The sequence below is a fragment of the Frigoribacterium sp. CFBP 13707 genome (genome assembly GCF_014842245.1).
In the GTDB taxonomy this organism is placed as follows: Bacteria; Actinomycetota; Actinomycetes; order Actinomycetales; family Microbacteriaceae; genus Frigoribacterium; species Frigoribacterium endophyticum.
The window spans coordinates 115,343-228,549 of sequence record NZ_JACYVL010000003.1; the positions used below are offsets into that span (position 1 = coordinate 115,343).

The window sequence follows — 113,207 nt, forward strand, 5'->3', positions numbered from 1 at the left end:
TCCCGTGACGACCACCGCCTCGTACCTCACCGACACGGGCCCCGGCACGGGCCTCCGCAGCCCCGCCCGCTCCGCGCTGCACACCGACGCCCCGACCCTCTCGCTCGACGGCGAGTGGGCTTTCCGCCTGCTGGCCGGCGCGCCCGGCACGCCCGGCGGCCGGGGCGTCCTGCCCGAGGGCGAGGGCCCGACGGACTTCGCCGCGGTCGACCACGACGACTCCGGCTGGGAGACCATCGCGGTGCCGTCGCACTGGGTGCTGACCGGCGACGGCGAGCGCGGCCTGCCGATCTACACCAACGTGCAGTTCCCCTTCCCGACCGAGCCGCCCGCCGTGCCCGACGCGAACCCCACGGGCGACCACCGCCGCCGCTTCACGCTGCCCGCGAGCTTCGACGGCGCCGAGCGCGTGCTGCTGCGCTTCGAGGGCGTCGAGTCGCGCTACGTGGCCTGGGTCAACGGCGTCGAGGTCGGCATGGGCCTCGGCAGCCGCCTCGCGCAGGAGTTCGACGTCACCGACGTCGTCCGCCCCGGCGAGAACGTCGTCGCGGTGCGCGTGCACCAGTGGTCGGCGTCGAGCTACGTCGAGGACCAGGACCAGTGGTGGCTGCCCGGCATCTTCCGCAGCGTCACGCTGCAGGCGCGGCCGGTCGGCGGCCTCGACGACGTCTGGCTGCAGACGCCGTGGCACGGCGCCGCCGGCGAGCCCGCGGGAGGCGCGTCGATCGTCGCCGAGGTCACGGCCGGCCCCGCGGCCTGGCCGGTGGTGCTCTCGGTGCCCGAGCTGAGCGTCGAGGTGACCTGGTCGTCGCCCGCCGACGTCGCCCCGGTCGAGATCGCGGAGGGCGTCGCGCCGTGGAGCGCCGAGACGCCCCGCCTGTACGACGCCACGGTGACGAGCGCCGGGGGAGCGGAGACGATCTCGCTCCGCCTCGGCTTCCGCACCGTCCGCGTCGACGGCGACCTCTTCACCGTCAACGGCCGCCGCGTCGTGTTCCACGGCGTGAACCGGCACGAGACGCACCCCGACCGCGGCCGCGTGTTCGACGAGGAGTGGTCGCGCCGCGACCTCGAGCAGATGAAGCGGCACAACGTGAACGCGATCCGCACGTCGCACTACCCGCCGCACCCGCGCCTCCTCGACCTGGCCGACGAGTACGGCTTCTGGGTCGTGCTCGAGAACGACCTCGAGACGCACGGCTTCGAGCGCGGCGCCTGGGTCGGCAACCCCAGTGACGACCCGGCCTGGCACGACGCCCTGGTCGACCGGATGGTGCGCACGGTCGAGCGCGACAAGAACCACCCGTCGATCGTGATGTGGTCGCTCGGCAACGAGGCGGGCACGGGGCAGAACCTCGCCGCGATGGCTGCGTGGACGCACGCCCGCGACGCCGGCCGCCCGGTGCACTACGAGGGCGACTACACGGGCGCCTACACCGACGTCTACTCGCGCATGTACTCGTTCGTCGACGAGACGCGCGCGATCGGCGCCGGCGACGAGAGCGTGCCCCTGCTCGGCACCACGGCGGCGGAGGCGGCCCGCCAGCGCTCGAAGCCGTTCCTCCTCTGCGAGTACGTCCACGCGATGGGCAACGGCCCCGGCGCGATCGACGAGTACGAGGACCTCGTCGACGAGTTCCCCCGCCTGCACGGCGGCTTCGTCTGGGAGTGGCGCGACCACGGCATCCGCACGCGGGCCGCCGACGGCACCGAGTTCTTCGGCTACGGCGGCGACTTCGGCGAGGTGGTGCACGACGGCAACTTCGTGATGGACGGCATGGTGCTCAGCGACGACACGGCCTCGCCCGGGCTCGCCGAGTGGGCCCAGGTCGTCGCGCCCCTGCGGGTGCGGTTCGAGGCCGTCGAGGGCGGCGGGGCCGTCGTGGTCGTGTCGAACCGGCGGCACTCGGCCGACGCCTCCGACGTGGCCTTCCGCTGGTCGGTCGCCCACGACGGCGTGGAGGCGGCCGCGGGCGTGCTCGACGTCGTCGGCCTCGGCGGCGGGGCCGTCGCCGCGGGCGAGGTCGTGCGCCTCGCCCTGCCGGAGGTGCCGGTCGCGGCCCTCGGCGAGACCTGGCTGACGATCGAGGTCGTCACCGTCGCCGACGCGACCTGGTCCCCGGCCGGCCACGTCGTCTCGACCGCGCAGCTCGACCTCACGCTGCCGGGCTCCGCACCGGTCGCGTCGGCCGCGCCGCGGCCCACGGTGGCGACGGCCCTCGACACCGCGGCGGGCATCGCCTCCGGTCGGCTCGACCTCGGCCCCGCGAGCTTCGTCGACGGCCGTCTGGTCGCCCTGGCCGGCCGGCCGGTCGACGGGCCCCGCCTCGAGCTGTGGCGCGCCCCCACCGACAACGACCGCGGCCACTGGTGGGCACCTCGTGACCGCGACGCCGACGTCATGCGCGACCGGCACCGCAGCGACCGCTACCTCGAGAGCCTCGAGCCGAGCGCCGAGACGGTCTGGCGCCGCGCCGGCCTCGACCGCCTCACGGGCCGCGTGCTCGCCGTCTCGACGACGGCGACCTCGGTGCAGGTCCGCACGCGCTGGGCGGCGGCCGACGCCGGTCAGGCCGTCACCGTCGACGAGCGCTGGACGCTCGACGGCGACGACGTCTGGCTCGCCCTCGACCTCGTGCCGACCGCGGGCTGGGACGTCACCTGGCCCCGCGTCGGCGTGCGGCTCGACCTGCCCGTCGACGTCGAGCGGGCGTCGTGGTTCGGCACCGGCCCGGCCGAGTCGTACCCCGACTCGCGGCACGCCGCCGTCGTCGGCCGCTTCGAGTCGGCGGTCGACGACCTCGTCGTGGACTACGCCCGCCCGCAGGAGAGCGGACACCGCAGCGACCTCCGCCAGCTCGACCTCGCCACCGCCGAGGAAGGCGCGTGGCTGCGCGTCGAGGCCCTGCCCGACACGGCGGGTCGTCGCCCCGGCTTCACCCTGCGCCGCCACACCGCGCAGCAGGTCGACGCGGCCGCGCACCCGCACGAGCTGCCGGCGCCGACGGCCACTCACCTGTGGCTCGACGCCGCGCAGCACGGGCTCGGCTCCCGGGCCTGCGGGCCCGACGTGTCGGCGCCCCACGTGCTGCGCCCCGGCGCGCACGCGCTGCGCCTCCGCCTCAGCGCGCTGGGCTAGCCCGGCAGCCCGGCAGCCCGGCAGCCCGGGCGACGCGAGGTCGGTCGGTCGGGACCGTGCACGCCGAGTGGTCACGAACGGCTCGTCCCCCCGCCGGGAGCAGCAGATCGCGACCACTCGGTGGCCGGGCTCAGGAGGCGCGGTGCGCGCGGACGACCACGTCGCGCATCGGGCCGCCCCCGTGGTGCGCCGAGGTGGCGGCTCGCTCGCGCGCCCCGGCCACCTCGACCTCGAGCCCCTCGCCCTCGATCGCGGCGAGGACGTCGTCGACCGTGAACATGAGGTCACGCCGGTGCGCCATCCGCTCCGGGTCGTCGGTGAGGTCGTGCCCGACCACGAGCAGCGTCCCGCCGGGAGCCACCGCCGCCGCGAGCGCCCGGAAGAGCACGGCCCGCTCCGGGTCGGCGAGGTGCATGAACTGGGCCGAGACGAGGTCGAAGGCGCCCGGCTCGGGTGCCCAGGCCGTGACGTCGTGCTGCTCCCAGGTGATCCGGGCGGCGGCGGCCGGGTCGGTGGCCTCGGCGCGACGGGCGGCCTTGGCGAGCGCCGCCTCCGCGATGTCGGTGCCGGTCACCGTCCAGCCCCGCCGGGCCAGCCAGATCGCGTCGCCGCCCTCGCCGCTGCCGACGTCGAGCGCCCGCCCGGGCGTCAGGTCGACCGTCTCGGCGACGAGCTGGGCGTTGGGCTCGCCGCTCCAGGTGAAGCCCTCCGAGCCGTAGCGCTCCTCCCAGTACGCGCGGTCGAAGACCTCCTGCTCGGGGCGGCTCGGCGCGCCCCCGTCGGCGTCGCCGGACCGGGGCGCGACCCCGTGCCGCCGCTCGCCGAGCAGCCGGGCGGTGCCCGCCGACTCGGCCGCGGCGCTGAACGGAGCCCGCCGGGCTACGACGGCGAGGGCGGTGTCCTCCGCCACGAGGTCGGCGTTCGCGAGGGCGGCCGCCCTCACGCCGGACGCCGCCGCCGCGACCACCTGCATCATCGGGTCGGCGACGTTGCCCGCCAGCCAGAGGCCCGGGACGCTCGTGGCGCCGGTGGCCGGGTCGGACGGCACGACGAGCCCGACGCCCAGCGGGTGGGGCTCCTGCTCGACGCCCAGCCCGGTCAGCAGGTCCGAGTTCACGTGCAGGGCAGCCCCGAGCGCCAGGGCCTCCACCGGGCGGGTGCGCCCCGACGCGAGCTCGACCCCGCTCATCCGGTCGTCGGTGACGAGCACCCGGGTGACGGCTCCCGTCACGACACCGATGCCCCGCGCGGCGAGCTGCTCCCACTCCTCCTCCGTGGGCTCCACCGCGTCGTTGAGGAACAGCACCACGCGGTCGCTCCACTGCCGGAAGAGCAGGGCCTGGTGCACCGACAGCGGCCCGCCGCCGAGCACGCCGATCAGCCGGTCGCGCACCTCCCAGCCGTGGCAGTACGGGCAGTGCACGGCGTCCCGGCCCCACCGCTCGGCGAGGCCGGCCACGGGAGGCAGCTGGTCGCTGACGCCGGTCGTGACGACGACCCGCCGGGCGAGGACGGTCTCGACCCGGCCGCCCGCGTGCGTGACGGACGCCCGGAAGCGGGCCGCGACTCCCGGGGCCGGCTCGACGCGGTCGAGGGCCGTGACCGTCCCGGCACGGACCTCGCCGCCGTGGGACTCGACCTCGGCGCGGCCGAGGCGCGTCAGCTCGGCGGGGGCGATCCCGTCGCGGGTGAGGAAGCCGTGCACGCCCGCGGCGGGGGCGTTCCGGGGCTCGCCCGCGTCGACGACGACGACGTCGCGGCGGGCGCGGGCGAGCGTGAGGCCCGCGCTGAGCCCGGCGGCGCCGCCGCCGACGACGAGCACGTCGCGGACGACGTCGGGGGCGTCACCGGCGTCACGGGCAGGGTCGGGGGAGCCGCTCGGGGCGGGGGTGCTGTGGTCGTTCGTCATGGTGGTGACCTCCTGCCTCGATGGTCGCCCCGCGCCTCCACTGGCGACAAGCTCTCTTGCCGAAGTGGCAAGATGCGGGCATGGACACGCACCGACACGGCCCGACCGCCCCCGCCCCGGCCGACGACACCGACGCCGTCCTCGCCGGGGTCGGACCGCGTCTCCGCGCCCTGCGCACCGCCCGGAACGCGACCCTCGACCAGCTCTCCGCCGAGACGGGCATCTCGGTCAGCACCCTGTCGCGCCTCGAGTCGGGGCAGCGCCGCCCCGCGCTCGAGCTGCTGCTGCCGCTCGCCCGGGTGCACGGGGTGCCGCTCGACGAGCTCGTCGGCGCGCCGGAGACGGGCGACCCGCGGGTGCACCTCAGGGCCGTCGCCTGGCGCGGCGGGTCGATCCTGCCGCTGTCGCGCGGGGGGAGCGGCCTGCAGGCGTTCAAGCACGTCATCCCGGCGTCGGTGCCGGAGGGCACCCCCGAGCTGCGCACGCACGACGGCTGGGACTGGCTCTACGTGCTGAAGGGCCGGCTCCGCGTGGTGCTCGGCGAGCACGACCTCGTGCTGCCCGCGGGCGAGGCGGCCGAGTTCGACACCCGAACGCCGCACTGGTTCGGCCGGGTGGGGCCCGGCGACGTCGAGTTCCTCAGCCTCTTCGGCCGCCAGGGCGAGCGCATGCACGTCCGGGCGGCGCCGCCCGGCCGCTTCGAGTAGCGTCCTGCCCGTGACCGACCACCGCCCGGCCGACGCCCGGAGCCCCGAGCCGACCGCCCGCCCGCTGCACGTCCTCGTCCTGCCCGGCGGGGGCTACCAGCACCTCGCCGACCACGAGGGCGAGCCGGTGGCCGAGTGGCTGCGGTCTCTCGGGCACAGCGCGGAGGTCGTCCGGTACCCGCTCGACACGCGGCACCCCGGCCCCCTCGAGCACGTGCGCGGGGCCGTCCGGGCCGCCCGGGGGGCGGGCCACGAGCGCGTCGGCCTGCTCGGCTTCTCCGCCGGCGGCCACGCCGCGGGCCTCGCCGCCCTCGCCCCCGGAGCCACGGGGGAGGCGCGGGTGGACCTGGTCGTGCTCGCCTACCCGGTCGTCTCCATGCGCACGCCCACCCACGGCGGCTCGCGCGCGGCGCTGATCGGCCTCGACGCCCCAGACGACCTCCGGGCCGCGACGTCGCTCGACGCCCTGGTGACCCGCGACTCCCCACCGACCTTCGTGTGGCACACCGCCGACGACGAGACGGTGCCCGTCGAGCACGCGTACCTGATGGGGGCGGCCCTCGCCGAGGCCGGAGTGCCGCACGCCCTGCACGTCTACGCCTCGGGCCGGCACGGCCTCGGGCTCGCCGAGGGCGCCGGGCCCGCCGCGGCGTGGACCCGCGACTGCGCCGAGTGGCTCGACGACCAGCTCGGGGGGCCGAGCCGGGCCGGCTGACCGCACCGGCCCGTCGAGCTCGGCCCGCCCAGCCAGCCCGACCCCGACCTGCCCGCCGCTACGGGACGATGACGGCCCGGCCGCGCACCGTCCCGGCCGCGAGCGCCTCGTAGGCCGACGGGGCGTCGTCGAGCGAGTAGCGCTGCGTCTCGACGCTCACCCGCCCGGCGCGCGCGAGGTCGAGCACCTCGATCAGCTCGCTGCGGCTGCCCCAGTAGGGCACCCGCACGGCCGCGTCGTAGGCGATCGAGCCGAAGCCGAGCTCGACCGTGCCGCCGCCGATGCCGACGATCGTGACGTCCGCCTCCGTCGCCGCCACCGCGACCGCCGTCGCCATCGTGGGGCGCGCGCCGACGAAGTCGAACACCGCGTTCGCGCCGACGCCGCCGGTGATGGTGCGGACGGCCTCGGCGGCGTGCTCGTCGCTGATCACGACGTGGTCGGCGCCGACGTGCGTCGCCAGCTCGAGCTTCTCGTCGCTGACGTCGAGGGCGATCACCTGCGCGCCCGAGAGCGCCTTGAGGATCTGGATGCCGACGTGCCCGAGGCCGCCCGTGCCGATGACGACGGCGAAGGTGCCCGCCCCGAGCTTCGGCAGCGACGCCTTGATCGCGTGGTACGGGGTCAGGCCGGCGTCGGTGAGCGAGACGTTCTCGACCGGGTCGAGGTCGCCGAGCGGCACGAGGTGGCGCGGGTCGTCGACGATCATGTACTCGGCCATCGAGCCGGGGGCGCCGAGCCCGGGGGGCTTGATGCCCTCGGCGGCGGCGTTGACGCAGTAGTTCTCCTTGCCCTGCGCGCACTGGTGGCAGCGCCCGCAGCCCCACGGCCCGTAGACGGCCACCGCGTCGCCGACCGAGACGTGCTCGACTCCCTCGCCGAGCTCCTCGACGACGCCGACGCCCTCGTGCCCGAGCGTGAGCGGCAGGGGGTAGCCCTGCGCCGTGTAGTCCTCCTCGGAGAGGCTCATGACGTACTCGTCGCTGTGGCAGACGCCGGCGGCGGTGACGCGGATCAGCACCTGCCCCGGCCCCGGCGAGGGCTTCTCGACCTCGACGACGACGGGGTGCTGACCGACCTGGGTGTACTGGAGTGCCTTCATGGGGTGCACGGTAGACCCGACCGAACCAGGCGGTCCGCCCGATGTGCGACACGTGCAGCCCAGGCTCAGGTGGGCGGGCAGCGGCCTCCGAGCCGCCGCGAGCATGATGGCCGCATGAGAGCGAAGCGCGAGCCCGTCCGCCGTCAGGAGCCCGGCCCGGGCCAGGAGTCCGTCTGGGACTACCCCCGGCCCCCGAGGGTCGAGGCCCGCTCCGAGCGGGTGGTCGTCCGCCTCGGCGGCCAGGTCGTCGCCGACACGACCTCGGCGTACCGGGTGCTCGAGACGAGCCACCCGCCGGTCTGGTACCTGCCGCGCACGGCCTTCGCGGAGGGGGCCCTGCAGCCGGCCTCCGGCACGAGCATGTGCGAGTACAAGGGCCGAGCGAAGTACGTCGACGTGGTCGGCGGCGGGGCCCGCGCCTCCTCGGCCGGCTGGACGTACCCGAGCCCGTGGGCGGGCTACGAGGTGCTCGTCGACCACGTCGCGCTCTACCCGGGGCGGATGGACTCGTGCGAGATCGACGGCGAGGTCGTCCAGGCCCAGCAGGGCGACTTCTACGGCGGCTGGATCACGGCGTCGGTCGTCGGCCCGTTCAAGGGCGCGCCCGGCACGATGGGCTGGTAGCGGCCCCGGCGGCCCCGGCGCCGTCGTGCGTGTGGCCGCGTCCGGCGACTACGGCGTCGTGCGCGCCGTCAGCTCGGCCACGACCACCTCGGCGTCGGCGAACCACCGCGTGTAGTGGTCGGGGTCGGCGTTGACCTGCACGGCGTGGGCGGCCTCGGTGGGCGAGAGCTCCTTCCAGCCGGGGATGCGCACGAGCTTCGTGAAGAACATCGTGGCGGCCGTGTACGGGTCCATCCGCTGCTCGTAGGTGCCCCAGAGGCCGTTGTCGCGCTGCTGGAAGAGCCCTCGGCTGTCGGGGCCGACGTCGTCGCCGTGGTCGATGTTGCGGAGGCTCGACTCGCCCATCGCCGTCATCACGCCGATGGCCTGCGTGTGGGTGCCGATGCCCTGCGCCTTGGCGGCCTCCATGATCCAGGCGGCGTTGACGAGGCGGTCCTGGCAGTAGCCGGCGACGGGGCCGGCGGGCACCGAGATGGTGCCGATCTGCACGGGCGGCACGTCGGGGCAGGTGGGCTGGCTCGTGACCGCGGCGGCGGTCGGCTCGTCACGGGGAGCGCTCAGCGACGACACGACCATCGCGACCGCGACGACGAGCCCGACGGCCCCGAGGCAGAACACGACGGAGGCGGCGATGAGCAGACGGCGCACGGTGCGTCCTCCAGGGGGTCGGGCCAGGGTCGCTCCCGATGCTAGGCGAGACAGCTGGCAGACCGTGCCAGCGCCGGGCCCGGGTCAGCCCACGGGCTGAGCCCGTCGCTCCGTCTCGTGCGGAACCACGTCCTCGCACCGGAACCACGCCGCGGCGTGGTTCCGGTGCGAAGAAGTGGTGCCCGAGCGGCGGGGTGGGGGACGCGCGGGCGCGGGAGGCGCGGGGCAGGGATCGGGGAAGCGCGGGCGGGGAGGCGCGGGGCAGGGATCGGGGAGGCGCGGGGCAGGGCGGGCGCGGGCGACCGCGGCTCAGAGGAGGTCGGCGCGGTCGGCGAGGTACGCGCCGAGCTCGCGCAGTTCGCCCGGGCCGCGGCCCCAGCGCACGTGCACGGCGTCGCCGACCAGCACGAGGGGCTCGGCCGCACCCGAGCGCAGGGCCTCGGCGTCGGTCCGCACCGGCACGTGGCCGTAGTTGACCACCTCGCCCTCGGCGAACTTCCGCGACGCAGCCCGTCGGGCGTCACGCCGCTCCTCGACCGAGGCCGACAGGTGCTGCTCGCGCTTGGGCTCGGTGGCGCGGGTGATGGTGCCGGTCGCCCAGACCTGCCCCTCGGGGCCGAGCAGCAGCACCCCGAGGCGCCAGGCCCGGCCCGCCGGCAGCAGCGAGGCCGACGTGTGCACGAGCAGCAGCCGTCGTGACGCCTTCACGGTCGCGAGCGACTCCTGGCGGGCGTCGCGGGCCGCCAGCTCGGCGACCGTGCGGCCGAGCAGCCCGGCCAGTGCCGCGGCCGCGCGCGTGGCCTCGTCGTCGCTCACGGCGCCTCCCTCGGTCGGTGTCGTGCCGTCGGTCGTGCCGTCGTCGGTCGGGTCAGCTGTCGTAGCCGTGGGCGAGGAAGTCCTCGACGAGCTCGACGACGAGGGCGTGGTCGTCGGCCTGGGGCAGGCCCGAGACCCCGACCGAGCCGACCGGGCCGACGCCGCGCACGATGACGGGGAACACCCCGCCGTGGGCGGCGTAGACGCCCGGGTCGAGCCGCGACTTCTCGTCGAAGGTCGAGCCGGCGACGCGGAAGGTCTCGCCGACGCGGTACGAGCTCTGGCCCCAGCGCTCGACGACGCGGGCCTTGCGGTCGAGCCACTCGTCGTTGTCGCGCGAGGTGCCGGGCAGGGCGGCGTGGAAGACGCGCTGCCGGCCCTTCATCACCGCGATCGCCACGGGCAGCTGACGGCGGCGGGCCTCGGCGAGCACGTGGGCGCCGAGGTCGAGGGCGGTCTCGGTCGTGAAGCGGCGGAACGTCAGGCGCTCCTCCTGCTCCTCGAGGGTGCGAAGCAGCGTGTCGTCGGTCATGGGTGCCTCCGGGGAGTCGGGCGGTGCGGGCGTCGTCGCCCGCCCCGAGCCTAGGGCCGCGGGCCGGAGGGCGGCCTGAGCGCCGTCCGGGTGGGCGTCGGCGCGGTGCGGCAGGGTCAGCGCCGCCCGCCCGCGGCTGCGAGCTCGGTGCAGTCGTCGCTGCCGGTGAGGCGGCAGTACACGTCGGCCAGCTCGGCGGCGGAGAGCGACCAGGGGTGCTCGAGCGCGCGCTGCCGGGCGGCGGTCGCGAGGCGCTGCCAGGTCGCGTCGTCGCCGAGCAGGCGGGTCAGCGTCTCGCCCCAGCGGGCCGGGTCGCGGCTGTCGAGCACGACGCCGGTGACGCCGTCGACGACCGACTCGCGCAGGCCCCCCGACGCGGCGGCGACGACCGGGACCCCGCTCGCGGCCGCCTCGAGGGCGATCAGCCCGTACGTCTCCGAGTGCGACGGCACCAGCACCAGGCGGGAGTCGCGGAGCAGGGCGGCGAGGCCCGCTCGCGTCCGCGGCCCCAGGAAGCGCACGTCGAGGTCGAGGCGGGCGGCGAGGTCCTCCAGCTCGTGCTCGTAGCCGGCGTGCTCGGTGCTGGCGCCGCCGGCGATCACGAGCTCGGGGCGCAGGTCGGCCGGGACCGCCGCGACCGCGGCCACGGCGAGGTCGGGCGCCTTCAGCGGCTCGAGCCGACCGGCGACCACGACGTAGGGCCGGTCGGAGCGGGGCTCGCCCGGCGTCGCCGGCCGGAAGAGCTCGGCGTCGACACCGGGCAGCACGACCCAGAGCCGGGCCGGGTCACCGCCGAGCCGCGTGGCGACCGTCTCGGCCTCCGCACGGCTGATCGCGACGACCGCGTCGCTCTCCCGCGCGAGCAGGGCCTCGCCGGCGAGGCGGCCGGGCGACTCGGCGCGCTCGCCGTCGGAGAGGGGCGTCTCGTCGCCCGCGGCGATCGAGTGGAAGCTCTGCACGTGCGGCACGCCGCGCTCGCGCGCGACCGGCAGCGCAGCGACGCCGCTGAACCAGTGGTGCGAGTGGATGACGTCCCAGGGGCCCTGCTCGGCCAGGCGCTCGCGGAACTCGTCGACGAACTCCTCGTGGCGGCCCTTCGTGACGGGCTCGGTCGGGCCGGCGGTCAGGACGCGCAGCGTGACCCCGGGCGAGAGCTCGACGGTGTCGGGCCCGTCGGGCGACGAGCGCCGGGTGAGGATCTCGACCCGGTGCCCGGCTGCGCCGAGGGCCTCGGCCTGGTTGCGCACGACGACGTTCATGCCGCCCACGTCGCCCGAGCCGGGCTCGGCACCGGGGGAGGTGTGCAGCGAGACGAGCGCGATGCGGAGGGGGGAGGTCACCGCCCGAGCGTACCCGCCCCGCGGCGGGCGCCCCCGCGCCGCTCGGCCCCGCCCGGCCCCGCCCGTCCGCCCGGCCCTGCCCGCCCGGCCCCGCCCGCCCGGCCCCACCTGGCCGGCCCGGCCCCGCCCGGGGCCCCGGAGCTAGGGTGAGGCATGGCGAGCGAGGCGACGATGCTGCAGGTGGGCGACCGTGAGGTCCGGATCTCGAGTCCGGGCCGGGTGCTCTGGCCCGACCTGGGCGTGACGAAGCTCGACCTCGCGCGCTACCTCGTCGACGTGGGCGACGCGTTCGTCCGCGCGAACGGCGACCGCCCGATCTCGCTGCAGAGGTTCCCCGGCGGGGTCGACGGCGACGACTACTTCTCGAAGAACCCGCCCCGCGGCGCCCCCGACCACGTGCGCAGCGTCGTCGTGACCTACCCGAGCGCCCGCTCGCACCCCCAGCTCGTCATCGACGAGCCGGCCGGGGCCGTCTGGGCGGCGCAGATGAACACGGTCGTCTTCCACCCCTGGGCCTCGCGGGCCGGGGCGAGCGACCTGCCCGACCAGCTCCGGGTCGACCTCGACCCCCAGCCGGGCACCGACTTCTCCGACGCGGTGCCCGCGGCGCACGAGCTCCGGCGCGTGCTGGCCGACGCCGGGCTGACGGCGTTCATCAAGACGAGCGGCAACCGCGGCCTGCACGTCTTCGCGCCGATCGAGCCGACCCGGGAGTTCCTCGACGTGCGGCACGCGGTGATCGCCGCGGCGCGTGAGCTGGAGCGCCGCATGCCCGACGCCGTGACCACGAACTGGTGGAAGGAGGAGCGGGGCCGCCGCGTCTTCGTCGACTACAACCAGGCGAACCGCGACCGCACCATGGCGGGTGCCTGGTCTCCCCGGGCGCTGGCCCGCGCCTCCGTCTCGACCCCGCTCGAGTGGAGCGAGCTCGACGCGACCGACCCGGCGGCGCACACCGTGCTCACCGTGCCGGGCCGCCTCGCCGCGACGGGCGATCCGTGGGAGCACATGCACGACGAGCCCGGCACGATCGACGCGCTGCTCGGCTGGTGGGAGCGCGACGTCGAGGCGGGCCTCGGCGAGCTGCCCTTCCCGCCCGACTTCCCGAAGATGCCGGGCGAGCCGCCCCGCGTGCAGCCCAGCCGGGCGAAGGCGGCGCCGCAGGGCGACCAGGTCGCGCCGGTCGAGTAGGCCCGAGAGCAGGACGGCAGGAGTCGCGGGTCGGCCCCCGCAGGCGCCTCGCCGACCCGTCAGGCCCGGACGAGCACCTCGCCCAGGTCGTACGCCGTCGGCACCTCCAGCTGGTCGAACCCGCACGAGCGCGCCTCGCGGTCGGCCCGCCACCGGGCCACCTGCACCGTGTGCCGGAACCGCTGCCCCTCCATCTGGTCGTAGCGCACCTCGACCACCCGCTCGGGGCGGAGCGGGACGTACGAGACGTCCTTCCCCGACGAGAAGCGGCTGCGGTCGGTCTCGGCGTGAGCGACCCCGCCGTCGTCGTCGTGCACGACGAGGTCGGCCAGCTCGTCGACGAGCTCGAGGCGACGGGCGTCCGAGAACGCGGAGGCGCCTCCCACGTTCCGGAGCTCGCCGTCGGCGTCGTGCAGGCCGAGCAGCAGCGACCCCACGCCCTGCCCGCTCTTGTGCACCCGGTAGCCGAGCACGACGACGTCGGCGGTGCGGTGGTGCTTGACCTTGAGCATCGTGCGCTTGCTCGGCCGGTAGGGGCTCGCCAGGGGCTTGGCGACGACGCCGTCGAGCCCGGCGCCCTCGAACTCGACGAGCCAGCGGCGAGCGACCTCGGCGTCGGTGGTCGTGCGGCTCAGGTGCAGCGGGGCCTCGGCGTCGGCGAGGAGGCGCTCGAGGGCGGCCCGGCGCTCGCCGAAGGGGCGCTCCGAGAGGCTCTCGTCGCCCTCGGCGAGCAGGTCGAACGCGACGAACGAGGCCGGCGTCGAGACCGAGAGCGTGGCGACGCGCGAGGCCGCGGGGTGGATGCGCTGCGAGAGGGCGTCCCAGTCGAGCCGCTCGTCGCCGGGCTCGCCCTGCCTCAGCACGATCTCGCCGTCGAGCACGCACGGGCCGGGCAGGCCCTCGGCGAGCGCGGCCACGAGCTCGGGGAAGTACCGGGTGAGCGGCTTCGAGCCGCGGCTGCCGAGCTCCACCGTCTCGCCGTCGAAGTAGACGAGGCCGCGGAAGCCGTCCCACTTCGGCTCGTACGACAGGCCGCCCTCGACGCTGTCGGCGTCGGGCACGGCCGCGACGGCCTTCGCGAGCATCGGGGCGACGGGGTCGGTGATCGACGGGACGGCGGCGGCGCGGGCGTCAGAGTCGGTGCCGGTGTCGGCGTCGCGAGCGGGGGAGTCGGTGGTCATGCGCCGAGTCTGGCCCGGGTCGCCGCCTCCGGCCCGGGAGGCGTCCTCAGCCCGTCGCGAGCTCGTCGCCGCGTCCGGCCGACCGGAGGTGCCACTCCGTCTGCGCGAGCGCGGAGGCGAGCACGAAGCCCGTCATCGACCGGAGGCCGCCGCGCCAGCCGGTCATGCGCTCGGCGACCTCGAAGACCGTGGGGGAGGCCTCGCCCGCGCCCTCGGCGTGCAGGGCGTCGAGCGCGGTCACCGCGTCGAGGGTGCGGTCGGCACGGTGCGCGACCAGCGCCTCCGCCCGCTCGGCCAGGCCGACGAACCGGTACTCGTGGCCGGGGCAGACCTCGAGGGCGTCCGCTCCGGGCCGGTCGAGGGGGACCATCGCCCGCAGCGAGGCGAGGTGGTCGTCGAGGGGGTTCGACGCGGTGCGGCCGCCGAGGCCGATGCCGGGGTTGATCGTCGGCAGCACGTGGTCGCCGGTGAAGACGAGGCGCTGCTCGGGCTCCACGACGCACAGGTGGCCGGCGGTGTGGCCCGGCGTGTGCACGGCCCGCAGGCGGCGGCCCGCGACCGGCAGCTCGTCGCCGTCGGCGAGCAGCAGGTCGGGGGTGACCGCGGGCAGGGCGCGACCGGACCCCCAGGAGGCGACCAGCGCCTCCGTCAGCTCCCGGGGGGCGCCCCAGCGGGCGACGTCGGCGTCGGCGGCGGCCCCGTCGGCGGCGCGCCGGTCGAGGGCGGCGGCCTCGAGGGCGTGCATCGCGACGCGGGCCCCGGAGGCGCAGCGCACGTCGTCAGCGGCCCCCAGGTGGTCGAGGTGCAGGTGGGTGACCACGACGAGCGTCAGGTCGGAGAGCTCGTGGTCGACCGACCGCAGCGCCGCCTCGAGCCGGGGGACGGCATCGGGCCCGGCCCAGCCCGGGTCGATCAGCGCGAGGGAGCCGTCGGAGCCCTCGACGAGGTAGCTGAACGAGTGGCCCTCGACGCGGTCGCCCACGGTCGACGGCAGCGACCAGACGCCGTGCCGCACCTCCTCGAGGGGAGGGAGCGTGCGGGTGCGCAGGGCCTCGGCCTGCACGGGGCTGATCGGGGCGGGAGCGGGCACCCGGCGAGCCTAACGCTGGCGCCGCACCCCCGAGGTGACCCGTCCTGGGCCGCCGGGGCTGCCCCGGGCCCAGGACGGGGCGCCTCGCCGTGCGTCAGCTCACTCGGGGGCGACGTCGACCAGCACCTTGCCGGTCACGCCGGCCTCGACGGCTTCGTGCGCGGCGGCGGTCCGCTCGAGCGGGAACCGGTGCAGCGGCAGCCCGGCCTCCTCGCCGACGGGCAGCGCCCCGTCGCGCACGGCGGCCGTGACGTCCTCGGCGGCGGCCTGGAGGGCCTCCTCGCCGACCGTGTACAGCAGCACGAACTGGTAGCGGGTGTTGGTGCCCATGTTGGCGCGGAGCGGCAGCGAGACCTCGTCGCCGCCGTCGTTCGCGTAGATCGCGACGGAGGCGCGGGGAGCGACGACCGCGGCCACCAGCTCCGCGTTCTGCCGGATCGACACCTCGACGACCACCTGCACGCCGTCGGGGGCGAGGCGGCGGATCTCGGCGGCGGCGTCCTGCTCCCGGTAGTTCACGACGTGGTGGGCACCGGCGGCGCGGGCGAGGGCCGCCTTCTCGTCGCTCGAGATCGTGGTGATCACCGTGGCGCCGGCCCAGGCGGCCAGCTGGATCGCGGCGTGGCCCACCGCGCCCGCGCCTCCGGAGACGAGGACGGTGACGCCGTCGAGGGCGCCGGGCGAGAGGCGCGTGGGGCCGTCCTCGTGGACGGTGAGCGCGCGGTGCGCCGTCATGGCGGGGACCCCGAGGCTCGCGCCGAGGTCGAACGAGGCCCCGTCGGGGAGGGGGACGACGCGCTCGCGGGGGAGGACGGTGTACTCCTGGGCGGTGCCGGTCGCGTGGCCGTTCGCGGAGATGAACGACCAGACCCGGTCGCCGACGGCGAGGTCGGTGACGCCCTCGCCCACGGCGTCGACGACGCCCGCGCCGTCCTGGTCCGGGGTGACCTCGGGGTACGGCGTGGCCTCGCCGGGGCCGGAGCCCTGGCGCGACTTCCAGTCGGTGGGGTTGACGCCCGACACGACGACGCGCACGCGCACCTCGCCCGCGCCGGGCTCGGGCACCTCGCGGTCGACGAGCCGCAGCACGTCGGAGGCGGGACCGGTCTCGGTGTAGATGATCGACTTCATGCCCCGAGTCTGCTCCGGGGGGAGGCTCCGACGTCGAGTCGGCTCGGAGGTGCGCCTCCGCCGGGGCAGGATGGTCGCATGAGCAGTCCTCAGGGGGAGGCGGGTGCCGGCGCCCCGCCGTGGCGGGTCGTCACGCGGCGCGACGGGTCGTCGTCGTCGGCGCCGCACGACCCCAGCGCCGGGCGCGTCGTGGTCTGGGTCGCGGTCGTCGCCGTGCTCGTCATCGTTGCGGTCTCCGTCGCGGCCCTGATCGCCGCCCGGCGGCTCGCCGAGGCGGAGTCCGTGGCCGACGCGGCCGACCGTGCGGACCGCATCGGCGACGCCCTGATCGAGCCCGACCTCACCGACGCCCTGGTCGACGGGGACCCCACCGCCGTCGCCGTCATGGACGCCGTCGTCCGCGACCACGTGCTCAGCGAGAGCATCGCCCGGGTCAAGATCTGGGACGAGACCGGCCGCGTCGTCTGGAGCGACGAGCACCGGCTGATCGGCCAGCGGTTCGAGCTCGGCGACGACGACCTCGAGGCCCTCCGCGGCTCGGGCGTCGAGTCGGAGGTCAGCGACCTCACGGAGCCCGAGAACGTCTACGAACGCGACGAGGGCCGCCTGCTCGAGGCCTACCGCTCCGTCCGCACGCCCAGCGGCCGACCGCTGCTCGCCGAGGTGTACTTCCGCTACGACGAGGTCGTGCAGCGGAGCGGCCAGCTGTGGGTCGGCTTCGCGGGCATCACCATCGGCAGCATCTTGCTCGTCGTGCTGCTGCTGCTCCCCGTGCTCGCTCGTCTGCTCCGTGCCCTGCAGGGCGCTCGCCGCCACCGTGAGGCGCTGCTCGAGCGTGCCCTCGAGGCGAGCGGCGACGAGCGGCGGCGCATCGCGGGCGCCCTCCACGACGGCGTCGTCCAGGACCTCGTCGCGACCTCGCTCGCGGTCTCGGCCGAGTCCGCCGCGTCGCGACGCCGCGGCGACCCGGCGACAGCCGACGGGCTCGACGCCGTCGCCGCGACCGTCCGCGGCAGCGTGGGCGCCCTCCGCAGCCTCCTGGTCGACATCTACCCGGCGAGCCTCGCCGCGTCGGGGCTCGAGCCGGCCCTCGTCGACCTCGCCCAGGCCGCGTCGGCGCGCGGCGTGCCCGTCCGCCTCGACGTCGACCCCGACGTCGCGAGGGCCCTCTCCGCCGACCACCAGCGCCTTGTCTTCCGGGTCGTGCAGGAGTCGCTGGTGAACGTGGTCGCCCACGCCAGGGCCTCGTCGTGCACCGTGCGCGTGGCCGCCCCGGCAGGCCGGCCGGGCGCCGTCGTGACGGTCGCCGACGACGGGGTCGGCTTCGACCCCGCGCTCCTCGACCGGCCCGACCCCGCCCACTTCGGGCTGCGCGTGCTCCGCGACCTCGCCGCCGAGGCGGAGGCGACCCTCGAGCTCGCGACCGCGCCGGGCCGGGGCAGCCGGTGGCGCCTCACGACCGGGGCACCGTGATCACGGTCGTGGTGGTCGACGACCACCCGCTCGTGCGGGCGGGGCTCCGCGCCCTGCTCGACGGGGCGGACGACGTCCGCGTCGTCGGCGAGGCGGCGGACGGCGAGGCCGCGCTGCGCCTCGTGCCGCCCCTCGCTCCCGACGTCGTGCTGATGGACGTGTCGATGCCGGGCATCGGCGGGGTCGAGGCGACGCGACGGCTGATCGACGGCGGCTCGTCGGCACGGGTGGTCGTCCTGACCTCGTTCCCCGACGCGGTCACCGTGCACGGCGCCCTCGCCGCCGGGGCGACGGGCTACCTGCTCAAGGACGCCGACCCGGCGACCGTCCTCGACGGCGTCCGGTCGGCGGCGCGCGGCGACGCACCGCTCGACCCGAGGGCGGCGCGGGCGCTCCTGCCGACCCGCGCCGCGACTCCTGCCGTCCCCGTCGCCGACCCGGGCGGCCGGGGCGAGGGTGGCCCGCCGGAGGCGCGGGTCGTCGTCGGTCGGGAGGCCGACGTGCTGCGCCTGCTCGGGCGTGGGCTCTCCAACCGCCAGATCGGTCACGAGCTCGGCATCGCCGAGCGCACGGTCAAGGCCCACGTGGGCAGCGTCTTCCGCCGCGTGGGCGTCGCGGACCGCACGAGCGCGGCGCTCTGGGCCCGGGACCACGGGTACTAGTACCAAGGTCCGATGGTGCGGCGGCGAGCGCCCGCCGAGACTCGGTGTGCGGCCGGAGCCGGCCGCGCACCCTCCTCGGAAGGCCCCCACCATGCCCTCGTCACTCCTCCGCTCCGCCCGTGCCGCGGTGCTCGTCGCCGCCGTCGTCGCCGGGTCGCTCGCCCTGTCGGCCGCCCCGGCCAGCGCCTCCGGCAAGACCAGCGCCGGCGGGAACTACGCCGTCACCGTCGGCGGCACCACCTACGACCCCGCGCCGGGCCGCAGCCTCAAGCTCTCCGACCTCGCGCCGTCCGCCCGCATCGCGGTGCGGGGCGTGAACAACGGCTTCGACGTCGACGTCGCGACCCTCGGCGTCTACGACTACACGCTCACCGGCGCGCCCGACACGCAGCGCATGGTGACGCGGCCCACCGTGGTCTTCGCCTCCAAGGTGCCGACGCTGACGCCGGCCCAGCGGGCGGGAGCGACCATCAAGTCCCTCGAGGTCAAGGACGACACCGTGACGCTGCTCTTCTCGACGTCGGCGGGCAAGTTCAAGATCCAGGCGAAGGACGGCGCCCAGGGCGGCATCTTCCAGATGGAGGCCGAGTTCGCCGCGCCCGTCGAGTACGTGCACACCCTCGCGCCCGGCGTCTTCTACTTCGTCAACCAGTACACCGGCAAGGTCAACTTCGGCGACGGGGTCGACGCGGTCACCTCGGGGGCCGGGGCGCACCAGATGCTGCTCGGCAAGGACAGCCCGCAGGTGGCGACGAAGACGTTCCAGAGCGGCACCGTCACGAAGTGGCTCGTGCAGCCCGGCGGCCGCCTCGGCGGCGTCCTCGGCGAGGACGCGATCGAGCTGAGCGCGGGCGCGACCAACTGCACCAGCCAGTGCCAGGCGCAGAACCAGATCCGCGGCTCGCTGCCGGTGCCGCCGAACCCGGTCGACCTGACGCCGATCGGCGGCTGACGCGCCGACGCTGGTTCACCGAGGTGCCCCGTCCTGCGGCCTCCGACTCCCGGAGACCACAGGGCGGGGCACCTCGTCGCCGTGTCGCGCGGCGTGCCCGCGCGACGTGCCCGCACTGCCCGCCCGCGCGTCGGTCAGCGCGGGCGCGTCGCCACGTGCGCCGGGGCCCACCCGAACGCGGGCGCCACGTGGTCGGCCACCGTGCGCAGCAGCCGGGCGTTGTAGTCGACCCCGAGCTGGTTCGGCACCGTGAGCAGCACGGTGTCGGCCGCCCGGACGGCCGCGTCCCCGGCGAGCTGCGCGGCGATCACGTCGGGCTCGCCGACGTAGCTCTTGCCGAAGCGCGACTGCACCCCGTCGAGCAGGCCGACCTGGTCGCGCGAGTCCTGCTGGGCCCGGACGCCGAAGTACCGGACGTCCTCGTCGGTCGTGATCGGGATGACGCTGCGGCTCACCGAGACGCGCGGCTCACGGGCGTGCCCGGCGGCGGCCCACGCCTCGCGGTAGAGCGCGATCTGCTCCGCCTGCAGCTCGTCGAACGGCACGCCGGTGTCCTCCGTCAGGAGGGTGCTGCTCATCAGGTTCATGCCCTGCTCGGCCGTCCACGTCGCCGTCGCGCGGGTGCCGGAGCCCCACCAGATGCGCTCGCCGAGCCCGGGGGAGAGCGGCTCGATCGCGAGCGGGCTCGACCAGCCCGTCATGCGCGGGTCGCTCGTCGCGACCGCGTCGCCCGCGATCGCGGAGCGGAACAGCGCGGTGTGGCGACGCGCCATGTCCGCGTCGGTCTCGCCGTCGGCGGGCACGTGGCCGAACGCCTCGTAGCCGCGCAGGGAGCTCTCGGGCGACCCCCGGCTCACGCCGAGCTGGAGGCGACCCGCGCTGATCAGGTCCGCGGCCGCGGCCTGCTCGGCCATCGAGAGCGGGTTCTCGTAGCGCATGTCGATGATGCCGGTGCCGAGCTCGATGCGGCTCGTCCGCGCCGCCATGGCGGCCAGCAGCGGGAACGGGCTGGCCAGCTGCCTCGCGAAGTGGTGCACGCGCACCGACGCCTGGTCGATGCCGATCTCCTCGGCGGCGACCGCCAGCTCGATCGACTGGACCAGCGCCTCCCGGGCGGTCGGGGTCCTCGACCCGGGGACGTCCTGGTAGTGCCCGAACGACAGGAACCCGATGCTCTTCTCCATGCTCAGCGCCAACCCCGCGGGCTCCGCCCCCATTCCGTCATGACGGCACAGGTGACGAGACGGGGCCGCGCCGCTAGCGTGGGCGGGGTGGAGAACCGATTCCGTGTCGACGGCGACGACCTCGGCATCGACCTGCGCGCCTCGTCCGTGACGCTCGGGAGCGACGGGGTGGTCGACGCCACCGTGGTCGCCGAGCGCCTGCCGGCCGACGTCGACTGGTCGGACGCCCCGCCCCGCCTGCACTTCCGTGACGTGCCCCTGAAGTTCGACGGGGCCACGTTCGGCGCGACCGTCGACGACGACCTGCTCGACGAGCACGACATCGCCTTCTGGCTCGAGGGCCGGGAAGACGTCCACGGCGTGCTCAGCCTCGGCGCGGGCGATCGGCTGCGCTTCGTCGGCACGACCCACGTCACGGGCGAGCCGAAGGCGTGGCGCCTCGACGTCTCGATCCGCTTCGGCGGCTCGGGCCGCACCCCCGCCGTCTGAGCACGCCCCGGGCACGGGGCGGGCGCGGAGCAGGCACGGGGCGGGCCCGGGACAGGCACCGAGGAGTCGCGGGCGAGGAAGATGGACCGCATGAGCCCCCGACGCCCCCGCCCCGGTTGCCCCGCCCGCACCGCCGCCGCCCGCACCGAGCGCGCCTCCGCCGCGCGCACGGCCCGCCTGCTCGCCGCGGCCCTCGGCGGGAGCGGCGTGCTCCACCTCGTCGCGCCCGCCACCTACGACGCCGTCGTGCCGCGCAGCATGCCCGGCCCCGCCCGCTTCTGGACCGTCTCCTCCGGGGTCGCCGAGCTCGTCGTCGCCGCGGCGCTCGCCTCCCGCCCCACCCGCCGCATGGGGGGCGCGCTCGCCGCGGCCCTGTTCGTCGCCGTGTTCCCGGCCAACGTGTCGATGGCGACGCGGTCCCTGCACAGCGCCCGCGCCTCCCGCGTGCGCCGCGTCGTGACCCTCGTGCGCCTGCCGCTCCAGGTGCCGCTCGTGACGCGGGCCCTGCTCGTGCGGCGGGCCGGCTGAGCGCGTTCCCACCGGGCGCGGCCGTGCCTGCCGGTACGGTGGACGCCGACCGACCGGGCTGACCACCGCGGCCGCCCGGCGCTCGGCACCGCACGCCGCCCACCCCGCCCCCCACCGACGGCCCCGCCGCACGGAAGGCCCCACCATGACGACCATCGACCTCAACGCCGACCTCGGCGAGGGCTTCGGCCGGTGGACCCTGGGCGACGACGAGGCCCTGCTCGACGTCGTCACGAGCGCGAACGTCGCCTGCGGCTTCCACGCCGGCGACCCCGAGTCGCTCCTGCGGGTCGTGGGGCAGGCGCACCGGCGCGGTGTCGTCGTCGGCGCGCACGTGTCGTACCGCGACCTCGCCGGCTTCGGGCGCCGCTACCTCGACGCCTCGCCCGCCGAGCTCGTGGGCGACGTCGCGTACCAGGTCGGCGCCCTCGGCGGCCTCGCCCGGGCCGCCGGCACGGCCGTGCGGTACGTCAAGCCGCACGGGGCGCTCTACACGACCATCGCCCGCGACGACGACCGCGGAGCCGCCCACGCCGACGCGGTCGTCGAGGCCGTGCTGCGGGTCGACCCGGCGCTCGCCGTCGTGGGGCTGGCCGGGTCGGCCTTCCTCCGCCGCGCCTCCGCCGCGGGACTCGTCACCGTGCCCGAGGCCTTCGCCGACCGCGCCTACACGGCGTCGGGCGAGCTCGTGCCCCGTCGCGAGCCCGGGGCGGTGCTGCACGACCCCGCCGAGATCCGCGACCGCGTCCTCCAGCTCGTCGAGACGGGGCGGGTCACCTCCGTCGACGGCCAGGAGGTCGAGGTCGACGCGCGCACGGTCTGCGTGCACGGCGACTCGCCCGACGCGGTCGAGGTCGCGCGTGCCGTGCGCACCGGCCTCGAGGAGGCGGGGGTCGCCCTGCGCTCCTTCGTCACCGTCCCGGGGGCGTCGGCGTGAGCGGCGACGACCGCTCCGGCTCCGCTGACCGGCACAGCGGCCTCCCGCGGGAGCCGCGCATCCTGCCCCTCGGCACGGACGGGGTCCTCATCGAGACCGCCGACCTCGACGAGTCGCTGGCCCTCTTCGGCGCGCTCCTCGCGCAGCCCGTGGCGGGGATCCTCGACGTCGTGCCCGCGCCGCGCACCGTCGCCGTCCGCTTCCTGCCCGCGCTGCTGCCGGTCACCTCCCTGCTCTCGGTGATCCGGTCGCTGCCGAGCTCGCGCGACGCCGCGACCGAGGGGCGCCTCGTCGAGATCCCGGTGCACTACGACGGCGACGACCTCGCGGAGGTCGCCGAGCTCAGCGGGCTGACGGTCGAGGAGGTCGTCCGCCGCCACACCGGCGCCGTCCACACCGTCGCCTTCACCGGCTTCGCGCCGGGCTTCGCCTACCTCTCCGGAGGCGACCCCGCCCTCGCCGTGCCGCGACGGGCCGTGCCCCGCACCCACGTGCCCGCCGGGGCCGTCGCCCTGGCGGGCGAGTTCTGCGGCGTCTACCCGCGCGAGAGCCCGGGCGGCTGGCAGATCGTGGGCCGCACCGAGGTCGCCCTCTGGGACCTCGCCGAGCGGGTGCCCGCGCTGCTGCAGCCGGGCATGCGGGTGCGCTTCGTCGACGTCACGGCGAGCACCGGCGACCGGCCCGACGCGGCCGTGGCGCCGGCGGACGGGGCCGTGGTGCGCTCCGCGTCGGCCCGGGCCGCGTCGTCGCCGGTCGCGCCGCCGCCCCGTCCCGACCGGGCCCTGGTCGTCGACCGCCCCGGCCCGCACACGATCCTCGAGGACCTCGGCCGGCCCGGCCGCTCCGGCCTCGGGGTCTCCCGCTCCGGCGCGATGGACCACCGGGCGCTCCGCGAGGCGAACCGCCTCGTCGGCGCCGCCACCGGCTCGGCCGCCCTCGAGCTGGCCTACGGCGGCCTCGAGGCGACGGCGCGCGGCGACCTCGTGCTCGCCGTGGCGGGCGCTCCCGTGCCGATCACGGTCACCGGGCCCGCCGGCCCGCGCCCTGCCGTGGTGGGCGCCGCGTTCGCGCTCGACGACGGCGACGTGCTCACCGTGGGGGCGCCTCCCCGGGGCGTCTACTCGTACCTCGCCGTCCGCGGCGGCTGGGAGGCCGAGCCGGTGCTCGACAGCGTCTCGGGCGACGTGCTCGCCGGGCTCGGCCCGCAGCGGGTGCGCCCCGGCGACGAGCTCGCGGTGGGCCGCGCCTGGGCCGAGAGCGTCGCCGCGGCGGCGCCCGACGTGCAGCGCACGGTCTCGGCGCCCGACGAGGTGACCTTCCTCGACGTCGTGCTCGGGCCGCGGGACGACTGGTTCACGCCCGAGGCCGTCGAGCTGCTGACCGAGCAGCGCTTCACCGTCACGGCGCAGTCGAACCGCATCGGCCTGCGGCTCGAGGGCGAGCGGCCCCTCGAGCGCCTCGTCGCCGACGGGCTGCCCGCCGAGCTGCCGAGCGAGGCGACCGTGTCGGGGGCCCTGCAGGTGCCGCCCTCCGGCCACCCCGTGCTCTTCATGGCCGACCACCCGGTGACGGGCGGCTACCCGGTCGTCGCGTGCGTCGTGGGCGACCAGCTCGACCGGGCCGCCCAGGTGCCGATCGGTGCCCGCGTGCGGTTCCGGGTGGTGCCCGGGCCCGACCTCGGGCGGGGCCGCCGCGGCGACCGGCAGGACGACCACCTCGACGAGCGCCTCGCGGCCGAGCGGGGGACGGAACGGTGATCAAGCTCCTCATCGCCGAGCGCGGCGAGGTCGCCGTGCGCATCGCCCGCGCCTGCGCCGACCTCCAGCTGCCCTCGGTCGCTGTCTACACGGCCGACGACGCCGCCGCCCTGCACGTGCGCGCGGCCGACGAGGCCTGGGCGCTCGAGCCCGTCGACGCGCTCGACGCCGGCTCGGCGGTCGACGCCGCCCCGGCCGTCGGCCCCGGCGGCGGCTCGCCCGGCGGCGGCACCGCCGTCGGCACGCCCCCGGTCGGTCGCCCCGACGCCTACCGCGACATGCAGGCGATGCTCGACGCCGCCGTGCGCAGCGGCGCCGACGCGGTGCACCCGGGCGCGGGCCCGCTCTCCGAGAGCGCCGAGTTCGCGCGCCGCGTCGTCGCCGCCGGGCTCACCTGGGTCGGCCCGGACCCGGCGACGATGGAGGTGCTCGGCGACAAGATCGCCGCGCGCGCCCTCGCCGACTCGGTCGGCGCCCCGCTCGTCGTGGGCACCTCCGGGCCGGTCCGGCGGCCCGACCAGGCCGTCGCGTTCGCCCAGCGCCACGGGCTCCCGATCGCCCTCAAGGCGGCGAACGGGGGAGGCGGCCTGGGGCTCCGCGTCGCGCGTCGCCTCGACGAGGTGGCCGACCTGCACGACAGCGCGGTGCGCGAGGCCGTCGCCGTCTTCGGCCGCGGGGAGTGCTTCGTCGAGCAGTACCTCGACCGGCCCCGGCACGTCGAGGCCCAGGTGCTCGGCGACGGCGAGGGCGGGGTCGTCGTCGTCGGCACGCGCGAGTGCTCGGTGCAGCGCCGGCACCAGAAGCTCCTCGCCGAGGCCCCGGCGCCCTTCCTCACCGACGAGCAGCTGGCCGTCGTCGTCGACGTCAGCACGGCCGTCTGCGGGGCCGTCTCGTACCGCGGCGCCGGCACCGTGGAGTTCCTCGTCTCGCAGTCCGGCCAGGTGTCCTTCCTGGAGGTCGGCACGGCGCTGTCCGTCGAGCACGCCGTCACCGAGCTGACGACCGGGGTCGACCTCGTCCGGCAGCAGCTGCTGCTCGCCGACGGGCGGCCCCTCGAGGTCGCCGCGGCCCCGCCGGTGCTCGGGCACGCCCTCTCGTTCCGCGTCACGGCGGAGGACCCGGGCCGCGGCTTCCTGCCGGCTCCGGCCCCGGTCGCCCGTCTCGAGTTCCCCGGCGGGCCGGGCGTCCGCGTCGACGCCGGCGTGGCCCCCGGCGACGACGTCCCGCCCGGCCGCGACTCGCTGCTGATGACCCTCTCGGTCTGGGGCCGCGACCGCGACGAGGCGGTGCGCCGCTCCCGACGCGCCCTCGACGACCTCGTCGTCGACGGCCCCGCGACCTCCGCGCCCTTCCACCGCCGCCTCCTCGACGACCCCGCCTTCGCCCCGCCCGGCGACGAGGCCCCGACCGTGCACACCCGCTGGATCGAGACGGAGTGCCCCTGGCTCGACGGCCTCGCGGTCCGGACGCCGGAGGCGCGGGCCACGCCCGTCGTCCTGCGCACCTGGGTCGAGGTGGCGGGCCGCCGCGTCCCCGTCGTGCTGCCCGCCGAGCTGGCCGACGTCGAGGTCGTGGCCGCGATGGTCGCCGCCGTCGTCGGCGAGGACGACCCCGTCGACCGCCCCGACGACGGGGGACACGTCACGGCCCCGTAAGCTGGGAGAGCGCCCAGAGCCGAGCGCGTGCCCGCACCGTCCCCCGCACCACCGGAGCCGCCGCCATGTCCTCTCCCGTCTCGTCGTCGTCCGCGCCCACGGGCGCGCCGGCACCCCGCTCCGGCGTCGCCGGACGCCTCGACTCCTGGTTCGAGGTCACGGCCCGCGGCTCCAGCTGGGCCCGCGAGATCCGCGGCGGCGTCGTCACCTTCGTGACGATGGCGTACATCGTCATCCTCAACCCGCTGATCCTCGGCGGCTTCAGCGCCGACCAGGCCGCGCAGGACGTCGCGGGCGGCTGGCTGCAGAACGCCCAGGTGGGCGCCGTCACCGCCCTCACCGCGGGCGTCATGACCATCCTCTTCGGGGCGGTGGCGCGCCTCCCGTTCGCCTTCGCGGCCGGCCTCGGCATCAACTCGTTCCTCGCGGTCACCGTCGTGCAGGACGTCACCTGGCCCGAGGCGATGGGCCTCGTCGTCATCAACGGCCTCGTGATCACGATCCTCGCCGTCACCGGCCTCCGCGGCCTGATCTTCAACGCCGTCCCCGCCGCGCTGAAGACGGCGATCACGGTCGGGATCGGCCTCTTCATCGCGTTCATCGGGCTCGTCGACTCCGGCTTCGTCCGCACCAGCGGCTCCGCGTCGCCGCCCCTGCAGCTCGGCTCCGCCGGCTCCGTCGCGACGCTGCCGACCATCACCTTCGTCATCGGGCTCGTCGTGATCGGCGTGCTGATGGCCCGCCGCGTGCGCGGGGCGATCTTCATCGGCATCGTGGCCACCACGGTCATCGCGATCGTGCTGCAGGCGATCTTCCAGGTGCCGACGTCGAACGGGCAGAACCTCGACGACTGGAACCTCAACGCCCCCGTCATGCCGACCCAGATCGTGGCCCTGCCCGACCTGTCGCTCATCGGCGACATCAGCTTCGGCGCCTTCGCCCGCATCGGCGTCCTCTCGGCCGTGATGCTGGTCTTCACGCTGGTCTTCACGAACTTCTTCGACGCGATGGGCACGATGACCGGCCTCGCCAAGGCCTCCGACGTCGCCCGCCCCGACGGCACCTTCCCCCGCCTGAAGAGCGCGCTCGTCATCGAGGGCGTCGGCGCGATCGCCGGCGGGGCCACCAGCTCGTCGTCGAACACGGTCTTCGTCGAGTCGGCCTCGGGCATCGGCGAGGGCGCCCGCACCGGCGCGGCCTCGGTCGTCACCGGCCTGCTCTTCGTGCTCGCCATGTTCTTCACGCCGCTGACGCAGGTCGTGCCGCTCGAGGTGGCCGCCTCCGCGCTCGTCATCGTGGGCGCGCTGATGGTCTCGCAGATCAAGGACGTCGACTGGACCGACTTCTCCGTCGCCCTGCCGGTCTTCCTCACCATCATCACCATGCCGCTGACCTACTCGATCGCCAACGGCATCGGCGTCGGCTTCATCAGCTGGGTGATCGTCCGGGCCGCCTCCGGCAAGGCGCGCGAGATCAGCCCGCTGCTCTGGATCGTGTCGCTGGGGTTCCTCGTCTACTTCGTGCGCGGCCCGATCGAGGCCCTGGTCGGCTGAGCGGGGCGGCGGTACGGTGGGCGGCACGCGGCGGCGACGACGCTGCCGCCCCTGACCGAGGAGGCGCACCGTGCCCCGCATCACCCCCGTGCTCTGGTTCGACGGCGAGGCCGAGGCCGCCGCGACGTTCTACGTCTCGCTCTTCCCCGGTTCCCGTGTCACCGACGTCTCCCGGTACCCCGACGACTTCCCCGACCCGGCCCTCGCCGGCCAGGCGCTCGTGGTCGAGTTCGAGCTCGACGGCCAGGGCTTCCAGGGGCTGAACGGCGGGCCGGGGCACGCCCCCTCCGACGCCGTGTCGTTCTCGGTGCCGGTCTCCGACCAGCCCGAGCTCGACCGCCTGTGGGACGCCCTCGTCGCCGACGGCGGCGAGGAGGGCCGCTGCGGCTGGCTCACCGACCGCTGGGGCTTCTCCTGGCAGATCGTCCCGAGCGCCCTCGGCGAGACCCTCGGCGGCCCGGACCCGGAGGGGGCGGCCCGGGCCATGGCGGCCATGATGGGCATGGGCCGGCTCGTGGTCGACGACCTGCGAGCCGCCTACGCGGGCACCTGACCCGACCCGCGCCTCCCCGGGGCTACCAGTCGTGGACGGTGCCGTCGGCCAGTCGGTTGTACGGCAGGTACGCCTTCTCGTACGGGTACTTCCCGGCCTCGTCGACGTCGAGCTCGACGCCGAGCCCCGGCTGCTCGCCCGGGTGCAGCATGCCGCCCTCGAACGTGAACGACTGCCGGAAGACGCTGTCCGTCCGCGAGCCGTGCTGCATGTACTCCTGGATCCCGAAGTTGTGGATCGACAGCCCGAGGTGCATCGCCGCCGCCATGCCCACCGGCGAGATGTCGGTCGGGCCGTGCATGCCCGACCGGATCTGGTACTGCGCGGCGTACTCGAGCACCCGCTTGAGGTGCGTGATGCCGCCGGTGTGGGTGACGGCGCTCCGCACGTAGTCGATCAGCTGCTCGCGGATGATCTGCTGGTAGTCCCAGACGGTGTTGAAGATCTCGCCGATCGCGAGCGGCGTGGTCGTGTGCTGCCGCACGAGGCGCAGGGCCTCGGGGTTCTCGGCGGGCGTGACGTCCTCGAGCCAGAAGAGGTCGTAGGGCTCGAGGCTCTTGCCGAGCGACGCGGCCTGGATCGGCGTCATGCGGTGGTGGCCGTCGTGCAGGAGGGGGATCTCCGGCCCGAACTCGGCGCGCACGGCCTCGAAGACGGTGGGCACGTGGCGCAGGTACGAGCGGGTGTCCCAGTCCTCCTCGTTCGGCAGGGCTCCGCGCTGGGCCGGCTCGTGGTCGTAGCGCACCCCGGCGTTGGCGTCGAAGGTCGCGTTCGAGGCGATGCCGTAGATCGACGTGAGCCCGGGCACGCCGGTCTGCACGCGGATCGCGCGGTAGCCCTGCTCCTGGTGCTCGCGCACGCTGTCGAACAGCTCGGGGAGGTCCATGCCGGAGGCGTGGCCGTAGGCGAGCAGGCCGGTGCGGGAGGCGCCCCCGAGCAGCTGGTAGAGCGGCATGCCGGCGACCTTCGCCTTGATGTCCCAGAGGGCGACGTCGACGGCGGCGATCGCGGCCATCGTGACGGGGCCGCGCCGCCAGTAGGCGCTCCGGTAGAGGAACTGCCAGGTGTCCTCGATGCGGGCTGCGTCCCGGCCGAGGAGGAGCGGCACGACGTGCTCGGAGAGGTAGGCGACGACCGCGAGCTCGCGGCCGTTGAGGGTGGCGTCGCCGAGGCCGGTGACCCCGTCGTCGGTCGTGAGCTTGAGGGTCACGAAGTTGCGGTCGGGGCTGGTGACGACCACCTCGGCCTTGTCGATCTTCATGCGGGGCGACTCCTTCGTCGGCGGGCGTGGTGCCACCGAGTCTGGCAGGCCGCCCGGCCGGGCGTCAGCCCGCTCGGCCCTTCGGCGGCGCGGTCGGCACGGGCGGGGTGGGCGGAGACGGCGGCGTGGGCGGTGCGGACACCGCGGGTGCCGCGCCGCGGGCGGCGGCGTCGGCCTCCCGCGCGAGCAGCGTCGCCCCCGCCACGGCGGCCGGCATCACGAGCACGGCCCCGAACGGCACGAGGAACGAGAGCCAGGTGACGGTGCCGAACCCCAGCGTGTGCGCCCGTCGGAGGCCCAGCGCCCGCCTCCGCTCGCGGAGGGTCCGGCCGCGGGCGTCGAACGCGAAGCCGGTCAGCTCGACGGTGAGGAACCACCCGCCGGTCACGGCGGCCAGCACCGGCACGACCGTCTGCCCGACGACGGGCACGAAGCCGCCGACGAAGAGGAGGAGGCCGATCGAGGCGGTCGCGAGCAGCAGCCGCAGCGAGTCGCCGACGCTCTTCGCGAGCCCCCGCCAGAACCCGGTGCCGAGGTCGGCCGGGGCGTCGCCCTCGCGGCGCTCGACGTGCCGCCAGATCCTCTCGTAGAACGGGTCTCCCACCAGCAGGGTCACGGCGGTGAAGGTGAACACGGCGAGCAGCACGGCGAGGGCCGCCACGGCGAGGCCGATGACGAGGCGGACGACCTGGGCCTCCCACTCGGGCCACGAGTCGGCGAACGGGGTGAGCGCCACGGCGACGTCGTCGGCGTAGCCGTTGACGAGCACGAGCAGCCCGACGAAGACGAGGCCGACGATCACGGCGGGGACGGCACCGAGCAGCATGAGGCGCGGCGACGTGCCCCAGAGGCGCAGCCCGCGGCCGAGCAGAGCCGCGCCCGACCCGAACTCGCGCACGACCGACATGGGCCGAGTGTACCGGGCGTCGCCGACGCGGGCCGGGTCGGTCGGGTCGGTCGGGGGCCGGTCGCGGACCGGTCGCGGGTCAGAGCACCTCGAGCGGTACGGCCGCGGTCGGGGCGGGGAAGGCCCGCTCGAGCTGCACGAACGCCTGGTCGTCGAGGTCGACGTCGAGCGCCGCCGCGTTCTCGCGGGTGTGGGCGGCGCTGCCGGCCTTCACGGCGACGCAGACGTCCGGGGCGAGGCGCAGCACCCAGGCGAGCGCCAGCTGGGCCGGCGTCACGCCGAGGTCGTGGGCGACCGACACGACGACCGGGTGGTCGAGCAGCTCGCCGTGGTCGACGGGGGAGTACGCCATCAGCGGCACGCCGTCGGCGCGCAGCCGGGGCAGCAGGTCGAACTCGGGGCCGCGGCGGGCGAGGTTGTAGAGCACCTGGTCGGTCTGGGGGCCGGAGGCGCGGGCCGGGCCGCCGGAGCCGGTCGCCACGGCCAGGTCGTCCAGGTCGTCGACGTCGAAGTTGCTGACGCCCCAGGCGCCGATGGCGCCCTCCTCGACCAGTGCCTCCATCGCCTCCACCGTGTCGGAGAGGGGGTGGCCGCCCCGCCAGTGCAGCAGGTAGAGGTCGAGACGGTCGGTGCCGAGGCGTCGGAGGCTCGCGTGGCAGGCGTCGACGGTGCCGCGGCGGCTGGCGTTGCCCGGCAGCACCTTGCTGACCAGGAAGACCTCGTCGCGGCGGCCGGCGATCGCCTCGCCGACGAGGGCCTCCGCGGCCCCGTCGCCGTACATCTCAGCGGTGTCGACGAGCGTGAGGCCGAGGTCGAGCCCGGTGCGGAGGGCCTCCAGCTCGGCGGCGCGGCGGCGCGGGTCGTCGCCGAGGTACCAGGTGCCCTGGCCGAGGGCGGGGGCGGTGCGGCCGTCGGGGAAGGTCACGGTGGGCGGGGCGGTCGTGGTCACCCGACCAGTCTGCGCCGGGAACACGCGGGCGGGCCGGGCGGTTGGCCCTCCGCGTGCAGACGACAGAACGAGCCCAGCCCGCCACCGGCAGCGTCCCCCGCCCCCGCGCCTCTCGGCGGCCCGGCGGCCGCGGTGGCGGAGGGTCGGCGGGGCTGGTCGTGTACGCCCTCACGCTGCTCGTGCTCGTCGCGAGCGGCTCGGCCCCGTCGCCGCTCTACCCGATCTACCAGGAGGAGTGGTCGCTCTCGCCGCTCGCGCTGACGGTGGTCTTCGCGGTCTACGTCGCGGGCCTGCTGGCGACCCTGCTCACCGCGGGCCGGCTCTCCGACCACGTCGGGCGTCGGCCCCTCGTGCTGGCCGGCCTCGCGGTCTCCGTGTCGGCGATGCTCGTCTTCTCCGTGGCCACGGGCGACCTGGCGCTCGTCGTCGCCCGTGTGCTCCAGGGCCTCGCCATCGGCCTCGCGACCGGGGCCCTCGGCGCCGGCATGATCGACCACCAGCCGGCCTCCCGCCCCGCCCTCGCGGCCTTCCTCAACGGCGTGACCCCGCCGGTCGCGCTCACCGTCGGGGCGCTGACCAGCGGGCTCCTCGTCGAGTTCGGGCCGCTGCCCGAGCGCCTCGTCTTCCTCGTACTGGCGGCCGCGATGGTGGCGTGCGGGGTCGCGGTGGCGTTCGTCCCCGAGCGCGTGCCCCGCGCCTCCGGGGCCCTGCGGTCGCTCGTGCCCACCGTCACGGTGCCGGGGGAGGCGCGACGCATCTTCGTCGCGGTCGTCGGCTGCATGATCGCGAGCTGGGGCCTCGGCGGCATGTTCCTCGCCTTCGCGGGCACGATCCTGCGGACGACCTTCGACGTGTCGAGCCCGGCCCTGACCGGGGCCGCGATCGCGCTCTTCACCGGCTCGGGGGCGCTGACGGGGCTCGCCATCCAGCGCGTCGACGCCGCGAAGGCGCTGCGCGTCGGGGTCGTGGCCCTCGTCGTCGGGCCGATCGGCATCGTCGCGGCGCTCTGGACGGCCTCCGTGCCGTTGTTCGTCGTGGCGGCCGTGGTCGGCGGCGTCGGGTTCGGCGCGGGGTTCCAGGCGGCGCTGCGGCTCGTGCTCGTGGAGGCGCCCGTCGACGCGAGGGCCGGCGTGCTGTCGAGCGTCTACGTGGCGAGCTACCTGGCGTTCGGCGTGCCGAGCGTGCTCGCCGGCGTGTTCGTCCCCGTCGACGGGCTCGACGCCGTGCTCAGTGCGTACGGGGCCTTCGTCGTCCTCGCCGCCGTGGTCGCGGCGGTGCTGCAGCGCGTGGCCCGTCGCGCCCGCCTCGCCGAGCTGCGGGCGGACGCCGTCGACGCCGAGCACCGGCGGCGCGGGGCCGGGGCCGGGGCCGGGCAGGCGTAGGCAGGCCCCGCGGTCTCTCCCCAGGGCGGCTGAGGGGCGTCCCTCCACACCGGGGCGCCGCGCGGGTGGTCCCCAGGGCGCGCGCCGGCCACCGCCTCCCTCGGCTCCGGGCCGCCACGGTGGTCGGCATGACCCCCACCGAGAGAACCGTCCCCCGCCTGCCCGACCGCGACTCCGCCACCACCCTGGAGGAGTGGGCTGCCGTCGTCTGCGACGAGCCCTGCGACGAGGACCTGCTCTACGTCGTCCTCGTCGACGTGGCGCGCGAGCCCTGCCAGAGCGTGCTGCGCCTCCGCGGCCAGCCCCGCCTCCCGTACGGCCGCGACGTCGACGTGCTCGAGCGGCTGCTCCGCGACCAGGCGTCGGCCTGTCGCGCGCGCGGCCTGGCGCTGGTCTGGCAGCGGGCCCTCGAGTCCGACCTCGACGACCTCGCCGTCTCGACCTGGGCCCGCGGGGTCTCCGATCGCCTGGCGTCGGGCGGGCTGCGGCTGCACGGTCAGGTGCACCGGTCGCCGTCGGGGTTCGCCCCGGCCCGCCCGCTCAGCGGCGAGCTGGCCGAGCACGTGCTGCCCGACGGCATGGCCGGCCTGCTGCCCGACCAGCGGCCGGTGATGATGCGCAACCCCCACCACTGAGCGGCGGCCCGACCACCAGCGCTGCTCGGCCACGGACACGAGGAGGCGCGACCCGGCCGGGTGCCGGGTCGCGCCTCCTCGAGCGGGCCGCGAGGGCCCGTGTGCGGCTAGGCCGCTTCCCAGGTGGCGTGCACCACCGCGCGCGCCAGGGTGTGGTCGCGGATCGTGAAGGCCAGCAGCGTGGGAGTGGCGCCGGCGTCGACGCCCGTCGTCTCGACGTCGAGCGCGTGCACGGCGACGAAGTAGCGGTGCGGCCCGTGGCCCTGCGGCGGTGCCGCGCCGAGGAAGCGGCGGAGGCCCGCGTCGTTCGGCAGCTGGTAGGCGCCCTCGGGCAGTCCCGAGCCGTCGTCGTCACCGGCCCCGGAGGGCAGCGAGGTCGTCGTCGCGGGCAGGTCGGCCACCGCCCAGTGCCAGAAGCCGGCCGCCGTCGGGGCATCGGGGTCGTACACCGTCACCGCGTAGCCCTTCGTGCCCTCGGGGGCGCCCGACCACGAGAGCTGCGGGCTGACGTCCTCGCCGCCCGCGCCGAAGATGCCGCTCACCTGCGGCGTCGACAGCACGCCGCCGTCGACCAGGTCGGTGCTCGTCAGCGTGAACGACGGCACCTCCGAGATGCTGTCGTAGGGGTTCGTGCGCGGGTCGCTCATTCTTCTCCTCCTGCCGCGGCGTCGAGCCGCTGGATCTCGTCGGCCGACAGCTTGACCGTGGCCGCCGTCGCCGAGTCCATGATGGTCTGCGGTCGTCGCGAGCCGGGGATCGGCACGACGAGCTCGCTCTTCGAGAGCTCCCAGGCGAGCGTCAGCACCTGGGGGCTGAGGCGCCGCGCGTTCGCGATCTCCGCGAAGACGGCGTGCTTCGAGCCGAGCTCGGCCGCGTCGGTGATGCCGCCGAGGGGGCTCCACGGCAGGAAGGCGATGCCCATCTCGTCGCAGAGGGCCAGCTCGACCTCGCTCGACCGGAAGGCCGGCGAGTACTGGTTCTGCACCGACACGAGACGGCCGTCCAGCACCTCGTTCGCGAGGCGGATCTGGTCGACGTCGGCGTTCGAGATGCCCGCCATGCGGATCACGCCCTCGTCGAGCAGCTCCGCCAGGGCGCCGATCGAGTCCGCGTACGGCACGGCCGGGTCCGGTCGGTGGAACTGGTAGAGGCCGATGGTCTCGACGCCGAGGCGCTGCGCGGACGCGCGTGCCGCCTCCTTCAGGTAGGCCGGGTCGCCGTTCTGCGACCAGTCGCCGGCCCCGGGGCGGAGGTGGCCGCCCTTGGTCGCGACGAGCACGTCCGACGTGTCGCCGTGGTAGCTCGCGAGCGCCCGGGCGACGAGCGACTCGTTGTGGCCGACCTCGTGCGCGCCGGGCTGGTGGTAGGCGTCAGCGGTGTCGATCAGGGTGATGCCCTGCTCGAGGGCGGCGTGGATCGTCGCCACCGCCTGCTTCTCCTCCGGCCGGCCCTCGATCGACAGGGGCATCGCCCCGAGGCCGATCGCGCTGACGGTGACGTCTCCGATGGTCCGTGTCCTCATGCTGTTCTCCTGTTCACCACGCGTAGTCCTCGGGCGCCGTGCGGTGCCCGGGGAAGATCTCGTCGAGACGCCCGAGGGCGTCGTCGTCGAGTCGGATGTCGACGGCCGCGACGGCCGACTCGAGCTGCTCCATCGTGCGCGGGCCGGTGATGGGCCCGGTGACACCCGGCTGGTGCAGCAGCCACGCCAGGGCGAGCTCGCCCGGGGCGTGGCCGAGGTCGTCGGCCAGGGCCTCGTAGCGCTCGAGCTGCTCGCGGTGCTCGGCCACGTACTCGGCCGCCCGGCCCTCGAGGCGCCGGACGCCCTGGTCGGCCTTCCGGACGACTCCGCCCAGCAGGCCGCCGTTCAGGGGCGACCACGGGATCATGCCCAGGCCGTAGGCGCGGGCCGCCGGCAGGGTCTCACGCTCGACGTCGCGGACGATGAGGTTGTAGATCGACTGCTCGCTGACGAGGCCGGTGAAGTGCCGGGCCTTCGCCGCCTCCTGCGCCTGCGCGATGTGCCAGCCGGCGAAGTTGCTGCTGCCGGCGTAGAGCACCTTGCCCTGCTGCACGGCCACCTCCATCGCCTGCCAGATCTCCTCCCACGGCGTCTCCCGGTCCACGTGGTGGAACTGGTAGAGGTCGATGTGGTCGGTCTGCAGCCGCGTGAGGCTCTCGTCCAGCGCCCGCCGGATGTTCAGCGCGCTGAGCTTCCCGCCGTTCGGCCAGTCGCTCATGTCGCCGTAGAGCTTGGTGGCGAGCACCGTCTTCTCGCGGCGGCCGCCGCCGCCGGCGAACCAGCGGCCGATGATCTGCTCGGTGACGCCCTCGCCCTTCTGCCAGCCGTAGACGTTCGCCGTGTCGAAGAAGTTGACGCCCAGGTCGTGGGCGCGGTCCATGATCGCGTGGGAGTCGGCCTCGGAGGTCTGCGGCCCGAAGTTCATCGTGCCGAGCACCGCCCTCGAGACGGACAGCCCCGTGCGTCCCAGATGTGTGTAGTCCATGGCTCCTGGCTACGCCCTCGGGCCGGTGACCGCTCACAGCTGGTGCCTGATCCCCACCTGCGCCGGCCCGCGGGCCCGCTGACCCCCGCGTGCCCAGGCGCTTGGCAGGCGGCACGGCGGGCCCTGCCAGCCCGACCGCCTACCGTCGGGGCATGTCGACCCGCAGCACCACCGCCTCCGGCACCCGACGCGCCCGGGCCCGCGACCGCTACGTCGCGGCCAGGGCCCGCCTCGACGCGTGGCCGCGCCTCCGCGTCGCCTACAAGGTGCTCGTCGCGCTCGTGGGCCTCCTCGTCGTGGCCCTCGGGCTCGTGCTCGTCCCGCTGCCCGGCCCGGGGTGGTTGATCGTCTTCGTCGGGGTGGCCGTGCTCGGCACGGAGTTCCCCGCGGCCCACCGGGTCACGCAGGCCGTGCGACGGCTCGGCCGCCGGCTGCACCTGCGCTGGCGGGCCTGGCGCGTCGCCCGCTCCGCCCGGGCCGCCTGACGCACCGCGCAGGCTGCGCGCCCGTCCGTCCAGCCGACGCACGAGAGGGGCCCCCTGCCTGAGCAGGGGGCCCCTCGTCGTCGGCGTGGCTAGTGCTGAGCGACGTACGCGACGGGCTCGGGCAGGCCGGCCTGGGCGCGGATGCTCCGCGAGAGCCGCTCGATCGCGGTGAGCGCCGCGACGACGTCGTCGGCCGTCACGGGGAAGGGCATCGAGTGGATCGTCTCCGACTCGACCGTGGCGGCCTCCGCCACGGCGCGGAGCTCGTCGTGGTCGTCGACGGAGAGCCCGATCTCGGTGAGGGTGTTGGGCAGGCCGACGCGGGTGGTGAAGACGACGAACTCCTCGATCTCCTGACGGGGAGCGCCCTCCAGCACGAGCTGCGTCATCGAGCCGACGTTGACCTTCTGCCCGTGGGTGAGGCCGTGCGTCTGCGGAGCCGCGGTCAGCCCGTTGTGGATCGCGTGGGCGGCGGCGAGGCCCCCCGACTCGAAGCCGAGGCCCGAGAGGAGCGTGTTCGCCTCGACGAGGTCCTCCAGGGCCGGCGTGACGACGTGGTCGCGCACCGCCTCGAGGGCCGAGAACGCGTTCTCGTGGATGATCTCCCACGACAGCTGGGCCAGCGCCACGCCCGTCTTCGTCGCCAGGCCGCCCGCCATGGTCGTGGCGTGGGCCCGCGACGAGGCCCGCGCCTCCAGCCAGGTCGCCAGGGCGTCGCCGATGCCGGCGACCAGGAACTTCTCCGGGGCGTTCGCGACGAGCTGGGTGTCCACGAGCACGAGGTCCGGGTTCCGGGGGAAGAAGCGGTACTCGAGGAACTCGCCCTCCTCCGAGTACACGACGGCGAGGGCGGAGGTCGGGGCGTCGGTCGAGGCGACCGTGGGCACGCTCACCCACCGGACGCCGGCGAGGTGGCCCGCCGCCTTCGCCGCGTCGATGGCGCTGCCGCCCCCGATGCCGACGACGACGTCGGCCTCGGTCGACCGGATCTGCCCGGCGAGCTCGTCGATGGCGGCCGGGGTCGCGAACCGGCCGAAGCCGACCCTCTCGACGCGCAGCTCCGAGCCGCCGAAGCTCGTCTCGACGGCGTCGCCGACGAGTCCCCAGACGACGTCGTCGGAGACGATCAGGGGCGACGAGCCGATGGCGGCGACGAACTCGCCGAGGCGGGTGATCGCGTCCTTCCCCTGGACGTAGCGGGCGGGGCTCATGACGGTGCGGACCGGTGTGGTCATCGTGTCTTCCTCTCTCGACGGGGTCGCGCCCGACGGTACGCGGCGGCTCTGGACGGCCCCTGGCGACGCCCAGCCGCCTCCCGGCGGGCCGGGACCCGCGGTTCAGGCCCCTCCCGGTAAAGTCCGTCAGGTGACGCCCAGCCCCGCCTCCGCGACCCCGTACGAGGTGCTCGGCGTGCCCGCCGGCGTCAGCGACGACGAGCTCCGCCGCGCCTACCGCCGCCTCGCGCGCGAGACGCACCCCGACCTCGGCGGCAGCGCGGCGGCCTTCCGCTCCCTCCAGCTCGCCTGGGAGCAGGTCGGGACTCCGGAGGCGCGGGCCGCCTACGACCGCCGCCGCGGCCCCGCCACGTCAGGGTCCCGCGCCCCGGGGCCCGGCACCGCCGGCGGCGCCCCGTTCAGCTGGGCCCCTCCGGCCCGCGACGCTCCGCGCACGGGCTCCCAGCCGCGTGCCCGCGTGCACGGCCACCCCGGAGGCGCCAACCGCGAGCGGTACCTCGACCTCATGCGGGAGTGGGTCGGTCGCGGCGTGCCCCTCGACGACCCCTACGACGAGCAGCTCGTCCGCACCGCCCCGCCCGAGATCCGCCACGTCCTGGCGGACGCGCTCGCCGAGGAGGCGACCGTGGCCGTGGTCACCGGCCTGGGCATCGGCTACACGATCTGGAGCGACGTCGACGCCGGCGACGAGGGCAAGCTCGACCACGTCGTGCTCGGCCCGTCGGGCCTGTTCGCCGTCCAGTCGTCCGACTGGGGGAGCGAGCTCGTCGTCTCCCGGGGCGAGCTGGTCGGCAGCGGCGTGCCCGAGCACGAGCAGCCCGTGCGCGACCTCACCCGCCAGGCCCGCGCCGTGCGACGTGCCACGCGCGTCTCGTTCACGCACCAGCTGATCGTGGTGCCCGACGACGACTTCCCGCCGGCCCTCGAGCAGGTCGGCCGCGGTCGACGCGGCTCCACCTGGGTGCTGCGTCGGTCGCTGCTGGCGCACGTCCTGACGTACGGGCCCGAGCTCGGCGACCGGACCTCGATCAGCGACGTCTTCGAGGTGCGCGAGCGACTGCAGCAGTCCATCCGCTTCGTCTAGGCCGTGGCGGCCGCCCGATCGTTCCACGGAACGCCCGGCTGACGCGTCGACCAGCGGCCCTGGCCCGGCCCCGGGCGGCGACCTCGTCGTCCCCGCCCCGGGCGGGAGGGTGGGGGATGGTCCGACATCGGGTTCCGGACCAGCCCCCGGGTTCTCGTTCGGAGCCTCCGCCGGATCGGATGGGTCGTGCCCGCCACCTCGCCGGGTCCGCTCCCGGCGGCGTGTGGCAAGCTCGCGGGGTGACCATCCACGGAGCCGCTGACGGCTGGGTCGAGACCTCCGACGGCCGACGTTTCTGGGGCCGAGCGGGCGCCGCCGGCCTGCTCGTCGTCGACGCCGACGACCGCGTCCTCCTGCAGCACCGCGTCGAGTGGAGCCACCACGGCGGCACCTGGGGTCTGCCGGGCGGCGCCCGCCAGTTCGACGAGACCGCGGTCGAGGGCGCCCTCCGCGAGAGCGGCGAGGAGGCCGCCGTGCCCGGCGACGCCCTGCGGCTCGTGTTCGAGTCCGTGCTCGAGGTGCCGCCGTGGTCGTACACGACCGTCGTGGCCCGGGTCGAGCGGCCGTTCGAGGCCGTGATCTCCGACGCGGAGAGCATCGAGCTCGCCTGGGTGCCCCGCGCCGACGTCGCGGCCCTGCCGCTGCACCCCGGCTTCGCGGCGTCCTGGCCGGGGCTCGAGGCCCAGCTCGACCTCGCCCCGCACCTCGTCGTCGACGCGGCCAACGTCGTGGGCTCTCGCCCGGACGGCTGGTGGCGCGACCGTGCCGGGGCCGCCACGCGCCTCCTCGGGGCGCTCTCGGCCGCGGCCCGCACGGGCCTGCCGGCCGACCTCGTGCTGGCGGAGCCCCCGACCGGGGCGGGCGCCGCGACCTCCTGGTGGCCGCACGTCACCGTCGTCCTCGAGGGGGAGGCGCGGGGCGCGGCGGAGACCGCCGACGGCCCCGAGGCCCGCACCTCGGGCACCGCGGCCCACCCCGTCACGGTCGTGCGGGCGCCCGCCGACGGCGACGCCGCGATCGTCGAGGTCGTCGACCGCCTGCGCACCGGCGGCGGACAGGTCGTCGTCGTGACGGCCGACCGCGAGCTCGGCGACAGGGTACGGGCCCGGGGGGCCGACGTGGTGGGCCCGGGCCGCCTGCTCGCGGCCCTCGACGCGCTGCCCGCGAGCTGAGGCGCCGGCGGCGCCGCACGCGACCCACCGCACGCCGCCCACCGAACGCCGCTCACCGCTCACCGCACGCCGCACACGCCGACGCGACGCCGTGGTCGCCCCGGAGGGCGACCACGGCGTCGCGCCGGCGGTGCCGCACGGGTCAGGCCGCGGGGCCGTCCCCGAGGGTGACCGTGGCGGTCTGCGAGGCGCCCGTCGCGTCGGTCCAGGTGACCGTCACGCGGTCTCCCGAGGCGTGCGCCGTCACCGCCGCGGTCAGGGCCTGGGCCGTGGTCACGGGCGTGCCGTCGAGGGCCGTCACCACGTCGCCGGCGACGAGGCCCGCCGACTCCGCCGCGCTCCCGTCGACCGTGCCGGCGATCGGCACGCCGGCGACGCCGCCCGTGGCGGTGCTGGCGATCTCGGCGCCGAGGAAGGCGGGGAGGCCGATCTGCACGGTCGAGCTCGATGTGCCGGACTCGATCTGGCGCGCGATGTCGAGCGCGTCGTCGATCGGGATCGCGTAGCCCGTGATCGGGGTGGTCCCCGAGGAGGCGGCGGTCACGATGCCGACGACGTCGCCGGAGGCGTCGCGGAGGGGCCCGCCGGAGTCGCCCGAGACGACGTCCGACCGGAGCTCGATGAGCCCGGTCAGCGACTCCGTCCCCGTGCCCGACTCGCTCTGGACCTGGATCGACTCGTCGGTCGACAGGACGGTGCCCGTCGCCGTCACGAGGTCTCCGGTGCCGCCCGCGTTGCCCGTCGAGTGCACGGCGTCGCCCACGGCGACGTCGCCCGAGTCGTCGAACGTCACGGGGGTGAGCCCGCTCGCGTCGCGCAGCTGGAGCACGGCGACGTCGTTCGTCGCGTCGGTGCCGACGACGTCGGCCGTGTACGTCCGCCCGGAGGCCTCGTCGGTCACCTGGATGCTCGTCGACCCCTGCACGACGTGGTTGTTGGTCAGCACGAGCCCGTTCGCCGTGAGGACCATGCCCGTGCCGGCCGACTTGTACGACTCGTCGTAGTTCAGCGTCGAGACGATGGTGACCACGCCCGCGGTCTCCGCCTCCGTCGCGGGCACGGCCGACGACTCGGTCGTGCCCGTCCCGCCCTGTGTCCCGTCGCCCGGCAGCGCGCTGCCGGTGCCGCCCTGAGCGCTCCCCGAGCCGCCCGTGCTGCCCGAGCGGGGGCCGAGCAGCTGCGGAGCGAGCTCGAGCGCCTGCCGCTGGGCCGCCGCGGAGGCCGCGGCGGCCTCGCCGGCCGTGCGGCCGACGGCCCAGGCTCCCGCACCGGCGCCGCCGGCCACGAGCACGACCGCGGCGGCGGCCCCGGTCAGCGCGAGCCAGCGCCGCGAGCGTCGACGGCCCGCCGCGGCGACGGGCGACGCGCCCGGCCCGGCGAAGGTGGGCGGGACGGCCGAGCCGGGAGCCGCGTCGTACGACTGGTGCCCGTCGTCGGCCACGGGGCGGGCCGCGGAGACGTACCGGGCGTCCGACGAGCCCGTGACGTGGGGGAGGACGTGGGCGGTCGGCGAGCCGTCGCCGGCGGCCGACGGCGTCGGGGCGGGCTGTGTCGTCGGGGCGGGCTGGCGGACGTCGTCCGTGACGGCGTCGGTGCGGGCGTTCTCGTCGCGCTCGGGGTGGTCCATGGGGTGCCTCCTGTGGCTGTCGTGGTGACGTGCCCCCATCAGACGTCGGCACCCTGTCCGTTCCCGATGACGAGTCCATGAACGCGTCGGGAGTCGCATGAGGAGGAGCCGTGAAGGGCGTCGCCCTCGGACGCCCCGTCGCCCCCGGGCGGCCTCCGAGGGCGGATCCGGTTCCCGTCGGCGGTCCGAGTTCCTATACGCTGGGACGCCGAAGGAGGTCCACGATGGCAGAGCCCGACAACAACGTCCCCGGCACGCACGACGGTGACGACGTTCACACCCGTGCTCACCAGGGCCACGCGTCCGACCCGGCACCGTCGGGGGTCGACACGACCCTCAGCTTCAACGAGGAGTTCCAGGCGCAGCTCGCCGCCCTCGAGGGCGGCGTCTCCACCGACGAGCGCGAGGCCGTCACGGCCCTCCCCTCCGGGTCCGCCCTCCTCGTGGTCCGCCGCGGCCCCAACATCGGCGCCCGGTTCCTCCTCGACTCCGACGTCACCGTGGCCGGTCGCCACCCCGACGCGGGCATCTTCCTCGACGACGTGACGGTCAGCCGCAAGCACGCGGAGTTCCGCCGCTCGGGCACGACGTTCACCGTCCGTGACCTCGGCTCGCTGAACGGCACGTACTTCGACGGCACCCGCATCGACGAGGCCCTGCTCAGCGACGGCGCCGAGGTGCAGGTCGGCAAGTTCCGTCTGACCTTCTACGCCTCGCGCGTCGACCTCGCCAAGCTGGCGATCGGGTAGTGCCCCGCTCCTCCGCCGCTCGCTCCGCCGAGTCGGGTCCCGTCGACCTGCTCACCATCGGCCAGGTGCTCGCGCGGCTCAAGTCGGAGTTCCCCGACCTCAGCAACAGCAAGCTGCGCTTCCTGGAGGAGCGCCAGCTCGTCACGCCGGTGCGCACGCCCTCCGGCTACCGCAAGTTCTCGCCGGCCGACGTCGAGCGCCTGCGCTTCATCCTCGGCCTGCAGCGCGATCACTACCTGCCGCTCAAGGTCATCCGCCAGCACCTCGACGACCTCGACGCCGGCCGCCCCACCTCGCTGCCCACCGGCTCGGCCCCCGTGTCGATCGTGTCGCACCCCCGCCGCGTCACGCGCGACGAGCTGCTCGACCGGACCGGCGCCTCCGCGGGCCTCCTCGACGACGCGATCAGCGCCTCCCTCGTGGCCCCGTCCGACGTGTACGGCGACGACGCCGTGACGATGCTCTCCGCCCTCGTCGAGCTGTCGCGGTCGGGCATCGAGCCGAGGCACCTCCGGGGCGTCCGATCCTCCGTCGAACGCGACCTGGGCCTCGTCGAGAACGCGCTCTCGTCGGTCGCTCGTCGCCGCGACGCCGCCGGCCGTGCCCGTGTCGCCGAGCTCTCGCGCGAGATCACCGAGCAGCTCGACGTCGTCCGCGGCGCGCTGCTCCGCACCGCCCTCGAGCGCCTCGACACGTAGACGGCGGGGCGGCGGAGGAATATCCTCGACACGCCGACTGCTCCGGGCGGATGTCGCCTCGTCCGACGCCTCGTGTGGGTACCTTGGGTCTTGGTCAAACCATCAACCCGATGTTGAACGTTACGGGTCTGGACGAAGAACAGTGGAAGGCAGCTGCATGAGTGAGTCAGGGTCCCCCGAGGATTCCCGCTACGAGCTGGGACTCCTGTTCACGGACGGCCTGCCCGAGCTCGACTCCGACAGCGGCTACCGCGGCACCGTCGCCGCCCGCGCCGCCGGGATCAGCTACCGCCAGCTCGACTACTGGGCCCGCACCGGGCTCGTCGAGCCCACCATCCGCGGCGCCGCCGGCTCCGGCTCGCAGCGCCTCTACGGCTTCCGCGACATCCTCGTGCTCAAGCTCGTGAAGCGCCTCCTCGACACGGGCATCTCGCTGCAGCAGATCCGGACGGCCGTGAACCAGCTCCGCGAGTCCGGGGTCAACGACCTCGCGCAGACCACGCTGATGAGCGACGGCGCCAGCGTCTACCTCTGCACGTCCGACGACGAGGTCATCGACCTCGTCAGCCGCGGCCAGGGCGTCTTCGGCATCGCCGTGGGCAAGGTCCTCCGCGAGGTGGAGACCAGCCTCGTCGAGCTCGACAGCACGCCCGCCGCCGACCCCTCCGACGAGCTCGCGGCGCGTCGCGGCACCCGCGCCAGCTGACCGGCCCGCCGGCCTCCACGTCGAGACGGCCCCCTCGTCACCGTGAGGTGCGAGGGGGCCGTCGTCGTGGAGGGGCGCCGTCGATCAGCGGGCCGCGGGCTCCGCGTAGTCGCCGATCTTCGCCGTGCGCATGATGCGCTCGAGCAGCTGGTCGAAGTTGCGGGCCATCTCCTGGGCGCTCTCGCCGGGCCACGCGTGGAGCGGCTTCGCGGCGCCCTGGGCCTGCTGCAGGGAGGTGCGCTCCGGCAGCTGGGGGCTCAGCACGAGGGGGCCGAACATGTCGCGGAGCTCCTTGATGCGGAACTGGTGCTCGATGGACTGCACGCGCGCGCGGTTGACGATGATGCCGAGGGGCTGGAGGCGCGGTGACAGCCCGCGACGGATCTCCTCGATGGCCCGGAGCGCGCGGTCGGCCGCGGCCACGCTGAACAGGCCGGGCTCGGTCACGACGGTGACGCGGTCGGACGCGGCCCAGGCGGTGCGGGTGAGCGCGTTGAGCGACGGGGCACAGTCGATCAGGACGAGGTCGTAGTCGGCCTCGACGTTCGCCAGGGCCTCCTCGAGCTTCCAGATGTCGCGGATCGACGGGTGCGGGCCGTCGAAGTTGATCGCCGACGGGCTGCCGATCATGACGTCGATCTTGCCCTGGCGGCCCTTGGTCCAGCCGCTCGGCGCGATCGCGGCGCGGACGGTCTTCTCCTTGGGGGAGGCGAGGACGTCGGCCACGTTGAGGTGGCCCGCGACGGTGATGTCGAGGCCCGTCGAGACGTCGGACTGCGGGTCGAGGTCGACCACCAGGGTACGGAGGCCCTTGGCGAAGGCCGCCGACGTGAGCCCGAGCGTCACGGTCGTCTTGCCGACGCCGCCCTTGAGAGAACTGACGCTGAGTACATGCACGACCACGACGATACCGTCCCCGGCGTCGAGACGCCTGCACGTCGTCCGCGCGGCACGCGGCGGGTGGACGCGCGGAGGGGGCGCGGCATGGTGGAGTAGGGGGGTGACCGTCAGAACCATCCGCCTCTTCGGCGACCCCGTCCTCCGTTCCCCGGCCGACCCCGTCGTCGTCGGCGACCCCCGGCTCGACTCCCTCGTCGCCGACCTCCTCGACACCGTGCGGGAGCCGGGGCGCGCCGGCGTGGCCGCGCCCCAGATCGGGGTCGACCTGCGCGCCTTCAGCTACAACGTCGACGGAGAGGTCGGCTACGTGCTCAACCCCGTGGTCGTCGAGGCCTCCGGCGAGCGGGAGCTCGTCGACGAGGGCTGCCTCTCGGTGCCCGGCTTCTGGTTCCCCACCCCGCGGTGGTCGTACGCCCGGGTCGAGGGGGTCGACCTCGCCGGCGACCGCGTGGTGCTGGAGGGCACGGGCCTGATGGCCCAGGCGCTGCAGCACGAGACGGACCACCTGGCCGGCACCCTCTACGTGATGACCCTGGAGCCCGAGACGAAGCGCGATGCGATGCGCCAGATCCGGGCCAGCGACTGGTGGCGCGCGTAGGGCGGATGCACCCCGCACGGGGCGTTCCGGTCCGCGGGCACCGCCACCTACAGTGGGGCCGGGGGCGACGACGTCCAGGATCAGGGAGCCTGTCATGAGGTCTGCGAACAACAGCGGGAACGCACGGAAGACGGCACGCGGTCGGGTGATCGCTGCCTGGGTGGCGGGGGCGGCCCTGGCGGTGCCCCTCGTGCTCGTCCCGGAGGTGGCTGTCGTCAGCCCGGCCAGCGCCGCGGTCCCGGTCGAGGTCGAGTCGCCGGACTTCGCGTCGGAGGCCTACGGGGATCCGTGGGACTACTCCAACGCCGAGGACCAGAACACCGACCTGACCAACTCCCCGTCCCTGTCGGTCTCCGGGGGCCGGATGTCGATCGCGATCCGTCCGGGGACCACGTTCCAGCCCGTCGCCAGCGTCGCCGGGTCGCTCCCCTACGGCCGCGACGGCGCGGTCGCCCCCGTCGACTCGTCCCGGTACCGGCACCTGTCCTTCCGGATGGACCAGCCCGCCCGGGGCATCGGCGCCGTGTACTGGTTCACCTGCCGATCGCTCTCGGCCGCGTGCGGAGGTGGCCTCACCTTCCCGCTCGTGCCCGGCGACCACGTGTACGACGTCCGTCTCGACGCGTCGTCGGTCCTCGCGGCGAAGGTGCCGTGGACGTCGACGAAGGTGACGGGACTCGTGGTGCAGCCCGTCGTGCTCCCCGACGGCGCCGCCACCGTCTCCGCGTCGTTCGACTGGATGCGGCTGTTCGCGCCCGAGAGGCCGCACGGGAGCCTCCCGCCCGGCGCCTGGCCCGACGTCACCATCGACCCCATCCCGATCCCCGTGGTCGACAGCCCGGTCCCGTCCGAGGGACAGGACCTCGCCAGTGCCCAGCGCGGGGCGCCGTGGACGTTCACGTCCGCGGTCCCGGGCGTGCGGGTCGTCAACGCCGGCGTGTCGGGCTACGGCACCCGGGGGATGACGGCCACGAACGGGTCTCCGGTGCGGAACGACCCGCAGGTGCTCTTCCCGGTCTCGCCGTTCGACGCGTCGCGCTTCCACCACCTGAGCTTCGACCTCACCTACGACGAGCCGTTCTCGCTGGAGGAGACCCCTGGCGGGGGCAAGATGGCCCGGGTCATCTGGAACACCGCCTCGACGACCACTCCCCAGGTCAGCGACGACATCCTCACGTGGTCGCGGGCCAACGGGAGGACCGTCTCGCTCGACCTCGCCGCCGGTGACGTCACGGACCCGGAGTCCGGCGGGCCGCGGGTGGGCTGGGCCGGTCAGACGGTGACGTCGCTCCGGTTCGATCCGAACGAGGACCCGGGCGCGGCGACGTGGAACCTGCGGTCCTTCTCGCTGCGCGCCGATCCCGAGGCACGGCAGGCGACGACCGTGCGGTTCCACGACGCGGCGTGGGTGCCGGGCACGACGGCCGACGTCAAGGTCGGCACGGGTGCGCCGGGGACGCCCTACGAGACGATCGCGTCCGGGGTCGCGGTCGCGCAGGGCGTCAACTCGGTCCCGTTCGACCTCGGCAGTCGCCCCCAGGGGTCGTACCGCGTCGAGGTCGTCCTCCGGCACCCCGCCGGTGGGGGAGCCCTCGCCTTCTCCCGGACGGCGGTGACGATGCTCCGGGACGTCGCTCGCGATCCGCGCGGCAGCGTCGACCAGATCGTCCGAGGGCCCGGCGGAGCGACCCTGCGGGGCTGGGCTCACGACCCCGACACGACCCAGCCCGTGCAGGTGCGTCTGACGGACGGTCGCGGCGGTGGTCTCCTCACGACGGTCACGACCGGGCAGCCCCGCCCGGACGTCCAACGGTCCGTGCCGGGAGCGCCGCTCGGGACGGGGTGGACCGCCACCGTGGCCCTCGCCTCCGGACGGCACAGCGTGTGCGCTGTGGCGGTCGACGTCGGGCCGGGCCAGGACGTCGACCTGGGCTGCCGTGACGTGGACGTCACCTCGGCTCCCGTGGGTGCCCTCGACACGGTCGTGCGCATCCCCGGGGGACTCCGGGCCGAGGGCTGGGCGCTCGACCCGGACGCGGCTGATCCCATCGCGGTGCACCTGTACGCGGGCGCGAAGGGCGTGCAGGGCACCGCCGACCGCCCACGCCCCGACGTCGCACGCTCGTGGCCGTCCTACGGCGAGGCCCACGGCTACCGCGTGGACATGGCCAGGGGGGCCGGGACGTACCAGGCGTGCACCTACGGCATCGACACGGCCGGAGGGACCAACACCGCCCTCGGCTGCCGCACGGTGACCCTCGACCCACGCCCGCTCGGGGCGTTCGACACGGCCGTCCGCTCGGGCGACCAGGTGACCGTACGGGGCTGGGCGCTCGACCCCGACACGGCGCGCTCGATCGACGTGCACGTCTACGTCGACGGCCGCGCCGCCGGGACGACCTCCGCGTCGGTTCAGCGAACCGACATCGCTCGCGCCTACCCGGAGTGGGGCGGCGCGCACGGCTTCGAGCGGACCGTCACGGCACGGCCTGGATCGACGGTGTGCGTCTACGCGATCGACGACGCGGGAGGAGAGAACCCGACGCTGTCCTGTCGGGCGGTCTGAGGAGCCTCGGCGGGGGAGTGCGCCGGGGTCACCGGCCCCGGCGCCCCGTCGGGGCGTCCGGGACGGTGCGCACGGACTCCGTGGTCGGGAAGACCGTGTAGAGGTCGGCGATCTCCTGGGCGAAGTCGCGCACGACCACCGCGCGCTTGACGCTCATCTTCGGCGTCAGGTGGCCCGCGGCCTCGGTGAGCTCCACCGGCAGCACCACGAACTTGCGGATCGACTCGGCCCTCGAGACGGCGTCGTTCGCCACGTCGACGGCCCGCTGCACCTCGGCGAGCACCTTGGGGTGCCGGGCGGCCTCGGCCAGCGGCATGTCCGCCGCCTCGCCCGCGTTGTTGAGCCAGACGGGCAGCATCTCGGCGTCGAGGGTCACGAGGGCGCTGACGAACGGCTTCTGGTCGCCGACGACGACGACCTGACCGACGAGCGGGTTCGCCCGGATCGGGTCCTCGAGGGCCGCCGGGGCGACGTTCTTCCCGCCCGCGGTGACGATGATCTCCTTCTTGCGACCCGTGATGGTCAGGTACCCCTCGTCGTCGAGGCTGCCGAGGTCGCCCGTGCGGAACCAGCCGTCGCGCAGCACCTCGGCGGTCGCCGCCTCGTCGCGCCAGTAGCCGGCGAAGACGTTCTCGCCGCGCACGAGCACCTCCCCGTCGTCGTCGATGCGGACGGAGACCCCCGGCAGCGCCGGGCCGACCGTGCCGATCTTGAAGCGCGAGACGAGGTTGACCGTCGCCGGGGCCGTCGTCTCGGTGAGGCCGTAGCCCTCGAGCACCCGGATGTCGAGGCTGCGGAAGAAGTGTCCGAGGCGCGTGCCGAGCGGGGCGGAGCCGGAGACCGCGTACCGGATCCGGCCGCCCATCGCCTTCTTGAGCTTGCTGTAGACGAGCCGGTCGAACAGGGCGAAGCGGAGCTTGAGGCCGAGGGGCACCTCGCCGGCGTCGAGCGCCTTGCTGTGGGCCACCGCGACGGCCGCGGCCCGCCGGAACACCCCGCCCTTCCCGCCGGCCTCCGCCTTCTGCTCCGCCGAGTTGTAGACCTTCTCGAAGACCCGCGGCACGGCGAGGAGGAAGGTGGGCCGGAACGACGCGAGGGAGGGGAGCAGCTGCTTCGTGTCGGCCTGGTGCCCGACCTTGACCCCCGCGTGCACGGAGAGGACGGCGATGAAGCGCGCGAAGACGTGGGCGGTGGTGACGAACAGCAGGGTCGACGACCCGGGTGCGACGACCTCGCCCATGGCGACGGCGGCGTTGCGGCTCGTCTCGACGAAGTTCCCGTGGGTCAGCACGCAGCCCTTGGGTCGGCCCGTCGTCCCCGACGTGTAGATGATGGTCGCGACGTCCGCCGCGGTGGCCAGGCGTCGCCTCCGCTCGATCTCTTCGTCGGGCACGCCCCCACCCGACGCCGCGAGCTTCTCGAGGTCGCCGAGGTCGATCTGCCAGACGTGCCGCACGTCGGGCAGCTCGGGGTGGACCTCGTCGAACTTGGCGAAGTGGTCGGCGGTCTCGACGATCACCGCGGTGGCCCCGGAGTCGCTGAGGTTCCAGTGGACCTGGCTCGGCGCGCTCGTCTCGTAGACGGGCACGAGCAGGGCGCCCGCGAACCACGTCGCGAAGTCGACCAGCGTCCACTCGTAGCGCGTGCGGCACATCAGCCCGATCTTCTCGCCGGGCTCGACGCCCGCGGCGACCAGGCCCTTCGCGAGGGCCCGGACCTGGGCGAGGAAGTCGCCCGCGGTGACGTCACGCCAGCCGCCGACGCCGTCGGGGACGGCGAAGAGGGCAGCGTCGGGGGTGAGGGCCGCTCGCTCGACCAGGAGGTCGGTGGCGTTGGCGGCGGGGTCCGGCTCGACGGCCAGGGGGGTGGTGTGCTCGTTCACGGCAGCTCCTTCGGTACCGAACGACGGTCCCCTCACCCTAGCCGGACCGGCCCGTCCGGTGGCGAGCCCGCGGGCGGGGCGAGGCTAGACTCCCTGTTCGTGCAGGCAATCGGAATCGACATCGGTGGTACGAAGATCGCGGGTGGCGTCGTCACCGAACTCGGGGAGATCGTCGAGGAGCGTCGCGTGCCGACCCCGGCCGGCGACTCCGCCGCCATCGTGGACGCCGTGGTCGAGATGATCACCGCCCTCCGCGCCGCCCACCCCGACGTGGTCGCGGCGGGCGTCGCCGCCCCCGGCTTCATCGACGCCTCGCAGTCCACCGTCTACTACACGCCGAACATCGCGTGGCGGAACGAGCCCCTGCGCGCCCGTCTGGCGGAGCGCATCGACCTCCCGATCACGATCGACAACGACGCGAACGCCGCGGGCTGGGCCGAGTTCCGGTTCGGCGCCGGGCGCCTCGCCAGCGACATGACCATGCTCACCATCGGCACCGGCGTCGGCGGGGCGGTCGTCGCCCAGGACCGCCTCATGCGCGGCGGCTTCGGCACGGGCGGCGAGCTCGGCCACATGCGCATCGTCCCCGACGGGCTGCCCTGCGGCTGCGGGGCCCGCGGCTGCATCGAGCAGTACGGCTCGGGGCGGGCCCTCCTGCGGATGGCCGGCGAGGTCGCCGACCAGGGAGGGGTCGGCAGCGCCCTCGCCGAGGTCCGCACGCGCAAGGGCGAGCTGACCGGCCACGACGTCAGCGACCTGCTCACGGCGGGGGACCCGGGCGCCCTCGAGGCCCTCCGCCAGCTCGGCACCTGGCTGGGCCAGGCCGCGGCGTCGCTGAGCGCCATCCTCGACCCCCAGGTCTTCGTCTTCGGCGGAGGCGTCGCCCAGGCCGGCGAGCTGCTGCTCGCCCCCGTCCGCGCTGCCTACCTCGAGCACCTGCCGGCGCGCGGGTACCACCCCGAGCCCGAGTTCGTCATCGCCGAGCTCGTCAACGACGCGGGCGTCGTCGGCGCCGCCGACCTCGCGCGGGTGCACGCCGCGAGCCGCTAGGCTCCGACCGCTCAGAGAAGAGAGGCTCCGCCCGATGCTGTACTGGTTCCTCAAGACGTTCGTGGCGAGCCCGCTCGTCCTCACCGTCTTCCGCCCGTGGGTGCGCGGCCTCGAGAACGTGCCCGCGACCGGTGCCGTCATCTTCGCGAGCAACCACCTGTCGTTCGTCGACTCGATCTTCCTTCCCCTGGCCCTCGAGCGCCGCATCTCCTTCCTCGCCAAGAGCGACTACTTCACGGGGCGCGGCGTCAAGGGCTGGGCCATGCGGCTCTTCTTCACCGCGACCGGCCAGCTCTCCATCGACCGCTCGGGGGGCAAGGCGTCGGAGGCGTCGCTCGCGACGGGCCTGGCGGTCCTGGCGCGGGGCGAGCAGCTGGGCATCTACCCCGAGGGCACGCGCAGCCCCGACGGCCGCCTCTACCGGGGCCGCACCGGCGTCGCCCGGATGATCCTCGAGGGGCACGTGCCGGTCGTGCCGGTCGCCATGATCGACACCGAGAAAGTGATGCAGACCGGCACGAAGATCCCGAAGATCCGCCGCGTCGGGGTCGTCTTCGGCGAGCCGCTCGACTTCAGCCGGTTCGAGGGCATGGAGGGCGACCGGTTCATCCTCCGGTCCATCACGGACGAGATCATGTACGAGCTGGCGGCCCTGAGCGGCCAGGAGTACGCCGACGTGTACGCCTCCTCGGTCAAGGAGAAGCGCGCGGCCCTTTCGCGATAAGCTCGCTCGTCGGAACCGACTGGCTCCGCCCCGCCGAGACGCAAGGACGACCGTGGTCCAGCCCCCTGAACCGTTCGCAGCCATCGCCGACGCCGACGTGCTCGAGGGCCTCGACCGCTGGCGCACCCTGCCGATCAAGCAGCAGCCCCGCTGGCCCGACGGCGCGGCCGTCGAGGCCGCCTCGGCCGAGCTCGCCACGCTGCCGCCCCTCGTCTTCGCCGGCGAGGTCGACACCCTCCGCGAGCGCCTCGCGGCGGCGGCGCAGGGGCGGGCGTTCCTGCTGCAGGGCGGCGACTGTGCCGAGACCTTCGCCGGGGCCACGGCCGACCAGATCCGAGACCGGGTCAAGACCATCCTCCAGATGGCGGTCGTGCTGACCTACGGCGCCTCGATGCCCGTCATCAAGATGGGCCGCATGGCCGGCCAGTTCGCCAAGCCCCGCTCGAGCGACGACGAGACCCGTGACGGCGTGACCCTGCCCGCGTACCGCGGAGACATCGTCAACGGCTACGACTTCACGCCCGAGTCCCGGCGCGCCGACCCGGCACGCCTCGTGAAGGGGTACCACACCTCCGCGTCCACCATCAACCTCATCCGGGCCTTCACGCAGGGCGGCTTCGCCGACCTCCGCCAGGTGCACAGCTGGAACAAGGGCTTCGCCCGGAACCCCGCCAACGCCCAGTACGAGAACCTCGCCCGTGAGATCGACAAGGCCATCCGCTTCATGGAGGCCGCCGGGGCCGACTTCGACGAGCTCAAGCGCGTCGAGTTCTACACCAGCCACGAGGGCCTGCTGATGGACTACGAGCGCCCCATGACGCGCATCGACAGTCGCACGGGCACGCCCTACGTCCTCTCGTCGCACTTCGTCTGGATCGGTGAGCGGACGCGCGACCTCGACGGTGCCCACGTCGACTTCCTCTCCCGGGTGCGCAACCCCATCGGCGTCAAGCTCGGCCCGAGCACGACCCCCGACGACATGCTGCGGCTGATCGACGTGCTCGACCCCGACCGCGAGCCCGGCCGCCTGACCTTCATCACGCGCATGGGCGCGGGCAAGATCCGCGACGCCCTGCCGCCCCTCCTCGAGGCCATCACGGCCGCCGACGCCACGCCGCTCTGGGTCAGCGACCCGATGCACGGCAACGGCCTCACGACGCCGACGGGCTACAAGACGCGTCGGTTCGAGGAGATCATGGACGAGGTCAAGGGCTTCTTCGAGTCGCACCGTGCCGCGGGCACCCACCCCGGCGGCATCCACATCGAGCTGACCGGCGACGACGTGACCGAGTGCCTCGGCGGGTCCGAGCACATCGACGAGGCCACCCTGGCGACGCGGTACGAGTCGCTCTGCGACCCGCGGCTCAACCACATGCAGTCGCTCGAGCTCGCGTTCCTCGTCGCGGAGGAGCTGGCGGCCGTCTGACCCGCGCCTCCCGCATCCCCCTGCGCCTGACGCCCCGTCCTCCTCGAGAGGGCGGGGCGTCAGGCGTCGGGGGCGAGCTACTCGACCCGGTAGCTCAGGGTGACGGTGGAGCCGCGAGAGGCGGTGCCGCCCGCGGCGGGGTCCGTCGCGGTGACGGTGAGGCGCGCCTCCCAGTCGAAGAAGGCGCAGGTGAAGTTCGTGCACTTGTCGTAGGTCACGCGGAGGCCGAGGGCACGCAGGTCGGCCACGGCGTCGTCGATGGTCTTGCCCGTGACGTCCGGGACGGTGACCGGTGCCGGCCCCTTCGAGACGACGAGGTCGATCGAGGCGCCGGGGACGACGGCGCCCTCGCCCTGGGCCGCGCTGCGGATGACCGAGCCGGAGGCGACGGTGTCGCTGAACTCGGTGCCCGCCTCGACCCCGGTCAGCGACACGGCGGCGAGGGCCGCCTGGGCATCAGCCAGCGGCTGGCCGCTGACGTCCGGGACGGCGCCGGCGGAGACCGTGAGGGTCACCGGCTGCTGATCGCCGTACTGCGGGGCGGCGGCGAGATCGACGGGCGCGCCGGCGGCGTCCACGCCGCTGACGGCGAGCACGGTGCCCTCCGGGGCGGAGTCGTCGAACTGCCGGGCGGACTCCTGGACGGTGAACTGCCCGAGGGCGGAGCGGGCGTCGTCCTCGGACAGTCCGACGACCACGGGGAAGTCCAGCTGCTCGGGGCCCTGCGAGACGAGGAGCGTGACGGGGCGGTCCCGCGTGATGCGCGAGGCGGCCGACGGATCGGTCCCCGTGACCTGGCCCGCCGGGACGGTGGGGGAGAAGTCGGGCCGCTGGTCGCCCGCCACGGTGAGGCCCGCGGCCTCCAGGGCGCTCGTCGCCGTGGCCGGGTCCTGGCCGGCGACGTCCGGGACGGCGACCTGCGCGCCGGGTCCGGCGCTGAACCACCAGCCGGCGCCGCCGGCCAGCAGGGCGAGCACGACGACGAGAGAGAGCCACACGGCGCCCCGGCGACGACGACGGGCAGCCACCGCGGCGAGCTTGTCGACGTTGGCGGCCTGCGGGGGCGGGACGGGCCCTGTCCGGTGGCGCGCCCGAGGGAGGACGTGCGTCTCGCCCGTCGCACCGTGGGGGAGCACGGACGTCGCCGAGGTCGGCGACGTCGCGGGGGCGGGCGGCAGCACCATCGTGCGCTGCGGGGGCCTCGCGCCCGCCGGGTCGGCCAACGCCCGCTGCACGTCGACGAGCTGCTCGAGCAGCGCGCGGGCGTCGCGGGGGCGGTGCTCGGGGTCACGGGCCGTGGCCCAGAGCACGAGCTCGTCGAGCTCCACCGGCACGCCCGGTGCGACGAGGCTCGGTGCGGGCACCGTGTCGTTGGCGTGCTGGTAGGCGATCTGCATCGGCTGCTCGCCCTTGTAGGGCTGCTCGCCGGTGAGCATCTCGTAGAGCATGATGCCGAGGGCGTAGATGTCGCTGCGGGTGTCGGCGATGCCGCGCGTGACCAGCTCGGGCGACAGGTACGCGATCGTCCCGAGCAGGGCCGCACCGGTGGCGGTGTTCGCGGTGGCGGCGCGAGCGAGCCCGAAGTCGCCGATCTTGATGCGGCCGTCGTCGGCCAGCAGCACGTTCTCGGGCTTGAGGTCGCGGTGCACGATGCCGGCGCGGTGCGCGGCGGCGAGGCCGGCCAGCACCGCCTCGAGGATGTCCATCGCCTGCTCGCTCGTGAGCACGGAGTGGTCCTGGAGCAGTTCGCGCAGCGTGATGCCCGGCAGGTACTCCATGACGAGGTACGCGCTGTCGTCGTCCTGCCCCTGGTCGAAGACGTTGACCACGTTGGGGTGGGCGAGCCGGGCGGCCGAGCGGGCCTCCTGGATGAAGCGCTCCTTGAAGGAGGCGTCGTCGGCGAGGTGGCCGTGCATGATCTTGATCGCGACGCGACGTTCGAGCCGCAGGTCGGTGGCGAGGTACACGGTGGCCATGCCGCCCCGGGCGATGCGTGAGCGGACCTGGTAACGATCGTCGATGAGACGGCCGATCATCGGGTCAGTCTGGTTCACGCTCACCCCGCAGATTCTACGGACTCGCCCGGCGCGGGCAGCGCGGACTCACCGGCGGGGCAGCAAGAACGCGCGCGTCGGCGGGGCTCAGCCCAGGGTCGCGAGCCAGGAGGCGGCGGGCCCCTCCCACTTGGCGTACGCGGTCGGGTGCGCCGAGAGCTGGACGGCCTGGGCCGCGGCGGTGAGCGACATGCCCGACCAGCCCTTCACGTCGAGGAGGCCCCGGGTCTTGCCGACGTTGGGGTTGGTGCGGCCGCCGAAGAAGAGCTTGGTCGCGTGGACGGGGTCGGTCAGCTGCGCGACCGTGCCCCACCCCGTGCTGGGTCGCTGCTGGTAGAGGCCCACCGAGTCGCGGTCGCCCCAGTCGATGTTCCGGAGGCTCGACTCCTGCGCCGCCGCGGCCAGGGCGACGACGATCGCGCGGTCGCCCACGCCCAGCTCCCGGCCGACGCGGATGATCGTGCGGGCGTTGCCCTGCTGCTCGGCGGTGAGGGCGGTGCCGACCGTGAGGGGCGTCGCCGACGTGGCGACGACGGTCGTCGCGGGCGCCGACGTCGTGCCGCTCGCCGTGCTGCTCGTGGAGGGGATCGTCAGCGCGTGCTGGTGAAGCTGAGGCGGTTTGCGGCCAGGAGCGCCTTCGTGCTGACGCCCGTCCGGGCCGCGATCGACGCCACGGTGTCGCCCGACCGGATGATGTACGACGAGGAGCCCGTCGACGCGGCGGGCGGCGTCGAGGTGGTCGGCGCCGGCGTGCTGCGTGCGGGGGCGGCGGCACCGGGCAGGGCGAGCTGCTGGCCGGGGTAGATGATGCTCGACCAGGAGAGCCCGTTCGCCTGCAGGAGCGCGCTCGTGCTGACGCCGTGGGCTCCCGCGATGGAGCTGAGGGTGTCGCCGCGGGCGATCGTGTAGCGGGTCGGTGACGAGGAGGCGCGGGTGCTGCTCACGGGGACGCTGGGGGCCGCGACGGCGCCGGCCACCAGGCTCAGCGTCTGCCCGGGGAAGATGGTCGACTTCCAGCTCAGGCCGTTGAGCGCGAGGACGCTGGCCGTGCTGAGGCCGAACGAGCCCGCGATGCTGGCGACGGTGTCGCCGGACTTCACGGTGTAGCTCGACGGGGCGGTCGCGGCCGCGGTCTGGACCACCGCCTCCTGCGCTGCCTCGGCCACCGGGGGAGTCGTCGGCAGCGTGGGGCGGGGGGTCGCGTGAGGCTCCTTCACGGGGCGCGGCGCGTGGTCGACCGAGGCGACGGGGCCGGTGAGCCCGAGGGCCATCGAGCCCGCGAGCACGATCGGGACGGTGTTGAGCATCGAGCGGGCGACCCTGCTCATCGCCCGGCCGTCGTCGGGCACGAGCGCGGGCCGCGCGAAGGCCGTGCCCGCCGTGGTCGTGGCGGCGGCGGTCGTGCCGGTCGGGGCGTTGTCGTTCATGAGGTGATCCTCGGCTCGGGGAGTCCGACACGGCCGTGGCCTGGCCCCCGGCGACATGTCTCGATCGCACCAAGCTGACACAGAAGGAGAACCAAGTCAATCAGTGTGACGGGAGTGACGGATGTGACTCGGCGCGCGCGACGTTCCCCTCCGCGGCTCGGCCGTGGCAAGGTTGTGACGTGACAGATCTCTCCCAGAAGCCCTGGTTCGCCGACGCCGAGTGGCTGACCGTCCCCGACCTCGTCGAGATGCTCGGCGTCAGCGTCAGCCGCGTGCACCGCCTCGTCGAGGAGCACGTGCTGCTCGCGACCAAGGTCGGCGGCGTCACGAAGGTCCCCGCGGTCTTCGTCGTCGACGGCGAGCCGATGCACGAGCTGCGCGGCACCGCGACCGTCCTCGCCGACAACGGCTTCACCGACGACGAGGCGATCGACTGGATGCTCTCCGTCGAGGAGTCGCTCGGCACCAGCCCGGTCGACGCACTGCGCGCCGGCCGGAAGGCCGAGGTGCGGCGCGTCGCCCAGAGCCTGCTCTAGCGCGGCCGCGCCCGGCTGGCGGGCCCTCCCGGTCGGCGACGGACGCTCAGTAGTCGCGGCGGGTGACCGTCTCCGCGAGACGTGCCAGCTGCGACCGGGCGGACGGCGCCAGGTCGGCGCGGTCGAGGGCCTGCAGGGCCCGCTCCACCTGGTCCGAGATCGATCGCTCCACCGCGTCGACCGCCCCGCTCTCGCGGAGCGTGGCCTGCAGCACGCCGATCTGGTCGTCGTCGAGGTCGGGGTCGCCGAGCAGCTCGTCGAGCAGCCGCACCGCCGACGACGGCAGCTCGCGCCGTGCGGTCGCCACCAGGACGGTGCGCTTGCCCTCGCGGAGGTCGTCCCCGGCGGGCTTCCCGGTGACGGCGGGGTCTCCGAACACGCCCAGCATGTCGTCCCGCAGCTGGTAGGCGATGCCGAGCGGCAGGCCGAAGGCGCGCAGGCCCGCGAGGGCCTCGTCGCTCCCGCCGGCCATGGCGGCGCCGATCGTGAGGGGCGCCTCCACGCTGTACTTGGCCGACTTGTAGACGATGACGCGCTGGGCGCGCGGCAGGAGCTCCGCGTCGGGCACGCTCCGCCACGCGCCCTCCTCGAGGATGTCCAGGTACTGGCCGACCGTCACCTCCGTCCGCATCCGGTTGAACTCGCGGCGAGCCGAGCGTGCAGCGTCGCGGGAGGCGAGGGAGTCGAGGGCGGCGCTCACCTGCTCGTCGCTCCAGGCGAGCAGCAGGTCGCCCATCAGCAGGGCGCCGGAGGTGCCGAACGCCCCCGGCGACCCGAGCCACGCGCCGTCGCGGTGCAGGGCCTCGAACCGGCGGTGCGCCGCGGGCAGCCCGCGCCGGGTGTCGGAGTTGTCCATGATGTCGTCGTGGACGAGGGCGGCGGCGTGGAAGAACTCCAGGCCGACGGAGGCGGCCATCACGGCGTCGAGGGAGCGCTCGTCGACACTGCGGGCGAGCGGGTCGAAGCCCACGTCGAGCCCGGCGACCGACTGCCACCCCCAGTAGCAGAACAGCGCGCGGAACCGCTTGCCGCCCCGGAGCAGATCGCTCGAGAAGAGGGCGAACGGGTCGAGGTCCGGAGCGATGCTCCGGAGCGCAGGACGCTGCCCCTCGAGGAACGCGTCGATGCGCTCTTGGACGACGTCCACTAACCGCGTACTCTCAGCCACGCGCCTAGCCTAGCCACAGGGGCCAGGCATACACTCGCACGTACCGATCGCGCCGATCCCGAGGCCGAGGGGCCTGTGTTCGAAGGGAACAACACCATGCCGCTTTCCGAGCAGGAGCAGCGCCTCCTCGAAGAGATGGAGCGGAGCCTCTACAGCAACGACTCCGACTTCGTGGCGACGGTCGGCGGCCGCGGCCGTCCCAACTACACGATGGTCGTCGTGGGCGTCCTCGCAGCTCTGGTCGGCATCGCCGTCATCGTCACCGGCGTCATCCTCCGCACCCCGCCGATCGGGCCGCTCGTCGGCGTCCTGGGCTTCGTCATCCTCGTCGCCGGCGCGCTGTTCGCGATCGCACCTCCTCGCCGCAGGGGCGCGCCCGCCCCGGCCCCCACGACCTCGGCTCGTCCGTCGGCGGCTCGCCCGCAGCGCGGCGGTGGCGGCAGCATGATGGACCGCTTCTCTGACCGCTGGGACCGTCGACAGGACGGCGACCGGCGGTAACGCCCCACCCGCGCACGCGGCGCACCACGACCTCAGGGGTCGGCCTCCGGGCCGGCCCCTTCGTCGTGTCCGGGGGCGTCGTCGCGCGCGTCGCCTCCGGCCACGGGTCTCCACGTCGCGTCCACCCCGCCTCCACTTCGCTCCACCGACGCCTGCGGCGGGCGGGCCCGCGGCCGCTCGAGGGCTCCCGGCCCGCCGCCGCGCCCAGGGCACGCCCGATGTCCTCCACTCTCGTGACCCCCGAACTGGAGCGGATCGAAGGGGGTGACCCGCGCCTCCGGGGCCGTTTCTCGTTGCTGAGTGGTGCGTTGTGGAGTAAAGTGGAGGCACGTGCCACCGGGTGCGGGGGCGAAGGGGGAGAGGGCATGTTCCTCGGCACCTATTCGCCCAAGCTCGACGAGAAGGGCCGCATCATCCTCCCCGCGAAGTTCCGTGACGAGCTGGCCTCCGGCCTCGTCATGACCCGGGGCCAGGAGCGTTGCGTCTACGTCTTCAGCCAGGCCGAGTTCGAGAGCATGCACGACCGCATCCGACAGGCACCGATCACGAGCAAGGAGGGCCGCGACTACATGCGCCTCTTCCTCTCCGGTGCCAGCGACGAGGTCCCCGACAAGCAGGGCCGCGTCACCGTCCCCGCGCAGCTGCGCGACTACGCCGGCCTCGGCCGTGAGCTCACCGTGATCGGCGCGGGCAACCGTGCCGAGATCTGGGCCACCGAGGCGTGGGACGCCTACTACGAGGCCCAGGAGGCCGCGTTCGCCAACACCACGGAGGAGGTGATCCCCGGCCTCTTCTAGTTCCTCGAGTCTGACTCCCAGCCGTCCGCCCTGGCGCACCTTCCCCGGTGCCAGGTCGTGAGGGATGGGGATCAGGCCCCGGGAGCCCGAGACCGTCGTCGCCATGGCAGAACAGATCCACACCCCCGTCCTCCTCGAGCGCACCCTCGAGCTCCTCGCCCCCGCCCTGTCTCGCCCCGGCGCCGTCGTCGTCGACGCGACCCTCGGCATGGGCGGGCACAGCGAGGCGATGCTGCAGAGGTTCCCCGAGCTGACCGTCGTCGGCCTCGACCGCGACACCGAGGCGCTGGCCATCGCGGGGGAGCGGCTCGCCGGCTTCGGCGGGCGGGCGCGCCTCGTCCACACCCGCTACGACGGGGTGGCCGACGCCCTCGACGGCCTCGGCTACGACACCGTCGACGCCGTCCTCTTCGACCTCGGCGTCTCGTCCCTCCAGCTCGACCGGGTCGAGCGCGGCTTCTCCTACTCCAAGGACGCCCCGCTCGACATGCGCATGGACCCGACCGCCCCGGTGACGGCCGAGCGGATCCTCGCGGAGTACCCCGAGTCCGAGCTGCGGCGCATCTTCTACCAGTACGGAGAAGAGAAGCTGGCCCCGCGCTACGCCCGCCGCATCGTCGAGCAGCGCCTCGAGGCGCCGCTCGTCCGCAGCGGCCAGCTGGTCGACCTCCTCATCGCGGCGACGCCCATGGCCCTGCAGCGGGCCGGTCACCCGGCCAAGCGCGTGTTCCAGGCGCTGCGCATCGAGGTCAACGGCGAGCTGGCCTCGCTCGAGGCCGCGGTGCCGGCGGCCCTCGACCGCCTGGCCGAGGCCGGGCGCATCGTCGTCCTCGCGTACCAGTCGCTCGAGGACCGCTTCGTCAAGCGCGAGCTCGCGGCCCGGACGACGTCGACGGCCCCCCAGGGGCTGCCTGTCGAGCTGCCCGAGCACCGCCCCGAGTTCAAGCTCCTCGTGCGGGGTGCCGAGCTGGCCACCGACGCCGAGATCGACGAGAACCCCCGAGCACGACCCGTGCGGCTCCGCGCCGCCGAACGAATCCGGAGAGCAGCATGAGCACCGCGGCCGTCAGCCCGATCCCGCAGCCCGCCCGCGCCCCCCGCCGGGCTCCGGTCGAGATCGTCACCACCCGGGCGCAGCGCCGGGCCCGCCCGCGCATCGCCTACGCGCTCGTGGCCACGGCGGCGCTCTTCGTCCTGCTGCTCGGGCAGCTCGCCATCAGCATCGCCCTGAGCGACGGCGCCTACACGATCTCCGACCTGCAGGCCGAGAAGTCCGAGCTGACCCGCGACCAGCAGAAGTACTCCGAGCAGCTCGACGTGCTGTCGTCGCCGCAGAACGTGGCGAACAACGCCGAGCGCCTCGGCATGGTGCGCAACTCGAACCCGGTCTACCTCGACCCGGCGACCGGTGCGGTGCACGGCGTCCCCGCCCCCGCCGACGGCGCGGCGGACGGCACCGACAACCTCATCCCGAACACGCTGCTCGACGGCGTCCCGCTCGTCACCCAGCCGCCGGCGGGTGCCCCCGCCGAGGCCGCCGCCGGTTCGTCGACGGCCGACCCGGCCGACGCCACGGGCGCCGCAGCGGCTCCCGCCGCCGACTCCGCCGCGCCGGGCGCGGCGGGCGCGCAGAACGCCGATGCGTCGGTAGCCTCGGCCCCGAACCAGCTGGCGGCTCCCGAGACCCGCTAGCGGCGCGCCCGCGAGGGCGTGCCGGACGACGACAGCGGTGGGTGCACGACGGCCCGTCCGCGGTGAGGAACCTCTCGTGAACCCTGCTCCCCGCACCGGCGGCCGTCGCGGCCGACCGCACAGCGAGCTCCGCAGCCGCCGACTCCGCGCGACCCTGGCGATGGCCGTGGTGATCGCGCTGGTCGGCGTCTTCGTGGTCCGGCTGGCCGACATCCAGATCGTCCAGGCCTCCGAGCTGAACGCCCAGTCGCTGAACAAGCGCGAGATCCGTCAGGTCACCTACGGCGACCGGGGCGACATCGTCTCCTCCGACGGCACCGTCCTCGCGGGCAGCGTCACCCGCTACAACATCACGGCCGCGCCGGCCTTCGCCGAGGACGTCACGGTCACGGAGACCGCGGCCGACGGGACGACCTCCAAGCAGCCCCTCACCGTCGAGCAGGTGCTGGCGCGCGTCGCCGACATCACCGGCGGCGACGAGGCCGCGATGCAGAAGAGCATCTCCGACGACCCCGAGGCGAACTTCGCCTACCTGGTGAAGGGCGTCGACGTCGACGCCTTCCGCGCGGTCCGTGACCTGAAGAACAGCGGCGTCTCGTGGCTCTACTACGAGCGCCAGTCGGCCCGCTCGTACCCGAACGGCTCCGTCGCCGGCAACCTCACCGGCTTCATCGGCACGGACGGCCCCCAGGCGGGGCTCGAGCTGAGCGCCGACCAGTGCCTGGCCGGCACCGACGGCCTCCAGACCTACGAGCGCGGCGCGGACGGCGTGCAGCTGCCCGGCAGCACGGTGACCACGCAGGAGGCGGCCCCCGGCGGCACCCTGGCGCTCACCATCGACTCCGACCTCCAGTACATGGCGCAGCAGGCCGTCGCCGAGCAGGCCCAGGCGATCGGCGCGGAGTCGGCCACGGCGGTCGTCCAGGAGGTCAAGACGGGCAAGCTGCTCGCCGTGGCCGACTGGCCCGCGGTCGACCCCAACGACGTGAACCTCACGAAGGACGTCGCGGACCTCGGCTCGAAGGCGTTCACGTCGTCCTACGAGCCCGGCTCCACCTTCAAGGCGATGACGGCCGCGATGCTCCTCGACTCCGGCAAGGCCGCTCCCACCAGCCGGGTGACCGTGCCCTACTCGCGCACCTTCCCGTGGGGCGGCGAGATCCACGACGCGACCTTCCACCCCACCGAGCAGCTGACCCTCACGGGCGTGCTCCGCGACTCCTCGAACGTCGGCATCTCGCTGCTCGGCCAGAACCTGTCGGCGGAGCAGCGCCGTGACTACATGGTGAAGTTCGGCCTGAACGAGCCCACCGCCGTGGGCTTCCTCGGCGAGCCGACCTCGGGCGTCCGACCCGCCTCCGACTGGGACCAGCAGACGAGCATCAACACGATGTTCGGCCAGGGCGTCCAGACGACGGCCGTGCACGTCGCGGGCATCTTCCAGACCCTGGGCAACCACGGCCTGCGCCTCCCCACCTCCCTCGTCGAGGGCTGCACCGCTCCCGACGGCACCGTGACGATGGCCCCGAGCACCGAGGGCGTCCAGGCGGTCTCTCCCGCCGCGGCCGACTCGACCGTGAACATGATCGAGAAGGTCGTCAGCGACGGCGACCTCAAGGACGTCCTCACCATCCCCGGCTACCGCGTCGGCGCCAAGACCGGCACCGCCGAGGTCGCGAAGTCCGACGGCACGGGGTACGGCTCCGACCGCATCGTCTCGGTCGCCGGCCTCGCCCCCGCGGAGGACCCGCAGTACGTCGTCGTCGTGACGTTCACCAAGCCCAGTACCATCAAGACGTCGGCTGCTGCGGCTCCGACCTTCAACAAGATCATGTCCCAGGTCCTCGAGATGTACCGCGTCCCTCCGTCGACGGAGCCCGCACCGGTCATCCCCCAGTCCTGGTGAGAGAAGAGGATTCTTTGAACGCCCGGATCCCCCCGGTCCTCCGACCGGAACATCCGTCCGCGAGGTCGCTCGGCCAGCTGGTCAGCGAGTTCGGACTCGAGCACGACGGCTCCCTCGACGGCGTCGAGGTGACCGGCGTGACGCTGAGCACCGGCGACCTGCACCCGGGCGACCTCTACGTCGGCGTGCCCGGCGAGCACCGGCACGGCGCCGAGTTCGCCGCCCAGGCCCGCGACGGCGGCGCCGTCGCCCTGATGACCGACCGCCGCGGCCTCGAGATCGCGCGCGACGTCGGGCTCCCGGTCGTGCTCGTCGACTCGCCGCGTGCGGCCCTCGGCGACGTCTCCGCCTGGATCTACCGCACGGGCGAGGGCACCGACTCGCCCCTCCTCTTCGCCGTCACCGGCACCAACGGCAAGACCAGCACCTCCTACCTCCTCGAGGGCGTCCTCCGTCAGCTCGGCCTCGTGACGGGGCTGAGCAGCACCGCCGAGCGCCACATCGGCGACCTCACGGTCGTCAGCCGTCTCACGACCCCCGAGGCGAGCGAGATGCACGCCCTGCTGGCCCGCATGCGCGAGAGCGAGGTCCGCGCCGTCGCCGTCGAGGTCAGCGCCCAGGCGCTCAGCCGCAACCGGGTCGACGGTCTCGTCTTCGACGTGGCCGCGTTCACGAACCTCAGCCACGACCACCTCGACGACTACGCCGACATGGAGGAGTACTTCCAGGCGAAGCTGCCGCTCTTCCAGCCCGACCGTTCGCGCCGCGCGGTCATCTCGCTCGACTCCCCGTGGGGGCAGCGCGTCGTCGACAGCGCGCGCGTGCCGCTGACCACGATCACGATCCTCCCCGAGGTCGAGGCCGACTGGCGCGTCGAGATCCTCGACGAGCAGGCCGCGTGGACGGAGTTCCGCCTCACCGGCCCCGAGTCCCGCGAGCTCGTCACCCGGGTGCCGCTGATCGGCTGGCACATGGTCGCCAACGCGGCCCTCGCGCTCGTCATGCTGGTCGAGGCCGGCTTCGAGCTCGGTGCCATCGAGCAGGCCCTCGCGGCCGACGACGGCATCGTGGCGTACCTGCCCGGCCGCACCGAGCGCGTCTCCGGCGACCGGGGCCCGAGCGTCTACGTCGACTTCGGGCACAGCCCCGACGCGTTCCTCACCACGCTCGCGGCGGTGCGCCGGTTCACCCCCGGCAAGGTCATCATGCTGTTCGGCGCCGACGGCGACCGTGACAAGACCAAGCGGGCCGAGATGGCGCGCGTGGCGGCGGCGGGCTCCGACGTCCTCGTCGTCACCGACCACCACCCCCGCTTCGAGGACCCGCAGGCGATCCGCACGACGCTCGTCGAGGCCGCCCGGGCCGCCTTCCCGGAGCACGAGATCCACGAGGTCAGCCCGCCCGAGGCCGCGATCCGCACCGCCGTCGGCCTGGCCGACGAGGGCGACTCGATCCTCTGGGCCGGGCCCGGCCACCAGGACTACCGCGACATCCGGGGCGAGCGCACGCCGTACTCGGCGCGCGACGAGGCGCGAGCGGCGCTGCGAGAGGCCGGGTGGGCCGAGTGATCGCCCTCACCGTCGCCGAGGTCGTCGAGATCACGGGCGGCTCCCTCGCCCCCGGGCAGGAGTCGCGGGCCGAGCAGGTCGTGTCAGGCTCGGTCGAGACCGACTCCCGTCTGGTCCAGCCCGGCTCGGTCTTCGTCGCCCTGCGCGGCGAGGTCACCGACGGCCGCCTGTTCGTCGGGTCCGCCGTCGAGCGCGGCGCCGCCCTCGTCGTCGCCGAGGCTGCCGTCGACGTGGACGTGCCCGTCGTCGTGGTCGACGACGGCGTCACGGCGCTCTCCCGCCTGGCCGCCGCGGTCGTCGAGCGGGTCCGCCGCCGCGGCGCCCTGCGCGTCGTCGGCGTGACGGGCTCGAACGGCAAGACGAGCACGAAGAACATGCTCCGCGCCGTCCTCGGCGACGTCGCCGCGACGGTCGCTCCCCAGGGCTCGTTCAACAACCACGTCGGTGCGCCGATCTCGATGCTCCGCATCGACGACGACACCGAGTACCTCGTCGTCGAGATGGGGGCCTCCGGCCCGGGCGAGATCGCCCGCCTCGTCGAGATCGCCCGCCCCGACACCGGCGTCGTGCTGAAGGTCGGCCTCGCCCACGCCGGCGGCTTCGGCGGCATCGAGGGCACCCGCGCCGCGAAGTCCGAGATGGTGACCGACCTCCCCGAGACCGGGACGGCCATCCTCAACGCCGACGACGACCGCGTCGCCGGGATGGCGTCCGTCACGGCCGCGCGCGTGGTGACCTTCGGGCTCTCCTCGTCGGCGCACTACCGTGCCTCCGACGTCGACGTGACGGCCGAGGGCACCTCCTTCACCTTCGCCCACGGCGACCTGACCCGACGGGTGTCGCTGCGCATCCTCGGCGAGCACCACGTCATGAACGCCCTCGCCGCCCTCGCGGTCGCGGGGGAGTGGGGCCTCGACCTCGACCGCGCCGCGACGGTGCTCGAGGGCGTCGCCCGCGCCGAGCGCTGGCGGATGGAGGTGCTCGACGGCGGCGACGGCGTCACCGTCGTCAACGACGCGTACAACGCGAGTCCCGACTCCGTGGCCGCCGCGCTCAAGACCCTCGTCCAGATCGTTCCCGAGGGCGGCCGCTCGATCGCCGTCCTCGGCGAGATGGCCGAGCTCGGCGACGCCGCGCGCGAGGAGCACGACCGTGTCGGTCGCCTCGTCGTGCGGCTCAACGTCAGCCAGGTCGTGGTGGTCGGCCACGCCGCCCGCCACATCTCGACCGCGGCCGGGCTCGAGGGCTCGTGGGACGGCGAGTCCGTCCTCGTCGACGACGTCGACGCCGCCTACGAGCTGCTCCGCGAGCAGCTGCGCCCGGGCGACGTCGTGCTCGTCAAGTCGTCGAAGTCGGCGGGCCTGCGCTTCCTCGGCGACCGCCTCGCGGGGGTGACCGAGTGATCGCGCTGCTGATCGCCGGCGGGTTCTCGCTGGTCTTCACCCTGCTCATGACGCCGCTGTTCATCCGGCTCTTCCACCGCCTCGGCTGGGGCCAGTTCATCCGCGACGACGGCCCGCAGTCGCACCACACCAAGCGCGGCACGGCGACCATGGGCGGCATCGTCCTCATCCTCGGCACCGTCATCGGCTACTTCCTGGGCCACCTGGTGGCGCGCGACGAGCTCACGCTCAGCGGGCTGCTGGTGCTGTTCATGATGGTGGGGCTCGGCACGGTCGGGTTCCTCGACGACTTCCTCAAGGTCCGCAACCAGCGGAGCCTCGGGCTCGGCGGCTGGGCGAAGATCGCCGGCCAGGTCGTGGTCGGGGCCGTCTTCGCCGTCCTCGCGCTGTCGTTCCCCAACGCGAACGGCCTGACCCCCGCCTCCACCGCGATCTCCGGCATCCGCGACATCTCGTGGCTCGACTTCATGGTGTTCGGCAGCGTGATCGGCGGAGGGCTCTTCCTCATCTGGGTCGTGCTCATCACCGTGAGCACCTCGAACGGCGTCAACGTGGCCGACGGCCTCGACGGCCTCGCGACGGGGTCGTCCATCCTCGCCATCGCGTCGTACATCTTCATCGGCTTCTGGCAGTTCAACCAGTCGTGCTTCAGCACGCGCCTCGACGAGACCACGCGGTCGGCCTGCTACACGGTGGCCAACCCGCTCGACCTCGCGGTCGTGGCGGCCGCGATCTGCGGCGGTCTCATCGGGTTCCTGTGGTGGAACACCTCGCCCGCGCAGATCTTCCTCGGCGACACCGGCTCGCTCGGCCTCGGCGGCGCGCTGGCCGCCCTCGCCATCCTCAGCCGCACCGAGCTGCTCCTCGTCCTGATCGGCGGCCTCTTCCTCGTCGTCACGGGCTCGGTGATCCTGCAACGCGCCTACTTCAAGATCACCAAGGGCAAACGGATCTTCCTGATGAGCCCCCTGCACCACCACTTCGAGCTCAAGGGGTGGGCCGAGGTCACGGTGGTCGTGCGTTTCTGGATCATCGCGGGCCTGTTCGTCGCGGCCGGCGTCGGCGTGTTCTACCTCGAGTGGATCTCGCGCACCTCGTGAGCGACGCGACCCTCGACCCCGCCCTGGCCGCGCGCCTCGACGGCCTGAGCAGCTGGCACGCCGACTGGCGGGGCCTCCGCGTGCTCGTCCTCGGCCTCGGCGTGACCGGCTTCTCCGTGGCCGACACGCTCGCCGAGCTCGGCGCGCGCGTCGTCGTCCTGGCCCCGACCGTCGACGACGACCGGGCCGAGCTGCTGTCGCTCATCGGCGCCGAGCTGGTGCTCGACCCCGCGATGGAGGAGCCGCCGGCCGCCGTGGTCGAGCTCGCCCCGGAGCTCGTGGTCATCTCGCCCGGCTTCGCCCCGCACCACCCCCTCGCGCGCTGGGCGGCCTCCAGCGGCGCGGCCGTCTGGGGCGACGTCGAGCTCGCCTGGCGTCTGCGCGACAAGACGGGGCGCGTGGCCGACTGGCTGCTCGTCACCGGCACGAACGGCAAGACGACGACGACGCAGCTCGCCACCGCGATGGCGACCCAGGGCGGTCGCCGGGCCGCCGCGTGCGGCAACATCGGCGTGCCGGTGCTCGACGCCGTCCGCGACCCCGACGGGTTCGACGTCCTCGTCGTCGAGCTGTCGAGCCACCAGCTGCACCAGCTGCCGACCGCCGGCCCGGGCGCCCTCCGGCCCCGCGCCTCCGTCTGCCTCAACCTCGAGGACGACCACCTCGAGTGGCACGGGAGCGCCCGCGCCTACCGCGACGCCAAGGCCAAGGTCTACGAGAACACGGTCGTCGCCTGCGTCTACAACAAGGCCGACGACGCCACGCTGCGCATGGTCGAGGAGGCCGACGTCGAGGAGGGCTGCCGCGCGGTGGGCTTCGGGCTCTCCGCACCGGGCCCGAGCGACTTCGGGGTCGTCGCGGGCGACGACGACGCCGGCGTCCTCGTCGACCGGGCGTTCCTCGACGACCGGCGTCACCGGGCCCTCGAGCTCGCGACCACGACCGAGCTCGACGCGGTCGGCCTCGGCGCCGACCACCTCGTCGCCGACGTCCTCTCCGCCGCCGCCCTCGTGCGGGCCGTCGACGTCGACCCCGCGGCCGTCCGCGAGGCCGTGCTCGGCTTCCGCGTCGACCACCACCGCACGGAGCTCGTCGCCGAGGCCGGGGGCGTCCGCTTCGTCGACGACTCCAAGGCCACCAACCCGCACGCGGCCCGGGCCTCGCTGACGTCGGCGCCCTCGGTCGTCTGGGTCGTCGGCGGCACCTTCAAGGGAGTCGACCCGGCCCCGCTCGTCGCCGACGTCGCCGACCGCCTCCGTGCCGTCGTCGTGATCGGCGTCGACCGCGAGGTCGTGCTCGAGGCTCTCCGGCGACACGCGCCGGACGTCCCCGTGTTCGAGGTCGACGAGGCCGACACTGAGCGGGTGATGCCGACGGCGGTCCGCCTCGCGGCGGAGGCCTCGCTCCCGGGCGACACGGTGCTGCTGGCACCGGCCGCGGCGTCCTTCGACCAGTTCACCGACTACACGGCACGCGGCCGAGCCTGGGCCGCCGCCGTCCACGAGCACCTGAGGGGTGACGCCGATGGCCGACCTGCCGTCCAGCCTCCCGCGCCGGCGACCGACTGACGCGTCGCGTCCCCGCGCGGCGGCGCCGCGCACCCGGTCCGCCGCCCCGTCGGCCCCCGCCGCAGCCCCGCCGTCCGTCCGCTCCCCGGGCGCCCGCGGGGCTCGGGGGCACGGCGAGGGCGAGCACGGCGCGCACCCGCACGACGTGCGGCAAGCCGCCGCCGTCGTCGCGGTCAAGAAGCTCTTCGCCGCGGAGACCGGCTCGTTCTTCCTGATCCTCGGCACGACCCTCTTCATGGTCGTGCTGGGCCTCGTCATGGTCCTCTCCTCGTCGAGCGTCGAGCAGTACATCTCGTCGAAGCACACCTCCTTCTTCGGCGCCTTCATCCGCCAGGGCATGTACGCCGCGATCGGCGTGCCGCTCATGCTGATCGCTTCGCGCGTGCCGATCTGGTTCTGGAAGCGCTGGGCCTGGCACATCCTGCTGGCGGCCGTGGTCCTCCAGCTCCTGGTCTTCACCCCCCTCGGCTACGAGGTCGGCGGCAACCGGAACTGGATCGAGCTCGGCTCCTCCTTCAGTGCGCAGCCGTCCGAGGCGGTCAAGCTCGCCCTGGCCGTCTGGCTCGGCATGATCCTCAGCGTCAAACGCGACCTCCTCGACGACTGGAAGCACCTGGCGATCCCGCTCGTGCCCGTCGTCGGGGTGTCGGTGGGCCTCGTCATCCTCGGCGGCGACCTCGGCACGACGATGGTCATGCTCCTCCTGGTCTTCGCGGCCGTCTGGTTCGCCGGGGTGCGCCTCCGCTTCCTCGCCGTGCCCGTGCTCTTCCTGCTCGCCGTGGTGCCGATCATCGCTTCGGGCTCCGACTCCCGCAACGAGCGGATCGCCGCGTGGATGTCCGGCTGCACCGACTCGAGCGACTACCAGGCCGCCTGCTGGCAGTCGCTGCACGGCACCTGGGCCCTGGCCTCCGGCGGCCTGTTCGGCGTCGGCCTCGGCAACTCGAAATCGAAGTGGTCGTGGCTGCCGGAGGCCGACAACGACTTCATCTTCGCCATCGTCGGTGAAGAGCTCGGTCTCATCGGGGCGATCGTCGTCCTCGCGCTCTTCGTCGTGCTCGCCGTCGGGTTCGTCAAGATCATCCGCCGCACGAACGACCCGTTCGTGCGGGTCGTCACGGGTGCGGTCACGGCGTGGATCATCGGCCAGGCCCTGATCAACATCGCGGTCGTCCTCGGGCTGCTGCCCGTGCTCGGCGTCCCCCTGCCGCTCATCTCCGCCGGGGGCTCGGCGCTCATCGTCACCCTCGCCGCCATCGGCGTGGTGCTGTCGTTCGCCCGCCGTCCGGAGGACCCGACCGTGCCCATGCCGCCCGTCGGGCAGCGGGTAGGGTCTCTCCGATGACCACGTACCTCCTCGCCGGCGGCGGCACCGCCGGGCACGTCAACCCGCTCCTGGCCGTGGCCGACCGTCTGCGGCGCCGTGAGCCCACCGCGACGATCCTCGTCCTCGGCACCGCAGAGGGGCTCGAGGCCCGGCTCGTCCCGCAGCGGGGCTACGAGCTGCTCACCGTGCCGCGGCTCCCCTTCCCGCGACGCCCCTCCCGGGCGGCGCTCGGCTTCCCGGGGGCGCTCAAGGGCGCCGTCGACGGCGTCCGTCGCCTGCTCCGCGAGCACGCGGTCGACGTCGTGGTCGGCTTCGGCGGCTACGCCTCGGCACCCGCCTACGTCGCCGCGCGTCGCGAGCACGTCCCGCTCGTCGTCCACGAGGCGAACGCGAAGCCCGGCATGGCGAACGTGCTGGGCTCGTTCCTCACGCCCCACGTCGGCGTCGTCTTCCGGTCGACGAAGCTCCGAGGGGCACGTCGCGTCGGCATGCCGCTCCGCGACGAGATCGAGACGCTCGACCGCCGAGCACGACGTCAGGAGGCGCTGGCCGAGTTCGGCCTCGACCCCGCGCTGCCCACGGTGCTGGTCACCGGCGGCTCCAGCGGAGCCCGTCGCCTCAACGAGACGGTCGCGCGGTCCGCCGCCAGCATCGTCGGCGCCGGCTGGCAGGTGCTCCACATCACCGGCGAGAAGTCCGACCTCCGGTCGACCGGGCTGGCCGGGCACCACCTGCTCCGCTACTGCGACCGCATGGACCTCGCCCTGGCGGCCGCGGACTTCGTCGTGTCGCGGTCGGGCTCGGCGACCGTCAGCGAGCTCACCGCGCTCGGCCTGCCCTCCGTCCTGGTGCCGTACCCCGTCGGCAACGGCGAGCAGCGCTTCAACGCCACCGACGTCGTCGAGGCGGGCGGCGCCCTGCTGGTGGCCGACGCCGACTTCACGCCGGAGTGGGTCGACCGGGAGCTCGTGCGCCTGCTGCTCGACCGCGCCGCGATCGCCGACATGGCGGTCCGCGCGGCCACGGTGGGGGTGCTGGACGGGACCGACCGCACGGTCGACCTCGTCCTCGACGCCGTCGACCGCGCCTCCTCGTCGTCCCGCCCCGCCGCCCACGCGCGCGGCCGATCGACGGCGACCCCGACCAGCCCCTCCGAGACGGACGCCGAGAACGCATGATCAAGCCAGACCTCCAGCAGCAGATCCCCTCCGACCTCGGGGCCGTCCACTTCGTCGGCATCGGCGGCTCGGGCATGAGCGGCATCGCCCGGGTGTTCCTGGCCGCGGGCCACCGCGTCACCGGCTCCGACATCCGCGAGTCGGCGTCGGTCTCGGCCCTGCGCGAGCTCGGCGCCGAGATCGCGATCGGCCACGACGCCGCGAACGTCGGCGACGCGGACACCCTCGTCGTCACCGGCGCCCTCTGGCAGGACAACCCGGAGTACCAGCGGGCCCTCGCCGACGGCGTGCCCGTGCTGCACCGGTCGCAGGCCCTCGCCTCCCTGATCGGCGGCCAGCGCCTGGTCTCGGTCGCCGGCGCGCACGGCAAGACGACCTCGACCGGGATGATCGTGACGGCGCTGCTCTCCGCCGGGCGCGACCCCAGCTTCGTCAACGGCGGCGTCATCCAGTCGCTCGGCGTGAGCGCCGCCGGCGGCTCGGAGGAGCTGGTGGTCGTCGAGGCCGACGAGTCCGACGGCTCCTTCCTGCTCTACGACACGGCGATCGCGCTGGTCACCAACGTCGACGCCGACCACCTCGACCACTACGGGTCGCACGAGGCGTTCGACCGGGCCTTCGTCGAGTTCGCGGGCGCCGCCTCCGAGCTCGTCGTCATCTCGAGCGACGACGCGGGCGCCCGGCGGGTCACGGAGGCGCTCGACCACCCGCGGGTCGTGACCTTCGGGCTCGACGGGTCGGCGGACGTCCGCATCACCGACGTCGCGTCGAGCGGGCCGGTGTCGTTCACGCTCCACCACGACGGCCGCAGCCTGCCCGTCCAGCTGCGCGTGCCGGGCCACCACAACGCGGTGAACGCGGCCGGCGCCTTCGCGGTGCTCGTGGGCCTCGGCGTCGAGGCCGAGGCCGCCGTCCGCGGGCTCGAGGCCTTCGGCGGCACCGAGCGACGCTTCGAGCTGCACGGCACCGTGCGGGGCGTCAGCGTCTACGACGACTACGCCCACCACCCGACCGAGGTCGCCGCGGCGCTGCAGGCCGCCCGGTCGGTCGTGGGGGAGGGGCGCCTGATCGCCGTGCACCAGCCGCACCTGTACAGCCGAACGCGGATGATGGCCGGCGAGTTCGCCGAGACCTACGAGCGCCTGGCCGACCACACGATCGTCCTCGACGTCTACGGGGCCCGTGAGGACCCTGAGCCCGGCGTCACCGGCGCGCTCGTCTCGGGGGCCTTCCGCGACCCCGAGCGCGTCGACTTCGTGCCGGACTGGCAGTCCGCGGCGGTCCGCACGGCGGAGGTCGCTCGGGAGGGCGACTTCGTCATCACGCTCGGCTGCGGCGACGTCTACCGCATCGTGCCCCAGCTGCTCGGCGCGCTCGACGCCGCCACCGCCCCCGACCCGTCGACCGCGGAGGAGACCGGAGCGTGAAGCGCCCCGAGGGCTTCGAGCCGCCCCCGGAGCCCGCCCCCGAGCCGCCGGCGGACGGCCACGGCCGACCGTCCCTCGCCGACCGGCTGGCGCGGCGCCGCCGCGGCGCGGAGACGTCGGCGTCGGCCCCCGGGGCCTCGGACGACGTCGACACGGGCCCCGTGTCCGTCGTCACCGGGCCTCCCCGCGCCTCCCGCTCGGCCCGCATCGGCCGACCTGCGGCCGCCGGCCCTGCGGCCGCCGGCCCTGCGGCCGCCGGCCCTGCGGCGGCGCGCCCCGAGGTCGCTCGGCCTGCGGACGCCCGCCCGGCGGACGGTCGCCCCGAGGCCGTGCGCCCGGCCGAGCCCCCGCGCATCGGGCCGGCCGACACGACGGCGGCCGCCGCACGCGAGAGAGCCGCGGAGGCGCGTCGTGCGGCCCGGCGGGCGTCGCGTCAGCGTCGCCGCGTCGAGAAGTCCGAGGTGCGTCGCTTCACGCGCCGCTCGCGCCATCGGCGGGCCACCTGGACCGCCGTCGGCGCGGTCGTCGTCGTCCTCGTGGCGTCGGTGACCGTGGCCGTCTTCTCACCGCTCCTCTCCCTGCAGGAGATCCGGGTGGAGGGCACGAGCCGCGTCGACGCGAGCGCCGTGACGGCCGCCGTGGACGACCAGCTCGGCACGCCCCTGGCCCTCGTCGACTTCGACCGCATCACCGGCGAGCTGGAGCAGTTCCCCCTCATCGCGAGCTACGTCACCGAGACCGCCCCGCCCCACACCCTCGTCATCCGCGTGACCGAGCGCCAGCCGATCGCCACGGTGGCGACGGCCGACGGCGTCGACCTGGTCGACCCCGCGGGCATCGTCGTGCAGCGCCTCGACGGTCGTCAGGACGGCGTGCCGCAGGTCGACGTCGGCGGCGCGCCCCTCGACGGCACGGCCTTCCGGTCGGCGGCGGAGGTGCTCCTCGCCCTGCCGCTCACGCTCCGCAGCACCGTCGACACGGTCACGGCGTCGACGGCCGACGACGTCACGCTCGCCCTCACCTCGGGGGAGCAGGTCGTCTGGGGCAGCGCCGAGCACTCGGAGAAGAAGGCGCAGGTGCTCGCCGGCCTCGTCGCCGACCAGGCGAAGCGCGACCCGGCGGCCTCGGTCGAGTACGACGTCTCAGCGCCCGACAACGGCATCATCCGCACTCGCTGAGACCGGCCTTCGCGACACGCCCGTCTCGGAGTGGTCGGCGGTGAGGCGCGACCCATACCTTGTGACTGACCCACTCGAATACAATGTACAACCTTGACCTTCAATCACAGAGTTAAGGTTCCAGCGGAGGCCCGGACGTGACAACGAACCACAACTACCTAGCCGTGATCAAGGTCGTCGGTGTCGGCGGCGGTGGCGTCAACGCCGTCAACCGCATGATCGAGCTCGGGCTCCGCGGAGTCGAGTTCATCGCCATCAACACCGACGCCCAGGCGCTCCTGCTCAGCGACGCCGACGTCAAGCTCGACGTCGGCCGCGAGCTCACCCGGGGCCTCGGCGCCGGCGCCGACCCCGAGGTCGGCCGCCGTGCGGCGGAGGACCACGCGGAGGAGATCGAGGAGGCCCTGGCCGGGGCCGACATGGTCTTCGTCACGGCCGGCGAGGGCGGCGGCACGGGCACCGGCGGCGCACCCGTCGTGGCCCGGATCGCGAAGTCGATCGGCGCGCTCACGATCGGCGTCGTCACGAAGCCCTTCGGCTTCGAGGGCAAGCGTCGTCAGGCGCAGGCCGAGGCGGGCGTCGCAGCCCTGAAGGACGAGGTCGACACCCTCATCGTCGTCCCGAACGACCGCCTCCTCGAGATCTCCGAGCGCGGCATCTCCATGGTGGAGGCCTTCGGCACCGCCGACCAGGTCCTCCTCGCCGGCGTCCAGGGCATCACCGACCTGATCACGACCCCCGGCCTCATCAACCTCGACTTCGCCGACGTCAAGTCGGTCATGCAGGGGGCGGGCTCCGCGCTGATGGGCATCGGCTCGTCGCGCGGTGCCGACCGGGCCATCAAGGCGGCCGAGCTGGCCGTCGCCTCGCCGCTGCTCGAGGCCAGCATCGACGGTGCACACGGCGTGCTGCTCTCCATCCAGGGCGGCTCGAACCTCGGCATCTTCGAGATCAACGACGCGGCTCGCCTGGTGCAGGAGGCCGTCCACTCCGAGGCCAACATCATCTTCGGCGCCGTCATCGACGACACCCTCGGCGACGAGGTCCGCGTGACGGTCATCGCCGCGGGCTTCGACGGCGGAGAGCCCCAGGCCAAGTCGAAGGAGCGTCGCTCGAGCTTCGTCGAGTCGGAGGGCTCCTCGTCCGCCGCGGTGCCCGGCGTCTCGGCCATCGCCGACAGCGGTGCCGGCTCGGACTCGCACTCGTGGCGTCGTCCGGAGGAGCCCGCGGCCACCCGCGCCTCCGACCCCGCCTTCGACGACGGCGACGACGACCTCGACGTCCCCGACTTCCTGAAGTAGTGACGGGCGACCCCCTCGGCGGAGGCGACACGGGCGAGCGACTCGCCCGTGTCGCCTCCGGCGTCTCCGACGCGGCTCGGGCGGCCGGACGCGACCCGGCCTCGGTCACGACGATCGTCGTGACCAAGTTCCACCCCGCGTCGCTCGTGCGTGAGCTCCACGCGCTCAGCGTCCGTGACGTCGGGGAGAACCGACACCAGGAGGCGCAGGCCAAGTCGGCGGAGACGGCCGACCTCGAGGGCCTCCGCTGGCACTTCGTCGGCCAGCTGCAGTCGAAGAAGGCCCGCCAGGCACGGCGCTACGCCTCGGCGGTCCACTCCCTCGACCGCGCCAGCGTCGTCGACGCGCTCGGGTCGGACGACGGGACGTGGGTGGACGGCTTCGTGCAGGTGAACCTCACCGACGACCCCGGCCGCGGGGGCGTCGCCGAGGCGGAGGTGGACGCGCTCGTCGAGCGGGTCCTCGCGACCCCGGGCCTGCGGCTCCGGGGCGTCATGGCCGTCGCGCCCCTCGACGCACCGGCCCGCCCGGCCTTCGAGCGCCTCCGGCTCGTCTCGGAGCGGGTCCGGGCCGTGGCGCCCGACGCCGACCAGATCTCGGCCGGGATGTCGCAGGACTTCGCCGACGCGATCGCCGAGGGCGCGACACACCTCCGCATCGGCACGGCAATCACGGGTTCTCGGCCCGACGCTGGTTAATGTCGGTCTAGACGATCCACGATCCGGAGGACACCCCCATGGCCAACCCCCTGCGCAAGACGATGGTCTACCTGGGCCTCGCCGACGAAGAGCTCGAGTACGACGAGCAGCCAGCCCAGCAGGCCGCTGCCCAGCCTGCCGCACGGTCGGCCGCGCCCGCCGCCGCGCCGTCGCCCGTCGCCCCCGTCGCCGTGCCGGCCGCCGCCTCCGCCCCGACCCCCACTCGCGCCCCCGTGACGCCGCTCCGCCGCGCCACGACCCCGACCACGAAGAACACGGTGCCCCACGACATGAACGAGATCCTCACCGTCCACCCCCGGGAGTACAAGGACGCCCAGGCGATCGCCGAGAGCTTCCGCGACGGCATCCCCGTGATCATCAACCTCTCCCAGATGACGGAGGCCGACGCTCGTCGCCTCGTCGACTTCGCCAGCGGCCTCTCGCAGGGGCTCTTCGGCAAGATCGAGCGCGTCACGAACAAGGTGTTCCTGCTGTCGCCCGCCCACATCGCAGTGAGCGGTGAGCAGGCTGAGGTAGAGTCCGACATCGAGGCGTCGTTCTTCTCGCAGTCCTGACCGGGTGCGGCCGAGCCGCCGTCCGCCCCCCTCCCGCGGCCTCCGCCGCGCCGACTCGTGCGAGCTGATGACACCCCCATGATCGTCTCCCTGATCTCCTCGATCGTGTACTACGCGCTCCTGGTCTTCTTCCTGCTCATGTGGTCGAGGTTCGTCTTCGACCTCGCCCAGTCGTTCAGCCGGGGCTGGCGGCCCCGGGGGGCCGTGCTCGTGCTCGCCGAGGTGACCTACACGGTCACCGACCCGCCGATCAAGGCCGTCCGCAAGGTCCTGCCCCCGGTCCGGCTCGGCTCGGTCGCGCTCGACTTCGGCTGGAGCCTCATCATGCTGGCGGTCGTCGTCCTGATGGGCGTCTTCGCCCGCATCTGACACGGCGCCGCGCGCGACGCCCGTCGTCGCCGCCCGAGAGGGTAGGCTCTCCGCGGGGCCTCGGTGCCCCTCCCCGTCCCGACGGGCGATCGTTCGCTACGGTGTAGTGCACGACCCAGACCACGATCACACGATCCAACAGATTCACGAGGTGACGGCAATGGCTTTGACGCCGGAAGACGTAGTCAACAAGCGGTTCCAGCCGACCAAGTTCCGCGAGGGCTACGACCAGGACGAGGTCGACGACTTCCTGGACGAGGTCGTCGCCGAGCTCCGGCGCCTGGGCGCGGAGAACGACGAGCTGCGCCAGCGCCTCGCCTCGGCGGAGTCCGCCGCCGGCGACGGTCAGCGTGACGCCGCCGTCGCGGCCCCGGTCGCCAGCGCTCCGGCCCCCGCGTCGGTGCCCGAGCCGGCGTCCGCGCCCGAGCCGGTCCTCGAGAAGGCCGAGCCGGTGGCAGCCCCGGAGCCCGTCGCTCCGGTCGCCGCGGCTCCCGCCGCCGTCACGCCCGTCCCGGCCTTCGCCGGCCCGTCGGCCGACGAGACCGAGAGCACCAACAGCCTGCTCCAGCTGGCACGTCGCCTCCACGAGGAGCACGTCCGCGAAGGCGCGGAGAAGCGCGACGCGCTCATCGCCGAGGGGCAGTCGACCGCCGCCCGTGTCGTGGCCGAGGCCGAGGCGCGCTCCGCGGAGCTCGTCGGCGACGCCGAGAACCGCTCGCGGGAGGTCGTCGCCGACGCGGAGGCCCGTTCGCGGGAGGTCGTGGGCGAGGCCGAGACCAAGCGCCGCGAGGTCCTCGAGCAGCTGAACGGCGAGCGCACGGGCCTGGAGCGTCGCATCGACGACCTCCGCACCTTCGAGCGCGACTACCGCCAGAAGCTGAAGAGCTACATCGAGGGCCAGCTGCACGAGCTCGACGGCGAGGGCGCCTCTGAGCCCCAGCCCGCCAGCGCGCAGGGCTTCGGCTCCAACTAGGGTCTTGGCACCTCGAGATCCCGCTGCGAAGGTCAGCGTCCGCGTCATCGCGGCGCTGGCCTTCGTCGCTGTCGTGGCCTACGCCCTCGACCAGGGCACCAAGCACCTCGTCACGCGTGACCTCGTCGAGGGCCGGGCGGTCGACGTGCTCGGCTCCTTCTTCCAGCTCCTCTTCGTCAAGAACCCCGGCGCGGCGTTCTCCCTGGCCAGCGGCACGACGTGGGTCTTCTCCCTCGCCGCCTCGGCCGTCGTCGTCGCCATCGTCGTCTTCGCGAAGCGCATCAGGTCGGTGGCCTGGGCGATCATGTTGGGCATGCTGCTCGGCGGCACCCTCGGCAACCTCACCGACCGGCTCTTCCGGGAGCCGTCGTTCGGGCAGGGGCACGTCGTCGACTTCCTGTACTTCCCGAAGCTGCTGCCGGCGATCTTCAACGTCGCCGACATCTTCATCGTCTCCAGCATGGGCCTCCTCGTCCTCCTGACGCTGCTCGGCGTCGGCCTCGACGGCAGCCGGACGCCGCGCGGGGGCCACACCGAGGCCGACGACCGCGCCGTCGAGGGCCAGGCCACCGCCTCCCCGGGCGACGCCGACGTCGCGGCCACCCCGACGACGGAGCCCCGATGAGCGAGCAGCGGTCCCTGCCCGTCCCCGACGGCCTCGCGGGTGAGCGCGTCGACGCCGCCCTCGCCAAGCTCCTCGGCTTCAGCCGGACCTTCGCCGCCGAGGTCGCCTCGAGCGGCGGCGTGGAGGTGGACGGCCGCACCGTCGGCAAGTCCGACCGCCTCGAGGCCGGCGCGTGGCTCGAGGTCTCGTGGGCCCCGAAGGAGGCGCCGTCCGTCGTCCCGGTCGACGTGCCCGGGCTCGGCATCGTGCACGACGACGACGAGATCGTCGTCGTCGACAAGCCCGTGGGCGTCGCCGCGCACCCGTCCGTGGGCTGGACGGGGCCGACCGTGCTGGGCGGCCTCGCCGCCGCGGGCTTCACCGTGGCCACCTCGGGCGCGGCCGAGCGTGCGGGCATCGTCCACCGCCTCGACGTCGGCACGAGCGGGCTCATGGTCGTCGCGAAGACCGAACGCGCCTACGCCGAGCTGAAGCAGGCGTTCCGCGAACGCACCGTGGAGAAGATCTACAACGCGGTCGTGCAGGGGCACCCCGACCCCCTGACCGGCACGGTCGACGCGCCCATCGGGCGTCACCCGTCGTCGGACTGGAAGTTCGCCGTCGTGGTCGACGGCAAGCCGTCGGTCACCCACTACGAGACCGTGGAGGCCTTCCCCTCCGCGTCCCTCCTCGAGATCCACCTCGAGACAGGTCGCACGCACCAGATCCGCGTCCACATGGCCGCCCAGCGGCACCCCTGCGTCGGCGACGCCACCTACGGGGCGGACCCGACGCTCTCCGCCAAGCTCGGCCTCACGCGGCAGTGGCTGCACGCCGTCCAGCTCGGGTTCCGGCACCCCGGCACGGGTGGGCCCGTGGTCTACCGGTCGACCTACCCGGCCGACCTGCAGCACGCGCTCGATGTCCTCCGTGCCGGTTAGGCTGTTCCTCCAGTAGTCAGGAACACCAGGAGACGGGGAGCCGAGTGGCCTCGAACGAAGACTCATTCGTCCATCTGCACGTGCACAGCGAGTACTCGATGCTCGACGGGGCGGCGAGGGTCAAGCCGCTCATCACGGAGGCCGCGGCCCAGGGCATGCCGGCCGTCGCGGTCACCGACCACGGCAACGTGTTCGGGGCGTACGACTTCTGGAAGACCGCGACCGAGGCGGGCGTGAAGCCGATCATCGGCACCGAGGCCTACATCACGCCCGGCACGCACCGCGGCGACAAGACGCGCGTGCGCTGGGGCGACGGCGGGCGTGACGACGTCTCCGGCGCCGGTGCGTACACGCACATGACGTTGCTCTCCGAGAACACGACCGGCATGCACAACCTGTTCCGGCTGTCGTCCCGGGCATCGCTCGAGGGCTACTACTTCAAGCCGCGCATGGACCGCGAGCTGCTCTCCCAGTACTCCGAGGGCCTCATCGCGACGACGGGCTGCCCGAGCGGCGAGGTGCAGACGCGCCTCCGCCTCGGCCAGTACGACGAGGCGGTGAAGGCCGCGGCTGACTTCCGCGACATCTTCGGCCGCGAGAACTACTTCGCCGAGATCATGGACCACGGCCTCGGCATCGAGCGGCAGATCATGGGCGACCTGCTGCGCCTCGCGAAGGACCTCGGTCTGCCCCTCGTCGCCACGAACGACCTGCACTACACGCACGAGCACGACGCGACCAGCCACGCCGCGCTGCTCTGCGTCCAGTCCGGCTCGACGCTGAACGACCCCAACCGCTTCAAGTTCGACGCCGACGAGTTCTACCTGAAGTCCGCGAAGCAGATGCGCCACCTCTTCCGCGACCACCCGGAGGCCTGTGACAACACCCTGCTCATCGCCGAGCGGTGCGACGTCCAGTTCAACACCTCGGCGAACTACATGCCGAGGTACCCCGTGCCGGAGGGCGAGACCGAAGAGACCTGGTTCATCAAGGAGGTCGAGAAGGGCCTGGTGTACCGCTACCCCGCGGGCATCCCCGACGACGTGCGCAAGCAGGCCGAGTACGAGATCGGCGTCATCACGGGCATGGGGTTCCCCGGGTACTTCCTCGTCGTCGCCGACTTCATCAACTGGTCCAAGGAGAACGGCATCCGGGTGGGCCCCGGCCGCGGGTCGGGCGCCGGCTCGATGGCCGCCTACGCCATGCGCATCACCGACCTCGACCCGCTCCGTCACGGCCTCATCTTCGAGCGCTTCCTCAACCCGGACCGCGTCTCGATGCCCGACTTCGACGTCGACTTCGACGACCGTCGCCGGGGCGAGGTCATCCAGTACGTGACGGAGAAGTACGGCGACGAGCGCGTCGCGCAGATCGTCACCTACGGAACGATCAAGGCGAAGCAGGCCCTGAAAGACAGCAGTCGAGTGCTCGGCTTCCCCTTCGGCATGGGCGAGAAGCTCACCAAGGCGATGCCGCCCGCCGTCATGGGCAAGGACATCCCGCTCACGGGGATCTTCGACAAGCAGCACGACCGCTACAAGGAGGCGGGCGACATCCGGACGGTCGTGGAGACCGACCCCGAGGCCCGCACGGTCTTCGACACCGCGCTGGGGCTCGAGGGGCTGAAGCGCCAGTGGGGCGTGCACGCCGCGGGCGTCATCATGTCGAGCGACCCGCTGATCGACATCATCCCGATCATGAAGCGCGAGCAGGACGGCCAGATCGTCACGCAGTTCGACTACCCGGCCTGTGAGTCGCTCGGGCTGATCAAGATGGACTTCCTGGGGCTGCGCAACCTCACGATCATCAACGACGCCCTCGACAACATCCGGACGAACCGCGGCTTCGACCTCGTCCTGGAGGACCTCGAGCTCGACGACCGCGCGGCCTACGACCTCCTGGGCCGCGGCGACACGCTCGGCGTGTTCCAGCTCGACGGCGGCCCCATGCGGGGGCTGCTCCGGCTGATGAAGCCCGACAACTTCGAGGACATCTCGGCCGTCATCGCGCTCTACCGCCCGGGGCCCATGGGCGCGAACTCGCACACCAACTACGCGCTGCGGAAGAACGGCGCGCAGGAGATCACACCGATCCACCCCGAGCTCGAGGAGCCCCTGAAGGAGATCCTCTCGACGAGCTACGGCCTGATCATCTACCAGGAGCAGGTGATGGCGATCGCGCAGAAGGTCGCCGGGTTCTCCCTCGGCCAGGCGGACATCCTCCGCCGCGCGATGGGCAAGAAGAAGAAGTCGGAGCTCGACAAGCAGTACGCCGGGTTCGAGCAGGGCATGTTCGACAACGGCTTCTCGCCCGACGCCGTGAAGATGCTCTGGGACATCCTGCTGCCGTTCTCCGACTACGCCTTCAACAAGGCCCACTCGGCGGCCTACGGCGTCGTCTCGTACTGGACGGCCTACCTCAAGGCGCACTACCCCGCCGAGTACATGGCCGCCCTGCTCACCTCGACCGGCGACTCCCGCGACAAGCTCGGCCTGTACCTCAACGAGTGCCGACGCATGGGCATCAAGGTGCTGCCTCCCGACGTCAACGAGTCGATCGGGTTCTTCGCCGCCGTCGGCGACGACATCCGCTTCGGCATGGGCGCCGTCCGCAACGTCGGCTTCAACGTCGTCGACCACGTCATCGCAGCGCGGCAGAAGGAGGGCGCCTTCTCGTCGTTCCACGACTTCCTGCGCAAGGTCCCGCTGCCCGTCGCGAACAAGCGCACGGTGGAGTCCCTCGTCAAGGCCGGGGCCTTCGACAGCCTCGGGTCGACCCGCCGCGCGCTCGTCGAGATCCACGAGTCCGCGGTCGAGGCCGCCGTCAGCGAGAAGCGGGCCGAGGCGAACGGCCAGGTCGGCTTCGACTTCGACTCCCTGTGGGACGAGCCGCAGGACGTGCAGCACGTGCCCGAGCGCCCGGAGTGGACCAAGCGCGACAAGCTCGCCTTCGAGCGCGACATGCTCGGCCTCTACGTCTCGGACCACCCCCTCGCCGGCCTGGAGCTGCCGCTGGCCAAGCACGCCAGCACCACCGTCACCGACGTGCTGTCGAGCGACCCCGCCACGATCGACGGCGAGACCGTGACCATCGCAGGGCTCATCACGAGCGTCCAGCACCGCGTGGCCCGCAACTCCGGCAACCCGTACGGCATCATCACCGTCGAGGACTTCGGCGGCGAGATCTCCGCGATGTTCCTCGGCAAGACGTACCAGGAGTTCGGGCCGTCGTTGGTCGGCGACTCGATCATCGTGCTCAAGGGCCGCGTGAGCGTGCGTGACGACGGCATGAACATGCACGCGGCGAGCATGTTCACGCCGGATCTCGGGGTGGGCGTGAACCAGGGCCCGCTCGTCCTGCAGATGCCCGAGCACCGGGCCACGACCGACACCGTGACGGAGCTCGCGGCCGTCCTCGGTCGGCACTCCGGCTCGACCGAGGTCCGCCTCCGCCTGGTGAAGGGCGACCTCGCCCGCATGTTCGAGATCCCGATGCCGGTCGACGTGACCGCCGACCTGTTCGGCGAGCTGAAGAGCCTCCTCGGCCCCGGCTGCCTGGTCTAGCTCCGGCTACTCGTCCAGGTGCAGGGGCCGCAGGTACCGGCGGTCGTGGTAGAGCAGGGCGTCGTCGTCCACCCCGACGTCGCCCTGCTCCACCTGGACGACGACGACGGCGTTGGCGGCGACGGGGAAGCGCTCGACGACCCGGCCCGACATCCAGGCCGTCACCCCGCGGAGCAGGGGCAGCCCGTGAGGTCCCTCCTCCCAGTGGTCGCCGACGAAGCGCTCGGCGGCGGGGCCGGCCATCTTCGCCGCCAGGTCGCGGTTGCGCAGCCCCAGGAGGTGGACGATGACGTGGTCCGTCTCCGCGACGGCGGGCCAGGAGCTCGCGGTCCGCGCCATGTTGAAGGTCGCGAGGGGCGGCACCGCGGCGAGGGAGGCCAGCGACGTCGCGGTGAAGCCGACGGGCGAGCCGCCCGCGTCGCGCGCGGTGACGATGGCCACCCCGGCGGCGTGTCGACGGAACGCCTGCTTGAAGGCGTCGAGGTCGTGCGAGACGGGGGGCTCGGGGACGGGCTGGTCGGTCATGGGCGAGGTCCTCCTGCGGGTCTGCCCGGGCCGGGCCACCGCCGTGCGCGGGTGACTAGGCTGGCCGGGCCATGATCCAGACCACAGACCTCCGGGGCCTCGAGCCTACCCACGCCGACCTCCTCGCCCTCGTGCCCCGCTCGCACGTCGACGTCAGCGCCGCCGCCGAGTCGGCGGCGCAGCTCGTCCTCGACGTCCGCGAGCGGGGGGCCGCCGCGCTCCGCGACCAGGCCCAGCGGTTCGACGGCGTCCGCACCGAGCAGCTCCGGGTGCCCGTCGAGGCGGTCCGCGCCGCGGTCGACGCGCTCGACCCGCTCGTCCGCGCCGCCCTCGAGGAGTCGATCGTCCGCGTGACCGAGGCCAGCCGGGCCCAGGTGCCGTCCGGCAGCGTCACCCGCCCCGCCGACGGCGCGGTCATCGAGCAGCGCTGGCAGCCGGTCGACCGCGCCGGGGTCTACGTGCCCGGCGGCAAGGCCGTCTACCCGTCGAGCGTCGTCATGAACGTCGTCCCCGCCCAGGTCGCCGGCGTGCGGTCGATCGCCCTGGTCTCGCCGGCGCAGCGCGAGCACGGGGGAGGGGTGCACCCCGTCATCCTCGGGGCAGCCGGGCTCCTCGGCATCGACGAGGTCTACGCCGTCGGCGGGGCCGGCGCCGTCGGGGCCCTCGCCTACGGCGTGCCCGAGATCGGCCTCGAGCCGGTCCAGGTCATCACGGGGCCGGGCAACAACTTCGTCGCGGCGGCCAAGCAGCACGTCCGTGGGCAGGTCGGGATCGACGCGGTCGCGGGCGCCACCGAGATCCTCGTGATCGCCGACTCCAGCGCCGACGCCACGCTCGTCGCGGTCGACCTCATCAGCCAGGCCGAGCACGACGAGGTGGCCTCCGCCGTGCTCGTCACCGACTCGCCCGAGCTGGCCGACGCGGTCGTGGCGGAGCTCGAGCGCCTCGTCCCGCGCACCCTCAGCGCCGACCGGGTGCAGACCGCCCTCGACGGCCGCCAGTCGGCCATCGTCCTCGTCGACGACATGACCGCCGCGACCGACTTCAGCAACGCGTACGGGCCCGAGCACCTCGAGATCCAGACGGCCGACGACGACGCCGTCCTGGCGCGCATCACGAGCGCCGGGGCCGTCTTCGTCGGCGCGAGCACGCCCGTCAGCCTCGGCGACTACCTCGCGGGCTCGAACCACGTCCTCCCGACCAGCGGCCAGTCCCGCTTCTCGTCCGGCCTCGGCGCCTACACGTTCCTGCGGCCCCAGCAGATCGTCCGCTACGAGCCGCACGCCCTCGCCGAGGTCGCCGACCGGCTCGTCGCCCTGTCGCGGGCGGAGCTCCTGCCGGCGCACGGCGAGGCCGTCGCGGCGCGCCTCTCGCGGCCCTAGGGCCGTCACCGCCCTCGCCGTCGCCCCGCCGTCGGCCGTCCCCGCTGCCAGTACGCTGAGGGCACCATGTTCTGCCCCTTCTGCCGCCACCCCGATTCCCGCGTCGTCGACTCGCGCACGAGCGACGACGGCACCTCGATCCGCCGCCGACGCCAGTGCCCGAACTGCGGTCGACGGTTCAGCACCACCGAGACGGCGAGCCTGAACGTCGTCAAGCGCAACGGCGTGCTCGAGTCCTTCAGCCGGGAGAAGATCATCTCGGGCGTGCGGAAGGCCTGCCAGGGGCGACCGGTGACCGACGGCGACCTCGCCTTGCTGGCCCAGAAGGTGGAGGAGGCCGTCCGGGCCTCCGGCACGTCCCAGATCGAGGCGAACGACATCGGCCTCGCCATCCTGCCGCCGCTGCGCGAGCTCGACGAGGTCGCGTACCTCCGGTTCGCGAGCGTCTACCAGGCGTTCGACTCCCTCGACGACTTCGAGGCGTCGATCTCGCAGCTCCGGTCCGAGCACGCCTCGCGTCCGCGTCCGGCCCGGTCGGTGGACGAATGAGGACGCCGTACCGGGTCCTCTTCGACGTGGTGTTCGCGCGCATGGACCCGGAGGACGCCCACCACCTCGCCTTCCGCGTCATCCGTGCCGTGCCGCGCCTCGGCCTCGCGCCCGTGGTGCGGCGGTTCACGGCTCCCCACCCCTCGCTCGCCGTCGAGGCGCTCGGGCTCCGGTTCGCGTCGCCGTTCGGCGTGGCGGCCGGCTTCGACAAGGACGCGCGGGGCATCGCCGGCCTCGGTGCCCTGGGCTTCGGCCACGTGGAGGTCGGCACGATCACCGCGCGGGCACAGCCCGGCAACGAGCGCCCGCGTCTCTTCCGGCTCGTGCCCGACGAGGCGGTCGTCAACCGCATGGGCTTCAACAACGGAGGCGCGGAGCAGGCCGCCGAGGAGCTCACGCGGGCCCGCCGTGCCGCCGTCCGCCCCGTCGTGGGCGTCAACATCGGCAAGAGCCGGGTGGTCGACGTCGACGACGCCGTCGACGACTACCTGGTCAGCACGCGCCTCCTCGCGCCCCTGGCCGACTACCTCGCCGTGAACGTCAGCTCGCCGAACACGCCCGGCCTCCGCGGCCTCCAGGAGCTCGACCGGCTCTCGCCGCTGCTCAGCGCCGTGCGCGACGCCGCGGGCCGGACGCCGGTCCTCGTCAAGATCGCCCCGGACCTCGACGACGACGGCGTCCGTCGCATCGGCGGGCTCGTCACCGAGCTCGGGCTCGCCGGCGTCATCGCCACCAACACGACCCTGTCCCGCGAGGGGCTCACGACGCCGGCGTCCGTGGTCGAGGCCGCGGGCGCCGGGGGAGTCTCCGGCGCGCCGCTGGCGGCGCGGTCCCTGGAGGTGCTCCGCCTGCTCCGCGAGGTGCTCCCCGCCGAGGTCTGCGTCATCTCGGTCGGCGGCGTCAGCACGGCGCGCGACGTGGCCGACCGCCTCCGGGCCGGTGCGACCCTCGTGCAGGGCTACACGGCGTTCCTGTACCGCGGTCCGCTCTGGGCCCGCCAGGTCAACCGCGGCCTCCGGGCGTTCCGACGCCGAGGCTGACGCGGGGGCGCCCGCCCCGGCGACACGACGACGCCCCGCTCCTCGAGAGGAACGGGGCGTCGTCGTGGTCCAGGCGCCCCCGAGGAGGCCCGGGCCCGTCTCAGAGGACGGGGAACTCCCGGCGCTTCACCTGCGGCTTCGGCAGGCGCATGGGCTTGAGCTGCATGCAGCGCATCGCGGCGTACCAGCGGTTGCCCTTCTGGACGGCGTCGGCGCCGAACTTCGCCGTGAGCTTCTTCGTGACCAGGTGGCCGGCGACGAGGCAGTCGACGATCGCGACGATGAAGAAGCCCCAGAGGACGAACAGGGTGGCCGCCTGGACGGCGGTGACGTTGACGAGGCTCATCACGATGACGAGCACCATGAGCGGGATCATCGCCTCGCCGACGCTGTACCTGGCGTCCACGTAGTCGCGGATGAAGCGGCGCTGCGGCCCCTTGTCGCGGACGGGGAGGAACTTCTCCTCGCCGTTGGCGAGGCCGATCCGGGCCCGGTCGCGCTGCTCGGCCAGGCGGGCCCGCTGGGCCTTCTGCGCCTCCTTGCCCTTCGCCACGAGGGGGCGGACGTTGGCCTGCTCCCGCTCGCGACGCGACGGGGTGGGGCGGCCCTTGCCCGCCGTCGTCGACTCGGGGTCGGCGACCTGCGTCGTCGTGATGGTCTTGTCTGATGCCTTCGCCACGGTGTCCTCGGGTCTCGTCGAGTTCCTAAGATTACCTGCATGACCGTCTCGCAGCATCCCGTCTCCCCGACCGACCCCCGCACTGTCAGCGAACTCGCGGAGGCCGTGCAGGGCGGCCTGCCCCGGACCATCGCCGACCTGAGCTCGCTCGTGCGGATCCCCTCGGTCTCGTGGGACGCCTACGACCCGTCGCACGTCGCCGCCAGCGCCGACGCCGTCGCCGAGCTCGTGCGGAGCACCGGCCTCTTCGACGAGGTCCGCGTCAGCAGTGCTCCGATCGGCGACTCCGGCACCACGGGGCAGCCCGCCGTCCTGGCCCGTCGTGCGGCGCGCGAGGGCAAGCCGACCGTCCTGCTCTACGCGCACCACGACGTCCAGCCCCAGGGCGACGACGCGGACTGGGAGACCCCTCCCTTCGAGCCCACCCTCAAGGGCGACCGGCTGTACGGGCGGGGCGCCTCCGACGACAAGGCCGGGGTCATGACCCACGTCGCCGCGCTCCGGGCCGTCCACGAGGTGCTCGGCGACGACCTCGGGGTCGGCGTCGCCCTCTTCATCGAGGGCGAGGAGGAGTTCGGCTCCCGCTCGTTCGCCGACTTCCTCCGTCAGCACCACGACGACCTCGAGGCGGACGTCATCGTCGTGGCCGACTCCGACAACTGGAGCACGACGGTCCCGGCCATCACGGTCGGCCTCCGCGGCAACGTGACCTTCCGCCTCACCGTCCGCACGCTGGCCCATGCCTCGCACTCCGGGATGCTGGGAGGCGCGGTGCCGGACGCCATGATGGCCATGGTCCGCCTCCTGGGCACGTTCCACGACGAGGTCGGCAGCGTCGCGGTCGCGGGCCTGGAGAGCCGCGACGCGGACCACCCGGAGCAGACCGAGGAGACCCTGCGCGAGGAGTCCGGCCTGCTCGACGGCGTCGCCCCGATCGGCACGGGCCCCCTCCTCAGCCGCGTCTGGTCGCAGCCCTCGATCACCGTCACCGGCATCGACGCCCCGTCGGTGGCGAACGCGTCGAACACGCTCCTGCCCGAGGTCTCCGTCCGCGTCAGCGCGCGCATCGCCCCCGGGCAGACGGCGAACTCCGCCTACGAGGCGCTCGAGGCGCACGTGCTGGCGCACGCCCCGTTCGGCGCCCACGTCGAGGTCACCGACGTCGACAAGGGCGACCCCTTCCTGGTCGACACCACCGGCTGGGCCATCGCCGACGCGACCGTGGCGATGACCGAGGGCTGGGGCGAGGCGCCGCTCCAGACCGGCATCGGCGGCTCCATCCCCTTCATCGCCGACCTCGTGCGGACCTTCCCCGCCGCGCAGATCCTCGTGACCGGCGTGGAGGACCCCGACACGCGCGCCCACAGCCCGAACGAGTCGCAGCACCTCGGCGTGCTGCACCGGGCCGTCCTCAGCGAGGCCATCCTGCTCGCGCGCCTCGACGCCCGGGGCTGAGGCCCGCCTCCCTGCTCGTCCGCCGTACGAGGAACAAAAGCGGGGGAGTGCTGCTTACACTGGTCGACGACGAGTGTCCGACACTCCCACCGCCCGAACGGAGACACCATGACCGACACCGCGACCACCGCCCCCGTCGAGACGGCCAGCACGGCCGAGGCCGCCGCCCACGGCGTGCAGCTGACCTCCACCGCGGCCGACAAGGTCCGCAGCCTCCTGATGCAGGAGGGGCGCGACGACCTGCGCCTCCGGGTCGCCGTCCAGCCCGGCGGCTGCTCGGGGCTCATCTACCAGCTGTACTTCGACGAGCGACTGCTCGAGAACGACGCGACCGTCGACTACGACGGCGTCGAGGTCGTCGTCGACAAGATGAGCGTGCCCTACCTCGACGGTGCCGCCATCGACTTCGAGGACACCATCCAGAAGCAGGGCTTCACGATCGACAACCCCAACGCCCAGGGCAGCTGCGCCTGCGGCGACAGCTTCCACTAGGTCGCTCCCGCCCGACCGGGCTGCCGGTCCGGGCCACCATCAGCACCGCGGTCCCGGGGATCGCCTCGTCAGGGGCGGTCCCCGTCGTCGTCCGTGAGCAGGGCTCCCGTCTCGATGTCGAACGAACGGCGTGCTGCGTTCGATCGACGGTGCAACCTGCGAGTAGGCTAGGGAAGTCCCGTCCTAGACTGGGAGATCCCCCTTGCTGTCGTGTCATCCGAGAGGTAACAGTGCGTTCTAACCGCCGTCTTCGTTGGGCCGCCATCCCCGTGGCCGCCGTCATGGCCCTGGTCTTGGCAGGCTGCACGACCGACCAGCTCCAGGGGTGGCTGCCCACCACCGCGGGCACCACCAACCACGTCGACAGCATCATCGGCCTCTGGGTCACGTCGTGGATCGTGCTGCTCATCGTCGGTCTCATCGTCTGGGGCCTCGTCATCTGGGCGTGCATCGCCTACCGCCGTCGGAAGGGCCAGACCGGCCTCCCGGTCCAGCTGCGCTACAACATGCCGATCGAGATCTTCTACACGGTCGTGCCCCTGATCCTCGTGCTCGGCTTCTTCGCCTTCACGGCCCGCGACCAGGCCGCCATCGAGGCGCCGACCGCCAGCCCCGACGTGAAGATCGACGTCTACGCCAAGCGCTGGGCGTGGGACTTCAACTACATCGACCAGCAGAACGACGAGGACAGCGTCTACTACCAGGGCATCCAGGCCCAGGAGCTCGGCGACGGCAACATCGACGAGAGCCAGCTGCCCGTTCTGTACCTCCCCGTCGGCAAGTCGGTCGAGATCGACCTCAACTCGCGCGACGTGGCCCACTCCTTCTGGGTCGTCGACTTCCTCTACAAGAAGGACACGATCCCCGGCAAGACGAACTACATGTACTTCACGCCGGAGAAGGAAGGCACCTTCACCGGCAAGTGCGCCGAGCTCTGCGGTGAGTACCACTCGCTGATGCTCTTCAACGTCAAGGTCGTGTCGCAGTCCGAGTACGACGACTACCTCGCGACCCTCGCGCAGCAGGGCAACACCGGCCTGCTGGGCGACCAGTACAACACCAACACCAACGAGCCGAACAACGAGGCGCCCGTCGCCGCCGGCTCCGACGAGAAGTAAGGGCACGGTTCGATGACAGCCACCGCCACGCGTCCCACCACCGGTGGGACGTCCTCAGGTCAGGACTTCGGGGCCTCCAAGGTCGGCCGCAAGGGCAACGTCGTCGTGAGCTGGCTCACGTCGACCGACCACAAGACGATCGGGTACATGTACCTGATCGCGTCGTTCCTCTTCTTCTGCCTCGGCGGCGTGATGGCGCTGATCATCCGTGCGCAGCTGTTCGCGCCGGGCCTCGAGGTCGTCGCGACGAAGGAGCAGTACAACCAGCTCTTCACCATGCACGGCACGATCATGCTGCTGATGTTCGCGACGCCCCTGTTCTCCGGCTTCGCCAACGTGCTCATGCCGCTGCAGATCGGTGCCCCCGACGTCGCCTTCCCGCGGCTCAACGGCTTCGCCTTCTGGCTCTACCTCTTCGGCTCGCTCATCGCGGTGGCCGGCTTCCTCACCCCGCAGGGCGCGGCCTCGTTCGGGTGGTTCGCGTACGCACCGCTGTCCGACACCACGTTCTCACCAGGGCTCGGCGGCAACCTGTGGGTCTTCGGCCTCGGCATGACGGGCTTCAGCACGATCCTCGGCTCGGTCAACTTCATCACGACCATCGTGACCATGCGTGCGCCCGGCATGACGATGTGGCGCATGCCGATCTTCACCTGGAACACGCTGATCACCTCGATCCTCGTGATCATGGCCTTCCCCGTCCTGGCGGCGGCCCTGTTCGGCCTCGGCTTCGACCGGGTGTTCGACGCCCAGGTCTTCAACCCGGCCAACGGCGGCGCCATCCTCTGGCAGCACCTCTTCTGGTTCTTCGGCCACCCCGAGGTCTACATCATCGCCCTGCCGTTCTTCGGCATCATCAGCGAGGTCCTGCCGGTCTTCAGCCGCAAGCCGATCTTCGGCTACAAGACCCTCGTCTACGCGACGATCTCGATCGCGGCCCTGTCCGTCACCGTGTGGGCTCACCACATGTACGTGACCGGTTCGGTGCTGCTGCCGTTCTTCTCGCTGATGACGATGCTCATCGCAGTCCCCACGGGCGTGAAGATCTTCAACTGGATCGGGACGATGTGGCGCGGTTCCGTCACCTTCGAGACCCCGATGCTCTGGGCGATCGGCTTCCTCATCACGTTCACCTTCGGTGGGCTGACGGGCGTCATCCTCGCCTCGCCCCCGCTCGACTTCCACGTCTCCGACACGTATTTCGTCGTGGCGCACTTCCACTACGTGGTGTTCGGCACCGTCGTCTTCGCGATGTTCTCCGGCTTCTACTTCTGGTGGCCGAAGTGGACGGGCAAGATGCTCAACGAGCGTCTCGGCAAGATCCACTTCTGGATGCTGTTCGTCGGCTTCCACACCACGTTCCTCATCCAGCACTGGCTCGGCGTCATGGGCATGCCCCGTCGCTACGCGACGTACCAGCCCGAGGACCACTTCACCTGGATGAACCAGCTCTCGACGATCGGCTCGATGCTGCTCGGCATCTCGATCCTGCCGTTCCTGTACAACGTGTACATCACGGCTCGTCGGGCGCCCAAGGTCGAGGTGAACGACCCCTGGGGCTACTCCCGCTCCCTCGAGTGGGCCACGTCCTGCCCGCCGCCTCGCCACAACTTCACGTCGATCCCGCGCATCCGGTCGGAGTCGCCGGCGTTCGACCTGAACCACCCCGAGGCCGGCCTCCCCGTCGGCATCGGCCCGGCGAAGGACGCCCCGGATGCCCCGACGTACGACGCTTCCAGCGACAAGGTGAAGTAGGACCCCGATGAAGACCAACGCCACGCTGTTCTGGATCCTCGCGATCTTCTTCTTCGCCCTCTGCGCCGTGTACACGGTGTGGAACATCATCGACGTCAACCGCGTCGAGTGGGCCGGCACCATGGGCATCGGCCTCGCTGGCGCCCTGGGTGTGTTCCTCGCCTTCTACATGGGTCGCTCGCACGCCGCCCAGGGCGGTGAGCTGCCCGAGGACCGTCTCGACGCCAACATCGACGACGGCGACCCCGAGCTCGGGCACTTCAGCCCGTGGTCGTGGTGGCCCATCCTGCTGGCCTTCTCGTGCGGCCTGGTCTTCCTGGCCTTGGCGGTCGGCATGTGGATCATCTACATCGGCGGTGCGCTGATCGCAGTGTCGCTGGTCGGTTGGGTCTACGAGTACTACCGCGGCAACTTCGCCCACTAGTCCCTCAGCACGACCACGCCGACGGCGCTCACCCTCTCCGGGTGGGCGCCGTCGTCGTCGTGTGCCCAGACGTTCTCAGGGTCGGCAGCGGGGGCGTGCGACAGGCTCTGAACCCCTGACCATGGGGTGGAGCCGTCTCGCCTACCGCCTGAGCCCCGTCGGTGCCCTGGTGGAGGGCACACGGTCACTGTGGCCGCTCAGGATGACCGCTGACGCCGTGTGCGGGCCCGTTGCCTGTCGACACTTCGAGCCCGACCCGCTCCTCGGGCCCCTCCATGGGTGTGCTTCTGGGCGTGCGAGGGCTGAGCGGTCCAGGGGTGCCGTTGTTGCAGGGGTGAGGAGAGTTCCCGTCATCGCGGGCGCGTCACCGTTGACCCGCCGGGAGGGACGTGGACCCGCCGAAGGGACCGGGGGGCAACACAGGACCACCCTCACGCAGATGGTCCGGCCCCGTCGACTGGGAAAGAGGGGGCTCCCCGGTCTGCCTGCGCCGACGCTGCGCCGGGCAACGCACCGGGCCGGGCCGGACCGAGCCGGTCTCGGCCCCGACCCGGCCCGGTCCGTAGGCGTCGTGGCTGCTCTCCTGGTCAGGAACGCCGGAGGGCCCGTGTTGCAGGACTGCAGGACCACGTGACCGCTGAGTCGGTGCCCACCCGGTGCACGACCGTCGCTGAATCGCGGGTGGGGCGGGTTCCCGTCATTACGGGCGCGTCAGCGTCGACCCGCCCTCAGGGACACGGACCCGCCGCGGTGACGAGGGGAAGGAACGATCCGGTGGCCGTTCTGCCGTCCGGCCCAGGGTCGAGCAGACCTCCGCAAGCCCGAGCAGGCCCGAGCAGGCTCGAGCAGGCCCGAGCAGGCCGAGCACGGCTGAGCAGGCCCGAGCAGGCCGAGCAGGGCTGAGCAGACCCGAGCAGACCCGAGCAGACCGAGCAGACCGAGCAGACCGAGCAGACCGAGCAGACCGAGCAGGCCTGGTCGTGCTGAAGGAGGCCTCGGCGGGACTGCAGAGGGCTAGGCGGGACTGGACGAGGCTCAGGCACAGACGCACAGGGGGCCCGAGCCGCGTGTTACCGGCCACGGGGCGCCCGTCGCCGGCTGCAGCAGACCCGTGGCGTTGCAGGCGTCACGGCGTCGGCATCACTGCCCGGTGGACCATGAACGACGAAGGGCCCGACTGCCGGAGCAGTCGGGCCCTTCTCGGTGGTGCAGGGATCAGTGCTGGTCGATCGACCGGCGCTCGTCACCGGAGGGGACGGCCTCGTGGTGCGAGGACTCGATCTCCGAGCGCTTCACCGGGGCGATGCGGTCCTCGAAGAAGAACGACGACACCGAGGCGCGGAGACGCTGCACGGGCGTGATCTGCCCGTTGGCGTTCGGACGGACCATGAGGGGCGCGTACTCGTTGAAGTTGAGCAGCTTCCAGCGCTCGTACTCGTCGAGCTGCTCGTGGACCTCGACGTACTCGCCACCGGGGAGGCGGACGATGCGCCCCGACTCGTAACCGTGGAGGGCGATCTCGCGGTCCTTCTTCTGGAGGGCGAGGCAGATCCTCTTCGTGATCATGAACGCGATGAACGGGCCGAGGATGAGGCAGGCCTGCACCGTGTGGATGACGTAGTTGAGGCTGAGGTGGAAGTGCGTCGCCATCAGGTCGGAGCTGGCGGCGGCCCAGAGGCTGGCGTAGACCACGATGCCGGCGGCACCGATGGCCGTGCGGGTCGGGGCGTTGCGCGGGCGGTCCAGGATGTGGTGCTCGCGCTTGTCGCCGGTGACCCAGGCCTCGAGGAACGGGTACAGCAGCACGGCCAGGATGAAGACGACCAGGACCGCGATGGGAGCCAGGATGTTCATCGAGACGGTGTAGCCGAACGCCACGAACTCCCAGCCCGGCGGCACGAGGCGCAGGGCGCCGTCCGCGAAGCCGATGTACCAGTCCGGCTGGGTGCCGGCGGAGACGGGGGAGGGGTCGTACGGGCCGTAGTTCCAGATCGGGTTGATCGTGAAGAGCGACGCGATGAGGACGAGGACACCGAAGACGATGAAGAAGAACCCACCGGCCTTCGCCGCGAAGACGGGCATGACAGGGACGCCGACGACGTTCTCGTTCGTCTTGCCGGGGCCCGCGAACTGCGTGTGCTTGTTGATGATGAGCAGCAGCAGGTGGACGCCGAGCAGGGCGATCAGGAGTGCGGGCAGCAGCATGATGTGCAGCGAGTAGAAGCGACCCACCATGTCGGTGCCGGGGAACTCGCCGCCGAAGAGGAGGTACGAGATCCAGACACCGATGACCGGGATGCCCTTGACCATGCCGTCGATGATCCGCGCTCCGTTGCCGGAGAGGAGGTCGTCGGGCAGGGAGTAGCCGGTGAAGCCCTCGGCCATGGCGAGGACCCAGAGGGTGAAGCCGACGACCCAGTTGATCTCGCGGGGCTTGCGGAACGCGCCCGTGAAGTACACGCGCAGCATGTGCAGCATGATCGAGGCCACGAAGAGCAGGGCCGCCCAGTGGTGGATCTGGCGGAACAGCAGACCACCGCGGATGTCGAACGAGATGTCGAGCGTCGACGCCATGGCGGCCGACATGTTGAGGCCCTTCAGCGGCACGTAGGAGCCGTTGTAGTTGACCTCAGCCATGGACGGCTGGAAGAAGAACGTCAGGAAGGTGCCCGACAGGAGGATCACCACGAACGAGTAGAGAGCCACCTCGCCCAGCATGAACGACCAGTGGTCGGGGAAGATCTTGCGACCGACCTCGCGGACGAGGCCCGACATGCTCGTGCGCTCGTCGATGTAGTTCGCCGTGGCGCCGAAGATCTTGTTCGTCCGGGTCGGCGCGAAGGCCGGCGCGGAGACTGTGGTGCCGTGCGACGACGGGGTCGTCGTGTCGGTACCCGGTGCAGGGGTGGTGGTGGTCACTTGGCGCGCTCCCAGAAGCTCGGGCCCACAGGTTCGTGGAAGTCGCTCTGCGCGACGAGGTACCCGTCGGCGTCCACGGCGATCGGCAGCTGCGGCAGCGGGCGCTTGGCCGGCCCGAAGATCACTTCGCAGTTGTTGGTCACGTCGAACGTCGACTGGTGGCAGGGGCAGAGCAGGTGGTGTGTCTGCTGCTCGTAGAGGGCCACGGGGCACCCCACGTGCGTGCAGATCTTGGAGTAGGCGACGATGCCGTCGTACTGCCAGTCCTCGCGTCCCTCGGGGATGTTGAGGTCCTCGGGCTTGAGACGCATGAGGAGGACTGCAGCCTTGGCTTTCTCCTCGAGCAGGTGCTCGGATTCGTTCAGGCTCTCGGGGATCACGTGGAAGACCGAGCCCAGGGTGACGTCCGAGGCCTTGATGCGAGCACCGGACGGGTCGCGGGTGAGGTGCATGCCCTCTTCCCACAACGTGTGACGGAGGACCTCGTTCGGGTCCTCAGCGGGAGCGAGGTCGCGGAACAGCACGACCGCGGGGAGCGGGGTGGCGACGAGCGCGCCGATGAGGCTGTTGCGGATCAGCGCACGGCGCCCGAAGCCGGACTCCTGGTTGCCCAGGGCGAAGACCTCGACGGCCTTCCCGCGCGTCTCGTCCGTGCCACGGGTGCTGTGACGCATCTCCGTGATCTCACGGGCGGGCATGAGGGTCTTCGACCAGTGGACGGCACCGATGCCGACGGACAGGAGCCCGAGAGCGATGCCGAGGCCGAGGAAGAGGTTGTTGAGCCTGACGGACCCCGAGTCGCCGGACGTGATCGGGAAGGCCACGTAGGCGCCGATGGCCGCGATGCTGCCGACGATCGAGAGGAAGAACCAGGTGCTGACCTGGCGCTCCGCGCGCTTCTCGGCCCGCGGGTCGATGTCGGTGACACGGTCGCGGTGCGGCGGCTCGCCCGGGTTCTCGAAGACGTCCGTCGTCAGGACGGCCGTGCCGGCCGAGACCCGTCGGGGCTCGTGCTTCTCGACAGCCGAGCCCGTCTCCGGGGCCTCGTCGTCGTGCTGTGCCATGGGTGCTGCCTTTCAGTGAAGTACGAGGAGGGCCGCTAGTTGGAGCGGGCCGTGAGCCAGATGGTCACGGCGACGATCGCTCCGAGGCCGAAGATCCAGATGAAGAGGCCCTCGGCCACCGGGCCGAGGCTGCCGAGCTCGAACCCGCCGGGCGACGGGTTCTTCTCCAGGTACTTGAGGTACGTGATGACGTCAGCCTTGTCCTGCGGGGAGAGGTTGAGGTCGTTGAAGACCGGCATGTTCTGCGGGCCGGTGAGCATGGCCTCGTAGATGTGGGCCTCGCTGACGCCCTTGAGCGAGGGCGCGTACTTGCCCTCCGTCAGGGCACCGCCGGCGCCGGCGACGTTGTGGCACATGGCGCAGTTGATGCGGAAGAGCTCGGCGCCGTTGGTGGTGTCGCCGTCCGCGGCGAGGTACTCCTCGTCGGGGATGGCGGGGCCGGGGGCCAGCGACGCGACGTAGGCCGCGAGGTCGGAGACCTGCTCGTCGGTGAACTGGACGGGCTTCTCCTCGGCCTGCGGGCCGTTGGCCGCCATCGGCATGCGACCCGTGCCGACCTGGAAGTCGACGGAGGCAGCGCCCACGCCGATCAGGCTGGGGCCGTCGCCGGTGCCGTCGGCCGACAGGCCGTGGCAGGTGGCGCAGTTGGACGCGAAGAGCTTCTGCCCCTCGTCGACGCTCTGCTGCGAGGCCGCTGCGGGGGCGGACTCCTCAGCGGTGGCGGTGGAGGAGAACAGCGCGTAGGCGCCGCCGGTCGTGAGCAGGCCCACGAGGAGGAGCGACGCCGTGGCGACGGGGCTGCGGCGGCCGGTCTTGGCGGTGCGTCGCGAGGAGGAGCTTCTGGTGAACATGCTGTGCGAACTTTCCGATGCCTATTTGAGGACGTAGACGACCATGAAGAGGCCGATCCACACCACGTCGACGAAGTGCCAGTAGTACGAGACCACGATGGCGGTCGTGGCCTCCTTGTGACCGAAGTTCTTGGCCGCGAACGCGCGACCGATGGTCAGGAGGAAGGCGATCAGCCCGCCGATGACATGGGCACCGTGGAACCCGGTCGTCATGTAGAACGCGGAGCCGTAGGCGCTCGAGCTGAGCGTCACGTGCTCGGAGATGAGGTGCGCGTACTCGAAGACCTGGAGGCAGATGAAGACCGCGCCCATGGAGTACGTCAGGAAGAACCACTCGACCATGCCCCAGCTGCCGACCTGGAAGAGGCGACCGGTGCGCCTGGCCTGCATGCGCTCGGCGGCGAAGACGCCGAACTGGCACGTGACCGACGAGAGCACCAGGGTGATGGTGTTCGTGAGCGCGAACGGGACGTCGAGCTTGGCCGTCTCGGCGGCCCAGAGACCGGGAGACGTGCTGCGCAGCGTGAAGTAGATCGCGAACAGGCCGGCGAAGAACATGACCTCGCTGCCGAGCCACACGATGGTGCCCACGGCGACCGTGCTCGGGCGGTTGACGACCGGCGCGCTGGAAGGCCTGGAGAGAGAGGTACTTGTCACGCCGTCCATTATGCCTGGTAAGTCGCCCTGGGTTTGCGCAGGAAACTCCGCGCCGGGAATTTCTGTTGACGACGAGCTACTTGGCGTGCTCCGGCCCGACGCTAGCCTGGGCACATGACCCACGAGCTCGCCTGGCCTGCCCTCATCGACGCCCTCCTGGCGCGTCGTGACCTCTCGATCACCGAGGCCACGTGGGCCATGGAGCAGGTCATGACGGGGGAGGCGACGCCGGCTCAGCTGGCGGCCTTCCTCGTGGCCCTACGGGCCAAGGGCGAGACCGTCGACGAGATCGTCGGGTTCCGTGACGCCGTCCTCGCGCACGCCGTGCCGCTGCCCGTGCCGTCCATGGCCGTCGACATCGTGGGCACCGGCGGCGACCGCTTCGGGACGGTCAACGTCTCGACGATGGCGTCGATCGTCGTCGCCGCGACGGGCGTGCCCGTCATCAAGCACGGCAACCGCGCCGCCAGCTCGTCGTCGGGGTCGTCGGACGTGCTGGCGGCGCTCGGCATCGACCTCACGCTGGGCGCGGAGCGCGTCGCGGAGGTGCTCGCCGACGCCGGGCTCACCTTCGCCTTCGCGGCGGCCTTCCACCCCGGCTTCGGGAACGCGGCGGCGGTCCGGCGCGAGATCGGCGTGCCGACCGTCTTCAACTTCCTCGGCCCGCTCGTCAACCCCGCCCGGCCCGAGGCCAGCGCCGTGGGGGTGGCCCAGCTCGACAAGGTGCCCCTGATCGTCGGCGTGTTCCAGACCCGAGGCGCGACCGCTCTCGTGTTCCGCGGCGACGACGGCCTGGACGAGCTGACCACGACCGGCCACAGCCACATCTGGGAGATCTCGACCGGATCGGTCACCGAGCACGACCTCGACCCCCTCGACCTCGGCATCCCGCGGGCCCGCATCGCGGACCTCGTCGGGGGGGACGCCGAGCACAACGCGGCGATCGCCCGACGCGTCCTCGCGGGGGAGACCGGGCCTGTCCGCGACATCGTCCTGCTCAACGCCGCGGCCGGCCTCGTCAGCTACCGGCTGGCGGCCGACCAGTCGGAACGCGACCGTCCGATCGTCGCCCGCTTCCGTGAGCAGCTGGCCGTGGCCCGCGCGGCGATCGACGGCGGCGCCGCCGCCGCCAAGCTCGACGAGTGGGTCGCAGCGACCCGACGGTCCTGACCCCCGGGTCCTGACCGGACCGTCTCGACCCGCCGAGCGCCGGGGTCGACGCCCCCGAGTACGGAAGAAGGGCCCGTTCCGAGGAACGGGCCCTTCTCCCTGCCGTCGACGCGTCAGCGCCGTGTCGTCAGCACCGTGTCGTCAGCACCGACGTCAGTTGACGTCCTCGTCGACCCAGTCGAAGGTCTTCGTGACGGCCTTCTTCCAGAGGCGGAGCGTGCGGTCGCGCTCGTCGGACTCGATGGCAGGAGTCCAGCGCTTGTCCTCCTGCCAGTTCGAGCGCAGGTCGTCGAGCGTCTCCCAGAAACCGACCGCGAGGCCCGCGGCGTACGCGGCGCCGAGGGCGGTGGTCTCGGCGACGACCGGACGCACCACGGGCACGTTCAGGATGTCGGCCTGGAACTGCATCAGGGCGTCGTTGCCGGTCATGCCGCCGTCGACCTTGAGCTCCGTGAGGTCGACGCCCGAGTCGGCGTTGACCGCGTCGAGCACCTCGCGGGTCTGGAAGGCGGTCGCCTCGAGCGCAGCACGGGCGATGTGGCCCTTGTTGACGTAGCGCGTGAGGCCGACGAGGGCACCACGGGCGTCCGAGCGCCAGTACGGGGCGAACAGGCCCGAGAACGCGGGCACGAAGTAGACGCCGCCGTTGTCGTCGACCGTCTTGGCGAGCTCCTCGACCTCGGGGGCCGAGCCGATGATGCCGAGGTTGTCGCGCAGCCACTGGATCAGCGAGCCGGTGACAGCGATGGAACCTTCGAGCGCGTAGTGCGGAGCCGCGTCGCCGAGCTTGTAGCCCAGCGTCGTGAGCAGCCCGTTCTTCGAGTGGACGATCTCCTCGCCCGTGTTGAAGATGAGGAAGTTGCCCGTGCCGTAGGTGTTCTTCGACTCGCCCTGGTCGAACGCCGCCTGGCCGAAGGTCGCGGCCTGCTGGTCGCCCAGGATGCCGGCGATCGGGACCTCGCGGAGGAGGCTGGAGGCCTCGACGGTGCCGTAGACCTCGGACGAGCTCTTGATCTCGGGGAGCATCGAGCGGGGGACGTCGAAGGCCTCGAGGATGTCGTCGCGCCACTCGAGCGTCTCGAGGTCCATGAACAGGGTGCGCGAGGCGTTGGTGACGTCGGTGACGTGCACGCCTCCGTCGGTGCCGCCGGTCAGGTTCCAGAGGACCCAGGTGTCGGTCGTGCCGAAGAGCAGGTCGCCGGCCTCGGCCTTCTCGCGGGCGCCCTCGACGTTCTCGAGGATCCAGACGACCTTGGTGCCCGAGAAGTAGGTCGCGAGCGGCAGGCCGACGATCGGCTTGAACCGCTCGACGCCGCCGTCCGCCGCGAGGCGGTCGACGATCGACTGGGTGCGGGTGTCCTGCCAGACGATGGCGTTGTAGACGGCCTTGCCGGTGGTCTTGTCCCACACGACGGCGGTCTCACGCTGGTTGGTGATGCCCACGGCCTTGATGTTGTGGCGCGTGATGTCGGCGCGTGACAGGGCCTGGCCGATGACCTCGCGGACGTTCTCCCAGATCTCGGCGGGGTCGTGCTCGACCCACCCGGCGCGCGGGAAGATCTGCTCGTGCTCCTTCTGGCCGGTGGCCACGATCGACCCGGAGTGGTCGAAGATGATGGCGCGGGTGCTGGTGGTGCCCTGGTCGATCGCCAGGATGTAGTCGTCGCTCACGGGTGGTTCTCCTTCGTCGTTGATGGTGTCGACCACGGCACGGCGGGTGCGCCTCGGGTGGGCACGGCCGTGCCGCGGTCAGCGGTGAGTCGGTGTGGGGGTCAGGCGGCCAGGGGCAGCAGCGCGCCCGAGACCACGGCGGCGAGGGCGCCGCCGACCAGGGGGCCGACCACGGGGACCCAGGCGTACGACCAGTCGCTCGAGCCCTTGCCCTTGATGGGCAGGAAGGCGTGGGCGATGCGCGGGCCGAGGTCACGGGCCGGGTTGATGGCGTAGCCGGTCGGGCCGCCTAGGGAGGCGCCGATCGCGATCACGAGGAAGGCGACGGGGATGGCGCCCAGCTCGGCCGGGGTGCCGCCGTTCGTGAAGCCGATGACCACGAACACGAAGGCGAACGTCGCGATGATCTCGGTGACGAGGTTCCAGCCGTAGTTGCGGATGGCCGGGCCGGTGGAGAAGACGCCGAGCTTGGCCGCGGGGTCGGGCTCCTCGTCGAAGTGGTTCTTGTACACGAGCCACACGAGGACGGCACCGATGACGGCTCCGATCATCTGGGCGGCCAGGTACACGAGGAACGCGACGAAGTCGATGTTGCCGAGGATCAGCTGCGCGAGGCTGACGGCCGGGTTGAGGGCCGCGCCGGAGGAGTACGACACCGTGACCGCGGCGAAGACCGCGAGCCCCCAGCCGAAGTTGACCATCAGCGTCCCGCCGTTGAAGCCCTTCGACTTCGTGAGGGCCACGTTGGCGACGACGCCGCCACCGAGCAGGATGAGCATGGCCGTGCCCACCACTTCAGAGAGAAAAATCAGTCCCAGGTCCACGTCGACCTTCCTTAGTCGTCGGGCGGGGTGCGACTGTGCACCACCGCGGTGAGCGTGTGGCCTCACCATAGACCCGGGCAACCCTCAGGAAGGTAGCCGAATCACCCGAGATGAACATATGTGCACGGAGCAGGTGCGCACGGCTCGGGGGGTAGCTTCTGACCAGGACGGTGCGAGCCTGCGCACCGCCGCCCGTTCCAGGGAGGAACTTCGATGAAGAAGCTCATCAACGATCCGAAGGACGTCGTCGAGGAGGCGGTGGCCGGCATGGGCCTCGCCCACCCGGGGCTCCTGCGGGTGTCTCACGACCCGACCTTCGTGACCCGCGCCTCCGGCCCGGTCAGCGGCAAGGTCGCGATCGTCAGCGGGGGAGGGAGCGGCCACGAGCCGCTGCACGCCGGCTTCGTCGGCCCGGGCATGCTGAGCGCCGCGGTGCCCGGCCCCGTCTTCACGTCGCCCACGCCCGACCCGGTCGTCGCGGCCACGCAGGCCGTCGACGGGGGAGCCGGCGTCCTCTACATCGTGAAGAACTACACCGGCGACGTCCTGAACTTCGAGACGGCCGCCGACCTCGCCGGGGCAGAGGGCGTCACCGTGGAGACGGTCGTCGTCGACGACGACGTCGCGGTCAAGGACTCCACCTACACGGCCGGCCGTCGCGGCGTCGCCGGAACGGTCGTCGTCGAGAAGACCGCCGGCGCGGCCGCCGAGCGCGGCGACAGCCTCGAGCAGGTCGCCGAGATCGCCCGCCGGACGAACGCCGCCACCCGCACGATGGGCGTCGCGCTCACCGCCGGCGTGGTGCCGCACGCGGGGGAGCCCAGCTTCACCCTCGCCGACGACGAGGTCGAGATCGGCATCGGCATCCACGGCGAACCCGGTCGCGAGCGCGTGCCGCTCGAGCCCGTCGACCGCATCGTCGACCGCCTGCTCGGCGCCGTCCTCGACGACCTGGGCACCGCCTCCGGCGACCGCGTCCTGCTGTTCGTCAACGGCATGGGCGGCACCCCGCTCGTCGAGCTCTACGTCGCCTTCCGCCGGGCGGCCGAGCTGCTCGCCGAGCGCGGCGTCGAGGTCGCCCGCACGCTCGTCGGCGACTACGTCACCTCGCTCGAGATGCAGGGCATGTCGATCACCGTGACCCGTCTCGACGACGAGCTGACCGAGCTCTGGGACGCTCCGGTCGAGACGGCCGCCCTCCGGTGGGGCCGGTGAGCCCGCTGCTCCGCCCCGCCGCCCCCCGCACCGCCGACCCCCGCACCGCACCCCCACGAGGAGGAGACGCATGACACTCGACGCGACCTGGACCCGCGCCTTCATCGAACGGACGGCCGACGTGGTGCGCGAGCAGCGCGCCGCGCTGGTCGAGCTGGACCGCGAGATCGGCGACGGCGACCACGGCGAGAACCTGGAGCGCGGCTTCTCGGCCGTGCGGGCCAAGCTCGGCCAGCAGCCGGAGGACGCCACGCCCGGCCAGCTGCTGAAGATGGTCGCCACGACCCTCATCTCCACCGTCGGGGGAGCCTCCGGCCCGCTGCTCGGCACGGCGTACCTCAAGGGGGCCGCGGCCCTCGGCGACGCGACCGAGCTCGACTCCGCGGCGGTCGTGGCCTTCCTCACGGCGGCACGGGACGGCGTCGTGCTGCGCGGCAAGGCCGAGGTGGGCGACAAGACGATGATCGACGCGTGGACGCCGGCCGTCGAGGCCGCCGGCCTCGCGGCGGGCGACGGGGCCGAGCCGGCCGCCGTGCTGCGTGCCGCCGCCGACGCCGCCGCGGAGGGCGCAGCGTCGACCGAGCCTCTCGTCGCCCGCAAGGGCCGGGCCAGCTACCTCGGCGAGCGGGCGGTGGGGCACCGCGACCCGGGGGCGCAGTCGTCGTCGCTCATCCTCGCCGCGGCCGCCGAGGCCGCCGCGACCCCCGCCGCCGCCGCGACCACCGGGGAGGCGTGACCGTGGCCGGCGTGGGCGTCGTCGTCGTCTCGCACAGCGCGGCGATCGCCGAGGGCACCGTCGAGCTCGCTCGCCAGATGGCGCCGACCACGACCCTCGTGGCCGCGGGCGGCACCGACGAGGGCGGCCTCGGCACGAGCTTCGACAAGATCTCCGCGGCGCTCTCGGCCGCCGACACGGGCCAGGGCGTCGTGGTGCTCTGCGACCTGGGCTCGGCGATCCTCACCACCGAGACCGCCGTCGACTTCCTCGACGACGACGAGGCCGCGCGGGTCGTGCTGGCCGACGCGCCCGTCGTCGAGGGCACCGTCGCCGCGGCCGTCTCGGCGGAGACCGGCGGCACGCTGCAGGAGGTCGCCGCGGCTGCCCGCACCGCCTCCGGGGTCGCCGACCCGCACCGGGACGAACGCGAGCTCCGCGGCGGCGACGCGGTCGAGCGCTCGGTCGTCCTCGTCAACGAGTCGGGGCTGCACGCCCGGCCGGCCGCCGACCTCGTCACGCACGCGTCGCGCTTCCAGGCCGACGTCACGGTGAACGGCGTCGACGCGAAGAGCCTCCTGCGCATCATGGGCCTCGGTCTCGGCAAGGGCTCGACGGTGGCGATCATGGCCACCGGCCCCGACGCGGCCCAGGCCGTCGACGACCTCGTGGCCCTGGTCGAGGGCGGCTTCGGCGAGGGCTGACCCGACCCGACGTCGCCACGCCACCACGACGGTGGCGCCGACGACGACGCCGACAGCGGGCGTCCCGGGCTCAGGCCCGGGGCGCCCGCCGTCGCACGTGGCGGGTGAGCAGGAGGTCGCCCGCGACGAGCACGTGCGCCAGCTCGAGCTCGCGGAGGTCGCCGGCGACCCCGGTCGTCGAGCGGGCGATGCGGGGGCCGACGCCGCCCTCCAGGGTCGGCGAGTGCGTGAGGAAGAGCTCGTCGACCTCGTCCGCGGCGACGAGGTCGCCGAAGAGGGTCGGCCCGCCCTCGCAGTGCAGCTGCCGGAGGCCCCGGGCGACCAGGGCCTCGCGCAGGAGACGCGGGTCGACGCGGTCGGGGCCGCACGCGACGACGTCGGCGACGCCTGCGAGGGCCCTCCGCGCCTCCGGGTCCGCCTGGTCGGTGGTGAGCACGACCGGGCGCACCGGCGCGTCGCGGAGGACGGGGCTGCCGGGGTCGAGCCGGAGCGTCGCGGAGACCAGCGCGAAGACGGGGTGGTCGGGCAGCCCGCGCCCGCGCCGCCACGCGACGGAGGCGTCGTCGAGGCGCATCGGGCCGTAGCCCTCGTCGCGCACCGTGCCCGCCCCGACCACCACGACGTCCGAGACGCGGCGCAGCAGGTCGAAGACCCTCTTGTCGGCCGGCCCGCCGAGGCTGCCCGAGAGGCCGTCCGCCGTGGACGAGCCGTCGAGCGTCGAGACGAAGTTCACGCGGAGGCGCGGCTCGTCGCGGTCGCCGGGGTCGATCATCGCCAGCAGCTGGTCGTCGTCGAGGTCGACGCCGGTCGGGTCGGGCGGCAGCAGGCGGCGGAGGGCGGCCGGGTCGGCGACCGGGTCGCGGGCGGGCTGGTCGGGCACGGGGGCTCCTAGACGTCGTGTCGGGCGAGCAGCGGGGCCCGCCACCCCAGGATGCCCTCGAGCATGCGGACGGCGTCCACCGCCGAGGGCACGTCGTGCATCCGCACGACGCGCGCGCCGAGCAGCACGCACGCGGTCGCCGCCGCCAGCGTGCCGGCCAGCCGGTCGGGCTTCTCGCGGTCGAGCATCTCGCCGATGAAGTCCTTGTTCGAGACGGCGGCCAGCACGGGGAAGCCGAGGGCCGCGACCTCGCCGAGGCGCCGGGTCAGCTCGAGGGTGTGCACGGTGGCCTTGTTGAGGTCGTGGCCGGGGTCGACGACGATCCTCTCCTCGGGCACCCCCCGGGCCAGCGCGAGGTCGACGCGCCGGGACAGGAGGTCGACGACCTCGCGCGCGACGTCGTCGTAGCGGGGGTGCGGCCACGCGGTGCGCGGCGGGGCGAGGCTGTGGGTCACCACGAGGGTCGCCTCGCTGTCGGCGACGACGTCGGCGAGACGCGGGTCGTGCAGGGCGGTCGTGTCGTTGACGACCGACGCACCGGCGCGGATCGCCGCGGCCGCGACCTCGGGGCGGAAGGTGTCGACCGACACGACCACGTCCGACTCGGCGACCAGCGCCTCCACCACCGGCAGGACGCGGTCGATCTCGTCGGCCGCCGAGAGCTCGGGCCCCGGCTTGAAGGGCACGCCCCCGACGTCGACCCAGTCGGCGCCCTGCCCCGCGGCGGCCACGGCGGCCGCGACCGCGCTGTCGAGGGCGAAGGTGCGCCCCTGGTCGAAGAACGAGTCGGGCGTCCGGTTGACGATCGCCATCACCGCGACCTGACGCGAGAAGTCGAACGTGCGACGGCCGATGCGGCGCACGGGCACCCGCAGCGGCACGGTGCCCAGCGCGGCCGGCCGCGGTGCCGGGTCAGCCACGGGGCGCCCCGATCAGCGCCATCGCCTCGGTGCGGGCGGCCGCGTCGCCGAGGCTGCCGCGGCTCGCCAGCGTCACGGTCGAGCTCTGCGTCTGACGCGGGCCCCGCGTCGTCACGCAGCCGTGGACAGCCTCGAGCACGACGAGCACGCCCGTGGGGGAGAGCCCCTCGTCGAAGGCGTCGGCGATCTCCTCGCCCAGCTTCTCCTGCAGCTGCGGCCGCGAGGCGAGGGCGTCGACGACGCGGGGCACGCTGCCGAGGCCGACGATCGAGGCGCCGGGGACGTACGCGACGTGGGCCACGCCGAGGAACGGCAGCAGGTGGTGCTCACAGACCGAGCGGAACTGCACGTCGCGCACGACGACCACCTCGCCGAGCTGGCCCGGCTCGGCCGGCACCGAGGAGGCACGGACGAGCTCGGTCGCGTCCGTCCCCGTCCCCGAGAAGAACTCCGCGTACGCCTCCGCGACGCGCCGGGGCGTGTCGTGGAGGCCCGGGCGCCCCGGGTCGTCGCCCACGGCCGCGAGGATCTCGAGCACGGCGGCCTCGATGCGGGGCCGGTCGACGGGGGAGTGGCTCATGCAGCCAGTGTCGCAGGCCCCCGGCCGGACGTCAGCCGGGCGTCCCCGGCCTCGACCGACGGGGCGGCCGGGGGCGGTCGACCGGCGGGGCGGTCAGCCGTCGGAGCCCGGGCGCGACTCGTGGTGGCGTCGGCCGTGGCTGCGCCGCGCCTCCTTCATCTCGGACTCGAAGAGGTGACGGCGCCCGCCGACGAGGTCCTCGCGGACGGCCGCCTCGCCCGCCCGGAGGGCGCTCCAGTAGCCGGCGTCGTAGTCCTCGACGAGCTGGAAGGTCCAGCGGCCCTTGACGACGTTGCGGCCCACCACGTCGCGCTCCAGCCGGTCGGCGTGCTCGTGGTGCCCCGCCTCGCGGAGGAGGTCCACGGCCTCGCCGAGCGCCAGGTCGGCGGTGCCGGTCAGCCGGTGGAAGCCGTAGAGCAGGCCCCGGGCGTGCTCCACGGCCTCGAGGGCCTCCGACAGCTTGCCGAGGGCCTCGACGGTGGCGTCGTCGACGCTGGCCGGGCGGACGTGCGCGTCGTCCGGTCCGTCGTCGGGCACGGGCGCGGGGGAGTCGCGGGTCGTCGCGTCGGGGGAGCCGGGGGTCACGGGGGCGGTCTCGTCGTCCATGACCCGACCCAACCACCGGGGCGGCGGGTAGCGTCCGCGGGGTGACGACGACCCCGGACCGCCCCGCCCGACGACGGCTGCTGCTGCCCGGCCAGTGGGGGCCCGCCTTCGACGACGGGGGAGAGGTGCTCGTCGTCGAGGCCCTCGACGAGTTCTCCCGCCGCCCGCTGCACCGGGCCAAGGCGCACCTCTGGCTCTCGGCGCTCCGTCACCGGGTCGCCGAGCTCGGCGACCGCGCGGAGCACGTCCGGGTCGACCGCCTCGCCGACGCCCTCGCCGGGCGCGGCGACCTCGAGGTGGTGGACCCGCCCAGCCGCCACCTCCGCGCGGTCGTGCGCGCCGCCTCCCCGGCGGTCGTCGTGCTGCCGAGCCGCGGCTTCGTCACCAGCGAGGCCGACTTCGCCGACTGGGTCGCCGCCCGCCCCGGCCGCCTCCTCATGGAGGACTTCTACGAGGCCGTCCGGAGGCGCGAGGGCTTCCTGATGGAGGGGCCCGCCCCGGTCGGTGGCCGGTTCAGCTACGACGACGAGAACCGCCACGCGCCTCCCCGCGGCGCGGCCGGCCTGGGCCTGCCCGACCCCGTCTGGCCCGTCGAGGACGAGATCGACGCCGAGGTACGCGAGCAGCTCGACGCCTGGCGCGACGCCGGCCTCGTGACGTTCGTGGGGGAGGACGACCGTCGCCGGTTCGCCGTCACGGCCGAGGAGGCGGAGGCGGCGCTCGAGGACTTCGTCGAGACGCGGCTCGGCGACTTCGGCCCCTTCGAGGACGCCATGCTGTCGGGCGACTGGACGATGGCGCACTCGCTGCTGAGCGTGCCGATGAACCTCGGCGTGCTCGACCCGCGCCACGTGGTCGAGCGGGTGCTGCGGGCGTTCGAGGGAGGCGCGCCGCTCACCAGCGTCGAGGGCTTCGTCCGACAGGTGGTCGGCTGGCGCGACTGGGTGTGGCACCTCTACTGGCACCTGGGGGAGTCGTACGTCGACGAGAACGACGCCCTGGGCGCCCGGGTGGAGCTGCCCGTGTGGTGGCGGGGTCTCGACTCGTCGGGGGTCGAGGCGGCCTGCCTGTCGGACGCGCTCGACGTCGTCTCGCGGCACGGCTGGACGCACCACATCCAGCGCCTGATGATCCTCGGCAACTGGTCGCTGCAGCGCGGTTACCGGCCCGACCAGCTCACCGAGTGGTTCACCGACGTCTTCGTCGACGGCACCGACTGGGTGATGCCCGCGAACATCGTCGGGATGTCGCAGCACGCCGACGGCGGAGTCGTCGCGACCAAGCCCTACGCGGCCGGCGGTCGCTACATCGACAAGATGAGCGACCACTGCGGCTCGTGCCGGTTCTCGCCGACCGTGCGGGTCGGCGACGACGCGTGCCCGTTCACCGCGGGCTACTGGGCGTTCCTGCACCGGGCCGAGCCGGCGCTCCGCGACAACGCCCGCATGCGGAACCCGCTGCGGCAGATGCGCGGGCTCGACGACCTCGAGGCCGTGGTCGCTCAGGAGGCGGCCCGCGAGATGCCGTGAGGGTCCCGGGGAGGGCCTGAGCGCTCCTCGTTCACGTTCGAGCTGACATAATGTGCATTATCGGTCACGCCGGGAGCGGCCGGTAGGGGCGGAGGTCGACGCCGTCGGGGCCGGCCTCTCGTCGGGCCTCGCTCAGCGACCGCCGCGCAGCACGTCGGCCACCGTGACGGCGAGGTCGACGGGCTCGACGGGGTCGGTCGTCGACTCCAGCTCGTCGAGGCTGAACCAGCGCGACTCCAGGATGTCGACCCGTTCGTCGTCGGTCCAGTCGTCGTCGACGACCTCGAAATGAGGCAGTCTCACGACGAAGAACTCGGCGTGCCCGTGCGTGTGGTCGGCGGCGTCCCAGGGCACCTCGAAGTCGTCGACCCTGACCACGGGGCCGACCTCGGCGACCACCTGGCCGGTCTCCTCGTGCAGCTCCCGGACCGCCGCCTCCTCGTGCGACTCCCCCGGGTCCACGCCGCCTCCTGGCGTGATCCAGCGGGCCGCGCCGCTCGTGTCGGGCGCCTTCGTCATCATGAGCAGCAGTCGATCGTGCTCGTCGAGGACGAGGAGGCGCGACGTCGGCCGGACGATCCGCTCGGTCACGAGGCGCCGCCTACGCGACGGGGACGAAGTCGGAGGTGTCGCCGACGAGGCGCGTGCGGTCGGCGGGCACCGGGTCGACCGCGGCCGAGGCGACCTCGGCGGCGAACTCGGCGACGTTGTAGAGCTTGCCGGCGCTCTCCTTGCGCGACGAGATGGCCCCGGGGTTCGAGCGCTCGAGCAGCGTCGCCGTGATGGTGCCCTCGATCATGTCGCCGGAGACCACGACGAACTCGACGCCGGCGGCCTCGAGCTGCGGCACCATCTCGAGCAGCGCGTCCTCCCCCGCACGCTTGCTGAGGGCCACGGGGAGGTACTCGGGCATCGTCTCGGTGGTGCGGATGAAGTGCGCCTGGTGGCTCGTCACGAAGACGACCCGCGAGCCCGGCTGCAGCAGGGGCAGCGCCGCGGTGAGGAGGGCGACCTGGGCGTCGCGGTTGAGCTTCAGCGCGTAGTCCTCGGCCATGCCGCTCTCCATGCCGCCGGAGGCGTTCATCACGAGGACGTCGAGGCCGCCGAGGCGCTCGGAGACCGTCGCGAACATCGCGTCGACGCTCTCCGGGTCGGTGAGGTCGGCGCCCACCGCGAAGGCGGTGCCGCCCGCGGCCTCGATCTTCTCGACGAGCTGCTGGGCGCGCTTCTCCTTGTTGCGGTAGTTCACGACGACCGACGCGCCGGCCTCGGCGAAGTAGCGCACCGTGTCGGCCCCGATGCCCCGGGACGAGCCGGTGACCAGGGCACGCGTGCCGGTGAGGGATCCTGCGGCGAGGGGGTTGGACACGGCGGGGGCTCCAGTCTGTGGGGCGGCACCGGCTCGGTCGCGGCGCCGGGGTGGCGGCTCGGGGTCGCCAGGCGACCCGTCCGAGCGTACCGCCCGACGGATGTCGGCGACGTGCGCTAGCGTCGAGGGAACGAAGGAGGCCGACGTGGACGTCGTCACCCAGTACGCGTGGATCATCTGGATCGCCCTGGTCCTGCTCTTCGTCGTGGTCGAGGTCACCACCCTCGAGCTGACCTTCCTCATGCTCGCGATCGGCAGCGTGGGCGGCCTGCTCGCCGACCTCTTCGGAGCACCGTGGTGGCTGCAGATCGTCGTGGCCGCCGTGCTCGCGGTGCTCCTCCTCTTCACCGTCCGGCCTCCCCTGCTCCGCGCCCTCGGCCGGGGCGGCGACCCGACGCCGAGCAACGTCGAGGCCCTCCTCGGCCTGCGCGGCACCGTCGTCGTCGCGCTCGGCCCCGACGCCGGGCAGGTCAAGCTCACCAACGGCGACACGTGGACGGCGCGCCTCCTGCCCACCGGCTCGGCGAAGGCGCCCGCCGGCGCCCTGCCCCCGGCCGTCCTCGACACCGGCAGCACCGTCGTCGTCACCGCCATCGAGGGGTCGACCGCCCTGGTCGTCCCCGCCTAGAAGGGACCCCGCATGGACTCCTCCGTCAGCGCCGGCACCATCGCGACGATCGTGGTCGTCGCGATCGTCGTCGTCCTCGTCCTGGTCGTGCTCTTCCGGGCCGTCCGCATCATCCCGCAGGCCAGCGCCGGCGTGGTGGAGAGGCTCGGCAAGTACCACAAGACCCTCCTCCCCGGGCTGAACCTCCTCGTGCCCTTCATCGACCGGGTCCGTCCCCTCATCGACATGCGCGAGCAGGTCGTCTCCTTCCCGCCGCAGCCGGTCATCACGGAGGACAACCTCGTCGTGTCGATCGACACGGTCGTCTACTTCCAGGTCACCGACGCCCGGGCCGCGACCTACGAGATCGCGAACTACCTCGGGGCGGTCGAGCAGCTCACGACGACCACGCTCCGCAACGTGGTCGGCGGCCTGAACCTCGAAGAGGCCCTGACGAGCCGCGACAACATCAACGGCCAGCTGCGCATCGTCCTCGACGAGGCGACCGGCAAGTGGGGCATCCGCGTCGGCCGCGTCGAGCTCAAGGCCATCGACCCGCCCGCCTCGATCCAGGACTCCATGGAGCAGCAGATGCGCGCCGAGCGGAGCCGCCGGGCCGCGATCCTGACCGCCGAGGGCACCAAGCAGTCGCAGATCCTCGAGGCCGAGGGCATGCGTCAGTCGGCCATCCTCCGCGCCGAGGGCGAGGCCAAGGCCCAGGTGCTCCGCGCCCAGGGCGAGGCGGAGGCCATCGACACCGTCTTCAACGCCATCCACCAGGGCGACCCCGACCCCAAGCTGCTCGCCTACCAGTACCTGCAGACCCTGCCGAAGCTGGCTGAGGGGTCAGCCAACAAGCTCTGGATCATCCCGAGCGAGCTGACCGAGGCGCTGTCGGGCATCGGCCAGGGCTTCTTCGCCCCGAAGAACCCGGACGCCCCCGGCTGGACGCCGAAGCCGACCACGAAGGTCTCGGAGATGTCGACCACCCCCGACCTCGCGACGACCGTCGACCTCGAGGCGGAGCCCGACCTCGGGTTCCCGACCGCGACCACGCCGGGCAGCACGAGCCGGTCAGAGACCGGCGCGACGGGCACCGGCTCGGGTTCGGGCACCGGCACGGCCGCGCCTGACGCCGTGACGCCCGACGAGGGCACCACGCCGCCGGCGGCCCCGGCCGCTCCGTAGTGGAGGCGGGCGGCGCTTCCGGCTGGTTCGGCCCGGCCGGGCCCCGGGTGCTCGCGCACCGCGGCCTCGCGGTCGACGCACCGGAGAACACGATGCTCGCGTTCGCCCGGGCCGTGGCGGCGGGTGCCGACTACGTCGAGACCGACGTGCACGCCACCCGCGACGATGTGGCCGTGGTCTGTCACGACGACGACCTCCGTCGCGTCGCCGGCCGGCCCGTGCGCGTCCGGGACCTCACCCTCGCCGAGCTGAGCCTGGTGCGCCTGCCCGACGACCAGGAGGTGCCGACGCTCGAGCAGGCCCTCGACGCGTTCCCGGAGACCCGCTTCAACATCGACGTCAAGGTGGCGGAGGCGGTCGACCCGACCGTGCGCGCGATCCGTCGAGTGGGTGCGCAGAGCCGGGTGCTGCTCACGTCCTTCGACCAGCGGATCCGTCGTCGCGTGGTGGACGCGCTGCCCGGCGTGGCCACCTCGGCGTCCTCCCCCGGCGTCGTGGGCGTGATGGCCGCCTCCCTCGTCCCGGTCACGGCCGTGCGGCACGCCCTGCTCCGGCGCGTCCTGCGCGGCTGCGGCGCCGTGCAGGTGCCGGAGAGCTGGGGGCGGCTGCGCGTCGTGACGGCGGCCCGCGTCGCCGACCTGGCGGCCGTGGGCGTCGAGACGCACGTCTGGACGGTCAACGACCCCGCCGTGATGCGCCGGCTGCTCGCGCTCGGCGTGCACGGCATCGTCACCGATCGTGCCGACCTCGCCCTCGTCGAGGTCGGTGGGGGTGCTGCCGATCCTCTGTGAACAGACTGTGAATGTCTCTCACCTGAAACATCACGGCACGCTCTGACGTTAGAACGGGAGATCGCACCGCGAGAGGAGACCACACGCATGGCAGATCGCAGTTTGCGCGGGATGAGACTCGGTAGTCAGAGCCTCCAGAGCGAAGAGGGAGTCGAGTTCTCCCCCCGGAAGAAAGCCGTCTACCAGACGGAGGACGGCCAGACGTTCGACATGGTGTTCTCTGCTGAGGCAGAGGTGCCCGAGATCTGGCAGTCGCCGAAGAGCGGGCAGGAAGGCCGGCTGCTGTCGGCCGACGGCAAGCCCGTCGAGATCGAAGAGGGCGTCGTCAAGGTGCCCCGTACCCACTGGGACATGCTGCTCGAGCGCCGCTCACGCGACGAGCTCGAGGAGCTGCTGCAGGAGCGTCTGACGTTCCTCCGGGCCCGGCGTGGCCAGGAGAAGATCGGCGCGTGAAGATCGGGGCCTGAAGTTCGGCGCCCGACGATCGGCGCCTGACGCCGCTCCCCCACGACGCCCGGTCACCGTACGGTGGCCGGGCGTCGTCGTGCCCGGGGGCGGTCGGTGCCGGGATGGTCAGCGCCGGGCAGGGAGGTCGAACTGGCTCGGGTCGTCCAGCTCCTCGTCGAGCGAGCGCGGCCGACGGCCCGGGCGGAGGCGCGGGTCGGCCAGCTCGGGCCAGGGCGCGGTCTCGAGGGCGCGGCGTCGGCGCGACCGGCGACCACCGATCATGACCCGGGCGAGCACGAGGGCCGCCAGCCCGAGGAACGAGACGAACAGCTCGACGGCGCGGCTGGCCACGACGGCGGGCGTCGTGCCGGTGGCCAGGTCGACGGTGTGGACCATGGTGCCGGCGGTGAAGTCGGTGACGCCGGCCACGATCTGCCCGTCGGCGTCGATGACCCGGCTGGAGGCCACCGTGGAGACGCTGACCACGGGCCGGGCCGTCTCGAGGGCCCGCAGTCGCGTGATGGCCAGCTGCTGGGCGTTCTCGTCGGTGTCGCCGAAGTCGGCGTTGTTGGTCTGGGCGACGATCACCTGGGCGCCGTCGCGCATCATGTTCGTGATGAGCTGGTCGTCGACGATGTCGAAGCAGATCGAGATGCCGGCGACGAAGTCGCCGATCGGCATCGCCTCCGGGCGGGTGCCCGGCGTGTAGTCGCGAGCGATGAGGTCGATCAGGTCGGGGGCGAAGGGCCGCCAGAAGGAGCGGTCGGGCACGTACTCGCCGAAGGGGACGGGGTGCTTCTTGTCGTACTGGCCGGC

106 protein-coding genes (1 of these 106 cut by a window edge) are annotated in these 113,207 nt (G+C 73.5%); 67 read left to right on the plus strand and 39 right to left on the minus strand.

What is annotated here, in order from left to right:
* Nucleotides 1-4 precede the first annotated feature (4 nt).
* Nucleotides 5-3,139: a glycoside hydrolase family 2 TIM barrel-domain containing protein gene (locus IFT45_RS07525; RefSeq protein ID WP_192127533.1), complete on the plus strand. Its 3,135-nt coding sequence runs from the start codon at nt 5-7 to the stop codon at nt 3,137-3,139.
* A 130-nt stretch (nt 3,140-3,269) separates the two neighbouring features.
* On the opposite strand, the gene IFT45_RS17785 is transcribed toward IFT45_RS07525, so the two are convergent.
* Complete coding sequence (locus IFT45_RS17785; RefSeq protein ID WP_192127535.1) at nt 3,270-5,048, minus strand: FAD-dependent oxidoreductase; 1,779 nt, start codon at nt 5,046-5,048, stop codon at nt 3,270-3,272.
* 80 nt (nt 5,049-5,128) lie between these two features.
* Between IFT45_RS17785 and IFT45_RS07535 the strand changes: the two genes are divergently transcribed.
* Entirely contained in the window at nt 5,129-5,755 is a 627-nt protein-coding gene (locus IFT45_RS07535; RefSeq protein ID WP_197982292.1) for a helix-turn-helix domain-containing protein, read from the plus strand.
* A gap of 10 nt (nt 5,756-5,765) precedes the next feature.
* Nucleotides 5,766-6,470: a prolyl oligopeptidase family serine peptidase gene (locus IFT45_RS07540; RefSeq protein ID WP_192127538.1), complete on the plus strand. Its 705-nt coding sequence runs from the start codon at nt 5,766-5,768 to the stop codon at nt 6,468-6,470.
* Between the two features lie 58 nt (nt 6,471-6,528).
* Here the strand turns inward: IFT45_RS07540 and IFT45_RS07545 are convergent, their stop codons facing one another.
* Nucleotides 6,529-7,572: an NAD(P)-dependent alcohol dehydrogenase gene (locus tag IFT45_RS07545; protein ID WP_192127540.1), complete on the minus strand. Its 1,044-nt coding sequence runs from the start codon at nt 7,570-7,572 to the stop codon at nt 6,529-6,531.
* 114 nt (nt 7,573-7,686) lie between these two features.
* On the opposite strand from IFT45_RS07545, the gene IFT45_RS07550 reads away from it, so the two are divergent.
* Nucleotides 7,687-8,196 (plus strand): DUF427 domain-containing protein, encoded by a 510-nt coding sequence (locus IFT45_RS07550; protein ID WP_192127542.1) that lies wholly within the window; start codon nt 7,687-7,689, stop codon nt 8,194-8,196.
* Between the two features lie 48 nt (nt 8,197-8,244).
* On the opposite strand, the gene IFT45_RS07555 is transcribed toward IFT45_RS07550, so the two are convergent.
* The 4 genes from IFT45_RS07555 to IFT45_RS07570 all read right to left on the minus strand — a co-directional run bounded on the left by IFT45_RS07555 (nt 8,245) and on the right by IFT45_RS07570 (nt 11,532).
* Complete coding sequence (locus tag IFT45_RS07555; protein ID WP_056055195.1) at nt 8,245-8,844, minus strand: hypothetical protein; 600 nt, start codon at nt 8,842-8,844, stop codon at nt 8,245-8,247.
* A gap of 309 nt (nt 8,845-9,153) precedes the next feature.
* Entirely contained in the window at nt 9,154-9,660 is a 507-nt protein-coding gene (locus tag IFT45_RS07560; RefSeq protein ID WP_192127544.1) for a hypothetical protein, read from the minus strand.
* A 52-nt stretch (nt 9,661-9,712) separates the two neighbouring features.
* Nucleotides 9,713-10,192 (minus strand): heme-degrading domain-containing protein, encoded by a 480-nt coding sequence (locus IFT45_RS07565; protein WP_056055189.1) that lies wholly within the window; start codon nt 10,190-10,192, stop codon nt 9,713-9,715.
* Between the two features lie 116 nt (nt 10,193-10,308).
* Nucleotides 10,309-11,532 carry a glycosyltransferase gene (locus tag IFT45_RS07570; protein WP_371810904.1) on the minus strand — a complete coding sequence of 408 codons (1,224 nt, stop codon included), beginning with the start codon at nt 11,530-11,532 and terminating at the stop codon, nt 10,309-10,311.
* 153 nt (nt 11,533-11,685) lie between these two features.
* Between IFT45_RS07570 and ligD the strand changes: the two genes are divergently transcribed.
* On the plus strand, nt 11,686-12,723 hold the full coding sequence (gene ligD, locus IFT45_RS07575; protein ID WP_192127546.1) for a non-homologous end-joining DNA ligase: 1,038 nt from the start codon (nt 11,686-11,688) through the stop codon (nt 12,721-12,723).
* A 59-nt stretch (nt 12,724-12,782) separates the two neighbouring features.
* Here ligD and IFT45_RS07580 read toward each other — a convergent pair whose 3' ends face one another.
* The 3 genes from IFT45_RS07580 to IFT45_RS07590 form a co-directional block, all read right to left on the minus strand.
* Nucleotides 12,783-13,904: an ATP-dependent DNA ligase gene (locus IFT45_RS07580; RefSeq protein ID WP_192127548.1), complete on the minus strand. Its 1,122-nt coding sequence runs from the start codon at nt 13,902-13,904 to the stop codon at nt 12,783-12,785.
* A gap of 46 nt (nt 13,905-13,950) precedes the next feature.
* A complete protein-coding gene (locus IFT45_RS07585; protein WP_192127550.1) occupies nt 13,951-14,994 on the minus strand; it encodes an MBL fold metallo-hydrolase in 1,044 nt (347 codons plus the stop codon).
* Between the two features lie 99 nt (nt 14,995-15,093).
* Entirely contained in the window at nt 15,094-16,125 is a 1,032-nt protein-coding gene (locus IFT45_RS07590) for an NADPH:quinone reductase (protein ID WP_192127552.1), read from the minus strand.
* A gap of 78 nt (nt 16,126-16,203) precedes the next feature.
* Between IFT45_RS07590 and IFT45_RS07595 the strand changes: the two genes are divergently transcribed.
* From IFT45_RS07595 to IFT45_RS07605, 3 genes are all read left to right on the plus strand, one after another.
* Nucleotides 16,204-17,598: a sensor histidine kinase gene (locus tag IFT45_RS07595; protein WP_192045765.1), complete on the plus strand. Its 1,395-nt coding sequence runs from the start codon at nt 16,204-16,206 to the stop codon at nt 17,596-17,598.
* Entirely contained in the window at nt 17,595-18,260 is a 666-nt protein-coding gene (locus IFT45_RS17790; protein WP_192127554.1) for a response regulator, read from the plus strand. The genes IFT45_RS07595 and IFT45_RS17790 overlap by 4 nt, the downstream gene beginning before the upstream one ends.
* Before the next feature lie 91 nt (nt 18,261-18,351).
* Complete coding sequence (locus IFT45_RS07605) at nt 18,352-19,212, plus strand: hypothetical protein (RefSeq protein WP_192127556.1); 861 nt, start codon at nt 18,352-18,354, stop codon at nt 19,210-19,212.
* Between the two features lie 134 nt (nt 19,213-19,346).
* Here the strand turns inward: IFT45_RS07605 and IFT45_RS07610 are convergent, their stop codons facing one another.
* Nucleotides 19,347-20,396, minus strand: a complete 1,050-nt coding sequence (locus IFT45_RS07610; RefSeq protein WP_192127558.1) for an LLM class flavin-dependent oxidoreductase — start codon at nt 20,394-20,396, stop codon at nt 19,347-19,349.
* Between the two features lie 87 nt (nt 20,397-20,483).
* Here IFT45_RS07610 and IFT45_RS07615 point away from each other — a divergent pair, with 87 nt between their 5' ends.
* The 7 genes from IFT45_RS07615 (at nt 20,484) to IFT45_RS07645 (ending at nt 27,868) form a co-directional block, all read left to right on the plus strand.
* A complete protein-coding gene (locus IFT45_RS07615) occupies nt 20,484-20,885 on the plus strand; it encodes a hypothetical protein (RefSeq protein ID WP_056055167.1) in 402 nt (133 codons plus the stop codon).
* Nucleotides 20,886-20,975: 90 nt separating this feature from the next.
* Nucleotides 20,976-21,413 (plus strand): hypothetical protein, encoded by a 438-nt coding sequence (locus IFT45_RS07620; protein ID WP_192127560.1) that lies wholly within the window; start codon nt 20,976-20,978, stop codon nt 21,411-21,413.
* A 145-nt stretch (nt 21,414-21,558) separates the two neighbouring features.
* A complete protein-coding gene (locus IFT45_RS07625; protein ID WP_192127562.1) occupies nt 21,559-22,350 on the plus strand; it encodes a LamB/YcsF family protein in 792 nt (263 codons plus the stop codon).
* The gene (locus IFT45_RS07630) at nt 22,347-24,107 is read left to right on the plus strand and encodes a carboxyltransferase domain-containing protein (RefSeq protein ID WP_371810905.1); all 1,761 of its coding nucleotides are present in this window, start codon (nt 22,347-22,349) and stop codon (nt 24,105-24,107) included. Before IFT45_RS07625 ends, IFT45_RS07630 begins: the two co-directional genes overlap by 4 nt.
* Nucleotides 24,104-25,762, plus strand: coding sequence for a biotin carboxylase N-terminal domain-containing protein (locus IFT45_RS07635; RefSeq protein WP_192127564.1), 1,659 nt, complete (start codon nt 24,104-24,106; stop codon nt 25,760-25,762). Before IFT45_RS07630 ends, IFT45_RS07635 begins: the two co-directional genes overlap by 4 nt.
* A 65-nt stretch (nt 25,763-25,827) precedes the next feature.
* Nucleotides 25,828-27,315: an NCS2 family permease gene (locus IFT45_RS07640; protein WP_167259285.1), complete on the plus strand. Its 1,488-nt coding sequence runs from the start codon at nt 25,828-25,830 to the stop codon at nt 27,313-27,315.
* Between the two features lie 70 nt (nt 27,316-27,385).
* Entirely contained in the window at nt 27,386-27,868 is a 483-nt protein-coding gene (locus tag IFT45_RS07645) for a VOC family protein (RefSeq protein WP_056055159.1), read from the plus strand.
* 22 nt (nt 27,869-27,890) lie between these two features.
* Here the strand turns inward: IFT45_RS07645 and manD are convergent, their stop codons facing one another.
* The 3 genes from manD to IFT45_RS07660 form a co-directional block, all read right to left on the minus strand.
* Complete coding sequence (gene manD / locus IFT45_RS07650; RefSeq protein WP_192127565.1) at nt 27,891-29,129, minus strand: D-mannonate dehydratase ManD; 1,239 nt, start codon at nt 29,127-29,129, stop codon at nt 27,891-27,893.
* 64 nt (nt 29,130-29,193) lie between these two features.
* Nucleotides 29,194-30,036 carry an EI24 domain-containing protein gene (locus tag IFT45_RS07655; RefSeq protein ID WP_192127567.1) on the minus strand — a complete coding sequence of 281 codons (843 nt, stop codon included), beginning with the start codon at nt 30,034-30,036 and terminating at the stop codon, nt 29,194-29,196.
* 79 nt (nt 30,037-30,115) lie between these two features.
* Entirely contained in the window at nt 30,116-30,985 is an 870-nt protein-coding gene (locus IFT45_RS07660; protein WP_056055154.1) for an aldo/keto reductase, read from the minus strand.
* Nucleotides 30,986-31,143: 158 nt separating this feature from the next.
* Here IFT45_RS07660 and IFT45_RS07665 point away from each other — a divergent pair, with 158 nt between their 5' ends.
* Entirely contained in the window at nt 31,144-32,367 is a 1,224-nt protein-coding gene (locus tag IFT45_RS07665; protein ID WP_371810906.1) for an MFS transporter, read from the plus strand.
* A 128-nt stretch (nt 32,368-32,495) separates the two neighbouring features.
* Nucleotides 32,496-33,002 carry a hypothetical protein gene (locus tag IFT45_RS07670; RefSeq protein ID WP_056055146.1) on the plus strand — a complete coding sequence of 169 codons (507 nt, stop codon included), beginning with the start codon at nt 32,496-32,498 and terminating at the stop codon, nt 33,000-33,002.
* Between the two features lie 107 nt (nt 33,003-33,109).
* Here IFT45_RS07670 and IFT45_RS07675 read toward each other — a convergent pair whose 3' ends face one another.
* Genes IFT45_RS07675 through IFT45_RS07685 form a run of 3 tightly spaced genes read right to left on the minus strand, consistent with a single transcriptional unit; the run spans nt 33,110 to nt 35,509 of the window.
* Nucleotides 33,110-33,649: a YbhB/YbcL family Raf kinase inhibitor-like protein gene (locus IFT45_RS07675; RefSeq protein WP_056055145.1), complete on the minus strand. Its 540-nt coding sequence runs from the start codon at nt 33,647-33,649 to the stop codon at nt 33,110-33,112.
* On the minus strand, nt 33,646-34,524 hold the full coding sequence (locus IFT45_RS07680) for an aldo/keto reductase (RefSeq protein ID WP_192127572.1): 879 nt from the start codon (nt 34,522-34,524) through the stop codon (nt 33,646-33,648). Before IFT45_RS07680 ends, IFT45_RS07675 begins: the two co-directional genes overlap by 4 nt.
* A 13-nt stretch (nt 34,525-34,537) precedes the next feature.
* Nucleotides 34,538-35,509 carry an aldo/keto reductase gene (locus tag IFT45_RS07685; protein ID WP_167259276.1) on the minus strand — a complete coding sequence of 324 codons (972 nt, stop codon included), beginning with the start codon at nt 35,507-35,509 and terminating at the stop codon, nt 34,538-34,540.
* A gap of 152 nt (nt 35,510-35,661) precedes the next feature.
* Between IFT45_RS07685 and IFT45_RS07690 the strand changes: the two genes are divergently transcribed.
* Nucleotides 35,662-35,994: a PGPGW domain-containing protein gene (locus IFT45_RS07690; RefSeq protein WP_056055136.1), complete on the plus strand. Its 333-nt coding sequence runs from the start codon at nt 35,662-35,664 to the stop codon at nt 35,992-35,994.
* A gap of 89 nt (nt 35,995-36,083) precedes the next feature.
* On the opposite strand, the gene IFT45_RS07695 is transcribed toward IFT45_RS07690, so the two are convergent.
* The gene (locus IFT45_RS07695; protein ID WP_185232783.1) at nt 36,084-37,229 is read right to left on the minus strand and encodes a glycerol dehydrogenase; all 1,146 of its coding nucleotides are present in this window, start codon (nt 37,227-37,229) and stop codon (nt 36,084-36,086) included.
* A 130-nt stretch (nt 37,230-37,359) separates the two neighbouring features.
* On the opposite strand from IFT45_RS07695, the gene IFT45_RS07700 reads away from it, so the two are divergent.
* Together IFT45_RS07700 and IFT45_RS07705 are read left to right on the plus strand one after the other, a co-directional pair.
* On the plus strand, nt 37,360-38,313 hold the full coding sequence (locus IFT45_RS07700) for a nuclease-related domain-containing protein (protein ID WP_185232781.1): 954 nt from the start codon (nt 37,360-37,362) through the stop codon (nt 38,311-38,313).
* A gap of 239 nt (nt 38,314-38,552) precedes the next feature.
* The gene (locus tag IFT45_RS07705) at nt 38,553-39,485 is read left to right on the plus strand and encodes an NUDIX domain-containing protein (RefSeq protein WP_371810907.1); all 933 of its coding nucleotides are present in this window, start codon (nt 38,553-38,555) and stop codon (nt 39,483-39,485) included.
* A 142-nt stretch (nt 39,486-39,627) separates the two neighbouring features.
* Here IFT45_RS07705 and IFT45_RS07710 read toward each other — a convergent pair whose 3' ends face one another.
* Nucleotides 39,628-41,112, minus strand: coding sequence for a S1C family serine protease (locus tag IFT45_RS07710; protein WP_192127576.1), 1,485 nt, complete (start codon nt 41,110-41,112; stop codon nt 39,628-39,630).
* 224 nt (nt 41,113-41,336) lie between these two features.
* Here IFT45_RS07710 and IFT45_RS07715 point away from each other — a divergent pair, with 224 nt between their 5' ends.
* The 3 genes from IFT45_RS07715 (at nt 41,337) to IFT45_RS07725 (ending at nt 43,265) form a co-directional block, all read left to right on the plus strand.
* Nucleotides 41,337-41,861, plus strand: coding sequence for an FHA domain-containing protein (locus IFT45_RS07715; protein WP_056055126.1), 525 nt, complete (start codon nt 41,337-41,339; stop codon nt 41,859-41,861).
* Nucleotides 41,861-42,559, plus strand: a complete 699-nt coding sequence (locus IFT45_RS07720) for a MerR family transcriptional regulator (protein WP_056055123.1) — start codon at nt 41,861-41,863, stop codon at nt 42,557-42,559. Before IFT45_RS07715 ends, IFT45_RS07720 begins: the two co-directional genes overlap by 1 nt.
* A 157-nt stretch (nt 42,560-42,716) precedes the next feature.
* The gene (locus tag IFT45_RS07725) at nt 42,717-43,265 is read left to right on the plus strand and encodes a MerR family transcriptional regulator (RefSeq protein WP_056055120.1); all 549 of its coding nucleotides are present in this window, start codon (nt 42,717-42,719) and stop codon (nt 43,263-43,265) included.
* Between the two features lie 84 nt (nt 43,266-43,349).
* On the opposite strand, the gene IFT45_RS07730 is transcribed toward IFT45_RS07725, so the two are convergent.
* Nucleotides 43,350-44,162 (minus strand): ParA family protein, encoded by an 813-nt coding sequence (locus IFT45_RS07730; protein ID WP_056055961.1) that lies wholly within the window; start codon nt 44,160-44,162, stop codon nt 43,350-43,352.
* Between the two features lie 103 nt (nt 44,163-44,265).
* Here IFT45_RS07730 and IFT45_RS07735 point away from each other — a divergent pair, with 103 nt between their 5' ends.
* Nucleotides 44,266-44,763 carry a peptide deformylase gene (locus tag IFT45_RS07735; RefSeq protein WP_056055118.1) on the plus strand — a complete coding sequence of 166 codons (498 nt, stop codon included), beginning with the start codon at nt 44,266-44,268 and terminating at the stop codon, nt 44,761-44,763.
* 145 nt (nt 44,764-44,908) lie between these two features.
* Nucleotides 44,909-47,329: a hypothetical protein gene (locus IFT45_RS07740; protein ID WP_192127578.1), complete on the plus strand. Its 2,421-nt coding sequence runs from the start codon at nt 44,909-44,911 to the stop codon at nt 47,327-47,329.
* Nucleotides 47,330-47,357: 28 nt separating this feature from the next.
* Here the strand turns inward: IFT45_RS07740 and IFT45_RS07745 are convergent, their stop codons facing one another.
* Entirely contained in the window at nt 47,358-49,211 is a 1,854-nt protein-coding gene (locus tag IFT45_RS07745) for an AMP-binding protein (RefSeq protein WP_192045748.1), read from the minus strand.
* 99 nt (nt 49,212-49,310) lie between these two features.
* On the opposite strand from IFT45_RS07745, the gene IFT45_RS07750 reads away from it, so the two are divergent.
* From IFT45_RS07750 to IFT45_RS07760, 3 genes are read left to right on the plus strand one after another with little or no spacing between them, the layout of a single operon-like run.
* Entirely contained in the window at nt 49,311-50,261 is a 951-nt protein-coding gene (locus IFT45_RS07750; protein ID WP_056055112.1) for an ROK family glucokinase, read from the plus strand.
* Nucleotides 50,262-50,295: 34 nt separating this feature from the next.
* Nucleotides 50,296-50,985 carry a 1-acyl-sn-glycerol-3-phosphate acyltransferase gene (locus IFT45_RS07755; RefSeq protein WP_056055110.1) on the plus strand — a complete coding sequence of 230 codons (690 nt, stop codon included), beginning with the start codon at nt 50,296-50,298 and terminating at the stop codon, nt 50,983-50,985.
* A gap of 52 nt (nt 50,986-51,037) precedes the next feature.
* Nucleotides 51,038-52,411 (plus strand): class II 3-deoxy-7-phosphoheptulonate synthase, encoded by a 1,374-nt coding sequence (locus IFT45_RS07760; RefSeq protein ID WP_056055107.1) that lies wholly within the window; start codon nt 51,038-51,040, stop codon nt 52,409-52,411.
* A gap of 77 nt (nt 52,412-52,488) precedes the next feature.
* Here IFT45_RS07760 and pknB read toward each other — a convergent pair whose 3' ends face one another.
* The 3 genes from pknB to IFT45_RS17110 form a co-directional block, all read right to left on the minus strand.
* Complete coding sequence (gene pknB, locus IFT45_RS07765; RefSeq protein WP_197982313.1) at nt 52,489-54,447, minus strand: Stk1 family PASTA domain-containing Ser/Thr kinase; 1,959 nt, start codon at nt 54,445-54,447, stop codon at nt 52,489-52,491.
* Nucleotides 54,448-54,552: 105 nt separating this feature from the next.
* The gene (locus tag IFT45_RS17105; RefSeq protein WP_244637823.1) at nt 54,553-54,897 is read right to left on the minus strand and encodes a hypothetical protein; all 345 of its coding nucleotides are present in this window, start codon (nt 54,895-54,897) and stop codon (nt 54,553-54,555) included.
* A gap of 158 nt (nt 54,898-55,055) precedes the next feature.
* Entirely contained in the window at nt 55,056-55,892 is an 837-nt protein-coding gene (locus tag IFT45_RS17110) for a LysM peptidoglycan-binding domain-containing protein (RefSeq protein ID WP_244637824.1), read from the minus strand.
* A 179-nt stretch (nt 55,893-56,071) separates the two neighbouring features.
* On the opposite strand from IFT45_RS17110, the gene IFT45_RS07775 reads away from it, so the two are divergent.
* Nucleotides 56,072-56,428 (plus strand): Rv2175c family DNA-binding protein, encoded by a 357-nt coding sequence (locus IFT45_RS07775; RefSeq protein ID WP_369814257.1) that lies wholly within the window; start codon nt 56,072-56,074, stop codon nt 56,426-56,428.
* A 46-nt stretch (nt 56,429-56,474) separates the two neighbouring features.
* Here the strand turns inward: IFT45_RS07775 and IFT45_RS07780 are convergent, their stop codons facing one another.
* A complete protein-coding gene (locus IFT45_RS07780; RefSeq protein WP_056055101.1) occupies nt 56,475-57,596 on the minus strand; it encodes a polyprenyl synthetase family protein in 1,122 nt (373 codons plus the stop codon).
* A 96-nt stretch (nt 57,597-57,692) separates the two neighbouring features.
* Here IFT45_RS07780 and IFT45_RS07785 point away from each other — a divergent pair, with 96 nt between their 5' ends.
* The 21 genes from IFT45_RS07785 to dnaE all read left to right on the plus strand — a co-directional run bounded on the left by IFT45_RS07785 (nt 57,693) and on the right by dnaE (nt 82,265).
* Nucleotides 57,693-58,097 carry a DUF3040 domain-containing protein gene (locus tag IFT45_RS07785; protein WP_056055956.1) on the plus strand — a complete coding sequence of 135 codons (405 nt, stop codon included), beginning with the start codon at nt 57,693-57,695 and terminating at the stop codon, nt 58,095-58,097.
* 365 nt (nt 58,098-58,462) lie between these two features.
* Entirely contained in the window at nt 58,463-58,894 is a 432-nt protein-coding gene (gene mraZ / locus IFT45_RS07790; RefSeq protein WP_056055098.1) for a division/cell wall cluster transcriptional repressor MraZ, read from the plus strand.
* A gap of 103 nt (nt 58,895-58,997) precedes the next feature.
* The gene (gene rsmH / locus IFT45_RS07795) at nt 58,998-59,948 is read left to right on the plus strand and encodes a 16S rRNA (cytosine(1402)-N(4))-methyltransferase RsmH (RefSeq protein ID WP_082514472.1); all 951 of its coding nucleotides are present in this window, start codon (nt 58,998-59,000) and stop codon (nt 59,946-59,948) included.
* Nucleotides 59,945-60,586, plus strand: coding sequence for a hypothetical protein (locus IFT45_RS07800; RefSeq protein WP_192127582.1), 642 nt, complete (start codon nt 59,945-59,947; stop codon nt 60,584-60,586). The genes rsmH and IFT45_RS07800 overlap by 4 nt, the downstream gene beginning before the upstream one ends.
* 76 nt (nt 60,587-60,662) lie before the next feature.
* On the plus strand, nt 60,663-62,492 hold the full coding sequence (locus IFT45_RS07805) for a peptidoglycan D,D-transpeptidase FtsI family protein (protein WP_371810908.1): 1,830 nt from the start codon (nt 60,663-60,665) through the stop codon (nt 62,490-62,492).
* Between the two features lie 14 nt (nt 62,493-62,506).
* Nucleotides 62,507-64,060 carry a Mur ligase family protein gene (locus IFT45_RS07810; protein WP_056055090.1) on the plus strand — a complete coding sequence of 518 codons (1,554 nt, stop codon included), beginning with the start codon at nt 62,507-62,509 and terminating at the stop codon, nt 64,058-64,060.
* On the plus strand, nt 64,057-65,463 hold the full coding sequence (murF, locus tag IFT45_RS07815; protein WP_192127584.1) for a UDP-N-acetylmuramoyl-tripeptide--D-alanyl-D-alanine ligase: 1,407 nt from the start codon (nt 64,057-64,059) through the stop codon (nt 65,461-65,463). Before IFT45_RS07810 ends, murF begins: the two co-directional genes overlap by 4 nt.
* Nucleotides 65,460-66,563 carry a phospho-N-acetylmuramoyl-pentapeptide-transferase gene (gene mraY, locus IFT45_RS07820; RefSeq protein ID WP_056055088.1) on the plus strand — a complete coding sequence of 368 codons (1,104 nt, stop codon included), beginning with the start codon at nt 65,460-65,462 and terminating at the stop codon, nt 66,561-66,563. Before murF ends, mraY begins: the two co-directional genes overlap by 4 nt.
* Nucleotides 66,560-68,131: a UDP-N-acetylmuramoyl-L-alanine--D-glutamate ligase gene (gene murD / locus IFT45_RS07825; RefSeq protein WP_371810909.1), complete on the plus strand. Its 1,572-nt coding sequence runs from the start codon at nt 66,560-66,562 to the stop codon at nt 68,129-68,131. The genes mraY and murD overlap by 4 nt, the downstream gene beginning before the upstream one ends.
* A gap of 145 nt (nt 68,132-68,276) precedes the next feature.
* A complete protein-coding gene (gene ftsW, locus IFT45_RS07830) occupies nt 68,277-69,476 on the plus strand; it encodes a putative lipid II flippase FtsW (RefSeq protein ID WP_235491181.1) in 1,200 nt (399 codons plus the stop codon).
* Nucleotides 69,473-70,636 carry a glycosyltransferase gene (locus tag IFT45_RS07835; protein ID WP_192127588.1) on the plus strand — a complete coding sequence of 388 codons (1,164 nt, stop codon included), beginning with the start codon at nt 69,473-69,475 and terminating at the stop codon, nt 70,634-70,636. The genes ftsW and IFT45_RS07835 overlap by 4 nt, the downstream gene beginning before the upstream one ends.
* Nucleotides 70,633-72,063: a UDP-N-acetylmuramate--L-alanine ligase gene (gene murC / locus IFT45_RS07840; protein ID WP_185232751.1), complete on the plus strand. Its 1,431-nt coding sequence runs from the start codon at nt 70,633-70,635 to the stop codon at nt 72,061-72,063. Before IFT45_RS07835 ends, murC begins: the two co-directional genes overlap by 4 nt.
* Nucleotides 72,060-73,241, plus strand: a complete 1,182-nt coding sequence (locus IFT45_RS17795) for an FtsQ-type POTRA domain-containing protein (RefSeq protein WP_371810910.1) — start codon at nt 72,060-72,062, stop codon at nt 73,239-73,241. The genes murC and IFT45_RS17795 overlap by 4 nt, the downstream gene beginning before the upstream one ends.
* 137 nt (nt 73,242-73,378) lie before the next feature.
* Nucleotides 73,379-74,542 (plus strand): cell division protein FtsZ, encoded by a 1,164-nt coding sequence (gene ftsZ, locus IFT45_RS07850; protein ID WP_056055076.1) that lies wholly within the window; start codon nt 73,379-73,381, stop codon nt 74,540-74,542.
* Entirely contained in the window at nt 74,542-75,240 is a 699-nt protein-coding gene (locus tag IFT45_RS07855) for a YggS family pyridoxal phosphate-dependent enzyme (protein WP_192127590.1), read from the plus strand. Before ftsZ ends, IFT45_RS07855 begins: the two co-directional genes overlap by 1 nt.
* Before the next feature lie 38 nt (nt 75,241-75,278).
* The gene (locus IFT45_RS07860) at nt 75,279-75,815 is read left to right on the plus strand and encodes a cell division protein SepF (RefSeq protein WP_056055069.1); all 537 of its coding nucleotides are present in this window, start codon (nt 75,279-75,281) and stop codon (nt 75,813-75,815) included.
* A 78-nt stretch (nt 75,816-75,893) separates the two neighbouring features.
* Complete coding sequence (locus tag IFT45_RS07865) at nt 75,894-76,184, plus strand: YggT family protein (protein ID WP_056055064.1); 291 nt, start codon at nt 75,894-75,896, stop codon at nt 76,182-76,184.
* A 160-nt stretch (nt 76,185-76,344) separates the two neighbouring features.
* The gene (locus tag IFT45_RS07870) at nt 76,345-77,157 is read left to right on the plus strand and encodes a DivIVA domain-containing protein (RefSeq protein ID WP_185232747.1); all 813 of its coding nucleotides are present in this window, start codon (nt 76,345-76,347) and stop codon (nt 77,155-77,157) included.
* Nucleotides 77,158-77,161: 4 nt separating this feature from the next.
* Nucleotides 77,162-77,782, plus strand: a complete 621-nt coding sequence (lspA, locus tag IFT45_RS07875) for a signal peptidase II (RefSeq protein WP_197981077.1) — start codon at nt 77,162-77,164, stop codon at nt 77,780-77,782.
* Nucleotides 77,779-78,702 (plus strand): RluA family pseudouridine synthase, encoded by a 924-nt coding sequence (locus IFT45_RS07880; RefSeq protein ID WP_192127592.1) that lies wholly within the window; start codon nt 77,779-77,781, stop codon nt 78,700-78,702. The genes lspA and IFT45_RS07880 overlap by 4 nt, the downstream gene beginning before the upstream one ends.
* 98 nt (nt 78,703-78,800) lie before the next feature.
* Nucleotides 78,801-82,265, plus strand: coding sequence for a DNA polymerase III subunit alpha (gene dnaE, locus IFT45_RS07885; protein WP_056055946.1), 3,465 nt, complete (start codon nt 78,801-78,803; stop codon nt 82,263-82,265).
* A 6-nt stretch (nt 82,266-82,271) separates the two neighbouring features.
* Here dnaE and IFT45_RS07890 read toward each other — a convergent pair whose 3' ends face one another.
* Complete coding sequence (locus tag IFT45_RS07890; RefSeq protein ID WP_056055055.1) at nt 82,272-82,790, minus strand: flavin reductase family protein; 519 nt, start codon at nt 82,788-82,790, stop codon at nt 82,272-82,274.
* A 71-nt stretch (nt 82,791-82,861) separates the two neighbouring features.
* Here IFT45_RS07890 and hisD point away from each other — a divergent pair, with 71 nt between their 5' ends.
* The 3 genes from hisD to IFT45_RS07905 all read left to right on the plus strand — a co-directional run bounded on the left by hisD (nt 82,862) and on the right by IFT45_RS07905 (nt 85,761).
* A complete protein-coding gene (hisD, locus tag IFT45_RS07895; RefSeq protein ID WP_056055051.1) occupies nt 82,862-84,172 on the plus strand; it encodes a histidinol dehydrogenase in 1,311 nt (436 codons plus the stop codon).
* A gap of 66 nt (nt 84,173-84,238) precedes the next feature.
* Complete coding sequence (gene nrdR / locus IFT45_RS07900) at nt 84,239-84,721, plus strand: transcriptional regulator NrdR (protein WP_056055048.1); 483 nt, start codon at nt 84,239-84,241, stop codon at nt 84,719-84,721.
* Entirely contained in the window at nt 84,718-85,761 is a 1,044-nt protein-coding gene (locus tag IFT45_RS07905; RefSeq protein ID WP_192127594.1) for a quinone-dependent dihydroorotate dehydrogenase, read from the plus strand. Before nrdR ends, IFT45_RS07905 begins: the two co-directional genes overlap by 4 nt.
* Before the next feature lie 100 nt (nt 85,762-85,861).
* Here the strand turns inward: IFT45_RS07905 and IFT45_RS07910 are convergent, their stop codons facing one another.
* Nucleotides 85,862-86,440, minus strand: coding sequence for a DUF3043 domain-containing protein (locus tag IFT45_RS07910; RefSeq protein ID WP_056055041.1), 579 nt, complete (start codon nt 86,438-86,440; stop codon nt 85,862-85,864).
* A 39-nt stretch (nt 86,441-86,479) separates the two neighbouring features.
* On the opposite strand from IFT45_RS07910, the gene IFT45_RS07915 reads away from it, so the two are divergent.
* The 5 genes from IFT45_RS07915 to IFT45_RS07935 all read left to right on the plus strand — a co-directional run bounded on the left by IFT45_RS07915 (nt 86,480) and on the right by IFT45_RS07935 (nt 91,684).
* Entirely contained in the window at nt 86,480-87,895 is a 1,416-nt protein-coding gene (locus IFT45_RS07915) for a dipeptidase (protein WP_192127596.1), read from the plus strand.
* A 108-nt stretch (nt 87,896-88,003) separates the two neighbouring features.
* A complete protein-coding gene (gene erpA, locus IFT45_RS07920) occupies nt 88,004-88,387 on the plus strand; it encodes an iron-sulfur cluster insertion protein ErpA (protein ID WP_056055034.1) in 384 nt (127 codons plus the stop codon).
* A gap of 281 nt (nt 88,388-88,668) precedes the next feature.
* Nucleotides 88,669-89,505: a cytochrome c oxidase subunit II gene (gene coxB / locus IFT45_RS07925; RefSeq protein WP_192127817.1), complete on the plus strand. Its 837-nt coding sequence runs from the start codon at nt 88,669-88,671 to the stop codon at nt 89,503-89,505.
* A gap of 12 nt (nt 89,506-89,517) precedes the next feature.
* On the plus strand, nt 89,518-91,260 hold the full coding sequence (gene ctaD, locus IFT45_RS07930) for a cytochrome c oxidase subunit I (RefSeq protein ID WP_185232737.1): 1,743 nt from the start codon (nt 89,518-89,520) through the stop codon (nt 91,258-91,260).
* Between the two features lie 7 nt (nt 91,261-91,267).
* On the plus strand, nt 91,268-91,684 hold the full coding sequence (locus IFT45_RS07935; protein WP_056055023.1) for a cytochrome c oxidase subunit 4: 417 nt from the start codon (nt 91,268-91,270) through the stop codon (nt 91,682-91,684).
* Between the two features lie 1,215 nt (nt 91,685-92,899).
* Here IFT45_RS07935 and IFT45_RS07940 read toward each other — a convergent pair.
* From IFT45_RS07940 to IFT45_RS07955, 4 genes are read right to left on the minus strand one after another with little or no spacing between them, the layout of a single operon-like run.
* Nucleotides 92,900-94,603, minus strand: coding sequence for a cytochrome bc complex cytochrome b subunit (locus IFT45_RS07940; RefSeq protein WP_371810911.1), 1,704 nt, complete (start codon nt 94,601-94,603; stop codon nt 92,900-92,902).
* Complete coding sequence (locus IFT45_RS07945) at nt 94,600-95,667, minus strand: ubiquinol-cytochrome c reductase iron-sulfur subunit (protein ID WP_056055016.1); 1,068 nt, start codon at nt 95,665-95,667, stop codon at nt 94,600-94,602. Before IFT45_RS07945 ends, IFT45_RS07940 begins: the two co-directional genes overlap by 4 nt.
* A gap of 35 nt (nt 95,668-95,702) precedes the next feature.
* Nucleotides 95,703-96,518, minus strand: a complete 816-nt coding sequence (locus IFT45_RS07950) for a c-type cytochrome (RefSeq protein WP_167259243.1) — start codon at nt 96,516-96,518, stop codon at nt 95,703-95,705.
* A gap of 21 nt (nt 96,519-96,539) precedes the next feature.
* Entirely contained in the window at nt 96,540-97,184 is a 645-nt protein-coding gene (locus tag IFT45_RS07955) for a heme-copper oxidase subunit III (protein ID WP_082514370.1), read from the minus strand.
* Nucleotides 97,185-97,289: 105 nt separating this feature from the next.
* On the opposite strand from IFT45_RS07955, the gene trpD reads away from it, so the two are divergent.
* Nucleotides 97,290-98,345, plus strand: coding sequence for an anthranilate phosphoribosyltransferase (gene trpD, locus IFT45_RS07960; RefSeq protein WP_192045735.1), 1,056 nt, complete (start codon nt 97,290-97,292; stop codon nt 98,343-98,345).
* Nucleotides 98,346-98,498: 153 nt separating this feature from the next.
* Here trpD and glpK read toward each other — a convergent pair whose 3' ends face one another.
* Complete coding sequence (glpK, locus tag IFT45_RS07965; protein ID WP_056055003.1) at nt 98,499-100,016, minus strand: glycerol kinase GlpK; 1,518 nt, start codon at nt 100,014-100,016, stop codon at nt 98,499-98,501.
* Between the two features lie 101 nt (nt 100,017-100,117).
* Nucleotides 100,118-100,795 carry an MIP/aquaporin family protein gene (locus tag IFT45_RS07970; protein ID WP_056055941.1) on the minus strand — a complete coding sequence of 226 codons (678 nt, stop codon included), beginning with the start codon at nt 100,793-100,795 and terminating at the stop codon, nt 100,118-100,120.
* 258 nt (nt 100,796-101,053) lie between these two features.
* Between IFT45_RS07970 and dhaK the strand changes: the two genes are divergently transcribed.
* From dhaK to dhaM, 3 genes are all read left to right on the plus strand, one after another.
* The gene (gene dhaK, locus IFT45_RS07975) at nt 101,054-102,055 is read left to right on the plus strand and encodes a dihydroxyacetone kinase subunit DhaK (RefSeq protein ID WP_192127599.1); all 1,002 of its coding nucleotides are present in this window, start codon (nt 101,054-101,056) and stop codon (nt 102,053-102,055) included.
* Nucleotides 102,056-102,125: 70 nt separating this feature from the next.
* On the plus strand, nt 102,126-102,791 hold the full coding sequence (dhaL, locus tag IFT45_RS07980) for a dihydroxyacetone kinase subunit DhaL (RefSeq protein ID WP_056054997.1): 666 nt from the start codon (nt 102,126-102,128) through the stop codon (nt 102,789-102,791).
* Nucleotides 102,792-102,793: 2 nt separating this feature from the next.
* Entirely contained in the window at nt 102,794-103,474 is a 681-nt protein-coding gene (gene dhaM / locus IFT45_RS07985) for a dihydroxyacetone kinase phosphoryl donor subunit DhaM (RefSeq protein ID WP_371810912.1), read from the plus strand.
* A gap of 70 nt (nt 103,475-103,544) precedes the next feature.
* Here the strand turns inward: dhaM and IFT45_RS07990 are convergent, their stop codons facing one another.
* The 4 genes from IFT45_RS07990 to IFT45_RS08005 all read right to left on the minus strand — a co-directional run bounded on the left by IFT45_RS07990 (nt 103,545) and on the right by IFT45_RS08005 (nt 106,460).
* Nucleotides 103,545-104,354, minus strand: coding sequence for a pyrimidine reductase family protein (locus IFT45_RS07990; RefSeq protein ID WP_371810913.1), 810 nt, complete (start codon nt 104,352-104,354; stop codon nt 103,545-103,547).
* 8 nt (nt 104,355-104,362) lie between these two features.
* On the minus strand, nt 104,363-105,274 hold the full coding sequence (gene folP, locus IFT45_RS07995) for a dihydropteroate synthase (RefSeq protein WP_371741178.1): 912 nt from the start codon (nt 105,272-105,274) through the stop codon (nt 104,363-104,365).
* Nucleotides 105,267-105,854, minus strand: a complete 588-nt coding sequence (gene folE / locus IFT45_RS08000; protein WP_056054986.1) for a GTP cyclohydrolase I — start codon at nt 105,852-105,854, stop codon at nt 105,267-105,269. Before folE ends, folP begins: the two co-directional genes overlap by 8 nt.
* A gap of 93 nt (nt 105,855-105,947) precedes the next feature.
* A complete protein-coding gene (locus IFT45_RS08005; RefSeq protein ID WP_244637825.1) occupies nt 105,948-106,460 on the minus strand; it encodes a hypothetical protein in 513 nt (170 codons plus the stop codon).
* A 41-nt stretch (nt 106,461-106,501) separates the two neighbouring features.
* Here IFT45_RS08005 and IFT45_RS08010 point away from each other — a divergent pair, with 41 nt between their 5' ends.
* A complete protein-coding gene (locus tag IFT45_RS08010; RefSeq protein WP_371810914.1) occupies nt 106,502-107,989 on the plus strand; it encodes a cryptochrome/photolyase family protein in 1,488 nt (495 codons plus the stop codon).
* Between the two features lie 132 nt (nt 107,990-108,121).
* On the opposite strand, the gene IFT45_RS08015 is transcribed toward IFT45_RS08010, so the two are convergent.
* Together IFT45_RS08015 and IFT45_RS08020 are read right to left on the minus strand one after the other, a co-directional pair.
* A complete protein-coding gene (locus IFT45_RS08015) occupies nt 108,122-108,580 on the minus strand; it encodes an NUDIX hydrolase (protein WP_371810915.1) in 459 nt (152 codons plus the stop codon).
* 10 nt (nt 108,581-108,590) lie between these two features.
* Nucleotides 108,591-109,358 carry an SDR family oxidoreductase gene (locus IFT45_RS08020; protein ID WP_167259235.1) on the minus strand — a complete coding sequence of 256 codons (768 nt, stop codon included), beginning with the start codon at nt 109,356-109,358 and terminating at the stop codon, nt 108,591-108,593.
* Between the two features lie 145 nt (nt 109,359-109,503).
* Here IFT45_RS08020 and IFT45_RS08025 point away from each other — a divergent pair, with 145 nt between their 5' ends.
* The 4 genes from IFT45_RS08025 (at nt 109,504) to IFT45_RS08040 (ending at nt 112,397) form a co-directional block, all read left to right on the plus strand.
* On the plus strand, nt 109,504-109,986 hold the full coding sequence (locus IFT45_RS08025; protein ID WP_056054971.1) for an NfeD family protein: 483 nt from the start codon (nt 109,504-109,506) through the stop codon (nt 109,984-109,986).
* A gap of 12 nt (nt 109,987-109,998) precedes the next feature.
* Nucleotides 109,999-111,153: an SPFH domain-containing protein gene (locus IFT45_RS08030; protein ID WP_192045729.1), complete on the plus strand. Its 1,155-nt coding sequence runs from the start codon at nt 109,999-110,001 to the stop codon at nt 111,151-111,153.
* 47 nt (nt 111,154-111,200) lie between these two features.
* Nucleotides 111,201-111,944 (plus strand): glycerophosphodiester phosphodiesterase family protein, encoded by a 744-nt coding sequence (locus IFT45_RS08035; protein ID WP_371810916.1) that lies wholly within the window; start codon nt 111,201-111,203, stop codon nt 111,942-111,944.
* A gap of 87 nt (nt 111,945-112,031) precedes the next feature.
* Nucleotides 112,032-112,397 carry an RNA polymerase-binding protein RbpA gene (locus tag IFT45_RS08040; protein WP_056054962.1) on the plus strand — a complete coding sequence of 122 codons (366 nt, stop codon included), beginning with the start codon at nt 112,032-112,034 and terminating at the stop codon, nt 112,395-112,397.
* A gap of 120 nt (nt 112,398-112,517) precedes the next feature.
* Here the strand turns inward: IFT45_RS08040 and lnt are convergent, their stop codons facing one another.
* A protein-coding gene (gene lnt, locus IFT45_RS08045; RefSeq protein ID WP_192127601.1) for an apolipoprotein N-acyltransferase crosses the window boundary here: on the minus strand, nt 112,518-113,207 show its end. 972 nt of this gene lie beyond the right edge of the window; only the last 690 of its 1,662 coding nucleotides appear in the window; its start codon lies off the right edge, out of view; it ends in the stop codon at nt 112,518-112,520.

What these genes read in the sequence shown, in the direction of transcription:
- IFT45_RS17785 (WP_192127535.1), bottom strand. Translation starts at nt 5,048, where the DNA reads ATGACGAACGACCACAGCACCCCCGCCCCGAGCGGCTCCCCCGACCCT.
- IFT45_RS07535 (WP_197982292.1), top strand. Translation starts at nt 5,129, where the DNA reads ATGGACACGCACCGACACGGCCCGACCGCCCCCGCCCCGGCCGACGAC.
- IFT45_RS07545 (WP_192127540.1), bottom strand. Translation starts at nt 7,572, where the DNA reads ATGAAGGCACTCCAGTACACCCAGGTCGGTCAGCACCCCGTCGTCGTC.
- IFT45_RS07550 (WP_192127542.1), top strand. Translation starts at nt 7,687, where the DNA reads ATGAGAGCGAAGCGCGAGCCCGTCCGCCGTCAGGAGCCCGGCCCGGGC.
- IFT45_RS07565 (WP_056055189.1), bottom strand. Translation starts at nt 10,192, where the DNA reads ATGACCGACGACACGCTGCTTCGCACCCTCGAGGAGCAGGAGGAGCGC.
- ligD (WP_192127546.1), top strand. Translation starts at nt 11,686, where the DNA reads ATGGCGAGCGAGGCGACGATGCTGCAGGTGGGCGACCGTGAGGTCCGG.
- IFT45_RS07580 (WP_192127548.1), bottom strand. Translation starts at nt 13,904, where the DNA reads ATGACCACCGACTCCCCCGCTCGCGACGCCGACACCGGCACCGACTCT.
- IFT45_RS07590 (WP_192127552.1), bottom strand. Translation starts at nt 16,125, where the DNA reads ATGAAGTCGATCATCTACACCGAGACCGGTCCCGCCTCCGACGTGCTG.
- IFT45_RS07595 (WP_192045765.1), top strand. Translation starts at nt 16,204, where the DNA reads ATGAGCAGTCCTCAGGGGGAGGCGGGTGCCGGCGCCCCGCCGTGGCGG.
- IFT45_RS07605 (WP_192127556.1), top strand. Translation starts at nt 18,352, where the DNA reads ATGCCCTCGTCACTCCTCCGCTCCGCCCGTGCCGCGGTGCTCGTCGCC.
- IFT45_RS07610 (WP_192127558.1), bottom strand. Translation starts at nt 20,396, where the DNA reads ATGGAGAAGAGCATCGGGTTCCTGTCGTTCGGGCACTACCAGGACGTC.
- IFT45_RS07620 (WP_192127560.1), top strand. Translation starts at nt 20,976, where the DNA reads ATGAGCCCCCGACGCCCCCGCCCCGGTTGCCCCGCCCGCACCGCCGCC.
- IFT45_RS07625 (WP_192127562.1), top strand. Translation starts at nt 21,559, where the DNA reads ATGACGACCATCGACCTCAACGCCGACCTCGGCGAGGGCTTCGGCCGG.
- IFT45_RS07640 (WP_167259285.1), top strand. Translation starts at nt 25,828, where the DNA reads ATGTCCTCTCCCGTCTCGTCGTCGTCCGCGCCCACGGGCGCGCCGGCA.
- manD (WP_192127565.1), bottom strand. Translation starts at nt 29,129, where the DNA reads ATGAAGATCGACAAGGCCGAGGTGGTCGTCACCAGCCCCGACCGCAAC.
- IFT45_RS07655 (WP_192127567.1), bottom strand. Translation starts at nt 30,036, where the DNA reads ATGTCGGTCGTGCGCGAGTTCGGGTCGGGCGCGGCTCTGCTCGGCCGC.
- IFT45_RS07670 (WP_056055146.1), top strand. Translation starts at nt 32,496, where the DNA reads ATGACCCCCACCGAGAGAACCGTCCCCCGCCTGCCCGACCGCGACTCC.
- IFT45_RS07675 (WP_056055145.1), bottom strand. Translation starts at nt 33,649, where the DNA reads ATGAGCGACCCGCGCACGAACCCCTACGACAGCATCTCGGAGGTGCCG.
- IFT45_RS07680 (WP_192127572.1), bottom strand. Translation starts at nt 34,524, where the DNA reads ATGAGGACACGGACCATCGGAGACGTCACCGTCAGCGCGATCGGCCTC.
- IFT45_RS07685 (WP_167259276.1), bottom strand. Translation starts at nt 35,509, where the DNA reads ATGGACTACACACATCTGGGACGCACGGGGCTGTCCGTCTCGAGGGCG.
- IFT45_RS07690 (WP_056055136.1), top strand. Translation starts at nt 35,662, where the DNA reads ATGTCGACCCGCAGCACCACCGCCTCCGGCACCCGACGCGCCCGGGCC.
- IFT45_RS07695 (WP_185232783.1), bottom strand. Translation starts at nt 37,229, where the DNA reads ATGACCACACCGGTCCGCACCGTCATGAGCCCCGCCCGCTACGTCCAG.
- IFT45_RS07710 (WP_192127576.1), bottom strand. Translation starts at nt 41,112, where the DNA reads ATGGACCACCCCGAGCGCGACGAGAACGCCCGCACCGACGCCGTCACG.
- IFT45_RS07715 (WP_056055126.1), top strand. Translation starts at nt 41,337, where the DNA reads ATGGCAGAGCCCGACAACAACGTCCCCGGCACGCACGACGGTGACGAC.
- IFT45_RS07725 (WP_056055120.1), top strand. Translation starts at nt 42,717, where the DNA reads ATGAGTGAGTCAGGGTCCCCCGAGGATTCCCGCTACGAGCTGGGACTC.
- IFT45_RS07755 (WP_056055110.1), top strand. Translation starts at nt 50,296, where the DNA reads ATGCTGTACTGGTTCCTCAAGACGTTCGTGGCGAGCCCGCTCGTCCTC.
- pknB (WP_197982313.1), bottom strand. Translation starts at nt 54,447, where the DNA reads ATGATCGGCCGTCTCATCGACGATCGTTACCAGGTCCGCTCACGCATC.
- IFT45_RS17110 (WP_244637824.1), bottom strand. Translation starts at nt 55,892, where the DNA reads ATGAACGACAACGCCCCGACCGGCACGACCGCCGCCGCCACGACCACG.
- IFT45_RS07785 (WP_056055956.1), top strand. Translation starts at nt 57,693, where the DNA reads ATGCCGCTTTCCGAGCAGGAGCAGCGCCTCCTCGAAGAGATGGAGCGG.
- mraZ (WP_056055098.1), top strand. Translation starts at nt 58,463, where the DNA reads ATGTTCCTCGGCACCTATTCGCCCAAGCTCGACGAGAAGGGCCGCATC.
- rsmH (WP_082514472.1), top strand. Translation starts at nt 58,998, where the DNA reads ATGGCAGAACAGATCCACACCCCCGTCCTCCTCGAGCGCACCCTCGAG.
- IFT45_RS07800 (WP_192127582.1), top strand. Translation starts at nt 59,945, where the DNA reads ATGAGCACCGCGGCCGTCAGCCCGATCCCGCAGCCCGCCCGCGCCCCC.
- IFT45_RS07835 (WP_192127588.1), top strand. Translation starts at nt 69,473, where the DNA reads ATGACCACGTACCTCCTCGCCGGCGGCGGCACCGCCGGGCACGTCAAC.
- murC (WP_185232751.1), top strand. Translation starts at nt 70,633, where the DNA reads ATGATCAAGCCAGACCTCCAGCAGCAGATCCCCTCCGACCTCGGGGCC.
- IFT45_RS07860 (WP_056055069.1), top strand. Translation starts at nt 75,279, where the DNA reads ATGGCCAACCCCCTGCGCAAGACGATGGTCTACCTGGGCCTCGCCGAC.
- IFT45_RS07865 (WP_056055064.1), top strand. Translation starts at nt 75,894, where the DNA reads ATGATCGTCTCCCTGATCTCCTCGATCGTGTACTACGCGCTCCTGGTC.
- IFT45_RS07870 (WP_185232747.1), top strand. Translation starts at nt 76,345, where the DNA reads ATGGCTTTGACGCCGGAAGACGTAGTCAACAAGCGGTTCCAGCCGACC.
- IFT45_RS07880 (WP_192127592.1), top strand. Translation starts at nt 77,779, where the DNA reads ATGAGCGAGCAGCGGTCCCTGCCCGTCCCCGACGGCCTCGCGGGTGAG.
- dnaE (WP_056055946.1), top strand. Translation starts at nt 78,801, where the DNA reads ATGCTCGACGGGGCGGCGAGGGTCAAGCCGCTCATCACGGAGGCCGCG.
- IFT45_RS07890 (WP_056055055.1), bottom strand. Translation starts at nt 82,790, where the DNA reads ATGACCGACCAGCCCGTCCCCGAGCCCCCCGTCTCGCACGACCTCGAC.
- hisD (WP_056055051.1), top strand. Translation starts at nt 82,862, where the DNA reads ATGATCCAGACCACAGACCTCCGGGGCCTCGAGCCTACCCACGCCGAC.
- nrdR (WP_056055048.1), top strand. Translation starts at nt 84,239, where the DNA reads ATGTTCTGCCCCTTCTGCCGCCACCCCGATTCCCGCGTCGTCGACTCG.
- IFT45_RS07905 (WP_192127594.1), top strand. Translation starts at nt 84,718, where the DNA reads ATGAGGACGCCGTACCGGGTCCTCTTCGACGTGGTGTTCGCGCGCATG.
- IFT45_RS07915 (WP_192127596.1), top strand. Translation starts at nt 86,480, where the DNA reads ATGACCGTCTCGCAGCATCCCGTCTCCCCGACCGACCCCCGCACTGTC.
- erpA (WP_056055034.1), top strand. Translation starts at nt 88,004, where the DNA reads ATGACCGACACCGCGACCACCGCCCCCGTCGAGACGGCCAGCACGGCC.
- coxB (WP_192127817.1), top strand. Translation starts at nt 88,669, where the DNA reads ATGGCCCTGGTCTTGGCAGGCTGCACGACCGACCAGCTCCAGGGGTGG.
- ctaD (WP_185232737.1), top strand. Translation starts at nt 89,518, where the DNA reads ATGACAGCCACCGCCACGCGTCCCACCACCGGTGGGACGTCCTCAGGT.
- IFT45_RS07935 (WP_056055023.1), top strand. Translation starts at nt 91,268, where the DNA reads ATGAAGACCAACGCCACGCTGTTCTGGATCCTCGCGATCTTCTTCTTC.
- IFT45_RS07945 (WP_056055016.1), bottom strand. Translation starts at nt 95,667, where the DNA reads ATGGCACAGCACGACGACGAGGCCCCGGAGACGGGCTCGGCTGTCGAG.
- IFT45_RS07950 (WP_167259243.1), bottom strand. Translation starts at nt 96,518, where the DNA reads ATGTTCACCAGAAGCTCCTCCTCGCGACGCACCGCCAAGACCGGCCGC.
- IFT45_RS07955 (WP_082514370.1), bottom strand. Translation starts at nt 97,184, where the DNA reads ATGGACGGCGTGACAAGTACCTCTCTCTCCAGGCCTTCCAGCGCGCCG.
- trpD (WP_192045735.1), top strand. Translation starts at nt 97,290, where the DNA reads ATGACCCACGAGCTCGCCTGGCCTGCCCTCATCGACGCCCTCCTGGCG.
- IFT45_RS07970 (WP_056055941.1), bottom strand. Translation starts at nt 100,795, where the DNA reads ATGCTCATCCTGCTCGGTGGCGGCGTCGTCGCCAACGTGGCCCTCACG.
- dhaK (WP_192127599.1), top strand. Translation starts at nt 101,054, where the DNA reads ATGAAGAAGCTCATCAACGATCCGAAGGACGTCGTCGAGGAGGCGGTG.
- dhaL (WP_056054997.1), top strand. Translation starts at nt 102,126, where the DNA reads ATGACACTCGACGCGACCTGGACCCGCGCCTTCATCGAACGGACGGCC.
- folE (WP_056054986.1), bottom strand. Translation starts at nt 105,854, where the DNA reads ATGAGCCACTCCCCCGTCGACCGGCCCCGCATCGAGGCCGCCGTGCTC.
- IFT45_RS08005 (WP_244637825.1), bottom strand. Translation starts at nt 106,460, where the DNA reads ATGGACGACGAGACCGCCCCCGTGACCCCCGGCTCCCCCGACGCGACG.
- IFT45_RS08030 (WP_192045729.1), top strand. Translation starts at nt 109,999, where the DNA reads ATGGACTCCTCCGTCAGCGCCGGCACCATCGCGACGATCGTGGTCGTC.
- IFT45_RS08040 (WP_056054962.1), top strand. Translation starts at nt 112,032, where the DNA reads ATGGCAGATCGCAGTTTGCGCGGGATGAGACTCGGTAGTCAGAGCCTC.